The sequence below is a fragment of the Arthrobacter sp. AQ5-05 genome, assembly GCF_003287975.1.
Classification (GTDB): Bacteria; Actinomycetota; Actinomycetes; order Actinomycetales; family Micrococcaceae; genus Paeniglutamicibacter.
The window spans coordinates 1-108,186 of sequence record NZ_QMKQ01000015.1 but is presented as its reverse complement, the minus strand read 5'-3'; the positions used below and the strand labels follow the sequence as shown (position 1 = coordinate 108,186).

Genomic DNA, 108,186 nt, shown 5'->3' with positions numbered 1-108,186 from the left:
CCACCCGGAGGATCGCCCGCGGATTCCGCAACTTCGAGAACTACCGCATCCGTTCACTGCTCTCCGCCGGCGGCCACCGACACTACCGGACTTAGGACAACCTCACCACGCCAGAATCCGTAGAGCCGGGAATCGAGGCTCGGCCGCCACGGCCGAGCGGCCGGGACGCGGACAGGCAGCGGGGTGGACTACGGCGCCCGCGTGACCAGCCCGCCGGTGGCGGCATCGGCCGAGGACAGGACGGTGGCCGTGCGCGCGATCAGCTGCTGCATGGCCTGCGCGGCACGGGTCAGGGAGACATCGTTGCGGTGGGCCAGGCTGATTGTCCGCGACAACCCGGGATCGGTGAGCCGCACCGAGCACAAGCGCGGCCGATCGAGCATGACCATGGCCGGGACCACCGCGACCCCCAATCCGCGTTCCACGCAGCGGAGCACTGCATCCATTTCCGATCCTTCCAGGACCACGTTCGGGGCGAGCCCCGCCGCATGGAACGCCTGCATGGTTACCTCCCTCAGGTCGTAGCTCTGGTGGTAGGTGATCTGCGGAAGTTCCGCCAGTTCGGCGAGCGTCAGGGAGGTGCGACCGGCAAGGTGTGGATTGTTCGCCGAGGCGACGACCACCAGCTCCTCGGTGAGCAGCGCCGTGCGCTGCAGGCTGGCGGTCGGGGCCGTGCGGTCCTCCGAGGTGACGATGAGCGCGAGGTCCAGGCTGCCCCCGGCGAGCTCGTCGAGCAGGCCGCGGGACCCCTGTTCGGTCAGGTGCAGGGCGATGCCCGGGTAGGCCGCATGAAACGAGGTCAGCACATCCGGGACCAGGCTCACGCACAATGTCGGGGTGGCACCGATCCGCACCCGGCCCATTTTCAGCCCCGCGAGTTCCTGCATCTCGTGGCGGACGGTTTCCGCATCGGCGAGCATCCGTTTGGCCAGGGGGAGCAACGATTCCCCGGCATCGGTGAGTGTGATGTTGCCCCGGGCCCGGTGGAAAAGCTCCGCTCCGAGATCCGATTCCAGGGTGGAGATCTGCCGGCTCAGCGAGGGCTGGGCCAGGTGCAGAAGTGCGGCGGCACGGGTGAAATGGCCGGTGCGTGCGACCTCCACGAAGCTTTGGAGCTGTTCCAGGTTCATGGTCGATAGCGTATATGTATTGAAACGACTCGAACAATTCATTGGACGGATCAAGAGCAAGTTCCTAGCGTTGAAGACATGAGTGCAACAGCAACGAAAGAACAACAGATTTCCACCACCGTCCTGGTCATCGGCACCGGAGGATCGGGTCTGCGGGCAGCCATCGAGCTGGCCGAAATGGGGGTGGACGTGCTCGCCGTGGGCAAGCGCCCGCGCAATGACGCCCACACCTCGCTTGCGGCCGGCGGCATCAACGCGGCCCTCGGAACCATGGACAAGGACGACAGCTGGCAGCAGCACGCCGCCGACACCATCAAGGAAAGCTACTACCTGGCCAATCCGCACACGGTCGAAATCGTCGCCCGCGGTGCGGCCCAGGGAATCGGCGACCTGGAACGCTACGGCATGGGCTTTGCCCGGGAGGAGGACGGGCGGATCTCCCAGCGGTTCTTCGGCGCCCACACCTTCCGCCGCACGGCCTTTGCCGGCGACTACACCGGCCTGGAAATCCAGCGCAGCCTGGTGAACCGGGCCGAACAGCTGCAGATCCCGATCCTTGATTCGGTCTACGTCACCCGGCTGCTGGTGAAGGACAACCAGGTCTTCGGCGCCTATGGCTTCGACATCAACACGGGCAAGCGCTACCTCATCCACGCCGACGCGGTGATCCTGGCAGCCGGAGGCCACACCCGCATCTGGCGCCGGACGTCCTCGCGCCGCGACGAGAACACCGGGGACGCCTTCCGCCTGGCCGTGGATGCCGGGGCCCGCTTGCGCGACCCCGAGCTGGTGCAGTTCCACCCTTCGGGCATCATTGAACCCGAAAACGCCGCCGGCACGCTGATCTCCGAGGCGGCCCGCGGCGAGGGCGGCATCCTGCGCAACGCTCTGGGGGAGCGGTTCATGGACCGCTACGACCCGATCCGCAAGGAACTCTCCACCCGCGACCGCGTGGCACTGGCCGCCTACACGGAAATCAAGGAAGGCCGCGGGACCAAGAACGGCGGTGTCTGGCTGGATGTCTCGCACCTGCCGCGACAAACCATCATGGAGCGGCTGCCGCGTGTGTACCAGACCATGATGGAGGTGCAGATGCTCGACATCACCGCCGAACCCATCGAGATCGCCCCGACCGCGCACTACTCCATGGGTGGGGTCTGGGTTCGGCCGGAAGACCACAGCACCGACGTCTCCGGGCTCTACGCCATCGGAGAGGCCTCCAGCGGTTTGCACGGAGCCAACCGCCTCGGCGGCAACTCGCTGATCGAGTTGCTGGTCTTCGGCCGCATCGTCGCACGTGCCGCGGCCAGGTACTCGGCGTCGCTGGTTTCCCAGCCGCGCTCAGCCGAGGCGCTTGCCCACGCCCGGGCGGAGATCGACGACCTGCTCGCGGCGGAGGGACATGAAAACGTACGGGAGCTGCAGCGCGCCATCCGCAACATGATGACCGACCATGCCGGCGTGGTCCGGGACGAGGAAGGTCTGCTGGCAGGGCTCGCCAAGCTCGACTCGATCGAGGAACGCATGGAGCACGTGGGGATCCATCCGGACATTGCCGGATTCCAGGACCTGGCGCATGCCTTCGACCTGATGGGCTCGGCCCTGGCTGCCCGAGCCACCCTCGAGGCGGCCATCGAACGCCGGGAGACGCGCGGCTGCCACAACCGCAGCGACTACCCCGAAACGGACCCCTCGTTGCAGGTCAACCTGGTCTGGTCCCCGACCGGCGGCGTGGTGCACGAGGAGATCCCGGCGATCCCCGCGGAGATCTCCGCCCTGATCACGGAGGTCTCTTCGGTGGGGAAACTGGTCGAGTAGGTCTGGCGCCCTCCGGGCGGGCCCCCTCGGCGGCACCTTGCGTGCAGGAAGCTGGCCAGAATCGTGTGCAGGCACGACAATGAAGCGTGGGGGAGCCCCGAGGTTGGCACTCCGGAAGGGGAACGGCATGGAGAACGTCATCGAGGTGCAGGGCATGGCCAAGCGTTTCGCACACCGCGAGGCGCTGCGCGGCATCGACTTCGAGATCCCTCGCGGCAGCGTCTTCGGGGTGATCGGGCCCAACGGGGCCGGCAAGACGACCGCCATGCGCTGCCTGCTGGACATCATCAGGCCCACGGCCGGCCAGGTGCGGGTGCTGGGCACCGATCCGCGACGGGCAGGCCCGGAGATCCGCCGCCGCATCGGGTACCTCCCGGGCGAACTCGCCCTGGAACGGCGGATCACCGGGCGAAGGATGATGGCACACTTTGCCGCCATCAGCGGGCCGGTGGCCTCCGGCCGCATTGAGGAACTCGCCGCACGCCTGGGACTTGACCTGGACCGGCAGTCGCGCAAGCTCTCCAAGGGCAACAAGCAGAAACTCGGACTGGTTCAGGCATTCATGCACGATCCCGAGCTGCTGATTCTCGACGAACCCACCTCCGGCCTGGACCCGCTGATGCAACGGGAATTCCTCGGCATGGTCGAGGATGCCCGTGGGCGCGGGCAGACGCTCTTCCTGTCCTCCCACATGATCGGGGAGATCGAACAGGCGGCGGACCGCGTGGCGATCCTGCGCGACGGATTGATCGTGCGCACCGCCACGGTCGAAGAGCTGCGGGCAGGTGCCCGTCGCCGGCTGCGCGTCCTGGCAGCCACGGAACCCGAGACACTTGCCGCGGCGCTGGAGCCGCTCCCCGGCCTGCAGCTGCTGGACACCGAACGGCTCGGCGAACGGCTCGGCGCACTCGAGGCGAGATTCTCCGGCGAGGTCGGTGCGCTCCTGCACGCCCTGGCCGGGGTCGAGGTGCTCGACCTGGTTCTTGAGGAGCCGGACCTGGAGGAAGCGGTGCTCGAGCTCTACGGTTCCCTCCCCGGGAACGGACGCCATCGCGCGGGGGAGCCGCGGCCATGACGCCCGCCGCCCGCCGCCCGGTCCTGCCGCTGATGGGCAAGGCACTGCTGGATACCTGGCGTTCCACGCTCGTCTGGGCCCTGGTGCTTGTGTCCGTGCTTGCGCTCTACCTTCCGCTCTATCCGTCCATGGCCGGACCGGAAATGGAGAAATTGCTCGCCTCCCTGCCCGAGGAGCTGATCCGGGCCCTGAACTACGACCAGATCGCGACGGGCGCCGGTTACGCCCAGGCGACCTTCTTCGGCCTGCTGGGATTCATGCTCTCCTCGGTTGTGGCCATCGGCACCGGGGCGGCGGCCATCGGCGAGGACGAGGACGCGGGCCTGCTCGAACTCACGCTTGCCCACGGGGTGACGCGTACCCAGGTGGTCCTGGAACGGTCCCTGGCGCTGCTGCTGCGCATGGCCTTCCTGATGGTGGTGATCTACGCGGGGGTGCTGGCGCTGAACGGGCCCTCGGAGCTGGGACTTGACGCCGGAATGCTCTTCCAGGCGGTGGCGCAGTTCCTGCTGCTGGTGCTGCTCGGCGGCACCGCGGCGCTGCTGGGCGGGGCCGTGGGCGGGCACCGGACGCACGGCACCGCGGCCGGCGCCCTGGTGGCGGTCGGGGGTTACATGCTCAACGCGCTGGGCAACCAAGGCACGGACCTGGAATGGATGCACGCCTTCTCCCCGTACCATTGGGCGCTCGGCGGGCAGCCCGTGGCAAACGGCATCGACTGGAGCGCGTTTTGGGGACTGGCGGGCCTGAACATCGTCTTCGTTGCACTCGCCGTCGTCGCGCTGCGCCACCGCGATATCGGGGGCGCCTAGCTGCGGGATCCGGGCTTCCGCGATTGACACAGTCCGTTGACAGCTTCCCGACAGTTCCGGCTTATTGGCGGCGCGCATTGTTGGCAGGGAGCCGGCGGTGGATGCCGGACCACCAACTGGTGCCGCGGCCGACGCGACGGGTGCCGCCTCCGACCCGGCCACCGGCACCACGCAGTCTGCTCCCTCCGAAAGCGGCGGGCACCGCGGTGGGCACCGCGACGGGGACCCGGAAATGGCCGCGGGCCTGGCCGAGAAGCCGGGCGTCGAGGAAAGCAAGCTCAGCGAGGCCCTGGAAACGTTCAGGGAAGCCAACAAACCGGCCGAGCGCACCGGGGATGCCGCCGGGCCTGATCGTGCCCAAGGGGATGCGGCACTTGCCGAGTCCCTGGCCGAATCCCCGGGTCTCGAGGAATCCACGGTCACCGCGGCACTGGAGGAACTCCGGACGGCGGGCCAAGCCGACCGGGCGACCGTTTTGAAGTCGAAGGCCGATGCGGCGGTCAAGGACGGGACGCTCACCCGGGGCGAGCCCGGCGCCGTCACCAAGGCCATCGGGAAGGGAGTGATCGGCGGGCGCTGGCTCGCGGGACCGTCCCGAAAAGGCCAAGAGGTGGCCCCCGGAACCACCCGGGGGCCACCTCTTGGAGTAGGTGGTGGAGCCTAGAGCCCCTTGACGATGATGACGTCGAGCCGGCGCGGGCCGTGCACGCCCTCGACTCGCTCGAGCTCGATGTCGCTGGTCGCGCTCGGTCCGGAGATCCAGGTCAACGGACGGGTGATGTCCATGCGCGGCAGGGCCTCGGGCAACAGGCGCACAATCGTGGACACCGGGACCACGCACACGTGGTGGTCGGGCACCAGCGAGATTGCGCGGCGGCCCTGGTCTCCCGTGCCGTCAAGCACGATGGTGCCGGACTCGGCAATGGACACAGCCGAGCTGGTCAGCACCGCGTCGGTGGAATCCAGCTCCGGGATGCCCAATACCGCACCTGGGGTGTCGGTGCGGCGGCGCGCATCGTTTGCCGGTGCTGCCTCGCTGAGCCAGTCCTCGTTGATGCCGTGCGGCACCACAAAGCTGGTGGCGTCCTTGAGGCGTTCGGCGATGGTGGCCGCAAGCCTGGCCGAATCCACGACGTCGACGTGGGCCTTGTAGTCCTCGAGCCGGTCGACCAGCAGCTCGATGAGTTCGGCCTGGGGCATGTCCGAGGTGGTGCGATACTCGCGGGGGATCGGCTCCGCGGTGGGTGCATCGCGCAGGGCGGAGGTGATGCGGGAGAGGATTTCTTCCTTGGCGCTCATCGTGGTTACTTCTCCTGCTCGGTCGTGGCTGCTGCGGGCTGGTGGTCTTTCTTCCACCAGTCGCGGAAGGACTGCGCCGGGGGAGCCGGGATGTCGCGGGACTGGGTCCAGCCCGCGGCGATGCCCGGAAGCCGCTTGATCTTCTTCTCGCGTCCGGCGGCAAGCTTGCCCAGCGGCAGGCCCTTTTCCAGCAGGCCGAGGTTCTTGCCGGAGGAGAATGCCCACTGGGCGCCCTTCATCATCAGGTCCATCTGGCTTGGCAGCTTCTTCGTCTCGCGCCTGGAATCCACGTCCTCGCCGCGCAGGTGCACCAGGATCTCGGGGATGTTGATCTTTACCGGGCAGGCGTCGTAGCAGGCGCCGCAGAGCGACGAGGCGTAGGGCAGCGAGCTGTTTTCCTCGGATTTTATGCCGGTGAGCAGCGGGGAGAGGATCGCGCCGATCGGACCCGGGTAGGTCGAACCGTAGGCATGGCCGCCGGTGCGCTCGTAGACGGGGCACACGTTCATGCAGGCCGAGCAGCGGATGCAGTTCAATGCGGTGCGGCCGTACTTGTCGGCCAGCGCGGCGGTGCGGCCGTTGTCAAGCATCACCAGGTGCACGTTCTGCGGTCCGTCGCCCTCGGTGACGCCGGTCCAGAGCGAGGTGTACGGGTTCATCCGCTCGCCGGTGGAGGAGCGCGGCAGCAACTGCATGAAGACCTCGAGGTCCTCCTTGGCCGGCAGCAGCTTCTCGATGCCCATGACGGTGATCAGGGTTTCGGGCAGGGTCAGGCACATGCGTCCGTTGCCCTCGGACTCGACGACCGCCAGGGTTCCGGAGTCGGCCAGGGCGAAGTTGGCGCCGGAGACGGCGACCTTGGCGGAGAGGAACTTGCGGCGCAGGTGTTCGCGGGCGGCCATGGCCAGCAGGCGCGGTTCATCGGTCAGGTTCGGGTCCACGTTCGGCATTTCCGCCAGGAAGATGTCGCGGACCTCGGTGCGGTTCTTGTGGATGGCCGGGACCAGGATGTGGCTGGGCTTGTCGTGGCCCAGCTGGACGATGAGCTCGGCCAGGTCGGTCTCGAAGGCGGAGATGCCCTGCTCCTCGAGGTATTCGTTGAGCCCGATTTCCTGGGTGGCCATGGACTTGACCTTGACGACCTCGGTGGTCTCTTGTTCCTTGATCAGATCCGAGACGATCCGGTTGGCCTCGTCGGCGTCGCGCGCCCAGTGGATGATTCCGCCGCGGGCGGTGAAGTTCTTTTCGAACTCTTCAAGCAGCGCCGGCAGGTTCGCCATGACCTGGTTCTTGGTTGCCGCTCCCGCATCGCGCAATTCCTCCCAATCGGGAAGCTCGCCCACGACCTTGAGGCGCTTGTCGCGGATGGTGTGGGTCGCGTGGCGCAGGTTGGCGCGCATCTGGGTGTTGCCCAGCTCGCGGTGTGCCGCGGCCGGGAACGGCTCGTCGATGTGCAGGTTGCCGTCGCCGAAGACCGGCAGGCTCGGCATTCCCATGAAGACCCCGCTCATCGCTTGCCTCCCTTTCCTACGAATACCTCGCCCGTCACGGAAACGGGTTCGGCCATGGTGCTTGCCAGGATCTCGGCAAAGTGAAGCGTGGTGGTGCTGGACTTGGTCCGTGAAAGCCCGCCGCCGATATGCATGAGGCAGGATGCGTCCCCGCCGGAGCACAGCGAGGCACCGGTGGATTCGATGTTCTTGGCCTTGTCCTCGAGCATTGCCGAGGACACATCGGCGTTCTTCATGGAGAAGGTGCCTCCGAAGCCGCAGCATTGGTCGGCCTCGGGCAGGTCGGCGACCTCGATGCCGCCGACACTCTTGAGCAGGTCCAACTGGCGGTCGCCCAGGTTCAGCGAGCGCATGCCGTGGCAGGAGGGGTGGTAGGTGACCTTGTGCGGGAAATGCGAGCCGAGCTGTTCGCCGGCATTGGTCACGCCCAGGACATCGACCAGCAGCTGGGAAAGCTCGTAGGTCTTGGCACCCACCGCCTCGGCGCGTGCCTTCAGCGCGGCGTCTCCGCAGCGTTCGGCAAGGACGGGGTGCTGGTGCTTGACCGATGCGACACAGGACCCGGACGGCGCGACGGCAACATCGTAGGTTTCGGCCTCGAAGGCCTGCACGTGGTTGGCGACCACCGGCAGTGCCTCGTCCATGTATCCGGAGTTGATGTGCATCTGGCCGCAGCAGGCCTGGCCGGAGGGGAAGATGACCTCGTGGCCAAGCCGCTCAAGGATCTTGACGGTGGCACGCGCGGTTTGCGGATACATGGCATCAACGATGCAGGTGGCGAAAAGTGCGATTTTCATTCAACGGCCCTTCCGGCGTGCTCTGCCGAGGATTTGATGTGGTCTGACCATACTAGGTCGTGATCGGGCACACGTCCAACCGGCCGTGCGGTCATTGTTCTTGTGATAAGACTCACCGACGGGCGGTTTTTTGGGCTACACTATCGTGGTCGGACCATAGTGGTCTGACCACGGATGCCCGTCGGCAGCCACCAAACACTTTCCGCGCCCCACTCCCACACGCGAAGGAATCACCAGTGGACACTTTCACACCCACGACCGATCCGCTGTCCGGAAGCATCGCGCTTTCGGCCATCGTCTCATTGCTGCCCCTGGTGACGTTCTTCGTCATGCTGGCCGTCGTCAAGGCCAAGGCGCACATCTCCGGCCTGGCCTCGTTGCTGGTGGCCATCCTGGTCGCGATCTTCGTCTTCAAGATGCCGGCGGGCATGGCATTGATGTCCGGAGCCATGGGTGCGGTGTTCGGTGCCTTCCCCGTGGTCTGGATCGTCATCATGGCGATCTGGCTCTACCAGGTCACCGTGATTTCGGGCCGCTTCGAGGACCTGCGACGCGTCTTTGACGTGATCGGCGGCGGGGACGTGCGCATCCAGTCGATCCTGATCGCCTTCTGCTTCGGCGGCCTGCTCGAGGCGCTCGCCGGCTTCGGCGCCCCGGTGGCCATCACCGCCACGATGCTGCTCGCCCTGGGCATGTCCCCGCTGCGTGCCGCCGCAGCGGTGCTGGTGGCCAACACCGCACCGGTCGCCTTTGGCGCCGTGGCCATCCCGATCACGACCGCGGCGGGCCTGACCGGGCTGGACGCCAACCACATCGGCGCCATCGTCGGGCACCAGGCACCGATCCTGGCCATTTTCGTGCCGACACTGCTGCTGTTCATCCTTGACGGCAAGCGCGGCGTGAAGGAAGTCTGGCCGGCGGCCCTGGTCATCGGTGCATCCTTCGCCGTTGCCCAGTTCTTCTGCGCCACCTACTTCTCCTACGAACTGACCGACATCGTTGCCTCGCTCGCGGGCCTGGGCGCGGCAGTGGTCTTCCTGCGCTTCTGGTCCTCGAAGGGCCGCGACGAGGCACGCGCCCGCATCCTGGTGGGCGAGGTCGCCGGGTCGGCAGGATCGAACGGCAAGTCCGCCGGCAAGATCTCGACCTACGACGAGACGGACCGCAAGCTGCAGCCCGGCCCGACATTCCTGGCGCTCTTCCCGTACCTGTTGGTCATTGTCATCTTCGGCATTGCCAAGCTCTGGACATTGGGAGCCAACGTTCCCGGCGCCCTGGCCGCCACCGACGTCAAGGTCAAGTGGCCCATGCTTTACGGGCACATCCTTGACGGCGAGGGAAACCCCGTTTCCTCGACCATCTACAATTTCCAGTGGCTCTCGAACCCCGGCACCCTGCTGCTGTTCACCGGCCTGATCGTGGCGGTCGTCTACTCGCTCAACGACGCCGGCGGCAAGTACAAGATCAAGGTCTCGGACGCAGTGGCGGAGATCGGGCGCACCATCTACAACATGCGCTGGGCCGCCACCACGATCCTGTCCGTACTCGCGCTGGCCTACGTCATGAATCTTTCCGGCCAGACCATCACCATCGGCACCTGGCTTGCCGGGACCGGGGCATTCTTCGCCTTCCTGTCACCGATCCTGGGCTGGATCGGCACAGCGGTGACCGGCTCGGACACCTCGGCCAACGCACTGTTTGCGAAGCTGCAGCAGACCGCCGGCATCAACGCCGGAATCGATCCCAACCTGCTGGTTGCCGCCAACACCTCCGGCGGCGTGGTCGGCAAGCTGATATCGCCGCAGAACCTTGCCATTGCCGCCACCGCGGTGGGCATGGAAGGCAAGGAATCGGTCATCCTGAAGAAGGTTGCCGGCTGGTCGGTGGGCATGCTGCTGATCCTGTGCGTGCTGGTCTACCTGCAGTCCACCCCGATCCTGGGCTGGATGCTGCCTACCCCGTAAGGGTGCCGGCACCACCACGGTGCTGGAACAGCCGGGAGGTTGCCCGTGCGCCGGCGGACGGGCCGCGTCTCTTGAAGCCAGGCACGCACTAGGCTTGGAAGCATCGTTGTGTGGCCAGGGAGCCAGGCAAGAGTCGTGAGCATGGGAAAATGAAGCAGTGACTAGCAAAGCACGTACCTCGCCGCAGCCGGCCCGCGCCTATGAAACGGTCCTGAAAAGCATCGAGGCGGACCTTCGGTCCGGCAAGATCAAGATCGGCGACCAACTGCCCGGCGAACGCTTGCTGGCCGAAACCCACGGCATTTCCCGGGCCTCGGTCAGGGACGCGATCCGCATCCTCGACGCCATGGGCATGGTGCGCACCTCCACCGGTTCCGGACCAAACTCCGGGGCCGTGGTCATTTCCAACCCTGCGGTCGGACTTTCGGCAACGCTGCGGCTCCACGTGGCCTCGCGCCAGCTCTCGGTTGCCGACATCGTCGAGTCCCGCATCCTGCTGGAAACCTGGGCGGCTCAGTCCGCCGACCTGGGCAGCAACCCCGAGCGCAGTGCCGAGGTGCTTCGCCGGACGGGCGCGCTGCTTGAGGCCATGGACGAACCCGGGTTGGACCGCGAGGAATTCCACAACCTGGACGCGGAATTCCACGTACTGCTGTCCTCGCTGGCCGGCAATGCCGTGATCGAGGCCATGATGGAATCCCTGCGCCTGTCGATCAGCGACTACGTCAGCGAATCCGTGGCCAGCGACGCGGCCTGGCAGAAAATCGCCAAGGTCCTGCGCTCCCAGCACCACGGCATCCACCGGGCGGTCGCCGATGGAGACGGCTCCGCGGCCGCCCGGCTGCTGCGCGAACACATCGAGTGGTTCTTCACGGAATCGCGGCAGCTCTGACCGGCAAACCGAAAGGTCAGAGCTTGATGACCATTTTTCCGGTGTTGGCCCCGCGCATCAGGGCGATGAATGCCTCGACGGAATGGTCCAGTCCTTCGACGATGGTTTCGTCGAAGACGACCTTTCCCTGGGCGATCCAATCCGACATGTCGGCCATGAATGCCGGGTAGTGCTCGGCGTAGTTCCCCACGGTGAAGCCCTTGAGGTTCAGCCCGCGGGTGACCATGTTGCTCATGTTCCGCGGACCCGTTGGGGCCTCGGTCGAGTTGTATACGGAGATGGCTCCGCACAAGGCGCCGCGGCCGCCCGGATTGAATTCATCCAGCGCTGCTTCCAGGTGCTCGCCGCCCACGTTGTCGAAGTACACGTCGATGCCCTCCGGCGCAACATCGTGCAACTGCCCGCGAACCGGCCCGTCCTTGTAGTTGAAGGCGGCGTCGTATCCGTACTTCCCGGTCAACAGCTCAACCTTCGCGGCGCTTCCGGCGGACCCGATGACACGCTTGGCGCCCTTGAGTCGGGCAATCTGCCCCGCCGCACTTCCCACGGCCCCTGCGGCACCGGAAATGAACACGGTATCGCCGCTCTTGAGTCCGGCGATTTCGAGCAATCCGACGTACGCGGTGAAGGCCGTCATGCCCAGGATCCCGAGGTAGGCCGACAAGGGCAGGCCCGGGATGTCCCGAACCACGCGGAAATGGCTTGCTTCCCCCTGGGCAACATCTCTCCATCCGAGCTGGTGGAGCACCGGGTCTCCGACGTTGTAGCCCTCGGCGCGCGACTCGAGGACCCGCCCCACGGCCCCGCCGGTCATGACTGTGTCCAGGGCGTAGGGGGCCGCGTAGGACTTGGCGTCGTTCATGCGTCCGCGCATGTAGGGGTCGACGGAGATGAACTCGTTGGCCACCCGGATCTCGCCCTCGGCAAGGTCGGGCAGGTCCACCGTCTTGGTGGAGAAGTCCGCATCGGTGGGCCAGCCGGTGGGTCGGCTGGCGAGGTGGATCTGGGTGCTGGTGGAAATGGACATGAGGAAGGCCCTCCTTGTAGGTGGGGAATTGGGGGAAATTAGCGGGTGAAGGCCAGCAAGCCGAAAATAATGGCCAGGGCGGGCGCGGTGAGTTGGAACAATGCCGCACGGGCGAGCTTGGGCGAGGACAGGAACAGGACCAGGCCCGCCGCCACCATCGAGCCCGCGCCGGCAAAGATCAGCGTCGCTCCGGCCGTGGCCGACGATGCAAGCACCAGGGCCATGCCCGCGACCGTGATGACGGCCAGGAACAAGTTGTAGAAACCCTGGTTGAACGCCAGGGGCTTGGTCGCGCTTGCTTCGGCATCCGACTTGATCCCGAAGGTCCTGCGTGTGGACGGGCGGTCCCAACGCAGGGATTCGAGCACGAATATGTAGACATGGATTGCTGCGGCAATCCCCGCGAAGATCATGGCGGTCAACAGCATCTGGTGCGCCCCGGTTGAAAGAGTGATTGTGTAATGGTCGTTCCAATATATACTGGAATGACCGTTACACAAAGCAGGGGGCGGGCCTCATGGCCAGAACACAGGAATTCGACACCACCAAGGCGCTCGGCGATGCCCGTCTCGTCTTCTGGAACAAGGGGTTTGATGCCACGTCGATCTCGGACCTCGAATCCGCCACGGGCCTGGGCCGCTCCAGCATCTACCACGGCTTTGGTTCCAAGCGGGGTCTTTTCGACGCGGTGATCCAGGATTACATGGACAGGGTCCTGCGACCCCGTCTGGGCCTGCTGCACAGCACAACGCACCCCGGCGGGGGCGTTTCAACCTACCTGAAGTCCCTGGCGGACGCCTTGGCGAAGACCCCGGACGAAACCGCGAACCGGGGCTGCCTGCTGCTGAACACCGCGGCCGGCATCGCGGGAAGCGATGACGCGCTGAGGGTTCTGATCTACGGATACCAGATCGAGTTGCGCGACGGCGTGGCCGCCGCCCTGCGCGCGGCGGACCGGGAGCAGGCCGAGCCGCTGGTTCTCGCCCGTGCCCGAATCGTGGCCGGGATGACCATGAGCGCGCTGCTCCTGGCGCGGCTGGACCTGGCCGAGGCACTGGCCACGCTTGGCGCGGCCGAGGAGCAAGTTCGCCAATGGCTTGCTGCCGGAACTCCACCGCGGTAGGTCGGCTCCGCCTCGCGACCCCCAAGTGCCGGCTCGGAGGCAGGGCGCGGGAAACGGTCGGTGCACCACCACGGGCGCGGCCTCGGCGTCACGCCGCTGGATGTGAGCAATCCTGCCGCCGTCACGCACGCGTCGGCAAGGACTTGCCCAGTACCCTGTGAGGATGTCCGAGAAGGAAAAATCCGCAGCCGGGAACGCCGGTTCACCACCCACGCCGAGATCGGGATCCCGCGGGTTCATGGTGCTCTCGATCCTGGCGGTGGTGCTGATCGGCCTGAACCTGCGGGCCGGGATCACCAGCGCCGCACCGCTCTTCCTGGACCTGCAGGAGTTCCTGGGCTACGGGGCGTTCGTCACGGCGTTGCTGCCCTCCATCCCCACCCTGGTCTTCGCCGCGGCCGGGTTGAGCACCGCCTGGCTGGCCCGGCGCCTGGGCCTGAGCGGAACGATCCTCTTCGCACTCTGCCTGCTCAGCGTGGGGTTGGCCTTCCGCGCCTTGCCCACCACCTGGGCGTTGTTGGCCGGAACGGTGGCGGCGATGTGCGGCCTGGCGCTGTGCAACGTCTCCATGCCCTCGTTCATCCGGGAGAACTTCGCGCAGAAGACTTCGCTGATGACCGGGCTGTATACGATCACCATGTCGCTGGGGGCCACCGCGGCCTCGGCGCTGAGCGTTCCGCTGGCCCTGGCCGCGGGCTCCCCGACGCTGGGGCTGGCCACCTGGAGCATCCTTGCGGCCGCCGCGGCGCTGGCATTCCTGCCCTTCATGCTGATGGCGCGCGCCGACCGCCCGGCCGCACCGGCCACGTCGGGCATTAGCCCGTTCTCGCTGATCCGAACCAAGCGCGGCCTGGTCATCACCGGGCTCTTCAGTGCCCAGGCGATCCTGGCCTACGCCATCATGAGCTGGCTGCCCACCATCCTGATTTCCCGGTCCATGGCCGCGGCCGATGCCGGAGTCATCCTGGGTGTGCTGCAGGTGATGTCGATCCCGGCCACGATGTTCTCGCTGTGGCTGGTGAACAAGCACGGCATGCTCCGCGGGGCATTCTTCCTGACCTCGATCTCCGCGGCCGCGGGCCTGACCGGGTTGGTGTGGCTGCCGCTGTCGCTGGCCTGGCTGTGCGCGGTGGTGCTGGGCATCGGGTTCTCGATCTTCCCGCTGGTGCTGCTGGTGATCTCCTTCAGTGGCGAGAACTCCGAGGAAACCACCGCCATGAGCACCCTGGCCCAGTCTCTGGGCTACCTGGTGGCCACCAGCGGCCCCTTTGGCATGGGCCTGCTGTATTCGCTCACCGGTTCCTGGACCGTGCCGCTGGTGCTGCTCATCGGGGTCACCGGACTGATGCTTTGGCTTGGCGTGGTGGCCAGCGGCTACCGGCGGGCAGTCGTGCAGCGCGTCCCATAGCCCGCCGGAGACCCGCTTGCTCAGCGCTGGGAAGCGAGCTCGTCCTCGAGGCCCGGGGGTGCCGTCAGATCCATCTCGAGCAGCGGAACGACCTTGGACTTGGTGACAAATCGGTGCACCAGCCACAGGCCGAGGAAGATCGGCAGGCCGATGTACGAGGAGAGCACCTCCATGCCCCGCCCGGCAAGCACCGCCTCGTAGTTCTGCCCGGCGATCACCAGGATCAGCACCGCGAAGGCCAGCAGCGGGCCGATGGGGAAGAGCGCGGCACGGTAGGGCAGGTCGCTGGTCTTGTTGCCCTGGGCCAGGAATCCGCGTCTGAAGCGGTAGTGCGAGATCGCGATCCCGGCCCATACGATGAAGCCGCACAGGCCCGAGACGTTCAACAGCCAGGCATAGGCGGCGCCTTGTCCGACGATGGCCGAAAGGAACCCGAAGAGTCCCACCGCGGCGGTGGCCAGCAGCGCCGGAATCGGCACGCCGCGCGAGTTGGTCCGGCCGAAGATCTTCGGTGCCTTGCCGTCGTGGGCCATGGAATAAAGCATGCGCGTGGAGGCATACAGCCCGGAGTTGCCGGCCGACAGGATGGCGGTGAGGATGACCGCGTTCATCAGCGCCGCGGCAAAGGCAATGCCCGCGCGGGAAAAGACCAGGGTGAACGGGGACGCAGCGACATCGGCCTCGCCGGAGGCCAGCAGGCTCGGATCGGTGAACGGGACCAGGCAGCCGATGATGAAGATGGCACCGATGTAGAAGAGCATGATGCGCCAGAAGACCGTGCGGATGGCCCGCGGGACCTCGCGCCGCGGGTTCTTCGCCTCGCCGGCGGCAACGCCGACCAGCTCGGTGCCCTGGAAGGAGAAGCCGGCGATCATGAAGACCGAGATGATCGAGACCCAGCCGCCGTGGAACACGTCCTCGCGGTCTTGCCAGTTGCTCAGCCCGGGGGAGTTGTCCCCCAGGATGCCGAAGATCATCAGCACGCCGGCGATCAGGAACAGCACCACGGCGGCGACCTTGATCAGCGAGAGCCAGAACTCGGACTCGCCGAAGGACTTGGCCGACAGGGCGTTCAGGCCGGTGAGCACGAGAAGGAACACCCCGGCCCAGACCCAGCCGGGCACCGACGGGAACCAGAAGTCCATGATGATCCCCGCGGCAACCAGTTCGGCGGCCACCGTGATGGCCCAGTTGAACCAGTAGTTCCAGCCGATCGCGAACCCGAAGGAGGGGGACACGAAGCGGGTGGCGAAGGTCTGGAAGGAACCGGCGACCGGGATCTTGGCTGCCATCTCGCCCAGGGACTGCATCAGCAGGAACACCATCAGGCCGACCAGCGCGTAGGCGACCAGGGCGCCGCCGGGGCCGGCCTGGGAGATCGTGCCGCCGGAGGCGACGAACAGCCCGGTGCCGATCGCACCGCCGATGGCGATCATCTGCAGGTGGCGGCTGCTGAGTCCGCGCTTGAGTTCGTTGTCCGGCTTGCCGGGGCCGGCGTCGACCCCGGTGGCCAGGGAAATTGCCGGCGGCGCCGTTGTATCCGGACGGGGTTCTGTTGAAGTTCTGCTCATGGATGTCATGCAACACCACCAAGGGGCGACGATGCGACCCGGCTCACATGGACGTCTGCGGGCGCTGTCTGCACCGGTCCGGGCGAGGCGTCCGGGGTCGTCGCGTGGTCGACGGCAAAAGCCGGAAAAGTAGCTGTTTTGGATGCCGGGGGACAGTAGCGCACGAGCGGCGGCGGTGCGAATCCGGGGCCGCGAGCCCCAGATGATGGAATGATTGGCCTTACTCTTGCGTGTTCCAAGACATAGCGTTGCTGATGCACAGACGGCTTCCCGGCGGGTGGTCTAACTGGATCAAGACCATGCCACAGTCGTTGACCTGGAGTCTGTCGGACTCTCATGCGTCGTCTTCAACCACCGGCCAAGGGCCCTTGGTCCTGAAGGCGACACCACTTTTGAAGTTGTGGATTCGTCTTATTATGACGCGTAATTGTCACAAAGGAGGAATCGAGCCGATCGTTGGGCCCCGGTCGGTTGGCGGCGCCCGCGGCCCGGATGGCGGCTCGCGGAATCTCCGGGATCAGCCACGGAGGAGTCCGGGTCGCAATGGCTGCCGGGGCGGTGCCTGGCCCGGGAATCGCCGGGAGCGCGAAGACGGGATCCTGCCGCGTCGACTGGTCTCGGCAGGCAAAAGCGACCCTCCGCGCTGTGCGGAAGGTCGCTTTCTCCTGCCCTGCCTACTGGGCGATTTGGGCGCGGCCCAGCGGTGCCGGATCCACCATGGGGTGGGACTGGAAGTACTCGATGCCGGCCACGAGGTCGATCTGGCCCGAATCCGCCACGTTGGTGCCCTGGGCGAAGGTGAAGAAGTTGTCTCCGCCGGTGGCCAAGAACGAGTTGGTGACAATGCGGAACACCGTGTCGTTGGCGATCGGCTCCCCCCGGTGGCTCATTGAGGTGATGTGCTCACCGCGCGCCGCATTCGGGTTGTAGGTGTAGCTGAAGCCCCCGGAGATGCCCAGATGCAGCTTGGGTCTGCTCGCACCGTCGGGCTGCCACTGCTCCTCAAGCACCGACTTGATCTGCGCGCCGGTCAAATCCATGGTGAACAGCGTGTTGCCGAAGGGCTGCACCGAAGCCGCATCCTTGTAGGTCACGGTTCCGTCCGTGCCGTAGAGCAGGTCCGCGCGCAGGCCGCCGGGATTCATGAAGGCGATCTGTGCGGGGATGCCGCCGAAGTTCTCGTTGGAGGTCGCCCACAGGTGCATGTCGGCCACCAGGTTGCCCAGGGAGGATTCCACGCCGCGGTTCGAGCCGTTGGTTCCGCCGCGGAGGATGTTGGCGCTGATGTTGCCGATCTTCTGGGCGCCGACGACCTCGGCTTGCTTGCTGGCCGCCTCCACGATCGTGGCGACCTCGGGCACGGCTTCGAACCGCGGCACGGTGGTGCCGTCGGAGGCGATGGTGGTCAGCGAGATCAGCCCGCCTTCAAGGCCGGTGACCTGCTTGTGTTTCTTGGAGACGGTGATTTTCAAGGTGTCCAGCGTGGTGCCGTATTGGTGCGCCTGGAGCACCGGGCGCTCAAGCCCCTTGGCCCAGCCCTCGACCGGGTAGGCGCAGGAATAGCCGATGTGGGTGTGGCCCGAAATGATCGCGTCGATCTCGCCCGAGGTCTCGCGGACCAAATCCCCGTAGGAGGTGTCCTCGGTGCCGATGGAGGCGCAATTGCTGCTTGACGAGCCTTCGTGGGTGAGCAGCACCAGCACGTCGGCCTCGCCGTTGGACTTGTCACCGTCGGACAGTTGCGCGGCGACCCGGTTGGCCGCCTCGACCTGGTCGCCGAAGTCGAGCCCGGAAATGCCGGCCGGGGTGACCAACGAGGCGGTCTGGTCCGTCACGGTGCCGATCATCCCGACGGTGACGCCGTTGAGCTTCCGCAGCGTGTATTCCTTCAGTGCCGGGGTCTTGGTTCCCTTCAGGTACACGTTGGCACCCAACGCGTAGTCGGCCCCGGCCGCCGCGTCACCGTTCCCGTAACGTGGGATGACCCGGTCGAGCAAGTCGTCGAAGCCGCGGTCGAACTCGTGGTTCCCCACCGCGGAGGCGTCAAGCCCGGCGGCCTTCAGTGCGTCGATGGTGGGATCGTCCTGCTGGGAGAAGGACGTGAACGTGGAGGCGCCGATGTTGTCGCCCGCCGAGACGAAGAGCGTGTTGCGGTTCCTGGACTTGTAGTCCTGCACTGCTCCGGCCAGCACTGCGGCGCCTGCCTCGGCGCCGTTGGCCTCGATGCGGCCGTGGAAGTCGTTGATGCCCACCAGTTCGATGGTTGTGGACGGCGTGTTCTCCTGCTTGTTGGCCTGTCCCTGTGCGTTTGGTTTCTCCGGGGCGGCCGTGGCCGGCCCGGCAACGGCAGTGGTGGCCATGAGCGTGAGTGCTGCGGCTGCGACCAGGGCATTGCGCCGCAAATGATGTTTCTCGGACACGTGGTTCTCCCTCAAGAAAAGTGACGGACGAGTGGCGTGTTCCCGGCCGGTGGCGCAGGCCGGGGGCACATGGGGCTGATACTACCGAGCGGAACCTTCGAGTGAAAGGGTTCTTTGACGATTGCCCGGGTGATGGACCGGGCGCGGACCACGCCCGGAATTCCGCGAGGTGCGGCCCGATGCGGCGTTGACCAGCCACGACGCGGAAAGGGACGCAGACCTACTTCTTGCCAGTCGCCCTGTTGCGAATCATTCTCATTTAGCTTAGCGTTGTCGCCATGTCACAACAAAAAACACGCACCACGCTCCATGCCCATGCACCAACCGCCATCCGACGGTGGCGCAACCAGGCCGGCGCCCTGGCGCTCATCGCCACCGGGACGCTGTTGGCCGGATGCGCTTCCAGCGCGCCCGGGGCCGGGCAGGTCCCATCTACCCCGGCTCCGGCGGTGTTCGAGGCTGGCTCCGCGACGCCGCGGCTCGTGCTGACCTACGACGGGGGACTGCTGGTTGCCGATGCGCGCGACGGAACGGTCCTCTCGGAGCACAAGCTCGAGGGTTTCAACCGCGTCAACCCCGCCGGCGACGGCCGCCGGGTGCTTGTCTCCACCGCCGGGGGGTTCAGGGTCCTGGATGCCGGTGCCTGGTCCGAGAAGCACGGGGAACACTCGCACCACTACACCTCCGAACCCTCGCTGACCGAGCTGGTGTTCCCGGCCGGGAAGCCCGGGCACGCGGTGGTCCATGCCGGGCACACCGCTCTCTTCGACGACGCCACCGGCAAGATCAATATCTTCGAATCCACCAAGCTCGCCAACCATGAATTGCCGCGCACCGACGACGTGGCACTGCCCGAAGCCCACCACGGTGTGGCCGTGCGGCGCGAGGACGGAACACTGATGGTCACCGACGGCAATGCGGAGGCCGTCAACGCGGTGAAGCTGCTCTCCGCCCCGGACGCCGGGCACCGACGCACCATGGTGGCCGGGTCCACGCAGTGCCCGGGTGTCCACGGCGAGGCGGTCGCCAAGGACGAGGCCCTGGTGGTGGGTTGCGAGGACGGCATCCTGGTCATCAAGGGCGAAAAGATGGCCAAGCTCGAGGCCCCGGACGCGTACGGGCGGATCGGAAACCAGGCCGGATCCGAGGCCTCCACCGTGGTGCTCGGGGACTACAAGACGGACAAGGAAGCGGAGCTCGAACGCCCGCGCACCTTCTCGCTGACCGACACCGCCACCAATTCCCTGAAGCTCATCGACATCGACTACAGCTACTCGTTCCGCTCCCTGGCCCGCAGCGCCTCGGGCGACGCACTGCTGCTGGGCACCGACGGCAAGCTACACGTTTACGACGTGAAGACGGGCAGGGAAAAGAGGGCCATTGCGGTGGTCGAGGCGTGGGAGGAACCGGTCGACTGGCAGCAGCCGCGCCCGGCGGTGCACGTTTCGGGCTCAATCGCCTACGTCACCGAACCGGCAAGCAAGCAGCTGCACCTCGTGGACCTGAAGACCGGCAAGATCTCCGGCACCGTGGACCTGCCCGAGGCGCCCAACGAGATCACCTCGACCGAGGGATGACCGGCACCCGGGCGCGGGCGGAATCCAGGAACCGCGGGCCGGTGCCGATCCCCTCGATCGGCACCGGCCCGCGGCCGGATCATGGTTGTGCTAGCTTGCGGTGACCAGTTCGACGCTCACCGGCGTCGGGTTGGTGAAGATGTCCAGCACCGGGCAGTGCTCGTCCACGGTGGCCTGCAGTTCCTCGTAGCGCTCGCGGGTTTCCGGGCCCTGGATCTTTACGGTGAGGCGGACCTCGCCGAAGCCGGGGCGGATGGTCTTCTCGATGCCGAACAGCCCACGCACATCCAGATCCGCATCGGCGTTGATCTCCAGCGAGTCGATCTTCAGGCCCAACTGGTGCGCATAGAGGCGGTAGACCACAACCTGGCAGGAGATCAGCGCGCCCAGGGCGAACTCGACGGGGCTGGCGGCAACGTCGTCCCCGGCCAGTGCCTCGGGCTCGTCGACGATGAAGCGGTGCTTGCCGGCGGTGATCTCGCTGGAGACCGATCCGGTGGACACGCCGCCGGCCTTGAAGGTCAGGGCCGCGCTGGCGGTGTTCTGCGAGATGCGCTCGCCCCAGGCGGTACCGGCTGCGGTGAGCTTCTGGGCGCGAACCGAATCCAGGGTGTTTTCGATCAGGGTTTCGGACATGGGAAACGGATCCTTTCGTGGTTGGCGCATGCGCTCGCACGACGCCATACTTACGCCGGCCCGGTTGGACGGCGTCGAATCTTCACCTGGAGCACCCCGCTATGACGAAGAGGGTTGCCGTCCAATCGGCCAGGGCCGTGAATGATTGGAGCTCGTGATTCTGTTGATGAGTCTTCCCGAATCCGCGCAGCCGAGGCAAGGCGGGTGCTTAACAATTCGTCACGCCAAAATCGCCTTTCGTCGAACAAGTGCCCGTTGGTGCCGCGAGGCGAGGCTGTTGGATGAATGGGAATGGCTATTTTCATGGAGTCGCACGAATAATCTTCGAAGTGATCGACGGTTTGGGTGCGCCGGATGCTCCGGCTTTGATGCACGAGTGGTCGCCCGTACCACGCGGTGGCCTCCGGCGCGGGCCATGAAAGCGGCCCCGGCCCTTCGGGGTGAAGGGCCGGGGCCGGGAAATCCATGGAGCCGAATTATTTGCCGTGTTGCGGCTGGTCGTTGGCGTTGAGCCGGGCCAGCAGGTCCGTGAAGCGCTTGATTTCCTCTGGCTCCCAGGAGATCAGCCTGTTGCGCAGCAGCTGGCGCGAAGCAGCGCTGGAGGCGATCACCCCGGCACGTGCCGTGTTGGTGATGCTGACCAGCATGGCCCGACCGTCATTCGGATCCGGGACGCGGGTGACCAGTTCCTTGGCCTCGAGCCACTTGATCATTCGGCTCATCGTGGCCTTGTCCACCTGGAGTTCCTCGGCCAAGATGATCTGTTGCCGGGCCTGCTCGCGGGCCAGGATGGAGAGTACCTTGTAGCCCAGGGGCTGAAGCTCCGGGTGGATGGAGGCGGCGCGCCTGCGGATGGCCTGGCGCGCCTTGACAACCATCATGGAGAACTCTTTTTCCACATCCTCGATCAGCGGATCGAGTGCGGTGGAGTCGATGGCCGATCCCGGGTCGGGAAGGGAGTCGGAAAACGGTGAAGTCATGTCATTCATTTTAGTTGCGATTTTCCGCTTCGACGTCCTTGTTGCCGCGGGATTTCCCGTGGTGCGGCATCGGTGCGACCGCCGCGAAGCCCGGCTTCAAAGCAGGGCGGGGACGCGGCGCCGTTCACGCCCGCCCGTTTCCCGGTGAATTCCCGGCAAAGATCCACCCGCAAGGGTTCCCGGAAGCGGGCGTGCCGGGCAGAATTGCTAGTTGTTGAACCTCGCCAAACGATGGAGAACACCATGGGCACGATCCTCAATCCCTACATCAGCTTCCGTGACACGGCGCGTCCCGCGCTCGAGTTCTACCAGTCGGTCTTCGGTGGCGAGCTGGACCTGCGTCCCTTTGCGGACTTCGAGTTCGCCAAGACGGACAACCCTGATGACGACAACAAGATCATGCACGGGCACCTGCATGCACCCAACGGCTTGAACCTGATGGCGGCCGACACCCCTGCCTCCATGGAATGGAAGGGAGGAACCGCCATCTCCGTCACCCTCAGCGGCGACGACAGGGAGGAAATGACAGGTTACTGGGACAAGCTCAGCGACGGGGCCAAGATCGGCGAGCCGCTGGCCCAGGCGCCGTGGGGCGACTGGTTCGGGATGCTGACGGACAAATTCGGTGTCGACTGGATGGTCAATATCGCCGGACCGGGCACCGCCGGGCAGTAGCGAAGGCCATACGTGGCGCGTCGATATCGGATGTGCCACGGCAAGGACTCGTGGGGTCGGGCCGTTTCGGCCGGGCCCCACGAGTCTTCCCCCAAGTTTTCTAGGCCTTGCGCACCAATTGCAGGCGCCAGGCCTCCGGCCCCTCTTCGAGGTAGCTGATCGCGAAGGCGCCGGGTGCCCGGCCCTCGAGTTGGTCCAGCAGTGGCAGCGGGTTGTGCGGGGCCACCAGGACCAGGCCGCCGCCCACGGCGAGGGAATCCAGCGCCCCAAAGATCGTGGCGTGGCGGATCGCGTGCGGGATGGCCCGGGCGTCAAGCTCCGGAAGTTCGGCATCATGATCGCCGCAGGCGCACTCGTGGGCCGCGGGTTGGGTCTGCTTCTCGGCTTCTTCCTTGCTGGAAGAGATAACAATGTCAGCCACGATGGGGTTCCTTTGCTCAAGAGGGGTTTCGATTTCCAGCATCGACTGGCAACCTTCGAATCATTTTAGTACAGTCAACTACGTGGAAAACAATCGTACTCGCCGCCGCATGTCATTTGCCGCCTTGGCCACCCCGTGACCGGTCCCTCGGATCGTTCCCCGGCCCCCACCCGGCGCACCTCTTTCGGGCGCCCGCTCTCGCCCACACGCCTGCGGATTCTTGAGCTGCTGGAAGCGCAGTCGGCCCCCGCCACGCTCGCTGCCGTCACACACATTTGCGGACTGCATGAAAACACCGTCCGGGCGCACCTCGAGGATCTGTTGCGCGACGGATACCTGAGCCGCGAGCGCGCTGCCTCGAAAGGCCGTGGCCGCCCCGCCTGGCTCTGGGAAGCCAAGAAACCCATCGAGCATTCCCCCTATGCCTCCCTGGCCTCCGCGCTGGCCACCGTGCTGCATGAAACCAGTGCGCATCCGGTCCAGGATGCGGTGGATGCGGGGAAGGCCTGGGGCAGGGAATTGACGCTCAAGCAACAAGGCGAGCACCATGGACAGCGCCCCGCGGAGGCAGGCCGCTCCCACGTGGTCGACATGCTCGAAGAGGTCGGGTTCGCCCCCGACCCCGATGCCTTCAACGAACACGTGGTGCTGACCCGCTGCCCGCTCATTGAAGCGGCCAGCAAACATCCGGACATCGTCTGCGGCGTCCACCTGGGGATCATCCAGGGGGCCTTCGCCGAGATGGGACTCGACGGCTCCGCCAGCACCCTGCTGCCGTTTTCCGCCCCCGGCCAGTGCACCCTGCAGCTGCGCGCCGCAGCCGGCGAAACCCACACCGAATGAGCGCCTCCCGGAAATCCATCCCCGCCAAGCCCCGGCTGCTCCCGGCACGCACCCTGTTCATGCTGCCCGCCGCCGCGAGCCTGCTGGCCGGGCTCAACGCCGCCCTGCTTCTCCTGGACTTGCCCGCTCCGCTGAACACCGTCCACTGGGGCGAGGTCCACGGGATGGTGCTGGCCCTGGGATTCGTGGGAACCCTGGTCGCCCTGGAACGCGCGGTGGCCCTGGGCCGGCGCGCAGGGTACCTCAGCCCGCTGCTGCTGGGCGCCGGATCCGTCCTGCTGCTTTCCGATGTGCCGCGCTTCGCCGGAAAACTGGGCCTGCTCGCCGGGATGGCCGCCCTGGTGTGGGTCTACCTGCCGCTTTGGCGCCGCCAACGCGACCACGCCGTGCTCATCCAGCTGCTGGGCGCCGCGCTGGGCACGGGTGCCGCGATCCTCTGGCTTGGCGGGGTGGACATGGCCCTGCTGCTGCCCTGGCTGGTGGCCTTCCTGGTGCTGAGCATCGCGGGCGAACGCGTCGAACTGGCACGCATCTGCATGGGCCCGCTGGCCGGAACCCGGGCGCTCCAGCTGTCCTGGCTGCTCACCTTCGCGGTGGTGGCCTCGCTGCTGAACCCTGCGTGGGGGTCGATCGGGTTCGGCCTGGTCCTTGCCGCGCTGGCGCTGTGGCTGGCGGCCCACGACGTTGCCCGCCGCACCATCCGTGCCACCGGCGCCACCCGGTTCATGGCCAGCTGCATGCTCGCCGGCTACGGATGGCTGCTGGTTGCCGCCATCACCTGGTGCTTCGGGTTACCCGGCACCCGGGCCGCCTACGACACCGTCATCCACGCCGTGTTCCTGGGATTCACCATCTCGATGGTCATCGCACACTCCTCGAGCATCCTTCCCGCGATCCTGCGCCGTCCCTTGCCCTACCGCCCGATGATGTGGGCCCCGGCGATCCTGCTCTGGGCGGGGTTGCTGTTGCGGCTGTGGATCGGCAACGGACTGGGATACGACTGGGCCTGGCGCGCCGGGGGCGTGGCCAACGTCCTGGCCCTGCTGCTTTTCCTGGCCCTGGCCGTCGCCTCCGTACTGATCGGCGAGCCCCGGCCGAAGCCTGCGGCACCGGTGCCGCCGGCCGCGGACCGGCCCGGGTCCGGCACATCCTTGCTGGCGCCCAAGCCGCCGGGCATCGGCCCGGCGGACGGCGCAAGGCCGATGCCCGGCACCAACCCGGCAGCGCGGCCCCCGCGCTCCGGCCTATCGATATCGCTACGGGAGCCGGAAGAATGAGCAAGAACCCGGCCAGGGGCTTCTGGCCCATGCGCGACCTGCCGGTGGCCTTCTGGCTGGTTCTCCTCGTGGTTGCCGCGTTGGTCCACCGCCAAATCCCCGCGCCCCGCTGGCTCATGATCCACCTGCTGCTGCTCGGCGCGATCTCCCACGCGATCCTGGTCTGGTCCCAGTACTTTGCCATCGCCCTGCTGCGCACCCCGGCCCGGCCCCATGACCGGGCCACCCAGAACTGGCGGCTTCTCATGCTCAACGCCGGCACCGTCGTGGTGGTCTCGGGGGTGCTGTCGATGCTCTGGCCGCTCACCGCGACCGGGGCCGCCCTGGTGGCAGGGGCCGTGATCTGGCACGGGGTGGACCTGTTCGCCCGCATGCGGCGAGCCCTGCCTTCCCGCTTCGGCGCGACCGTGAAGTACTACATCGCCGCGGCAGCATTCCTGCCCGTCGGGGCGGTGCTGGGCACCGTGTTGGCCCATGGCACCGGCTCGCCGACCCTTGAGCAGGTCACCCTGGCCCACGCGTTCCTCAACGTCCTGGGCTGGGTGGGCCTGACGGTGGCGGGAACCCTGGTCACGCTCTGGCCCACCATGCTGCGCACCAGGATCGCCGACCAGGCCGCGCTCAATTCCCGGCGTGCCCTGCCGGTGCTCGTTGCCTCGGCCCTGGCCGCGGCGCTCGGCGCCGGATTCGGCCTCCTGCCGGTGGCCGCCGCCGGCCTGCTCGGCTACCTCGCGGGCCTCGGGATGATGGCTTCGGCCTTCATCCAGGTCGCTCGGAACAAGCCGCCGAAGACCTTCTCCACGCTCTCGGTGCTGGGCGCCGTCAGCTGGTGGATCGGGTGCCTGGTGGCCCTGGTCGTTTCCCTGCTGGGCACCGGCGACTGGCAGGCGGTCGGCCGCCTGTTCGCCTCCACCACCCCGTACCTGGTGGCCGGGTTCGCCGCGCAGGTGCTGCTCGGTGCGCTGTCCTACCTGGTGCCGGTGGCCCTGGGCGGCGGTCCGGCGCCGGTCAGGGCCGCGACCACGGTGCTGGACCGCGGGGCGGTGCTGCGCGTGTCCACCGCGAACGCCGCACTGCTGGTGTGTGCGCTGCCGGTTCCCTCGCTGGTGCGGGTGCTGTGCTCGGTGCTGTACCTGGTGGCCATGGCAAGCTTCCTCCCGCTGCTTTTTATGGCCCTGCGGGCCCACCGCGGTGCCAAGGCCAAGGCGGTCGCAGCAATCAAGGTCCTGGGCCTGCCCGTCGGAACCCCGGCCCCACGGGTGCGCATGGAACCGGAGGGGGAGCGCCCCGATGGCCAGCGTGCGGGCCAGGCCATGGCCGGGCTCATCGCCGTGGTGCTGGCCATCGCGGTGGGCGTGGCCATCGACCCGGCGGCCGCCGGCATCGCCGCACCGCCCGCCCCGCCCGGAGCCGGCACAGCGGCACCGGCAACCACTGCCGAAACCATAAGGGTGAAGGTCCAGGCCGCAGACATGCGCTTCACCCCCGCCAGCATCGAGGTTCCCGCCGGCACGCACCTGGTCATCGAGCTGACCAACACCGATGCGGCCGAAACACACGACCTGGTGCTGGCAACCGGGGCGAACAGCGGTCGGCTGGCCCCGGGCCAAAGCGCCACCGTGGACGCCGGTGTCATCACCTCCGACGTCTCGGCCTGGTGCTCGAGCACGGGCCACAGGCAAATGGGCATGGTGCTGGAGATCAAGGCCGCCGGCACGCCCGCGGCACCCGGCGAAGATCCCGGAGCGGTGGACCCGGGCCACGGGTCCATGCACCCGCCGGTCTCCCCTTCCCCGTCGGCCGCGGGCGCCCCGCCGGACCTGATGGCAGAACCGGATGTGTCCTTTACCGCGCACGACGCGTCGTTGCCCGTCCTTCCGCCTCGGCCGAAGGACGGCAAGCCCGTGGTCCACAAGGCCACCTTCACCGCGCAGGAAGCACTCGCCGAGGTCTCCCCGGGAGTGCGGCAAAGGCTCTGGACCTTCAACGGCACCGCGCCGGGCCCGCTGCTGCACGGCCGGGTCGGCGATACATTCGAGATCACGCTGGTCAACGACGGAACCATGGGCCACTCCATCGACTTCCACGCCGGTGCGCTGGCCCCGGATGAACCGATGCGCACCATCCAGCCCGGCGAATCGCTGCACTACACGTTCACCGCCACCAGGGCGGGGATCTGGATGTACCACTGCTCGACCATGCCCATGAGCGCCCACATCGCCAACGGCATGTTCGGCACCGTGGTGATCGAGCCCGACGGCCTGCCCGAGGTGGACCGTTCCTACGTGCTGGCCCAGTCCGAATTCTATTTGGGGGCCCAGGACGCGGAAGTGGACACCGGGAAGCTGGCCGCGGGGAAGCCGGACCTGGTGGTCTTCAACGGCTATGCGAACCAATACGTGCACCGGCCGCTTCCGGCCAAGGTCGGGGAACGTGTGCGGATCTGGCTGCTGGATGTCGGGCCCAACAGGGCCTCCTCGTTCCACGTGATCGGCGGGCAGTTCGACACCACCTGGCTCGAGGGAAACTACCTGCTCGATCACCGGGAGGGAACCGACGGAGGAAGCCAGGCCCTGGCGGTCGGTGTGGCCCAGGGCGGATTCGTGGAGCTGAAGTTTCCCGAGGCAGGAAACTATCCCTTCGTATCCCACGTGATGGTCGATGCCGAACGCGGTGCCCAGGGCGTGTTCAGGGTGGCCGAATAGAGGGCAGCGTTTCAACGACTTGGGTCCAGCGTTTCAACGAGCTAATACGAAAACACGCTAGATTTCAGGTATGTCAGAGCTCTGTCAACGTCATGCATCCAGTGTCGTTTCCGAACATCTGGAGTACTTCCCGGCGGTTCTCATTGAAGGCGCGCGCCAAGTTGGCAAGAGCACCATGGCCAGGGCCCTGTTCAAGGAAGGCGAATCCAAGTACCTGACCTTGGATGACGAAGCGACACGCGATGCCGCAATTGCCGACCCCGCAGGATTTGTGGACAGCTTTCCCGAAGGAACGCTCATCATCGATGAAATCCAGCGCCTGCCGGAACTGACGCTCGCCATCAAGGCAAGCATCGACCGTGATCGGCGCCCTGGCCGTTTTCTGCTGACGGGATCGTCCTCCTTGCTCCGCGTCAGAGGCACACAGGACAGTCTCGCCGACCGCGTCATCCGAATCTCAATGATGGGCCTAAGCCAAGGGGAGCTGGCTGGTGTTCGTGAGGACTTTGCGGCCGTGGGCACCACCCCCGAAGTTCTGGAGAAAATCCCCGGATTCACCAGCAAACTGATTCGCTCCGACTACATAGATTTCTGTGCAGCCGGCAGCTATCCGGAAGCGCTCGGCTTGCCTCCTCGGATGGCAAACCAATGGAGAGACAACTACCTGGACAGCATCGTTCGCCGCGACCTGCCTGAACTCCAAAAATCAGTCAGCTCCGAGCGCGTTTTCTCGATCCTCCGATTGCTCGCCGGCGCCCAGTCCAACGAATTGGTCAGGTCGAGGTTGGCGGAGGACTCCGGGATTCCTGCCTCAACCGTGGCTTCATATCTTGACCTCATCAACGACGTCCAGCTCTTTGGGACGCTGAGTCCTTGGACCCCGAACCTGCGCGCGCGGGAAGTCAATCGCCCAAAAATTGTTGTCCTCGACTCCGGGTTGGCGGTGAGACTTTCGCGCATCACCGGCGAACAGCTCCAGAACCTCAATTACCAAGAGGCCTTCGGACGGTTCCTGGAAGGTTTCGTGGTCGCGGAGCTCCTCAAGCAAAAGACCTGGTCCGAGAGGGACTTTGAGCTTTTCCATTATCGTGACCGTAACGGGCTTGAAGTCGACATCATCTTGGAGTTCGACGATGGCCGTATTCTGGCGTTGGGAATCAAGGCCTCCACGTCATTCAACTCCCGGCAGTTCCAAGGTCTGGCTGCGCTTCGTGACGATTTGGGAGACCGTTTCATCGGGGGAATCGTATTGAACACCGGGGCCGAGGGATATCGATATTCCCAAAAGCTCTGGGGGCTTCCTGTTTCTGCCCTCTGGCAGTGCGGGAGCCTGACTTAGGCACAAGCACGACAAGCCCAGCGTTTCAACGAGTTGCCCCGGGACAGCCTCGGTTTTCTTGACCGCCCGCACCGTGGCGGAGAACACTCGAGGCTAGTGAACACGATAATTCCGAAACCGAGGACGGCTTGATGGAACACGAACTTGATCTGATTGTCATTGGATGGGGCAAGGGCGGAAAAACCCTGGCCGGGACCATTGCCCGCGCCGGGCAACGCGTGGCCATCGTCGAGGCCTCGTCCCGGATGTATGGCGGAACCTGCATCAACATCGGCTGTGTTCCCACCAAGGCCCTGATCCACGACGCGGAAACCCGCACCGGCAACGGGTTCGACCCCGGCTACTTCGACACCGCCGTGGCCCGCCGGGACAAGCTCACCGCCGCCATGCGGGCCAAGAACTTCTCCATGCTCGATGACCTCGACTCGGTCATGACCATCACCGGACGGGCCACCTTCATCGGCCCGCGGCGCATCAGGATCCAGGCCGGGGAAGAGACCCTGGAGCTGGGTGCCAAACGGGTCATCATCAACACCGGAGCCGTGCCACAGGTCCCGGACCTCGGCGGCGTGCGCATCGGCGGGCGGATCCACGACTCCACCACGCTGCAGCACGCGCCGTTGCCCGCATCGCTGGTGGTCGTCGGCGGCGGATATGTCGGCACGGAGTTCGCATCCATGTTCGCGCACTTCGGATCGAAGGTCACGGTGCTGGATCGCGGGCCCCGGGCGTTGAAGAAGGAAGACGAAGACGTGGCCGCCGAGGTCCTCGGCTCGCTTGGAGATGTGGGCGTGGAGGTCCGCACCGGCGCCAGCGTGCAGCGCATCGAACAGGACGCCGGCAGCGCCCGGGTTTCCTACGTGCAAGATGGCCAGACACGCGAGATCGAGGCCGAGGCGGTGCTCATCGCCCTGGGCCGCACCCCGGCCACGGACGGGCTGGATCTGGCAGCCGCGGGCATCGAGCTCACGGATTCCGGGGCCATCAAGGTCGACGAGCACCTTCGCACCACCGCCGAGGGCGTGTATGCGCTGGGCGACGTGAACGGCGGACCCCAGTTCACCTACGTTTCCCTGGATGACAACAGGATTGTCGCCGACGCGATCCTGGGGACCGGGACTCGTTCCACCGCGGACCGTGTTGCGGTTCCCTCCACCATCTTCACCACCCCGCCGTTGGCACGCGTCGGGCTCAGCGAGGAGGCGGCCCGGGCCCGGGGCCTGGACATCAAGGTCGCCGTCAAGAAGGTCGCCGAGATCGCCGCGATGCCGCGGCCCAAGATCGTGGGCGATCCCCGCGGCATCATCAAGTTCGTGGTCGATGCCAACACGGACCTGGTCCTTGGGGCCGCTCTGATGCACGTGGATTCGCAGGAGGTCATCAACCTGGTCGCCCTGGCCATGCGCCAGAAGGTCAACTCTGCCGCGTTGCGCGATTCGATCTTCACCCACCCTTCATCCACCGAGGCGCTGAACGAGGTGCTCGGGACCTTCAGCAGGTAGGGCCGCCGGGTTGCTCCGGCAGCTCGATACTGTGCCGGGAAGCTCCAGACCATAAGATGGGTACGTGCAAGACCTGCTGACCAGCCTGGGCCCGGCACTCGACCTCATTGGGTGGGTGGCGTTGATTGCCGCGGCCGGATTCTATGGCTTTGCCTTGGCCGAACGCCGCCGGGATGCGGAATGGAAGACCGCCGACTATGAGATCGCGGTGCTTGAGGGCCAGGAATGCCTGGTATTCCACACCGCCGACGGCACCGTGCGCAGCGAGCTGCTGGTGCTGGAAAGCCCCCGGGCGCCCGAGGGCGAGGCCCTGGTGTACTACCGGGAGGACAAGACCGGATCCTGGCAGCTGGAAAAGCCCCGTTCACAGGTGCGCTTCCTGTATTGGACCGCAGCGGCACTGGTTGCCGGCTTTGTCCTCAGCAAGGTCCTTGGCATCATTGCCCACCTGTAACTAGGCGACGGGAAGCTCCAGGGCGATGATCCTCGAGTCCGCGCCCTCGTTGGTGGCCACCCACAATTCATCCCCCACCACCAGCACGTCGCGCAGCCGGCCTTCCTGGCCGGAGAGCAGCTCCCGGGCTCCCGGAAGCGTTCCGCCGGCGGGCGGCTCCCCGGCCGGCAGCGGAAACTCCCACAGCCGCTCGCCGCGCAGGCAGCCCACATAGGCAATGTCCCCGGCAATGGCCAGCGCACTCGGTGATGCGTCGGCGGTGCTGGGCCACACATGGATCGGGTCGACAAAACGCGCATCGCGGGCCACCCCGGTGACAAACGGCCACCCGTAGTTCCTGCCAGGCTCGATCAGGTTCACTTCGTCGTTCTTCTCCGGGCCCAGCTCGCTGGCCCAGAGCCGGCCGCTCGAATCCCATCCGAGACCCTGCACATTGCGGTGCCCGTAGGAATACACCGGGGAACCGGCAAAGGGGTTGGCCTTCGGGATGCCTCCGTCCGGTTTGATGCGCAGGATCTTGCCGTTGAGCCGTGTCGGGTCCTGGGCCGCCTGCTGGTCGGTGGCATCCCCGGCGCCGATGTAGAGCAGTCCGTCCGGGCCCTGCTTGATGCGCCCGCCGTTGTGGATGGTGGCCCTGGGGATGCCGACCAGGATGTCCTCGACCGGCCCGACCCCGGAATCCTGCAACGGCATGCGCACCACCCGGTTGTCGGTTTCGGTGCCCAGGTAGGCGTAGAGCCATTCAACCTCGCCGGATGCGGCGATGATCTCCAGCCCCAGCAGCCCCGCTTCGCCGCCGGCGACGACCTGGGGCAGATGCACCAAGGGCGTGAGGTTCCCGTCGGGGGAGAGGCTCAGTATCCGGGCGGTGTCGCGCTCGGAGACCAGGATGCGCCCGTCCTTGGCCCGGACCATGGACCAGGGGGTGTCAAGGCCGGTGGCCTGGAGTATTTTCCGGGGACCGGTGCCGGTGGGCGCGGGGCCGGGCGTTGCCGTGCCGATGAGGTTCTGCGGCCGGGAACATCCGGCCAGGGCGGCCAGGCCCAAGGCCCCGCCAAGGGCCAGCACCGTGCGGCGATCCATCCGGGGGCCTGCCGTGGGCCCGTGAGCCGTCATGGTCTCGAGTCTAGTGCGCACCCTGGGCCGCGCGGAAGGAGAGGAGACGGCGAAGGGCCCGGGCCATCGACGGACACAGCGGAGTTGAGCGGTGTCCCGGACGGCCCGGGCCCCTGGAGCAGGTGCTGTGTGGCTACTTCTTCGCGGTCAGCGAGTCCACCCATTCCTGGTTTTCGGAGATCCACTTATCCACGATCGGAGCGTAGTCCTGGGTTTCGTCCTGGTTGAACATGGCGTTTTCCAGGGAGAACAGGAGCTCATCGTCCATCTTGAAGTCCTTCATCCAACCCGCCAGGGTGGGGAAGTCTTCCTTGAAGGTGAGGCTGCCGTAGGTGCTGATCTTCTCGGCGTCGCCCAACGTGCCCTTGGGGTCCTCGAGGTCCTTGAGCGGGAACGCGTCGTAGGCCCAGTGCGGACGCCACAGGGTCACCAGGATGTTGTCCCCGGCGGTGGTCGACTTCTTCAGCTCGGTCAGCATGGCCGTGGTCGAGGAGGTCACGAAGTCCATCTTCTCCAGGCCGTACTGCGGGATGACGCGTTCGTTCACTGCCTTGGTCAGGCCCGCACCCGGGTCGATGCCCACGATGCGGTTGTTGAACATGTCGGCCTTGCCGGCGAGCTCGTCCAGCGAGGTGATGTCCGCGTCCTTGTTCACCGCAATGGTCAGCTTGGCGTTTTCATTCCAGGTGCCAAGCTCCTGCATCTTGTCGCCGTACTTTTCCAGGTACTGGGCGTGGGTCTCCGGGAGCCACACGTCCATGGTCATGTCGAAGTCGCCGGTGGTGATGCCCGTGAAGACCGGCGCTGCATCGGCGGTGGTCAGCGTGACGTCATAGCCCTGCTTGTCCAGGATGCGCTCCCACAGGTTGGACACGGCGATGCCTTCGTCCCAGCCGGCGAAGACGCCAATGGTCAGTTCCTTCTTGTCTCCGGTGTCGCCCCCGGAAGACGCCGCCGCCCCGGTGGAGTCGCCTGACCCGCAAGCGGTCAGGGCGAGTGCCGAGGCCGCAGCCACGGCCAGCAATGATACGAGTTTTTTCCTCATGGTTCGTGCCTTTCTTGGTGGCCCCTTACGTTCACGGGGCCACAGATTGGTGAATGGTTATGCAGCTACGAGGGTCTTTTTCCTGCTCAGCGACGCGGTGACGCGATCAAGGAAGATCGCCAGGATGACCACGGAGAGCCCGGATTCCACGCCCAGCGGGGTGTTCAACCCGGTCAACGCCGAGTAGACGGCGCCACCCAGGCCGCCGGCGCCGACCATGCCGGCGATGACCACCATGGACAGCGAGAGCATGATGATCTGGTTGATGCCGGCCATGATGGTGGGCATGGCAAGCGGGATCTGGATCTGGCGCAGGATGCGCATCGGCGAGGCGCCGAAGGCCTGTCCGGCCTCCACGACTTCGCTGTCGACCGAGCGGATGCCCAGCTCGGTGAAGCGGGCACCGGGTGCCAGGGCAAAGACGATGGTCGCCACGATGCCCGGGACCGGTCCGATACCCAGCAAGAGCAGCACCGGGATCAGGTACACGAACGCCGGCATGGTCTGCAGGAAGTCCATCACGGGTTTCACGGTGCCGGAGACCGCCGTGGACTTGGCTGCACCGATGCCCAGCGGGACGGAGATGACCACGGCGATCACCGACGCCACCAGGACCAGGGCCAGGGAATGCATGGCGTTGGTCCATTGGTCCATGCCATAGATCAGCAGGAACCCGACAACGCTGCCCACGGCCAGCTTCCAGCCCTTGAGCCAGAAGGCCAGGGCGGAGAGCACGAGGATGATGACCCAGAAGGGCGGGGTCGTCAATAGCCAGTCGAGCCCGTTGTAGAACTGCGCGAAGAAGGCCTTGATGCCGTCGAAGAAGGCGCCGAGGTTTGCGATGACCCAGTCAAGGGCGATCTCGGCCCATTTGCCGACGGGGATCCGGAACAAGTCGTCCATTAAAGAATGCCTCCCATTTCACCGGCTGATTCCCCGGCGAAGATTCCTGGCCGTTTGCTGCCGTCGTCGCTTCCCGCGGTCTGCCCCGGGACGAGGATTTCCATCGAGCTGGTGGACGAGGGCACATTGCCCAGGGCCGCCAGCAGGGTCGCCCGGGCCACGGCGCCGACCAGGCGCCCCTCCTCATCGACGACCGGCAGCGGGGTGCTGCTTTCGACAGCGCGGCCGAACAGGTCGTTGAGTGCGGTTTCGGTGGAGATCGCGTCCTCTTCCCGTGTCAGGATCTCGGTGAGGTCCGAGGCTCCGCGGTCGACCAGGGCCATGACCTCGCGGTCGGTGACGATGCCGCGGAACTTGCGGTGGCGGTCGATGACAAATGCCCCGGAGGTCTGCTGCTGGCGCATGGTCAGCAGTGCCGCTCGGGCGCCGCCACTGATGCTGACCACGGCACGCGGGTTTTCCATGACGCTGCCGGCGGTGAGCACGCGGGTGCGGTCCACGTCGCGGACGAAGGATGCCACGTATTCGGTCGCCGGGTGGGTGAGGATCTCGTCGGGGGTGCCGATCTGCACGATTTCCCCGTCGCGCATCACCGCAATGCGGTCCCCGAGGAACATGGCCTCGTTCAGGTCGTGGGTGATGAAGATGATGGTCTTGCCCATGTCCGCCTGGAGCGAGGCAAGCTGCTCCTGCATGTCGCGGCGGATCAGCGGGTCCAGGGCGGAGAATGCCTCGTCCATGAGCAGGATGTCGGTTTCCGAGCATAACGCCCGGGCCAGCCCGACGCGCTGCTGCATGCCGCCGGAGAGCTGCGAGGGATACTTGTCGCCCCAGCCTGTCAGCCCCACGGTGTCGAGCATCTTGGTGGCCAGCTCCGTGCGCTTCTTCTTGTCCACGCCCTGGATCTCCAGGGCGTAGGCGGCATTCTCGAGCACCGTGCGGTGCGGCAGCAATGCGAAGTGCTGGAACACCATGGAGATGCTCTTTTGCCTGACTTCGCGCAGGCGTTTTCCGGAGATCTTGGAAATGTCGATGTCGCCGATGTGGACCGAACCGCTGGTCATTGGCCATAAGCCATTGAGCATCCGGATCAACGTCGACTTGCCCGATCCGGACAGGCCCATGACGACGAAGATTTCGCCCGGTTTGACCTCAAACGATGCGTCGATGACGGCTGCGGTTCCCATGGCCGCAACGTCCTGGCGCGATTGTCCGTCCTTGAGCGCTTTCACAGCTTCCTGGGGCCTACGTCCAAACACCTTGTAGGCGTTTGCGACACGTAGGGCCGGTGAAGCCGTCCCTGGTGCTGAATTCATGCGAGGTTCCGTCCACGTGCCGCGCGGAATATCCGGCCACACGATTTGTGCATTCTTGTTCACTTGGCCGTTGCCCTCGGCTGGTGAGCCTCGTGCAACCGGATGAGACGTAGATCCCCCCACGCTAACAGCTGGTTTCTTGAATATCGCGGAATTTCGGGCGGATTCGGGGTTTTGGGTTCGTGCTATTTTCGTATTTCCCGCGTAATGGCGGCGAAGCATCGGCGTTACTGCATCGTGATGTCTGTGATCCAAAGAGTTCGACTCCTCGGCGGTTTGGTGCCTTATGCACCCATGCCTCAGGCAGCTGCCGGTCGCGATTTAAGAAAGATTATCCACCTTTCATATGTGGATAATTGAAGATTCAATCTCATATGGAATATTTCGGTTCGCCCCCGGGTTCGGTGTCGGGTGGCGGCCCGGCGGTTGGGTCGTTGGGCCAAAGCGCGGGATGATGGAATCACACCCTTTTCTTATTTCCATCTCTTTCGCGGAACGTGCGGAAGCGGTGGGGCACCCCAGGAGGCACCCCCATGAGCGAGGCAATCAATATCGGTTCCGTCGACAGCATCGAGGAAGGCGAGGCCATCGTGATCCCGTCCGAGGACAACGGCACGAAGGACGACATCGCCGTGTTCCATGCGGAGGACGGGAACTTCTACGCCATCAACGACGAGTGCACCCACGAGACCGCATCGCTGGCTGATGGCTGGATCGAAGGCGTCGAGGTCGAGTGCCCGGTTCATGCTGCCAAGTTCTGCCTCAAGTCCGGTGCGGCACTTTGCCTGCCGGCCACGGTGGCTGCCCGCACGCACAAAATCGAGGTCAAGGACGGGGAACTGCTGCTCTACCCCGACACCCCGGCCGTCTAGGCGCGGTGGCCCAAGGGGTCCGTCCGGGTGGTGGCAGGAGCTTGTTCCTGGCACCACCCGGACGGACCCCTTTCCCGTTGGCGGGCGCAGGAGGTGCGAAGCGGTGCGGTGCCGACCGGCCGCGGTGATGGGCGATGTTACACCGACCTCGTTGAACGGTGTTCAATGAATGTGTAATGTGATCCGGGAATCATTGAACGGTGTTCAATGGGTTGTTCGGGCCGCCAACGCATGGCCCGGTTCCGCTGGCACCGCCGAGAAATGCCCGACCGGAAGGCCCCTCCATGACCACGACCAACACCATCCCCGCACCCGCCGCAGCTGCCTCCGCCGCCGCCGGGATCCTGGATGCCGCCGACCTGGCCGCGCGCATCGATGCCGGTCACCGGCTCACCACCGATGAAGCGCTCGCCGTCCTGCGGGCCCCGGACGAGGCCACCCTCGGGCTGGTCGCCGCGGCCGGAACCCTGCGCCGCAAGCACTTCGGCAACACCGTGAAGGTCAACTACCTGGTGAACCTCAAGTCCGGGCTCTGCCCCGAGGACTGCACCTACTGTTCCCAGCGCCTGGGCTCCAAGGCCGAGATCCTCAAGTACACCTGGCTCAAGCCCGACGAAGCCGTGCACCAGGCCGGACTCGGCATAGCCGGCGGCGCCTCGCGTGTGTGCATGGTCGCCTCCGGCAAGGGGCCCAGCGACCGCGACGTGGACCGCGTGGCCACCATGATCGGCCAGATCAAGGATGAACACCCGCAGGTGGAGGTCTGTGCCTGCCTGGGAATCCTCAAGGCCGGGCAGGCTGAACGGCTTGCCGCCTCCGGGGCCGATGCCTACAACCACAACCTGAACACCGCAGAGTCCCTCTACCCGGAGATCTGCTCGACCCACACCTTCGCCGAGCGCGTGGACACCGTCGCGGCGGCCAAGGACGCCGGTCTCTCCCCGTGCTCCGGGCTCATCGTGGGCATGGGCGAGACCCCCGCGCAACTCGTCGAGGCCGTCTTCGCGCTGCGCGAGCTGGAAGCCGACTCGATTCCGGTCAACTTCCTGATGCCCTTCGACGGCACCCCGCTGGCCGGGACCTGGCACCTGACCCCGATGGCGTGCCTGCGCATCCTGGCCCTGGTCCGCCTGGCCGCACCCGCCACCGAGCTGCGCATGGCCGGCGGGCGCGAAATGCACCTGCGTTCCCTGCAGTCCACCGCGCTGGCCGTGGCCAACTCCTTGTTCCTCGGCGACTACCTCACCAGTGAGGGCCAGGATGCGCGCCGCGATCTGGAAATGATCTCCGATGCCGGCTACGTGATCCTTGGCCAGGAGGACACCGACCCGGCCGAGCTTGCCGCACGCCTGCGCCACCGGGCCGACGAAGCCCCTGCCGCCAGCGAGGCCCCGGGCTGCGGAAGCGCCTGCGGCTCCGGCTGCGGCGCGGGCGCAACCCTGGGCTGCGGTCCGGTGCACGGCGCCGAACCGGTGCTGCGCCGCCGCGGTGCCGGAACCGGCGAAAGCCCCAACGCGTGAGCGCCGCGGCCCACCTCGCGACGCGCGGCCGGGAACTGCTGGCCCGGGACTCCGGGTTGCTCTGGCACCCCTATGCCTCCCTGGACGCCGGGGCCCGCTACGCGGTCACGGGGGCCAACGGCGTGCGGCTCACGCTCGATGACGCTCACGGCACCCACGAGGTCATCGACGGCATGGGCTCCTGGTGGTCGATGGTGCACGGCTACCGCAACCCGGTGCTGGATGCCGCCGCGCACGCGCAGATCGATTCGTTCAGCCACGTGATGTTCGGCGGGTTGACCCACGCCCCGGCCGTGGAACTGGCCGAGCGGCTCGTTGCCATGGCCCCGGGCGACCTGGCCCACGTGTTCCTGGCCGACTCGGGTTCGATCTCCGTGGAGGTCGCGCTCAAGCTCGTGCTGCAATACCAGCATGCCCGCGGGCACCCCGGACGGCAGCGCTTTGCCGCGCTGCGCGGCGGCTACCACGGGGACACCTTCGCCGCGATGGGCGTCTGCGACCCGGTCGACGGCATGCACGCGGCCTTCGCCCGGCCCGGGGCCGAACAGCTCTTCCTGCCCCGGCCCCCGGCCGCCCGGCTGACCGTGGAGGACACCTGGGAATTCGATGCTGCCGAATTTGCAGGCTGGGAAACCGAATCCCGCGCGCTGGCCGCGGCCCATGCCCCGGAACTGGCCGGAATCATTGCCGAGCCGGTCCTGCAGGGCGCCGGGGGCATGTACGTCTACGCCCCCGCGGCGCTGCGCGTGCTGCGCGAGATCGCCGACGAACACGACCTGCTGCTGGTGCTCGATGAGATCGCCACCGGCTTCGGGCGCACCGGCAAGCTGTTTGCCAGCGAATGGGCGGGCGTGGTGCCGGACGTGATGTGCGTGGGCAAGGCGCTGACCGGCGGCTACCTGACCCTGGCCGCGATGCTCTGCACCCCGCAGGTCGCAGGCGCGCTGGGCGGGGCGCACGGCACCGGCACGGCGCTGCTGCACGGGCCCACCTTCATGGGCAACCCGTTGGCCTGCGCGGTGGCCAACGCCTCGCTGGGACTGCTCACCGGATCCGGGGACCCGCACGCCGCCGACGCCCCCTGGCGCGGCCAGGTGGCCGCCCTGGAGACCGGGCTGCTCGAAGCCCTCGCCCCGGCCGCCGCGCTGCCGAACGTGTTGGACGTGCGGGTGCTGGGAGGGGTCGGCGTCATCCAGCTGCACGAGCAGGTGCGCGTCGCGGAGGTGACCGCGGCCGCGGTCCGCCACGGGGCCTGGGTGCGGCCCTTCCGCGATTTGGTCTACGTGATGCCGCCCTACATCAGCAGCGCGGACGAGATCCGGCTGCTGGGCGCAGCCCTGGTCGCGGCGGTGGACCATGTCCACGGATCCTAGCAGCGCCCCGGCCGCCGAAGCGCCCGCGGCGGTTCCGGAGGCGTGGGGGACGTGGCTGGACGGACGGGCACGGGTGCGTGCGGCCCGCGGGCTGCACCGGGTGGAGAGCAGCCGCGGGCAATTGGTGGACCTGGCCTCCAACGACTACCTGGGCCTGGGTGCGCACCCGGCGGTGCGTGCCGCCGCCGGGGAGGCCGCCTCCCGCCACGGGGCCGGTGCCGCCGCCAGCCGCGTGGCCACCGGCACCCTGGCGGTGCACACCGCACTCGAGGAGGCGCTGTGCGACTACACCGGCAGGGCCGCAGCGCTGGTGTTTTCCAGTGGCTACACCGCGAACCTCGGGGTCCTGCAGGCCCTGGGCGGACCTGGCAGCCATTTCATCCTCGACGCCCACGCCCACGCCAGCCTGATCGACGGCGCCCGCCTCTCCGGGGCCAGGGTGGCCACCGCCGCCCACAACGACCTCGACGCCGCCAGGGCGCTGCTCGAGGCAAACCGCGATTCGCCGGCACCGGCCCCGCGCGTGGCGCTGGTGCTCGAATCTCTCTACTCGGTGCTGGGGGACGCCGCCGACCTGGCCGCCGCGGCTGCACTGTGCACCGAGTTCGGGGCGCTGCTTCTCATCGACGAGGCCCACTCGCTGGCCACCACGCACACCGGCTCCGCGCTGCGAGCCGCCGGGCTGGCCGGGGCAGGGCACGTCATCGCCACCGCCACGCTCTCCAAGGCCCTGGGCGCCCAGGGCGGTGTGGTGCTGCTGGGCGGGGAAGCGGCGGGGTTGCTGCGCGAGCACCTGGTGAACACCTCCCGCACCTTCCTCTTCGACACCGCGCTGGCCCCGGCCGCGGCCGGCGCCGCACTGGCCGCCCTGGCACTGGCCGACACTCATCTACTGGGACGGCTGGGGCGCAACGCCGCCCTGGTGCACGACACCCTGGCCGCGGTGCCGCACCTGTCCGGGCGCATCGAGCGGGGTGCCGGCGCGGTGCACTCGATCACCATGGCCGACGCCGCCACCGCGGTGCGCACCGCCGCAGCCCTGCGCGCCCGCGGCATCGCCGTGGCCTGCTTCCGGCCCCCGTCCGTGCCCGACGGGGTGTCCCGACTGCGGATCACCGCCCACGCCAACCACCACCGGCGCGAGCTGCTCGCCGCCCTGCACACCATTGCCGCCACCATCCTGAAGGAAGAATCATGAGTTGTCCCTTTGCCGGGTCCACGGCCGTTGCCCCGACGCCCGTGCCGCTGGCCACGGCACTGCCCGACGCCTACCCCGAGGTGGTCAACAACCGCTACCGCAGCATCGAGGACCCCGCCCTGGTGCGCCGGATCCTGCAACGCCCCGAGGACTTCACCCCGGCCAACGCCCTTGACACCGCCATCGACCTGGAACCGGCGGCCCTGCGCATCCTGGCCGCCGAGCGTTTCTTCCTGCCCCCGGTGCTGGCCAGTGCCGGCGGGGCAGCGCACCTGGCGGTCCGCCGCATCGTGGCACGCTTCTTCAGCCCCGCCAGGGTCGCTGCGCAGGCGGAACCCATCCGGGCACGCGTGGCCGGGATCTGCGCCGGGCTGGCTGCCGACTACCGCAACGGCGCCCGCGTCGACCTGGCCGCGCACCTGGCCGCGGCCATCCCGCCCGAGGTCATGGCCCGGCTCACCGGGATCCCGGTCCCGCCCGCCGCCGACCTCAAGGCCTGGAGCCTTGATTCCCTGGAACTCTTCTGGGGCTGGCCCGATGCCGCCCGGCAGCTGGAACTTGCCGCCAGCGCCGCCGGATTCCACGCCTGGCTGCGCACCTCGGTCGCGCAGGCCGTGGCCCGCGACGACGGAAACCTCTATGCGGCGCTGCACCAGGGCGGGGTGGACCTGGACCGGATCCGCTCGCTGGGCTACTTCCTGACCATTGCCGGGCAGGAGACCACCGCGATGCTGATCTCCACGACGCTGGCCGCCGCGCTGCACGAAGGCCGCTGGGAATCCTGCGCGCAGGAAACCGCAGCCGCGGAGCTGGTCGCCCAGTCGCTGGCGCGAGCCTCCTCGGTGCCGACCTGGCGCCGGGTGGCGCGGGCCGACATCGAGCTGGACGGTGGGCGCTTTGCCGCCGGGGAGCAGCTGGTGCTCCGGCTCTCGGGCGGGGCCCTGATGGAGGGCCGGGACGACGATTCGCTGGCCTTCGGGTACGGGATCCACCGCTGCCTCGGCGCCGCGCTGGCACGGCTGGAAACCGAGGTGGTGCTGCACACCGCGGCCCGCGCGTTGCCGGGGCTCGAACCGGCCGGCGGGGAGCCGGAATGGATGCACCTGCTCTCCTTCCAGTGGCCGCGCACCGTGTTCAGCTCGCGGCCGGGTGCGGGGGTGGCGGCATGATCATCGCCGTCACCGGAACCGACACCGACGTCGGCAAGACCGTGCTCACCGCGGCCCTGGCCGCCGAAGCCCTGGATGCGGGGCATTCGGTGGCCATCTACAAGCCCACTCAAACCGGCGTGGAACCCGGGCAGGACGGCGACGTGCACGCGATCGGGAACTGGCTGGGGAACCCGCCGCAGCTCACCGTGTCCGAGGGCGTGCGGCTGAAAGATCCGATGGCGCCGGTGGATGCCGCGCTGCACTCCGGGGGACCTGCCGCAGCCGCGGCGCTGCCCACCCTGGCCGACCACCTGCGCCGCGCCCGGGCCCTGGCCAAGTGGCACGATGTGCTGCTCATCGAGGGTGCCGGCGGCCTGCTGGTGTCCCTGACCCTGGCCGGGGACACCATCGCGGATATGGCCCGCGGGCTGGGTGCCCGGCTGGTGGTGGCCACCCGCCCGGACCTGGGGACGTTGAACCACACGGCGCTGACCCTGGAAGCCGCCGCGGCGCGCGGCTTTGCCCGCGGCGTGCTGGTGCCGGGAAGCTTCCCGGTCGAGCCCACCGCGCTGCAGCAGCGGAACCGGACGAACTTGCGCGCGCTGGCCGGGCGCCACGGCTGGGCGTGGGCCGAGGGGCCGCCGGCCGGGGCAGTGGCCAACCCGGCGCGCAGACAACGGATCCTGCACGCGGCGGGCCGGAAGCTGGCCCCGGTGCTCGACGAAGCGCCGCTGCAGGTTGCCCCGGACACCACGGACGGACGTACCGGCTTTGTGCCGGAGCCCGCCCACGCGGGATGATGGGAGAGCAGCAGCCAGGCACAAGGTTGTGCCGGCCCGCAGCGCTGAACCTCCATGACCACCTCCACGGATCGGCAACACCCCCCCATGAGCATTGAATCCATCCTGATCGTCGGCGGCGGCCTGGCCGGGTTCACCGTCGCGCAGAACCTGCGGACGCGCGGCTTCACCGGCACCATCGACATCATCGACCCCGCCGGGATCCCGTACGACCGACCGCCGCTGAGCAAGGCCTACCTGCTGGGGGACAAGGACGCCGCCGGCATCGAACTGGCACCGGCCTCCTGGTTCTCCGAACACCGCATCGGACTTCTCCGTGCCACGGTGCACGCGCTGGCGACCGAACCGCTGGGCGTGGAACTTGAGGACGGCAGGAAACTGCACGCCGACACCCTGGTGCTGGCCACCGGCGGCTCCGCGCGCCCGCTGCCGGTGGCCGGCGGGGACCTGGACTCGGTGCTGGTGCTGCGCAGCCGCGCCGATGCAGACACGTTGCGCGGCAAGCTCGCCCCGGGCATCCGGCTGGCCATCGTCGGGGCCGGGCTCATCGGAGCCGAGGTCGCCTCCTCGGCGCTGGCCCTCGGGGCAACGGTCACCCTCATCGATCCCGTCGAGACCCCCCTGGTCCCGGCCGTCGGCCCGGAGCTGGCACACCGGCTGCACGCCATGCACTCCGATGCGGGCATCACCGTCGTCCACGGCACGCCCGCGGGCATCAAGCGGACCGGGGCGGGCCACCGGATCGAGCTGGCCGACGGCCGGGTCATCGAGTGCGACGAGGTGCTCGTGGGCATCGGCATCATCCCCAACACCGCCCTTGCCCGGGCCGCGGGCCTGGCAACCGACAACGGGGTGCTGGTCGATGAGCGCCAGCGCACCTCGAACCCGCGGATCTACGCCGTGGGGGACATGGCCCGCACCCGGTCCGCCGACGGGACGCTGCTGCGGCGCGGGGAGCACTGGGAACATGCCATGAACACCGGGGCCACCGCGGCCGCCGCGATCCTGGGCCAGGAACCGCCGGTGCACGGCGCCTCGTGGTTCTGGTCCGACCGCCACGGCACCCACGTCGAGGGCGTGGGGGACATGAACGCCGAAGGGACCACCATCCTGCGCCTGAAGGAGGGGGAACCGGTGGCCGCCTTCAACGTTGCCGCGGACGGGCGGATGCTCGGGGCCGCGGCGATCGACGGCGGACTGATGATCCGGGCAGCCCGGCGCATCATCGACCGCGGCATCGTCGTCCCGCCCGAAGCGCTCGCCGACCCCGAGGTCCCGCTGAAGAAACTGGCCCGCTGAACCTTGCGCCCGAGGGGCGCCAGCCCTTGCCCGCCCGGGCACGGAAGGGCAAGACTGGGGGCAGCGGCGGCCGGTTGCCCCGGTCCGCCCTCCCCTTCAGAGATAGGCGCAATCGCATGGACACCGAAACCGGCCCCGGCACCCCGGTGGTCGACCTGGGCGACGAGGAACTGCTGGAACCGGGCAGCGCCGTGCTGGTCCCCGCGGAAACCAGCGGGTACCCGGAGGACATAGCGCTCTTCCGCACCGATTCCGGGCGTTACTACGCGCTGGACGACGAGTGCCCGCACGAGGTCGCGTCCCTGTCCGAGGGCTGGCTCGAGGACGGCGAGATCGAATGCCCGCTGCATTCCTCGCGCTTCCGCCTGTGCGACGGGAAGGTGCTGTGCCTGCCGGCCCTCCGCGATGCCCGCACCCACAGGGTCGATCTCCTGGCCGGGCGGGTGCTGCTGCATCCGGGAACGGCCGCGGGCGGAAACTAGGGAAGCGGAGCGAATCCCCGCACGCGTTCCAGCGCCGCAGCGGTCCCGAGCTCGGCCCGGTCCGCCGGGTTGACCCAATAATGCTCCAGGGTGCGCATCAGCTGGTCCGGGTTGGCTGTGAGCTCGTGGACCAGGATCACCAGGTCCTTCGCGCCGACGGTGTCCCCGGCCCGCGGGTGCACCACGATCCAAGCCGGGCCACGCTTGCCCAGTGGCCGGTGGCGGGCCGGATCGGTTGGCTCGATGCCCTCGAGGTCGTTCCAGTAGATTTCCCGGGTGCCGCGCGAGGAGTGCAGCACGATGCGGCTGCGGGTGAGATAGACCCCGGGATCCTGGGATGCGGCGGCAATGCGCGCCATGCGGATCCCGCGGTTCAAGACATAGACGCCGATCCCGAGCAGGAAAATCGTCAGCAGGACGATCAAGACCATCGGGTCGTAGCTGTGGATGACCAACAGCCGTGCGCTCAGCGCCACCGTGGCCACCAGGATCACCACCGCCAGGCCCATCACCGCGGCTGCCCACTGCGGCGAGGTCCGGAACATCGGGAAGCACGTGGCTGCCCGCGGTCCCGTGCTGGTGCCGACCGCCCCGGTCCCGGCCTCCTGGTCCGCGGTGGGGCGGCGATATGCGGCGACGACGCCCATCAGCACGGCCAGGGCACTGGCCAGCAACCCGGTGGAAAGCACCGGCCGTCCGTTCAGCAGCGCGTACACCCCGGTGCCCGCCAGGAAGGCCAGCAACACATAGGACGGCAGCAAATGGTGGGCCAGATTCCAGCCGCTGTGGCGCGGGGCCCACAACATTGGCTCGGATCCGCTTTTGTTCATGCCAGTAGCCTAATCTGCCCCGGCCCGAAAGGATGTGCGGTACGCGCAATACAGGTTTCCGCAAAGGGGCGCCGGGAGCAAAACTCGCCTACGATAAACGCACTATGGAATCGATTCGCAAACGCGTCAAAGTGATCACCTGGCTGCTCATCGGGGCCCTGCTCGTGGGGACCGGAGCAGGCATGCTCTCGGGCATGATCTAGTTGGCGGGCACACCCCACGATCCCACGGCCCTTGCCGGCGGTGGAGAAGCCGGGCTCCCCGAGGCCCTGCGCACGCCGACCGAGGACGTCACCCGCAGCTGGGTGGCCTCGGTCGTGGCGATCAACATCGGCATCAACATCGTCTTCTTCGCCCCCATCAACGTGTTGCTCGGGCTGCAGGCCACGGCCATCGATGCCGGGTCCAAGGAAGCGATCCTGTCGCTGGTCACCGCCTGCGGCGCATCGGTGGCACTGGTGGCCAACCCGCTCTTCGGGGCATTGTCGGACCGCACGGTCTCGAAGATGGGCCGCCGCTCGCCGTGGATCCTCGCCGGGGCCATCCTGGGTGCGGCCGCGCTGCTGGTGCTCTCCGGGGCCACCACCGTCGGGCTGATGCTGCTGGGCTGGTGCGGCCTGCAGGCCGCCGCCAACGCAGCCTATTCCACCGTCACCGCCACCATCCCCGACCGCGTGCCCGAACGCCGGCGCGGCGGCATCGGGGGACTGGCGGCCATGGGCCAAACCGTCGGCATCCTGCTCGGGGCCGTGGTGGGCTTCGTGATTTCGGGGAACATCGCCGTTGGCTACTTCATTTGCGCCGCTGCCCTGGTGGTTGCGGTCGTCCCCTATGTGCTGCGCCCCAACGACCCGCAGCTTCCGCGTGAATTCCGCACCGACTTCAACCTGCTGGACTTCGTCAAGGGCTTTTGGATCAATCCGCTGACACATCGGGACTTCGGCTGGGCCTGGTTGACCCGGTTCATGATGAACACCGGCAACCAGATGACCATCGTCTACCTGCTCTTCTTCCTCACGGACGTGGTCGAGCACCCCGACCCCGCCGGCGGGGTGCTGGTGTTGACCGGCATCTACGCGGTCATGGTCATCATCAGCGCCGTGATCCTGGGGCCCATCAGCGACAGGAGCGGGAAGCGGAAGATCTTCGTGATCGTTTCCTCGATCGTCGTGGCCTGCTCCGCGCTGATCATTGCCGTGTCGCAGAACTTCACCGGCGCCATCATCGGTGCCGGGGTGCTGGGACTCGGTTTCGGCGCGTACCTGGCCGTGGACTTTGCGCTGTTGACCCAGGTGCTGCCCTCGGCCAAGTCCCGGGGCAAGGACATGGGTGTGATCAACGTGGCCAACTCGCTGCCCCAGGTCATCGCCCCGGCGCTCGCGTTCGTTTCGCTGAAGATGCTCGGCGGCTACACGGCCCTGTTCGTCGTGGCAGCCATCATCGGCATCTTCGGTGCCCTGCTGGTGCGCAACATCCGCTCGGTTCCGTAGGAAAAGAGCACTTACCGGGCGGTGTATGGTGGCTCACGAAAGTCAGGTCCCGCGGCCCGGCACCGATAGGCTGGGAACCATGGACTGGTTAAAAGACGCACCCTTCGGCTGGGCGTTTGCCTTTCTGTTCCTGCTTTCCATGGCCCGTGCGAACACCACCTACTGGCTGGGCCGCGGCATCGCCGCCGGGGTGAAGCACACCCGTTTCCAGCATGTGCTCACCGGGCCGATCTACCAGCGGGCCGAACGGTTCATCCAGCGCTGGGGCATCCTTGCCATCCCGCTGTCCTTCATGACCGTGGGCATCCAGACCGCGGTCAACGCCAGCGCGGGTGTCGCCCGGATGCCGGTGCTGCGCTACCTCCCGGCGGTCGTTGTCGGCTGCCTGATCTGGGCCACCATGTATTCCACCGTGGGCATGGCAGTGATCTACGCCTGGCTGGCCCTGGGCTGGCAGTGGATCGTGGCGGGGGCGCTGGTGCTGGCGATTACGACCCTGGCGTGGATCCGCTACCGCCGGCAAGACTCCTGACCAAGGGCTCCCGCAACTGAACTGGGCCCCGGGACCCCGGCAACGAGTGGGTGCACTGTCGTGTTCTTCCTGCGGCGCGTTGAGCGCTTTGGCAAATATTCGTCGGTACGATTCAGGGAACCATTGTTTTAGTGCGAGAGCTGGGTACCGGCATGGCCATCACTCAAAGGAATATTCGCCAGTCCAACCCCGTGGAGCTGGACGACATCGACCGCGGGCTGCTGCGCATGCTCACGGAGAATGCGCGCCGCACCAACAACTCGCTTGCCGAGGAACTGGGCATCGCCCCCTCGACCTGCCTGGCCCGGCTCAACGCGCTGCGCTCGGCGGGGGTCATCCGCCGCTTCACCCTGGAAATCGACCCCGAGGTCCTGGGGCACGCGCTCGAGGCGTTGATCTTCGTGAAGATCCGCCCCGGCGCCCGCCACCTGATGTCCTCCTTTGCCGAAGAAATGCGCGCCAAGCCCGGGGTCACCCAGCTCTTCTTCCTGGGCGGTGCGGACGACTTCCTGATCCACGTGGCGGTGCGCGATTCGAAGGACGTGCGCCAGTTCGTCCTGGACAACCTCTCGGCAAACCCTGCGGTGGCCACCACCCAGACCTCGCTGGTCTTCGAGCACAGCCAGGGCGCGGTGCCCTGGCTGTAGCCCCGTCCTACCAGGACACCTCGCGCGGGCGTCCCTCCTCGTAGCCGGCGGCGGACTGCACCCCGACGATGACGCGCTCGCGGAACTCGGCGATCGAGGCTGCCCCGGCGTAGCTGAAGGACGAGCGGACCCCGGAAACGATCGAATCGATCAGGTCCTCCACGCCCGGACGCTGCGTATCCAGGTACATGCGCGAATGCGAGATCCCCTCCTCGAAGAGCGCTGCCCGGGCACGCTCGAGTGCCGACTGGTGCCGGGTTCGTTGCTGCACCGCGCGCGCCGAAGCCATGCCGAAGCTTTCCTTGTAGAGCCGGCCCTCGCCGTCGGAGGCCAGATCCCCGGCCGATTCGTAGGTCCCGGCGAACCAGGAGCCGATCATCACCGACGCGGCGCCGGCGGCCAGGGCCAGGGCCACGTCGCGCGGGTACTTGACCCCGCCGTCGGCCCACACCTCGACCCCGGCCTCCCGCGCGGCGGTGGCGCATTCCAGGACCGCGGAGAATTGCGGGCGCCCCACCCCGGTCATCATCCGGGTGGTGCACATGGCCCCGGGTCCCACCCCGACCTTCAGGATGTCGGCGCCGGCCGCGGCCAGGTCGCGGGTTCCGGCGGCCGTGACCACGTTTCCAGCGGCAATCTGGATCCGGCGTCCGGTGCGCCGGGCAAAGTCGTCGCGGGCGGCGACCGCCAGCGGCAGGGCCTCGATCATCTTTTCCTGGTGCCCGTGGGCGGTGTCCAGCACGATCACATCCACGCCGGCCTCGAGCAGTTCGGCGGTCTTGAAACCGACGTCTCCGTTGATGCCCACGGCCGCACCGACCATGAGCCGGCCGTCCGGGTCGACCGCCGGGGTGTAGAGCCCGGAGCGCAGCACCCCCTTGCGCGTCAGCACGCCGGCGAGGTGCTCGCCATCGAGCACCGGGACCATGCCCAGGTGGCGGGTGGCCAGGGTGTCGAACACCGAGTCCAGGTCCGCATCCTTGGCCACCGTGACGATGTCCGGGGTCATGACCTTGTTGATCGGGGTGAAGCGGTCGACCTCGAAGCAGTCCTTTTCCGCCACGATGCCCACCGGTCGGTGCCCGTCGAGCACGACCGCCGCACCATGGGAGCGCTTGCCCAACAGGGCCAGCGCGGTGGAGACCGAGTCGTTGACATCCACGGTGATGGGCGTTTCAAAGACGGTGTGTGCTGCCTTGACCTTCGTGACCATGTCGGTGAGGGCGGCCAGGGAAATATCCTGGGGCAGGATCGTGACCCCGCCGCGGCGGGCGACGGTTTCGGCCATGCGCTTGCCGGCGACGGCCGTCATATTGGAGACCACCAGCGGAATGGAGGTGCCCACGCGATCCGGGGTGGCAAGGTCCACCCCGGAGCGGGACACCACCGCCGATCGCGAGGGAACCATGAAGGTGTCGCTGTAGGTCAGGTCGTGGGCAGGGAGCACATCGTTGAGAAATTTCACGCCTTCAGGCTACAGCCGCACGCACGTCCCGCGCGTGAGGTGCATCACCGTAGGCGGGGTGCGCGATCGGGATTCGGGCATATTCGGCGCACTGAATCGTGCCCCGCAATCGTGTATCCGAGGGTAGCGACCCTCCCGATTGGGACCCGTAAGCAGCACTAATTTCCGGGCACGGTTTGGGGTTACCGTGGTACCCGGAGCGGTTCGAAATCCGCGAGACCGCCGGTTCGAGGAGTGCATCATGACAGTCACCGTGCCCGTTACCGAATGTTCCGTGTCCAATTGCTCGTTCAACGACCACACCCATTGCGGGGCATCGGGCATCACCATCGGCGGAAATGCCGACCACGCACAATGCGCGACGTTCATCGACACCGGCGTGCACGGCGGCCTGCCCAAGATCCTGGCCTCGGTGGGTGCCTGCCAGCGCATGGAATGCACCCACAATGACCACCTGATGTGTGCGGCGGAATCGGTGCGCGTGGGGCCCGGCGCGGACAATGCGGACTGTCTCACGTACGAGCACGGCGCCTGAGTCGCGACTGTTTGGGCCCTTCCCTGCGCCGGCGAACCGCGGCGCGGGGAAGGGCCTTGTCGTGTCCGGGTTCGGGTGCAATCCGCGGGTTTCCTTCGGCGTCGGGGGAGGGGGTGCCCGGGATGAATTGTTGAACAACCTATTGCCATGATTGTTCAACAACCTGTAATGTACCTTTCATCGCTCCCCACTTGTGACAGCTGTCACCCGCACCCCCGACGGATGGAATCATGGCCACTCCAAGCACGAAACCGAAGCTCAGTACTTCTGCCAGGCGCACAGCAATGCTTGGCGCCATGTTCCTCATGGCCACCAGCGCCATCGGGCCCGGCTTCATCACCCAGACCACCGAATTCACGGTCCAGATCGGCGCCTCCTTCGCCTTCGCGATCGTCGTTTCCATCCTGGTGGACATCGCCGTCCAGCTGAACGTGTGGCGCATCATCGGCGTCTCGGGTCTCCGCGCCCAGGAACTTGGCAACAAGGTGCTCCCCGGCATCGGATGGGTCCTGGCCGCGCTGGTCTTCATCGGCGGCATGGTCTTCAACATCGGCAACATCGCCGGCACCGGCCTGGGCATGAATGCCATGATGGGGCTCGACCCCAAGATCGGCGGCATCCTTTCCGCCGTCGTGGCGATCCTGATCTTCCTCTCCAAGCGCGCCGGCATGGCCCTGGACAAGATCGTGGTGATGCTCGGCGCGATCATGATCCTGTTGATGCTGTACGTGGCCATCGTCGCCGCACCCCCGGTGGGCGAGGCGCTGAAGAACGCGGTCCTGCCGGAGAACATCAGCTTCCTGATCATCACCACGCTGATCGGCGGCACCGTCGGCGGCTACATCACCTACGCCGGCGCCCACCGCATGCTCGACTCGGGCGCGGCCGGTGTCGAGAACGTCAAGGACATCACCCGCACCTCCATCCTGAGCATCATCGTCACCGGCATCATGCGCGTGCTGCTGTTCCTGGCCATCCTCGGCGTTGTCGCCGGGGGAGTCGTGCTGACCAGCGACAACAAGGCCGCCGAGGCCTTCGGCCACGCTGCGGGAGATATCGGGATGCGCTCCTTCGGCGTGATCCTCTGGGCCGCCGCCCTGACATCCGTCATCGGTGCCGCCTACACCTCGGTTTCCTTCGTCACCAAGTCCACCACCCCCGAGCGCACCCGCAATCTGATCACCGTCGCGTTCATCGCGGTGTGTGCGGTCATCTACCTCTTCCTGGGCCAGGCCCCGCAGACGCTGCTGATCTTCGCCGGCGCCTTCAACGGACTGATCCTGCCGGTCGGCTTCGCGGTCCTGCTCTGGGCCGCCTGGCGCCGCCGCGACCTGCTGCAGGGCTACGTCTACCCCAAGTGGCTGCTGATTATCGGCGTCGCCACCTGGCTGCTGACCCTCTTCCTCGGCTGGAACTCCCTGGCGGGCCTCTCCAAGCTCTGGGTCTAGCCCCGAAGCCCGAACGCCCACCAACATCCCCGCAAGCTGAAACACCCTGTCGAAAGGACGCCAGCCACCATGACACCCGCCAATTCGCCAACACCCGGAGCCGGGGAACGCGCAGACCTGTCCCCGGCCCAGGCACGTGAACTGTTCCGCAACGGATTGGCCGTGCCGACCGCCGGTTTCTCCCTCGGCTACGCCCAGGCGAACCTGATCATCGTGCCCAGGGACCAGGCCTTCGACGTGTTGCTCTTCGCCCAGCGCAACCCCAAGTCCTGCCCGATCCTGGGCGTGCTGGACGCGGGGGAGACCAGCGGGGAACTGCTGGCCGGCGGGGACATCCGCACCGACGTGCCGAAGTACGTCGTCTACGAAAACGGCGTGAAGGTCGCAGAGCCAACCGACCTGTCCGGGTACTGGCGCGATGACCTGGTCACCTTCATCGTGGGCTGCTCGTTCACCTTCGAGACCGCATTGATGGAGGGCGGGATCAGGATCGCGCACATCGACCAGGGAGTGAACGTTCCGATGTTCAAGTCGAACATCCGCAGCGCCTCGGCCGGGTCGATGTCCGGGCCCATGGTGGTATCCATGCGCCCGATCCCCGCCTCCCAGGTGTCCGACGCGGTGCGCATCACCTCCCGCTACCCCGCGGTGCACGGGGCCCCGGTGCACATCGGCAACCCGGAGGAACTGGGCATCACGGACCTGTCCAAGCCGGACTTCGGGGATCCGGTCCAGATCCCGGCCGGGCACATCCCGGTGTTCTGGGCCTGCGGGGTCACCCCGCAGGCGGCCGTCATGGAGTCCAAGCCCGCGCTGGCCATCGGACATGCGCCCGGGCACATGCTCATCACCGACGCCCGCGACAGCAACTACCTGGTGCCGTAGCAAGCAAGCGGCGCAAATACACACCCCGAGCAAAGCCATGCCCGCCCTGTTCAACAGGGCGGGCATGGCCTTGCTCGGGGTTCTTGGCCTGAATCTAGCGTGATTCCAGCCAGGCGTTCACTTCGCCGAAAAGCAGTGCCTTGGCCGGGGCGTCGAGGAAGGACGCCTCGATCGAGTTCCTGGCCAGCACCGCCTGCTCCCCGCGGCTCAGGTCGAACTGCGCGATGACCGCGTCGAAGTTCGCGTCCAGGTAGCCGCCGAAGTAGGAGGGGTCATCCGAGTGGATGGATACCTTCAGGCCAAGGTCCAGCATCCGCCGCAGCGGATGCTCGGCCATGGTGTCCACTGCCCGCAACCGGACATTCGAGAGCGGGCACACGGTCAGCGGCATCTGCTCGGCCACCAGCCGCTGTACCAGGGCCGGGTCCTCGAGGCAGCGGATTCCGTGGTCGATGCGTTCGACCTGCAGCAGGTCGAGGGCCTGGACGATGTACTCGGCCGGGCCCTCCTCGCCGGCATGGGCCACAACGTGCAACCCGTTTTCCCGGGCGTAGGCGAAGACCTCCCGGAACAGCACCGGCGGGTAGCCGAGCTCCGAGGAATCCAGCCCGATGCCGTCGACGGCGTGCTTCTCCCGCACCAGGGTGCGCAGGATCTCCATCGCGGATTCGGCGGGGGCATGGCGCCAGAAGCAGGCGATGAGCTTGTGCGTGATGCCCCAGCGGGACAACCCCGTCTCGAGGCCCGCACGGATCCCGGAGATCACCTCGGCAAGCGTCAGGCCGCGTTCGAGGTGGGCCTGGGGGTCGAAGAACAACTCAACATGCCGCACGCCCGATTCGTGGGCCCGGCGCAGGTATGCGGTGGTGATCTGTTGGAAGTCCGCAGCGGTGCGCAGCACCGCCAAGTTCGCGTAGAACAGGTCGAGGAAGGACTGGAGGTTGCTGAAGTCGTACTGCGCGCGCAGCTCCTCCAGCGAAGGCCACGGCAAGTCAACGTTGTTCTGCCCGGCCAGGTGCAGGATGGTCTCGGGCTCCAGGGTCCCTTCCAGATGTATGTGCAGTTCGGCAACGGGCAATTTCACGGGAGAGCCACCAGCGACGCAGCGGCCAGCGCCAGGGTGCCGCGCACGATCTCCCCGATGGCATCCTCGGTGGCCGCCAGCACCACGCGGCAGTGCGCTCCGTCGGGCTTGGGGTGGCCCTTGTAGACTCCGCGCATGTCGCAGATGCTCTGCCCGCGGCCCGGCCCGTCGGTGGCGTCAACGACCACGCGCGCGTACGGCGCGGAGGTCGGCCGCACCTTCCCGATCGCGATGGCCGCGGCCAGCGGGTCGTGCATGACCGAGCAGCGCCTGCCGAAGACGCCCTGGTAGAAATCGAAGTAGTAGCCGAGCATCGCCGCGACCGCCTGCACTGCCGGTGACTCGCTGGCAGCCAGGGTCTGGAGGTCGTGTTCCTCCAGCACGTGGTTCATGGTCACATCCAGCGGCACCAGCACGATCTCCCAGCCGGCGGCAAAGACCTCCGCGGCGGCCTCGGGGTCGTTGTGGATGTTGGCCTCGGAGACGGCGGTGATGTTGCCCGGGGCCAGGGCCGCGCCACCCATGATGGTCAGTTCCTTCACCAACGAGGGAAGCCCGGGGTCCAAGCGCAGCGCCGAAGCGATGTTGGTCAGCGGGCCGATGGCGATGACGCGCAATTCCCCGGCGTGCGCCCGGGCCAGCCGCACCAGCATCTCGGGCGCGGACTCGGGGGCAAGTTCCAGGCCCGCGTCGGGAAGCTGGACCTCGCCGATGCCGTTGTTCCCGTGCACATGGGGTGCCCCTCCGCCGTACGGGCGGGCCTGCGCGTCGTGGTGGCCCAGCGCGACCGGGATTCCCGCGTGGCCGGCCAGCGCCAGCAGGTTCTGCGTGTTGAGCGCCCCCTGGGCCGCGCTGGTGTTCCCGGAGACCGAGCCGATGCCCACGAGGTTGGCCCCGGCCCCCAGAAGGTAGGCCAGCGCCAGGGCGTCATCGATCCCGGTGTCGCAATCCAGGAAGAACGGTCGCGTGTCGATGCTGCTGTCCATAGGTGTTGCCCCTGCTGTTGGTCGGTGGGTTGGCCACGCGCAAGGCTCCCTCGGCCGGGGCGCGTGGTGCGCAGTTGCCCGGGGGAGCCTTCGCGGAATCAGGTATCAAGACTACCGGGCGCCCGGGCTTCGGCCAGCCGCGGGTGGTGGCCGGCGGCGTCCGGGTGTCCTTCGGCTGCCCGTGGAAGAATTCGGGGTCCAGGGGCCCGGCCCTCCCGCGCAGCCGGCAGCGATCCCGAGCCGGCAGGCCGTGGTTTTCGCGGTGAACGAGGGGACCTGGAGCGGGCCGGACATCGCGAGGCCCACCGGGGCGGCGATGCACCGAGTCATCAACCCCGTTGCCGGGGCGCAACCGTGAAACACTGGCCAGCAAGCACGTATGCCACCGCCCGTTGAAGGATCGCGATCACAGCCATGTCCCGCCCAGCCAAGCCCTGGTTCCCCGCAGCCCTGAGCCTGATGATGGTCGGCTGGGGTGCCAACCAGTTCGTCTCCCTGCTGGTCTACTACCGGCAGGAGCACGGCTTCTCCGAGATCATGGTCACCTCGATGCTGGGTGTCTACGTGCTGGGGCTGGTGCCGGCACTGCTGCTTGGCGGCAGGTACTCGGACCGGACCGGGCGCAAGCACATCACCCTCTTTGCCGTGGCCCTGTCCATGACGGCCAACGTGGCGATGATGGGCTCGGTTCTCGGGGCCCTTCCGCTCTTTGCCGGGCGCCTCATGGCGGGCGTCGCCACGGGGCTGGTGATGGCCGCGGCCACCAGCTGGGTCAAGGAACTCTCCCAGGCGCCGTGGGACCTGCACTCGGTGGCAGGATCGGGAGCCCGGCGCGCGTCCCTGCTGACCAGCGCCGGGTTCTGGTTCGGCCCGGTGGTCGGTGGGTTGCTGGCCAACAACGCCCCCGCCCCGGCGTTCCTCCCGTACGCGGTGCACATTGCCCTATGCGTTCCGGTGCTTTTCGTGGTGGCCAGGCTGCCCGAGACGCGCATCGCCGGAGAACCCGTCGGCGGAACCGAGGAGGCGCAGGCCGCCAACCCGCGGGCCCGCAAGCGGTTCAGGCTGGTGGTCGCGCCGGCGGCGCCATGGGTCTTTGCCTCCGGCACCACCGGTTTCGCCGTCGTCCCCGCCATTGTTCCGGGGCTGGGGGAGGGACGGCTGGCCTACGCCACGGCGGCGGTGGCCATCACGCTGGGCTGCAGCGTGCTGATCCAGCCGCTGGCCCGCCGGCTGGACACCGTGGTTTCGGCCCGTTCGCTGCTCACCGGCGCCTTGGTCGTGCTGCTGGGTCTGGCGGCCTTGCTGGCCGCGATCCTGGTGCCGAGCCCCGCGCTGGGGCTGGTGGCCTCCGCGGTGCTGGGCTGCGGCAACGGGCTGCTGATGGTCGGCGGGCTGCTGGAGATCCAGCGGCTGGCCGCGGCCCACGAGCTGGGCAAGCTCACCGGGTTCTTCTACACGCTGGCCTACGTGGGATTCCTGGCCCCGACAGCCGTGGCCGTGGCCGCGCAATGGATCGACGGCGCCTGGATCATTCTCGCCATGATGGCCCTGGCCCTGGTGTCGCTGGCCTTTATCGGAACGAACTCGCGCAAGTTCCTGCCGCACGCCCTGGAACGGGTCGAACCCCTGCCGGTCGAGCACGGGCGCGAACAAAAGACCCGCTGATCCAGGCCATACCCGGTCGCCGGGCGGTCACTTGGCGACCCGGAACCCGACGCGGGGCATGGCCCAGGATGCGCGAGCCTGGGCACTGCCTTCGATCCCGGTGCCGGCGCTGCCCAACCGGTTGTTGCGGCCGGTGTCGCCGCAAGAATCCAATCGATCCGGCATGCCCGCAATGCCGTAGGCACCCGGCGTGGTTCCAGCGGGGACGCGAAGGCCAATGGCGAACGAACCGGCATCCGACATGGGCGCGAGCCTGGTGGGCAGGACTTGCTGCCGAGCGTCGACGAGTTCAACGCGCACCAGGGCATCCTCGCCGTGGCCCGGGTTGCACAAGGCATCGGGTGCCGATATCCCCAAGGTTTCGCCCGGGGCAACGACCGGGGAATCGCGGGTGCAGGCCGGCGGCATGCACGAAGTGGACGTGTTGATGGGCGCGGTGCACCCGGCGACCGCCGGCAACATGCCGGTTCCGATGACAGCGGGAGGCAACAAATGGGTGCAAAGCGCCGATCGCGGAGCCGAAACACCGGTCCCTCCCATGGACCCCCGGTGGCCACGTCCGGCGCGCGAACCGACAGCCCGGCCGCGCCGGAACGCCGCCTCATCGTTGTGCCCGGCCAGGCCACGTCCGGGATCCGTGCGGCTTCGCCACGCGCAGTTGCATCCACAGCGCCAGTTGCTCGTCGCCGGTCGAGAAGTCCAGCCCGAATAGCTCGGTGGCGCGCTTGATCCGGTAGCGCAGCGTGTTGGGGTGCACGTTCAGCGCGCGGGCGGCGGCGGCCACGTCTCCGGTCGCGGCAAAATAGGCGGACAGGCTCGCACGGTATTCGGTACCCGAGGCGGCGTCGTGTTCCAGCAGCTCCAGCACCCCCGGATGCACCAGTCGGGGCCGCGACTCCATGATGCGCGCGAGCTGGTCCAGCAGCAGGGCAGCATTCACGTCCCTGGAGCCGACCACACGTCCGACAGCACCGCGTGGACCGGGGATCTCCAACACCTGCACCACCTCCTCGAGTTCCTTGCGCAATTCAGGCAGGCCCGGGGTGCCCGGTTCCACGGAGCCCACGGCGACGTCCACCTGGAAACCCAAACGGGCCGCAAGCGCGGTGGATGCCCCGACGGCCAGGCGCATGGCCGCCTGCGCAGTGCCGATGGCCGGAACCAGGACATAGACCATGCGCCCGGATTCCACCGAGGAGACATTGGGGTGGAAGATCGAGCAGTACTGCTCGGCGGCAACGGCCAGCTGGCGGGTCAGCGGCAACGCGTGGCCGGGACGTTGGCCCGCGGGGTCCGGGGCGAAGGTGAAACCGAGAAGCACCGGGGCAACCCCGTCCATGAGCCCGAAACGTGCCGAGGTCCCCGGATCGGAACCGTGGCCCTCGAGCGCCGAGCGCAACCATTCGGTGCGCACCTGGCGTTCCAGGTCCACCGCGTTCTGCGAGCGCAGGATGTGGATGGCTGCCAGCCGGGCGACTTCCAGGACTGCCGCCTCGCCGTCCGGTCCCAGCGGCGCCTTGTCCTCGATCACCCAGATCGAACCGAGCATCTGCCGGCCCGCGCGCACCGGCGCCGCGCAGCGGGGCAATTCGCCGTCGAGCGGATCGTAGGGGAAATGGACCACCGAATCGGTGAGCATCACGGCCCGGTACTGGGCGGCGTTCTTCTCCATTTCCGGGACCTGCCGGGCCAGGATGCCGCTGCGGCGCAACGGATCGACGGCGTGCCGCTCGAGGTTCGAGTAGGCCAGGATGTTTTGGTCCAGGTCCTCGATGGCCACCGCGCCGTCGGTGGCCGTGGCCAGGGCGTTGGCCAATACGAACAGGTCCTCGCCGTGGGCGCCGGCGCCCCTGCCGCCTGCGGGACGGCCCCGGGTCACCGCCGTGATGAGGTTGTCCAGGTGCAGCCAGGGGACCTGGTCATCCACGACCAGGACGGGCAAGCCGGCGCCTGCCAGTTGCGCTGCATCGGGTTCCCGCCCATGGCCCTTGAGCACGACCGCGCCGAATCCGTTCTCGGCCGCCCGCCCGATGAGGTCGGCCAGGTCGGGGTTGGCCGGAGAGACTCCCACCAGCAGCAGGATGCCCCCGGGAGTTTCGGGCAGCGGATCCAGCTGGTCGTGGATGACCGGGACGGAGATCGAGGCGTCAAGGCCCTGGACGCCGGTGAGGGGTGTCAGCAGCGGGGCTCCCAGGCTTTCCAGGAGCCCGGCCAAGGTCAGTGGTGCTCCGGAGCTGTTCAACGGGATCCATTCCTTTCGTCCCGCATGCGTCTTTAGCGGATCGGACAAATATGCAAGCCGAAGCCTGGATTCAACTACGAACTTTTTCGATGACGCCAATCTTACAGTTGACGCAGATCACATTCGTTCCCGGGGCTTGCCGAGGCAAGGACCGGTCGAAAACACCAGAAAGCACGGCACACCACCATGACAGTGACCCAGCAGCTGCAGCACCCGGACATCAACTTGTTGATGGACATCCTCCCGGAAGAATCAACGGTCTCCGACACCGGGGAACTGTCCATTGGCGGGGTATCGGTCAGCGAACTGGCCCGCCAGTACGGAACCCCGGCCTACATCATGGACGAGACCGGGCTGCGCCGGCAGATCCGCCGCTTCGTCCAGGGCCTGGGCTCCCGGCGCCCGAACTCCGAGGTGCTTTTCGCCTCCAAGTCCCTGCCGTGCGTTGCCATGTACGCCATCGCCCAGGCCGAAGGCCTCAGCGTCGACGTGGCCGGCGGCGGGGAACTCATGATGGCGCTGACCGCCGGGGTCTGCCCCTCGAACATCTACCTGCACGGCAACGCCAAGTCCGATGCGGAAATCCAGATGGCGCTGGCTGCGGGAATCCGGGCGATCATCGTGGACAACTTCGACGACCTGGACCGCCTCGAGGCCATGGCCACCAAGGAACAGCGTGTCCTGCTTCGCATGATCCCGGGCATCACCCCGGCCACCCACGCCTCGCAGGTCACCGGCGGCAACGACTCGAAGTTCGGGCTTCCCCCCGCGGACATCACCCGCGCCATCGCACGCATCGCCAAGCACCCGCTGCTGCACTTCGAGGGCATCCACGTCCACATCGGCTCCCAGGTGCTGGAAACCGAGCCGTTCGCGCAGGCCGTGAAATCCGTTGCCGAGTTCGGCACCTTCGACACCTACGACGTGGGTGGGGGGTTGGGCGTGAAATACACCTACGACGAGATCGCCCCGAGCGTCGAGGCCTACCTGGACACCCTGGCCGAGGCCGCCGACCGGCTGCTCCCGGCCGAAGCGAAGCTCATCATCGAGCCGGGCCGCTCGCTCGTGGCCCGCGCCGGCATCACGCTGTACTCGGTCAACACGGTCAAGACCACTGGCAAGACCTTCGTCGCCATCGATGGCGGCATGGCGGACAACATCGACATCGCCCTGACCGGACAGCGCTACGAGGCCCTGATGGCCACCAAGATCGGGGCCGAACCCACCGTCATCGCCGACGTGGTGGGGCGGCAATGCGAATCGGGCGACCTCATGTCCGCGGGCGCGCTGCTGGCCGACCCGCAGGTCGGGGACCTGGTGGCCATGCCGGCCACCGGTGCCTACGCCTACACCCTGGCCAACAACTACAACGGGGCGTGCAAGCCGCCGGTGATCTTCTGCGCCGACGGGTCCTCCACGCTCGCTGTCGCCCGGGAAACCTACGAGGACCTGCTGCGCACCCAACAGCCTGCCCTGCTGCGCCGCTGGTAACCAGGCCGCACCCCCCTGCATTCCCGATTGCCTCCCACTCCCAAAGGAAACCGCACCGCCATGAACACCACATCGCACCAGAACCGTCCCGGGCTGATCACCCTTTCGGCCGCCACCCTGGCCATTGGACTGGCCCTGACCGGCTGCTCCGTCGATGAGCCGGTCACCGCGGGAACCCCGGCACCCCAGGTGGGCGTCGAGGTCGACGCCGCCGCCGCGGCTGCCCTGCCGGCAAGGTACAAGGACGCAGGGGCCATCAACGTGGCCGCCGACATCCCCAACCCGCCCATGGAAATGCTGGATGAGAACAACAACCCCACCGGCCTTGACTACGACCTCTCCCAGGCCATGGGCGGGAAGCTGGGGGTGAAGTTCAATTTCCAGCAGCAGGCCTTCGACTCCTCGATCCCGTCGCTGCAGGCGGGAAAGAACGACATCATCTTCGCCGGGATGAACGACACCGCCGAACGCCAGAAGGTGTTGAACTTCGTGGACTACTTCCATGCCGGGTTCAAGATCCTGGTCAACGCGGGGAACCCCGAGGGGATCGGATCCATCATCGATTTGTGCGGCAAGCCGGTTGCCGTCCAGAAGGCGACGGTGCAGGGCGAGTACCTGGCCGCTTTCGCCGCCAAGTGCCAGGAGGCCGGCAAGTCCCCGATCGAGCTGGTGCAACTGCCCAGCGAGCTTGATGCCCAAACCGCGGTGCGCTCGGGCAAGGCCGTTGCCGACGTCGTGGACGCCTCGGTGGCCACCTATGCCGCGGCCACAGCGGGAGACGGCAAGCTCTTCGAACTGGTCAAGGACCCCGGGTTCCCCAACGGCTACAATCCGGTCTACACCGGCATCGGCCTGCTGAAGGAAAACAAGGACCTCACCGAGGCGCTGCGCCTGGCGCTGCAGTCGCTCGTCGAGGATGGCACCTACACCCAGCTCATGGAGAAGTACGACCTGTCCGACTTCGCCGTGACCGAGGCCGGTGTGAACAATGGCGGGAAGTAGCACCGTGCACCGGCAACCCGCACCGCCGGCCCCCGTGGCGGTGGAACCCGGTGCCCACGACATCGTGGCCGTCCCGCTGCGCCACCCAGGTCGCTGGGTGCTGGCATCCCTGATCCTGCTGGCCCTGCTCGGGGTTGGAACCTCGCTGTGGCAGAACCCCAACATCGACCACCCCACGATCGCCAGGTACCTCTTCAGCGACCGGATCGTGGCCGGCGCGGTGCTCACCGTGGCGCTGACAATCATCACCATGGTGCTGTCCACGATCCTGGGGATCGTGCTGGCGCTGATGCGGCTCTCCGAAAATCCGGTGCTGAACTCCGTCGCCTGGCTGTACATCTGGATCTTCCGCGGCACCCCGCTGCTGGTGCAGATCGTGTTCTGGGGCTACCTGGGCCTGCTCTACAAGCAGCTGTCACTGGGGGTTCCGTTCACCGACTTCACGGTCTTCACCGTCGACACCAACGCGCTGATCCCGGCCTTCGTGGCCGGCGTGATCGCCCTGACCACCAATCAGGGGGCCTACACCGCGGAGATCGTGCGCGCCGGCATGCTCTCGGTCGACCAAGGGCAGAAGGAGGCCTGCTATTCGCTGGGCATGACCCCGCTGTTCACCTTGTTCAAGGTGGAGCTGCCGCAGGCCATGCGCGTCATCATCCCGCCCATGGGCAACGAGACGATTTCCATGCTCAAGGACACCGCGCTGCTCTCACTGATCGCCGTGGCCGAGCTCTACACGGTGGCCGCCCGCATCTCCTCGCAGAACCTTCACCAGGTCGAGCTGCTGATCGTGGTGAGCATCTGGTACCTGGCGCTGACCTCCATCCTGTCGGTGCCGCAGTACCACCTCGAACGCCACTACGGCCGGGGGTCCCGCACCCTGGGACCCACACCCATCGGCCGGGCCGTGGCCCTTGTCCATCGCGTACGTCGCAGCCAGGAAGGCAACAGAAAATGAACTCGATCCTTGAATCCCCGTCCCCGGTCCGCACCGACGAGCACCGCCTGCCGCTGGTCCAGGCCCGGGGGGTGCGCAAGAGCTACGGCCAGCTCCAGGTGCTCAAGGGCATCGACGTGCAGGTCGATGCCGGGCAGGTCATGTGCCTGCTCGGGCCCTCGGGGTCGGGCAAATCCACCTTCCTGCGCTGCATCAACCACCTTGAACGCATCGACGGCGGGAGGATCAACTTCGACGGCGAACTCATCGGCTACGCCCAGCGCAATGGCAAGCTCCACGAGATGAAGCCGCGCGAGGTCGCACGGCAACGCCGGGGCATCGGGATGGTGTTCCAGCGCTTCAACCTCTTCCCGCACCTCACCGCGCTGGAAAACATCATCGCCGCACCCATCGGCATCAAGAGGATCCCCAAGGCGCAAGCCATTGCCCAGGCCCACGAGCTGCTGGAACAGGTCGGGCTGGGAGACAAGGCCGCCCTGCACCCGGCCAAGCTCTCCGGCGGCCAACAGCAACGCGTGGCCATTGCCCGGGCGCTGGCCATGGAACCGAAGCTGATGCTCTTTGACGAGCCGACCAGCGCACTGGACCCGGAACTGGTGGGAGATGTGCTGGACGTGATGCAGAAGCTCGCCGCCAGCGGCATGACCATGATCGTGGTGACCCACGAGATCGGGTTCGCGCGCAACGTGGCCGACGAGGTGGTGTTCATGGACGGCGGCGTCGTGGTGGAATCCGGTTCACCGGCCGCGGTGCTGGGCAACCCCAGCCACGAACGAACCCGCGCTTTCCTGGAAAACGTGATCTAGCGGCGGTGCTCCGGGATATGGGTGCCGGTCATGCGGCCGCGTCCACCTGCGGGTGTCCAGCGGCCGCCCGGTTTCGCCTGTTAGTGTTCGAAGGGTCGATCCAAATGCTGGGAGTTTATGTTGCAGAAGAAGTGGGTTCTTTCCATGGCCCTTGTCGCCTCGTTGTCGTTCATGACCGGGTGCAGTGCCACGGCGGAACCGGAAGCGGCCCCCGCCTCCAGCAGCGCGGCCGTCGAGGCTGCACCGTCCGATGCCGCAAGCCCGACCCCGGACCTCGCCGGGGTCCCCGAGATCATCGCCACCGTCAACGGCGAGGAAATCACCAAGGCCGACTTCACCCGGATCTATGAGGGCCAGTTCGCCCAGGTCCTGCAGCAGGCGCAGCTCTCAGGCGAGGAACTCGACCAAGGCCAACTGCGCAAGCAGACGGCGGAGGGCCTGGTGAACACCGAATTGCTGATCCAGCAGGCGGCGAAGAAGAAGGTCTTTGCCACCTCCAAGGACCTGGACGCGGCACTGGGGGACGTTGCCAAGTCCAACGACATGGATACCAAGGAATTCCTGGCGGCCATGGACGCCCAGGGACTGAACCAGGACGCCGTACGCGCGCAACTGAAGACCCAGCTCGAGGTCGAGCGGTTGATCGCCAAGGAGGTGGGCGACTTCCGGCCCTCCGAAAAGGAAACCAAGGCCGCATACCAGGTGGTGCTCGACCAGTTCAAGAAGCAGGCGACCACCGACAAGGACGCGCCAAAGGCGCCAAGCTACAAGACAATGAAGTCCGAGCTCGAACAGCAGCTCAAGCTCCAGAAAGAGGCCGCAGCGGTCAAGGACTACGTCGCGGTGCTGCGCAAGGACGCCAAGATCACCATGGGCATGTAACGTGGCGGTGTCGCGCGTGGGAGCCTAGTGTTCCTCGTCGGCCGCGATGTGGGCCAGCAGCTCGGCCTCGGCGCGATCCAGGTACCCGCGCATTTCCTCCGAGGCCTGCTCGCGCTTGCCGGACTGCAGCAGGTCCACCAGCGTGGCGTTCAATTCCACGTAGTGCGAGTGGAAGTCGGGGGCGTCCCCCATGGCATGGAAGACCAGGCGCATCCGCGCCAGCACCTTGGTCATCAGTTCCTGCAGGTGCACGCTGCCGGTGGCCCGGACCAGTTCCTCGTGGAAGCACTGGTTGGCATCGGCCATCTTGGCGATGTCCCCGGCCTTCAGCGCGGCGCGCGCGTCAACGATGATGGATTCAAGGGCCGCGACGTCCAGGTCGGGTCCCCACAGCACCGCGGCGGGCTCGATCATCCGGCGCACCGCATAGATCTCCCGCACTCCCTCGGGCCCGGGGGAGGAAACAAAAACGCCGCGGTTGGGGATGCGGGTGATGACCAGCTCGTGGTCAAGCACGGCGAAGGCCTCGCGCAGCGTGTTGCGCGAGACCCCCATGGCGGCCGAGAGCGCCTGCTCGGAAAGCTTGGTGCCGGGCAGCAGCTGGCCCTCGGCGATCCGCGAACGCAACACCGCGGCAACCCACGCACCGGTGTGCGCGTGGGTTGACCCCTCGGCCAGGGGCAGGGACGATAACAAGGCGTTCACTGGCATCCTTTCAATCTAATCGAACCTGTCCGCGGAAACCGCAAGCGTTAAGCGATGCTCCCGAGTGCTTCGCCGCGGGCGATCGCGGTCCCCGGTTCCTGGGTTCCGCGGCCGAAGGTGCCGGCACGGTGGGCGGTGATGTTTGATTCCATCTTCATGGCCTCAAGCACGGCAACGGTGTCGCCCTCGGCCACTGCGGCGCCATCCTCGGCGACCCACTTGACCAGGTTTCCGTTCATCGGGGCGGCCAGTGTCGATTCGTCGGCCGCGGACGCGATGTTCTGGGCTGCCGCGTCGAAGGCCGCACCGGTGCCGCCGTGGCGGATCGAGTCCACGAGCGAGGCCGGAAGGCCGATGTTCATGGCCTTGCCGTCCACCTCGATGGTGAGGGTCTCGCGCGCCGAGCCCGGCTCGGCCGCGGCGATCTCGGGGCTGGAGGCCAGCTCGGCCGCGAACTCGGACTCGATCCAGGTGGTGTAGACCCCGTAGCGCTTGTTGTTGGCGAAGTCGGCGTTGCGCACCACCGCACGGTGGAAGGGCAGCACCGAGGGAACCCCGGCGATGACCATCTCATCCAGGGCGACCTTGGCCCGGCGCAGCGCCTGGGCGCGGGTGGCGCCGGTGACGATCAGTTTGGCCATCAACGAGTCGTAGTGCGGGGGGATCACCGAACCGGTGCGCACGCCCGAATCAACGCGGATGCCCGATCCGGTGGGCGCTTCGAAGGCGGTGATGCGTCCGGGGCCCGGCAGGAAGCCACGGGCCGGGTCCTCGGCGTTGATGCGGAACTCGAAGGAGTGGCCAGTGGGGGTCGGGTCCTGCGTGATCGAGAGCGCCTGCCCGTCGGCGATGCGGAACTGCTCGGCCACCAGGTCCACACCGGTGGTTTCCTCGGTGATCGGGTGCTCGACCTGCAGGCGCGTGTTGACCTCCAGGAAGGAGATCAGGCCGTCCGGGGCGACCAGGTATTCGACGGTTCCGGCGCCCTGGTAGCCGGCCTCGCGGCAGATCGCCTTGGCCGAGGAATGGATGGAGGCACGCTGCGCATCGGTCAGGAACGGGGCGGGGGCCTCTTCGACGAGCTTCTGGTTGCGGCGCTGCAGCGAGCAGTCGCGGGTGCCGACCACCACGACGTTGCCGTGCGTGTCGGCCAGGACCTGGGCCTCGACGTGGCGCGGCCGATCCAGGAAGCGCTCCACGTAGCATTCGCCGCGGCCGAAGGCCACGGTCGCCTCGCGCACGGCGGATTCGAAGGCGTCGTCGATTTCCTCGAGGGTCCGCACGACCTTGATGCCGCGTCCGCCGCCGCCGAAGGCCGCCTTGATGGCCACAGGCAGCCCGAACTCCTCGGCGAAGGCGCGGACCTCGGCGCCCGATTCCACCGGTCCATCGGTGCCCGGGACCAGGGGCGCGCCGGCACGCACGGCGATTTCGCGGGCGGTGACCTTGTTGCCCAGTGCGCGGATGGCGTCGGGATCCGGGCCGATCCAGGTCAGCCCGGCTTCCATGACGGCCTGGGCGAAGTCGGCGTTCTCTGCCAGGAAGCCGTAGCCCGGGTGGACCGCGTCGGCGCCCGAGCGGGCGGCGATGTCCAGGATCTTGTCGATGTCCAGGTAGGTATCGGAGCTGGCCGCCCCGTTCAGGGCGTAGGCCTCATCGCTGCGGCGCACATGCAGCGCGTCGGCATCGGGGTCGGAGTAGACGGCCACGGAAACCAGGGACGCGTCGGCACAGGCGCGGGCGATGCGGACGGCGATTTCCCCGCGGTTGGCGATCAATACTTTTTTCATGCGTGGGTTCCTTCGTCGGTGGAAGTGCCGGACTGGGTGGGAGCGACATATTCAAAACGGATGGTGGCCCCGGGAGGCAGCTGGGCCGCGGCGGGCAGATCCTCGGCGATGACCCCGGCGATGACCGGGTAGCCGCCGGTGACCGGGTGGTCTGCCAGGAAGAGCACCGGCAGGCCGGAGGGCGGGACCTGCAGCGCGCCTACGGCGACGCCCTCGGAGGCCAGTTCGCCCTCGCGGATGCGTTGCAGCGGTTCGGCGTCCTGGCCCAGGGCCAGGCGGACACCGACACGGTTGGATTCGGCCGAGACCTTCCAAGCCTGCCCGGTGAGCCGTTCCAGACCCGCTTCACCGAACCAGTCCCCGCGGGGGCCGGCGCTGATGCGCAGCGTGTAGATGCCCTGGGCGTCGGGAACCGGCAGCGGGGAAGGCTCGGGATTGCCCACCACGTGGGCCCCGTGGATCGCGCCGACCGGCAGCCGGGTGCCCGCCGTGAGCGGCGCCGGGCCGATGCCTGACATCGAGTCGGTGGAGCGCGAGCCGAGCACCGGCGCGACGTCGATTCCGCCGCGCACCGCCAGGTAGCTGCGCAGCCCGTTGCCACCGGGTTCCAGGGTCAACACCTCGCCGTCAAGCAGCGCGAAGGGGGTGTCCATCGGGATCTCGCGCTCACCGTGGAAGTCGTCCCCGTCCACCGGGTCCACCCGGATGGTGGCGGTGGCTCCGGACACCGCGATGACCGCGTCCCCGTGGGCGCGCAGGCTCATGGCCCCGAGCAGGTTTTCGATGACGGCCTCGGTGGCGCGGTTGCCCACGAGCCGGTTGGCCTGCGCGGCGGAGGCGGTGTCCGCGGCGCCCGCCGCCGACACCCCCAGCTCGCCGTAGCCCGGGCGACCCAGATCCTGGATCAGGGATTGCAGCCCGGGGTCCAGGATTTCGAGCAGGTTGCCGCCGGTCACCGGTGCGCTGTGCGCCCGGGGCGTGGCGGCCACCTGCATGGCGGTGCGCGTGGGAACAAAGCGCACCCGGTCCTGCGGGCGGATCAGTGCAGGGTTCTTCCGGTCCAGGTCCCAGAGCACTGCATCGGTGTGCCCGATCAGCTGCCAGCCGCCGGGGGAGGCGCGCGGGTACACGGCCGAGTAGTCCCCGGCCAGTGCCACGGCGCCGGAGGGCACGACCTTGCGCGGGGTGGAGCGACGCGGAACGTTCAGGACCTGGTCCTCGCCCAGCAGGTAGGCGAAGCCCGGTGCGAAGCCGCCGAAGGCAGCCCGCCACAGCTGCCGCGAGTGGGCGTTGATGACGCCCTCGAGGCTCAGTCCGGTCTTTTCCGCGACCTCGGCGAGGTCTTCCCCGTCGTAGTGCACGGGTACTTCCACCTCGGTGCCCGCGTCGGCCGGGGCGGACCCGAGCTCCAGGGTGCGCACGGTGCCGGCGATCTTCTGTGCGTTGGCCCAGGAATCGGCCTTGATGAACACGGTGCTTGCCGCGGCCAGCACATCGAGTTGCCCGGGCAGGGGGCTGGCCCCCAGCAGTGCGTCCAGGGCCAGCACCGAGTCGAGGTCGGAGAGCTCCACGAGCACCGACCGGGTTCCGGCGAAGCGGGTGGCGATCACGCTCATACGAAGCTCTTGATGGTGACGCCGGCGGATTCCAGGCCCGCGCGCACGGCCGCGGCCATGGCTACGGCCCCGGCGGTGTCACCGTGCACGCAGATGCTTTCGGCGTCCATGGGGATGACCGAGCCGTCGATGGCGACAATGGTCTTCTCGGTGGCCAGGCGGATCATGTTGGCGGTGACGGCTGCCGGGTCGTGCAGCACCGCGTTGGCCTCGCGGCGCGAGACCAGGGTGCCGGCGGGGGTGTAGTTCCTGTCGGCGAAGGCCTCGGCGACCGGGCGCAGGCCCGCGGCCTCGGCCTTGGCCAAGGCGACGGAGCCGGGAAGCAGCAGCACCGGCAGGTCCGAGCCGAAGGCGCGGATGGCGTCGATGACGGCCTGGGCGTGGGCCTCGTGGTGCACGATGGTGTTGTAGAGCGCGCCGTGCGGCTTGACGTACTTGATGGACGAGCCGGACGCGCGGGCCAGGGCCTCGAGGGCGCCAAGCTGGTAGAGCACGTCGTCGGCCAGCTCCATGGGGGAGCAATCCAGGAAGCGGCGGCCAAAGCCGGCCAGGTCCCGGTAGCCCACGTGGGCGCCGATGGTGACCCCGGCGGCGACGGCGTCGCGGCAGGTCTGGGCGATGACGCTGGGTTCCCCGGCGTGGAATCCGCAGGCAACGTTCGCCGAGGATACGGAGGTGAATATGGCGGCGTCGTCGCCCATCACCCAGCTGCCGAAGGACTCCCCGACGTCGGAATTCAGGTCGATGTAAGGCATTTGTGACCCCCGTCTCGTGTTGTGGTTCCCTTAAGGATGCACTATGAACGAAGATTGTTCAACAATCTTTCGTTGCTGGTTTCCCTTGCCGCCACCTTTCATCCCCGCGATTTGTCGTGGTGCATTCGCCGAGGTGGCGCCTAGGATGGGAAAACACAGGCAGTGGTGCCGCCAAACGGGCATCGCACCGATCCAAGGGGAGCGGACAGATGAGATTCATTTTCGAAGTCGACATGGGCACCGAGGCGATGAAGCTGGACCCCGAGGCGGAGATCTCCCGTGCGCTGCGCTACTGGGCCGGGAACCTCAAGAACTACCCCATGGATCCGGGCGCCGGCGAAGACATCTACGACAGCGAATTCAAGCCCGCGGGCAGCTGGGCCATCGTCGACGACTGAGCCCCTTTCCCGCGCGGGGTCGGCGCGCCCCTCCGCGCCGGGCCCGCCGGGTGCCAGACTTGCACCTGTGGATATCCAAATCATCAGCACCGTTGTTGCCGGGTTGCTCCTGGCGGTCGCCGTCGTGGGAACCATCGTTCCGGTGCTCCCCGGGAGCCTGTTGGCCATCGGCACGCTGCTGGCCTGGGGCTGGATCATGGGCAGCCCCGCCGCCTGGTGGTGCGCAGGGATCGGCATGGGACTGGCGCTCGCCGGCTGGAGCGCCTCGACGGTGCTGACCGGCCGGAACCTGAAGCAGCAAAAGATCCCGCGCGGCTCCATTGCCCTTGCCATCGGGCTGGCTGTGGTGGGCATGTTCGTCATTCCCGTGCTGGGGCTCTTCATCGGCTTCGCGCTGGGGCTGGTGCTGGGGGAATACGGGCGGCGCAAGGATCTTCCCGCCGCGTTGCGTGCCTCGGGCTCCGCGCTCAAGGCCATGGGGATCGGTGTCCTGGTCGAATTCGGCTGCGCGGCCATGGCCTCGTCGGTGTGGATGATCGGTGTGATCGTGCACTTCACCACGCGCTGATCCCGGCCTGCCGGGCTCGTCGCGTGGGCGGGCCCGCCCGGGCGGATCGGTGCCACCGTTCTTTCGCCGCGCTCCACGTAGGCAAATCCAGCACAAATGGAAGCCGCCCTGCCCGCGGGATGCGCCTGCGCCCACCGCAGCACCTCGTGGACGTCGTCGGCGCCGGTCAACCGCCATGCGTCGCTTGCGCCGTTTTCGTCCCGGAAGTCCGCGCGGTAGGCGGACGGCAGGTCCTCTGCCTGCACGTAGCGCGGGTCGCCGCCTGGTGGCGATCACGGTGCCGCCTGATGCGGGGCAGCGGCACCGCCCGGGATCGAGGCCGGTCCGGAGCATTGTGCCGCCCGCCACGGTAAATGCGCGGCCCAGGCCACAACCCCCTGTGAGCTTGCCAACCGAAAGTGCACAATAGCGCATCCGGGCGTGAAAACACACGTAATCTCGACGGTATAACGAACGAATCTTGGGCGGGTGCTGATTTCCCCGCGAGCTGAAAAGGGGTAGGGAATGCGGTTGCTGCAAAAGACAATGCCACTGGGTGAAGACATCTTGCTGGCACGTCACGGGTCGAGCATCGTGGAGATGACCCAGGACCGCAAGAACAACCTGACCCGCGCCCGCCTTGTCGACGGCAGCACCGATACTGCCTCGAACTTCCTGGTGAGCCTCAATGCGATGGCCGCGACCACCCCCGCCGAGCGTTTCACCAAGGTCGCCGGCGACTACTCGGCGGACCGGCTTCCGGTCAGCCGCCAAGAAATCCGGTTCATGGCCAAGGTCACCGGCATCTGGGCCGTTGCCTCGACCGCCTTCATCGGCGCACTGGGCTGGGTCATTTTCAACTACGGCGATCACGAATCGCTTGTGGGCATGATGGGCACCACCTTCTAGGGGGGACCCGCCCTCCCGCTTGCCGCCTCGTCGCGACGCACCGTCAAAAGGTGTCGGCCGACGGGGCTTTTTGCGCCCGCGCAGGATTCGGGGGAGAGGCCTGCCTAGCGCTTGCGGAACGAGAAGCGACCGATGATCCAGCCAATGAGCAGCACCGCGCCCAGCGAAATCCACAGCGGTGCGTTCAGGTCCAGGAACAGCAGCTCGATGCGGACCCGTTGGCGGTTCTGCAGGATGAATACCAGCACCGCGACGGCGCCGACGATCGCTATCCAGTTCTTGGCGGTCATCCGCGAGAGGAACCGGACTACGGGGTTCGTTCCGGTTTCCGGGGATTCGCTCATGCTGCCAGCCTATCGCGGATTCGCTGTTTGACGGGCGGCTATGTGGTCCGGGATGTTGCCAGCAGGCCGTTGACGATGGCGCGCAGCCCGGCGTGGAACGCGGCGTCGGCGCTGTGCCGGCCCGTGGCCCGCTGCGCCTCCAGCGCGCCCTCGAAGTTCGGGATGTTTCCCGTGTTCTCGCCCGGGTCGAAGATGTCCAGCGGGGCGGTGGCATCGAGGGCCGAGCCGAAGATGAACGACTCGAGGGCCACGATGGCAGGGATGATGTCTTCCTGCTTCCAACCGGCGCGGGTGAACCCGGCCGCAACCTTCTCATACATCTCCAGCGTGCGCGGGGACCCCGAGACCGGCAGCACCGCGATCAGCGGAATCAGCGGTGCGTGCCCCGCGAAGATGTCGCGGTAGGTCACCGCCCAGGCCATCAGTGCCTCATCCAGCGGCAGGGTCTCGAACACCGTCGAGTCGACCCCGTCCATCACGATTTCCTGGATCCACTGCATGATCTCCTGCTTGGACTCCACGTGGTTGTACAGCGCCGAGGGCGAGACCGACAGGGATTTGGCCAGTGCCGACATGGTCAGGGTGGAGTATCCGCCCGCCGCCACGAGCTTCAGCGCCGCCCGGGCAATGAGCTCCCGGTCCAGCACCACCGACCTCGGGCGCCCGGCGCGGCGGCGCGGCGCGGCCGTGGAAGATGCTGGTTCGTGGTTCAAGTTCCGCTCCTGACGTGGCCCACTTCACAATACTGCACAACATGGCCTAACATGGAACCAGTCTAGTAAATGAACGTCATTCATTTAGAACATCGGAAGAAGTGGACACCATGACAACCCTGGATCGCGACGTCGTCATCATCGGAGCCGGCCCCTCGGGCCTGACCGCCGCCTACGAGCTGCGCAAGGCGGGAAAGACCGTCGCTGTGCTCGAGGCCCGCGACCGCGTCGGCGGCCGCACCTGGAGCCAGGACATGGACGGGGCCACCATCGAGATCGGCGGCCAGTGGATCTCCCCGGACCAGACCGGCCTGTACTCGCTGATCGAGGAACTGGGCATCGAGACCTTCGAGCGCTACAAGGAAGGCGCCTCGGTCTACATGGCGGCCGACGGCACCCGCACCGTCTACACCGGCGAGGACTTCCCGGTGGCCGAATCCACGGTCGCCGAAATGAACAAGCTCATCGCCGAGATGGACCGCCTCACCGCCCAGGTCGACCCGGACGCCCCGTGGGAGCACCCGCAGGCAGCCGAACTGGACATGGTCTCCTTCCACCACTGGCTGCGCACCCTCTCCGACGACGAGCTGGCCTGCAACAACGTCGGCCTGTTCATCGCCGGCGGCATGCTCACCAAGCCCGCCCACACCTTCTCCGCGCTGCAGGCCCTCTTGATGTCCTCCTCCGCCGGCTCGTTCTCCAACCTCGTGGACGAGGACTTCATCCTGGACCGACGCATGGTCGGCACCATGCAGGGCGTCTCGATCGCCGTGGCGCAGCGACTGGGCGAGGACGTATACCTGAACAACCCGGTGCTCAAGCTCGACTGGTCCGACGAGGGCGTGACCGCCCACGGCACGGACGTCACCGTCAACGCCAAGAAGGTCATCGTTGCCGTTCCGCCGAACCTGTACTCGCGGATCTCCTACAACCCGCCGCTGCCGCGCCGCCAGCACGTGACCCACCAGCACCAGTCCATGGGCCTGGTCATCAAGGTCCACGCCGTCTACGAGACCCCGTTCTGGCGCGAAGAGGGCCTCTCGGGCACCTGCTTCGGCCCGTCCTCGATCGTGCAGGAAATCTACGACAACACCTACCACGGGGAAACCACCGGCACCCTGGTCGGCTTCATCTCCGATTTGCAGGCCGACGCGATGTTTGAGCTTTCCGAGGCCGAGCGCAAGGAAACCATCCTCAAGGACATGGCCACGTACCTGGGCCCCAAGGCCCTGGATGCGAAGGTCTTCTACCTCTCCGACTTCGGTTCCGAGGAATGGACCCGCGGCGCCTACGCCACCAGCTACGACCTGGGTGGGCTGTTCCGCTTCGGGCCCGACCAAAACAAGAACGTCGGCCCGATCTACTTCTCCTCCTCGGACCTGGCCGGCGAGGGCTACCAGCACGTGGACGGCGCCGTGCGCATGGGACGGCGCACCGCCGCCCGCATCGTCGCCGCCGTGGACGGCACCGACGACGACCTGGGGTACGACGGGGTCATCTCCAAGTTCGGCACCCTGACCTCGCTGGACGCCTAGGTTCCATGCGCTACTTGATCGGATACACAGCCGACGCCCGCGGCGCGGAGGCCATCGCGCTCGCCGCGGCGTTGGGCGGGCCCACGGCCCACCTGGACATCGCCATTGTCCTGCCCGAGGACACCCCGTTCTCGGCCACCTACCCGGGCAGCGACCACGGCTACTCCTCCATCCTGGCGGACCAGGTCGACGCCTGGGCCAAGGAAGCGCTCAAGCTGGTTCCGGCCGGCCCCACCGCCCGGGTCATCGCCCGCGCGGTCGCCTCCCCGGCAGCCGGATTGATCGCCATGGCCAAGGAAACCGGTGCCCAGGTCATCGTGCTCGGCGGGCGCAAGCGCCACGTGGCAGGGTTCTTTGTCCCGGGCTCGGTGGCCAGCTCGCTGCTGCACGCATCGCCGTTCCCGGTGGCCATGAGCACCCCAGGCGCCGTCGCGTCCCTGGAACGGGCCGGGGGCAAGCTCAGCCGGATCACCGCGTTCGTCGGCACCCGACCCGGTGCCCGCGCCGTCGTGCAGGCGGCCGCAACCGCCGCAAGCAACCAGAAACTGGCGCTGCGCGTGGTGTCCCTGGTGGCCCAGGACCGTGCCACGGCCGGGTCTCCGGAAGCGGAAGACTCCATCGAACGCGCCCGGGCCACCGCCGCCGCGGTCGTTCAGGATCTGGGCGTCACCGCGGAGATCATCGTGGCCTCCGGCGCCGGCATCGACGATGCCATCGCCGAACTCGACTGGGAGGACGGCGAGGTCGCCGTCGTCGGCTCGAGCCGCCTGGCGCGCAAGCGCCGGCTCTTCCTGGGCACCACTGCCCAACGCATGCTGCGGACCCTGCCGGTCCCGATGATTGTGGTTCCCAAGAGCCACAAGTCCGAACCCGCCCGCTCCTAGCACCAATCACCGCATGACGGTGCCGCGTTTCCCCCTGCCCGCCAGGGAAGGAGGCGCGGCACCGCCTGGATGAAGGAATACAACCATGAGTCGTGACACAGCGACCGAATCCCGCGCCACAGCGGCTGCCGAATCAGGCCTGGGCGACAAAGGCCTGTCCAAGGGCACCGTCGGCGTGCTTGGCGCCGTGGTCATCGGCATCTCCTGCATTGCCCCCGCCTACACCCTGACCGCTGCCCTGGGCCCTACGGTCGCCGAGGTCGGCACCCAGCTGCCGGCGATCTTCCTGGCCGGGTTCCTGCCGATGCTGCTGGTGGCCCTGGGCTACCGCGAACTGAACGCGGCGATGCCGGACTCCGGCACCTCGTTCACCTGGGCCACCCGCGCCTTCGGCCCCTGGATCGGCTGGATGGGCGGCTGGGGCTTGATCGCCGCCACCATCATCGTGCTCTCCAACCTGGCCGCGGTCGCGGTGGACTTCTTCTACCTGCTGATCGCCCAGCTCACCGGCAACGACGCCATCGCCGAGCTGACGCGCAACCTGTGGGTCAACATCCCCACGACGCTGGTGTTCATCGCCGCCGCCTGCTGGATCTCCTACCGCGGCATGCAAACCACCAAGGCGTTCCAATACGCGCTGGTCGCCTTCCAGCTCGTGGTGCTCACCTGGTTCGCCGTGGCCGCGTTCAGCCACGTGAACAACGGCACCGCCTTCGACCCGACGCCGATCTCGCTGGACTGGTTCAACCCCATGGCCGTGCAGTCCTTCGGGGCCTTCGCCGCCGGCGTCTCGCTGTCGATCTTCATCTTCTGGGGCTGGGACGTCACCCTGACCATGAACGAGGAAACCACCAACCCGGCCAAGGTCCCGGGCCGAGCCGCCACGCTGACGATCCTGATCATCATGGGCATCTACATGGTCATCTCGCTGGCCGTGATCTCCTACGCGGGCATCGGGGAGACGGGCCTGGGCGCCGGCAACCCGGAGAACCAGGAATCGATCTTCGCGGTGCTGGCCGGGCCGATCATGGGCCCGTTCGCGATCCTGATGTCCCTGGCGATCCTGTCCTCCTCGGCGGCCTCGCTGCAGTCCACCCTGGTGTCCCCGGCCCGCACCATCCTGGCCATGGGCTACTACAAGGCGCTGCCCGAGCGCTTCGGCAAGGTCTCCCCGCGCTTCATGTCCCCCTCCACGGCCACCATCACCGCCGGTTCGGCGGCCGCGGTGTTCTATGTGGTCACCCGGTTGCTGAGCGAAAACGCCCTGTGGGACACCATCACGGCGCTGGGCCTGATGATCTGCTTCTACTACGGAGTCACCGCACTGGCCTGCGTCTGGTACTTCCGCCGCGAGGCGTTCGACACCGTGCGCGGCTTCTTCTTCAAGTTCCTGGCCCCGTTGGTGGGCGGGGTGATCCTGCTGGTGATGTTCGCCAGCACAGCACGCGATTCCATGGACCCGGACTACGGGTCGGGTTCCAACATCGCCGGGCTGGGCATGGTGTTCATCCTGGGCATGGGCGTGCTGGTCCTGGGTGTGGGCGTGATGTTCTACATGCGCATCCGCCGGCCAGGGTTCTTCAAGGGCGAGACGCTCAAGCGCATGCTGTAGGCGTTGGCCCGGCAAGACCCCTAGCGGCTGCCGGTTTGGCGGTGACTTGATCCCCGCCAAACCGGCAGCCTCCTGGTTAAGGCCGAAACGCGAGCACGAACCGGGACCGGGCGGGCATGGGATGATGGGGGCATGGGGGCATTGCCCAACCACCTTCGAAGAAAGAGAGTCATGAGCGAGGAACTTGTGGTGTTGTTGGCCAACGACGGCACCCGCATCGGAACGGCATCCAAGGCGCTCGTGCACACCGCACACACGCCCTTGCACCTGGCCTTCTCCTGCTACCTCTACGATGGCCAGGGCCGGATCCTGATGACCCGGCGCGCCCTGTCCAAGAAGACCTGGGCCGGGGTGTGGACCAACTCGTTCTGCGGGCACCCGGGCGAGGGAGAGTCCTTTCCCGATGCCATCGCCCGGCGCGCCGAGCAGGAACTGGGCACCACCATCTCCTCGATCGCCCCGCTGCTTCCGGACTTCGCCTACCGCGCAGTGGACGCCTCCGGAATCGTGGAGAACGAGGTCTGCCCGGTCTTCTCCGCGCTTGTCGCTTCCGAGCTGGCGCCCAACCCGGACGAGGTCGCCGAATACGCGTGGGTCGATCCCCTGGCGCTGAAGACCGCCGCGCTGGCCGCGCCCTTCGCCTTCTCCCCATGGCTGCTGGAACAGATCGGCCAGGGATCGCTGGATAGCCCCCGCCCCTGATCGGTGCCCGGCACCGCCCTCCAACCTTCCCCCGCCCTGGCGCGGGGGAAGGTCTTTGCCTTTCTAGGGCACCTTGGTGAAACACCGCCGGCGCAGGCCGGGGGTTGAATCCAGGAGAAAAGCGGTGGGCGACGTTGCGGCAAATTTACTAGGAAGACCTAGTAAATTTTGGTCCTTCCCAGTAGAGTCGCGAATGAGTGAACGACACGACGCCCGGGAAGGGAACACGGATGAAGATCGCGGTTTTGATCAAGCAGGTTCCGGACACCGCCGAGGAGCGGATCCTGGATCCGGGCAGCGGACGGGTGGACCGCGGGGCAAGCGACCCGGTGATCGACGAGATCACCGAGCGCGCCCTGGAACTGGCCCTGGCGGTCAAGGACCAGGACAAGTCCACCGAGGTGGTGGTCGTGTCCATGGGGCCGGCCGACACGGCCAAGTCCATCCGCAAGGCACTGTCGATGGGCGCTGATTCCGGGATCCACGTGCTGGACGACCTCCTGGCCGGGGCCGACCTGGTGCTCACCGCCAGGATGCTGGCCGCCGCGCTGCGCGAGACCGGTGCGGACCTGGTCATCGCCGGCAACGAGTCCACCGACGGGCGCGCCGGCATGCTCCCGGCCATGGTCGCAGAACACCTTTCCCTGCCCATGCTCGGCTCCCTGGTTTCAGCGGAGATCGGCAGCGGCTCGGTCAGCGGCCGTCGGCAGAACGAATCCGGCACCCAGGAGGTCGTCGCGACCTACCCCGCCATCATCACCGTGACCGAACGCTTCCCCGAAGCACGCTTCCCCAACTTCAAGGGCATCCTGGGCGCCAAGCGCAAGCCCGTGGAAACCCTGTCCGCCACGGAACTCGGCGGGGAGACCAGGGCGGCCAGCACCGTGCTTGAAGTCTCCAAGCGCCCCGCCCGCACCGCAGGGGCCAAGATCACCGACGACGGGAACGCTGCCGCCGAACTCGTCGACTTCCTCGCCTCCCGGCGCCTGATCTAGCATAAGGAACTTTCCATGGCAAACATCCTGGCACTGGTTGAACTGACCCACACCGGACACCTGGCCGCATCGGCCCGCGGCCTGCTGGCCGTCGCCGCCCGGCTGGGCACCCCCGTGGCCGTCACCGCCTCCGAAACCGTCTTGGACCCAGCCGCCGCGGCGCAGCTGGCCGACCTTGGTGCCGCCACGATCCACGCGGTCCAGGTCCCCGGGGCCAACGGCACACTCATCACCCCGCTGGTCGACGCCCTTGCCGACGCCGTGGCGGCCCACGAACCGGCCGCGGTGCTCGTGGCTGCCTCGGTCGACGGGCGCGAGGCTGCCGCACGCCTGGCCGTGCGCACCGGCGGCGGCCTGCTGGCCGACGTCGTTGACGCCGCGACCACGGACGCCGGCATCGTCACGGAGCACTCGGTTTTCGGCGGCGGCTACACCGTCCGCGCCCGGGTCTCCGGCGCCCTGCCCATCATCACGCTGCGCCCGGGTGCCATCGACGAGTCTGCAGCCCCGGCCGCCGGAACGCTCAACGCGGTGGCCCTGGCGCCGCCCGCCACCCGCAGCGCAACCGTGACCTCCTTTGCCGATGCCCCGGAAGAGTCCGCCCGGCCCGAGCTGCGCGGGGCAGCCACCGTGGTCTCCGGCGGACGCGGCCTGGGCTCGGCGGAGAATTTCGTGCTGGTCGAGCAGCTCGCCGACGCACTTGGCGGTGCAGTGGGTGCCTCCCGGGCAGCGGTCGACGCCGGCTACATCACCCAGACCGCGCAGGTCGGGCAGACCGGCGTGTCGGTCTCCCCGCAGCTCTATGTGGCCCTGGGCATCTCCGGGGCCATCCAGCACCGCGCCGGGATGCAGACGGCCAAGACCATCGTGGCGATCAACAAGGACGAGGACGCCCCGATCTTTGACATCGCCGACTTGGGGATCGTCGGAGATGTCTTTACGCTGGTTCCGCAGGTGATTGAGCTGCTCAAGTCCCGGACCTAGCACCCGGTCCACCCCCGAAGACGATCCAAACCACGAACGCGAGGCACCACAGATGACGGCCCGGTCCACCCCCAAAAAGCAGGCCACCAATACCTGGGCACGAGCCGGCATCATCGCCGGGTCCCTGGTCGTCCTGCTGGTCATCGCCGTCGTCGTGGCCCGCTGGCTGGTCGGCCTCGAGTCGGTCAAGACGTGGTTGGAAACCTACACCGGGCACTCGGCGCTGCCCGCCGGCGCCCCGGTCGGTTTCCCGGCCTGGCTGGGCTGGCAGCACTTCCTGAACGTGTTCTTCCTGGTGCTGATCGTGCGCACCGGCTGGCAGGTGCGCACCAATACCCGGCCCGCCGCCCACTGGGTGCGCAACAACAAGGGCCCGATCCGCACCAAGGGCGCCCCGACGAAGATCAGCCTGGACCTCTGGTTCCACCTGACCCTCGATGCCCTGTGGGTGCTCAACGGCATCATCTTCATCATCGTGCTCTTTATTTCCGGACAGTGGGTCCGGATCGTGCCCACCAGCTGGGACATCTTCCCCAACGCGCTCTCCGCCGGCCTGCAGTACCTGTCCCTTCACTGGCCGACCGAAACCGGCTGGGTCAACTACAACGCCCTGCAGGTGCTCGCCTACTTCGTCACCGTCTTCATCGCCGCACCGCTGGCGATCGCCACCGGCCTGCGCATGTCCGGCGCCTGGCCCAAGAAGGCCGCCGCCCTGAACAAGGCCTACCCGATGGAACTGGCCCGTGCCCTGCACTTCCCGGTCATGATCTACTTCGTTGCCTTCACCGTGGTGCACGTGGCCCTGGTGCTGGCCACCGGGGTGCTGCGCAACCTGAACCACATGTACGCGGCCAACGACTCGGCAGGGTTCGCCGGGCTCATCATCTTCGCGGTGTCCATCGTGGTGATTGTGGGCGTCTGGTTCCTGGCCCAACCCGTCTTCCTGCGCCCGCTGGCCTCGCTGACCGGCAAGGTCGGCAAGTAGCCAAAAAACACCTTCCGTCCATCCGCCCGCCACCGACGACCCAGGAGCCGAGAATGTTCGAACTCACCGAAGACCAAAAGGCCATTGTCGAGATGGTGGCCGACTTCGCCGCCGAGAACATCGCACCATATGCAGCAGCCTGGGACCGGGACCACCACTTCCCCGTCGATGTGCTGGCACAGGCCGGGGAGCTGGGCATGGGCGGGATCTATGTCCGCGAGGACTTCGGGGGATCGGGCATGAGCCGGCTGGACGCCGCGCTGATCTTCGAGGAGCTGTCCAAGGCCGACCCGACGATCGCCGCCTACATCTCCATCCACAACATGGTCGCGTGGATGATCGACCGCTTCGGCAACGACGAGCAGCGCGCGGCCTGGGTTCCGCAGTTGTGCACCATGGAAATGCTTGGCAGCTACTGCCTGACCGAACCCGGCGTCGGCTCGGATGCCGCGGCACTGAGCACCCGGGCGGTGCTCGACGGGGATTCCTACGTGCTCAACGGGACCAAGCAATTCATTTCCGGCGCCGGGACCTCGGGTGTGTACCTGGTGATGGCACGGACCGCCGACACCGGCAGCGCCGGGATCACGGCCTTCCTCGTCCCGGACGGCACCGAGGGCCTGTCCTTCGGGGCGCTGGAGGCAAAGATGGGCTGGAACGCCCAGCCCACCCGCCAGGTGGTCATGGAAAACGTCAGGATCCCCGTGGGCAACCGCCTCGGCGAGGAGGGGACGGGTTTCGGGATCGCCATGAAGGGACTCAATGGCGGCCGGGTGAACATCGGTGCGTGCTCGGTTGGCGGCGGACAGTCCGCGCTGGACAAATCCGTGGCCTACCTGAAGGAACGCGAGGCCTTCGGCAAGCCACTGATCGGGCAGCAGGCGCTGCTCTTTGCCATCGCCGACATGGAAACCGAACTCGAAATCGCCCGGACCATGATCTGGCGCGCCGCAGACGCCTTGGAACGCGGCACCGCGGATACGGTCAGGCTCTGCGCGATGGCCAAGCTGGTGGCCACGGACGCCGGGTTCAACGCCGCAAACACGGCCCTGCAACTACACGGCGGCTATGGCTACCTGTCCGAATACGGAATCGAGAAGATCGTCCGCGACCTGCGCGTGCACCAGATCCTTGAGGGCAGCAACGAAATCATGCGGCTGGTCATCGGGCGCCTGGCCGTGGAGAAGTAGGCTCGCCGCGCGGGATGGGCCGAGCCCGGCCACCGTGGCTGGGGTCGTGGAGCCTATGCCCTCGGGGATAGGGTTTCCCCTGGCACTACGAGGACACGAAGGACCGGCTCCAATCAATAGTTGGGATCGGTCCTTCGCGTCCCTGCAAGCCAATGTCCTGCGAGAGGGCTAGTTGCCCGCCCAGGCAGTGGCCTGGACCTCGACCAGCAGCTCGGGGGCGAGCAGCGGCGCAACGATGGTGGCGCGCGACGGGCGGTGGGTGCCGAAGGTGTCGACCCAGGCACGGTTGTATTCCCCGGCCATGGCCGCGTCGTTGATGTAGACCGTCGCCGTGGCGACCGCATCGAGCCCGAGGTCGTAGGCGGCCAGGACGGTGCGCAGGTTCTTGAGCGTCTGGACAGTTTGCGCGTAGATGTCGCCGGATCCGACCAAGACCTTGTTTTCGTCCTTGGAGACCATGCCCGAAACGAAAACCAGGTCTCCGGCGCGGGTGGCGCTCGGGAACGGGCTTGCCTCGGTGGTGATTCCTGCGACGTCGATGTTCGTAAGGCCCGAAGTGCCCATGATGCTCCTCAATCAGATGTGGTGCGGACGGCAAAACGCCGCCCGGAAAAAGACTAGGGCATCAAGGACAAGGTCGCCTGAACCTTGCCGGGCATGTTTCGGCCGGTTAGCTCAGGTGGTCGAGCAGTGCGGTGGTGCGGTAGGGGATCACGTCGCGCAGGATCATCGAGGTGGAGGTCCTGGTGATTCCCGGGCACAGCCGGATTTCCTCGCTGACCCGGTAGAGGTCATCCGGATCGGTGGCGACAGCCCGGATCAGCAGGTCGGTGTCCCCGGCCGGAGCGACGCATTCGAGGACCTCGGGAATGAGGCTCAACGCCGCGATGGCTTCCTCCAGGTGCGACTGGTCAAGCTCGGCGCTGACGACGGCCGAGACGCCGCGTCCGACCGAGGCGGGCTTCACGCGGCTCGAGTTCGGGCGCAAGGCGCCGGAGCTGGCCAGACGTTCCATGCGGGTCTGGACGGTTCCTCGGGCCAAGCCGAGGCGCTGTGCCAGCATCATGGTGGGAACGCGGGGATCCTCGTCCAGGGCCAAGAGAATGCGCCTGTCAGTATCATCCAGTTGGTACGATTCCGGCGTCATTCCGGCTCCTTCGCCTAGGTTCGGTCAGACTGACCAAGTTGTTCGGTAGCTACCGCTCCATGTTAGTCAAAATGATCAGTGATACCCAACTGTGTTGCACGGTATGCCCGGTTGTTGCTTTAGTGGTTGTTAGAAGCTCAGCCAAGGTCACAAGCTACGGGGAGCAGACCCTTGTAGCTGGACCGGATCCAGGCCGGGCTACGGGTTGGCCCACAAGGCCTCAGGTCGAAACGTAAGAGTGGTCCGCAAAGATTCCAAAACTTGGAGTCATCGCGGACCACTCTTGTTTTTGCCCCTCGGCGATCCCGAAACCGGTGAATCCGGCATCCGTTATCCACAGAAGCGATGTTGAGCGCCTCGGTGAACCCGGAAACGGGTAGCCTTCATTACATGAGGTTCCTGCGTCTAGAAGATGTCGCCGACGAGTTGAATGTAAACCTGCCGCAGGTGCGGTCATTGGTACGCAGCGGCGACCTGCCGGCCATCAAGATCGGCGGTCGCGGGGTCTGGCGGGTGGAGCGCAGCGAACTCGAGGCCTATATCCAGCGCCAGTACACCGTGGCGCGCGAATCCATCGAGGCCTCAGCCGCCGACGGCGACGAGGAATAGGAACCCGGCGACCTTCGATTTTGCAGGTGGGTCGCCACGGGTTTAGGCTGAAAATGTTGGGGCTCGACGCCATGGCACGGGGCATTAGCTCAGTTGGTAGAGCGCTTCGTTCGCATCGAAGAGGTCAGCGGTTCGATTCCGCTATGCTCCACACATCGGCACCCGCCGGAACCCTATGGGTTTGGGCGGGTGCTTTTTTTGTGCCGGCTGATTCCGGGACGGGCTCCCAGGCGGTGACCGATACGGCGCCGCCGTCAACGATGTCCAGGTCCACCGGCGAACTGTGGCGCAACGTTCCTGCATAGGGTGCCACCAGCATGGTCCCGGTGCGCACGTCGCCGGCCGCCGCCATGGCGTTCCAGCCAAGGAAGGCCCGTGCGCTTTGACCGGGCGACAGGGTGATGGCCGAGACCCCGGGGTCATCGGTCATGAACGAACCGCCATGGACCACCAATACCTCGATCGCCCACCCTTCGGCGTTGTTGAAGGCGATGTCTGGGTAGGACTCCAAGATGCAAGGCCCGGTCCCGGTATTTGTCAGGTCGAAGCCCATGCCTCGGTGTCCCGTCGCCCCCTCCGGTTCATGCCATAAGATGGACACGCCTTCGCCCGAACACCAGTTTTCCCCGGCTGGTTGGAAGGCGTCCGAGCGGTCTGGCCAGCCGTACGGGTTCGGCGAAGGGGCATCGGGCGGCGGGGGAGCAGCCTGCGGGGTTTGGGCGTCATTGGTGTAGTTGTAGGCGGCGGGGATCGTGACGGCAAGTATCACCGCGAGCAGCCCGGCCACCAGCAACGGCATGGCATCGGGCTGCCGCCGCCCGGCCTTTGGGACGGGGAGCTGCTTCGCGGATTTCATGGCGAGGGTTCCCGCAAGTGCCGGCAACCAGCCCCAGATGATTCCCCAGTAGCCGGCCGCGAGCAACGCGGGCTGGACACCGTCCAGCAACCACGCCAACCGCGCCGGCGGCCAGGATGCAATGACGTAGCCGAGGGATGCGAAGGTGGCCGTGGCGAATCCGGCGAGAACGATGGACATCCACACGGCAAGGAATCCGATGGGTGGATCGCCGGCTTGCTTGCCCGCACGCATGCCGGCTCCGCGCAGCAGCAGGAGCGTAAAGGCCATCAATGCCAGGACGGAAAACAGGGTTAGCAGGATCGGCCACGGCTGGGCCGATTGCCAGATTCGCATGGCGATCGTCTCGGGAAAAAGCATCCGGATGAATTGGGCGGGCAGGCGAACCTGGTGGGCGAGCATCCAGCCGTTCAGAGCGCCGCTGAACAGCCAAAGGAGTCCTGCCCCGGCAACGATCCATGCGGTGCCGATGGTTGTTTTTCCGTGTTGTCCCATGCCACCGAGACTATCCGAGCTGGCTCGGGTGCGGCGTCACTGGCGGGTCAGCCGAGGGCCGAACGCGGCGACCAATCCGATGGCAGGACCCCGAAACCAAGGAAATCATCCAATGCCGAGGACGCCGCAACATCGAGCAGCCCGTCGGCCTGGGCATAAATGACCTTTTCCTCCATGGCGTTGTGCTTGTCCAGGAGCGTGAGCAGCTCGGTGCAAGCCGTGCGGGTGCCGGGGGCATCTCCACGTTCGATCGAAGTGTCGATGCCGGCCATGGTGTTCCACAACTGGCCGTGTTCGCGTTCCATGGCGAAGATCGGGCCCATCAAACCGCTCCTTTTCAGGGACGGAAAAAGGAACTCTTCCTCCAGGTAGATGTGGCGGCGAAGTCCGGCCAGGGAGCGCACCAGGGTATCGGACTGGTCCTGCACGGTTCCGCCCGCGGCCAGATAAGCCTCGATCCCGCCATCGATTTCGCGGTGCGCCGCCTCGAGCGCTGCACCCAGTGTCTGCTGTTCCACGACGTCTCCTTGCCCGAATCCACGATGGGATCTTCAGCATAGGCACGTTTCCCGTCAGGGGGATCCCTCGGCGGAAGAAGATGTGGCCCGCACAAAATCACGAATCGATGGGTAAACCGCATGTAGCATGTATCGGTGGAACAGGCACCGCATGGGCCGCCGACTCGTCCCCACACGCAGGGAAAGATTTTCTGCATGCCCCTGGTCCGCAGGTGCGGCCCCACGATCGAGGATCCCCAGGTTCCCGATGCCAACGAGTTCCAGCACATGGCACCCGGATTCGTCGAGCGCCGCATCCGCATCTCCCACATTGCGCTTTACGGCGCGGGGATCTTCCCGGCAGCGGCAGCGGCAATGCGGGTGCGTTGGCGCACCGACATTGATCCGTGGGGAGCCACAGTGATGACCGGCCTGGGCTTCGTGTTCGTGCCGATCTCCGGGGCTGTCGCCGAAATGGCGGCCGTGCCCCGGCCAGGCCATCGGTGGCCCTTACCGTGGCTGACCAATCGATCCGGGACGACAAGGCTGCCGCCATCGGCATCGCCGTGACCGGTGCGGTCTTCACCGTGGTTGTCGCCTTCATGGCCGGCGACCATGACATCGCCCGGGTGGCGAGCATCCTGGTGGGGATGTGGGTGGCCATCGCCATTGCGGTCCATGGCCGGCTCCGCGCCCGCAGGCTGCGCCTGGTGCGCGACGAGGTCTACGCCGCGCACCTGGCCAAGAACGGGGCCTCGCCGCAACCCAACCGGCGGGTGGTCCGCGAGGTCACGCCCGGTCTGCAGCTCTTCGAGACAGAGCCCACCGAATTCGAACTGGAAGCCGCTGCCGCTGCCGATGCCTGGGCCCGGGCCTGGATGTTATTCGCTCCGCTCTTTGTGTACTTTCTTGCCCCGCTGCTGGTGATGAGTTTGGCCCTGGGGTTCGACCACGAAATCCGGGTAGTGCCGGTGCCTGTCGCCCTGGCGTGCTTCATCCACGGCTTCCTGAAGCTGAAAAGAGACCGCCCCGGCAAGCTGCGGTTAAGGCAGTGGTACGGGCACAACATGCACAAATCAGTGGGCAGAAATCGCGGGACGGGCATCCTGTACTACAGCATGGCGGCACCCATTTTCATCACCGGGGCACTGCTTGCGGGGATTGCCGCCAGCCCCGAATTCGTGCTCTATCCCACGGCCTGCGCCATCATGCTTGCCGCGACGAGCCCATTGATGGTTGTCGCCGGCAGGATCCTTCACCGGCGCCGCGGACTCTACACCGCATGGCTGCTGCGCAACGGCTTGCTCGTGGAGAATACACCGGGCGAACGCCCGGAGAATCCGCCGCGGAGCGCAGGTAACACGGGTCGAACCTGAGTGCCCCGGATCACGGCCCGGTGTACCGTGAGCCCTATGGGGCGGGTCATTTTGGCCTGCTCCACCTAGGAAGAGAACAAGACGCATGGACTTTACAAACGAACTTACACTGGGTGTTATTGCCACTTCCAACAAAGTGGACGAGCGACGTTTGCCGATCCACCCGTCTCACTTTGAACGTATCGACGAGCGCTTCCGAGACCGCATCACGGTCGAATCCGGTTACGGGGTGGCCTGCGGAATGGACGATGAAGACCTCGCGCCATTCGTTGGAAAATTTGCCACTCGCGAAGAAACCATGGCCGGCAGCGACATCGTTCTCTTGCCCAAGCCCCAGGCCTCGGATCTGCTGCAGATGCACGAGGGCCAGACACTGTGGGGCTGGCCGCACTGTGTCCAGGACACTGCCCTGACGCAGCTGGCCATTGACAAGAAACTCAACATCATTGCGTTCGAAGCCATGAACCACTGGGGAACCGACGGCAGCTTCGGGCTGCATGTGTTCCACAAGAACAATGAGTTGGCGGGCTACTCATCGGTCATCCACGCCCTGCAACTTTGCGGCAACACGGGTGACTACGGGCGCAGGCTCTCGGCAACCGTGATCGGGTTCGGCGCCACCGCCCGTGGAGCTGTCACCGCCCTGCGCGCCCACGGAATCCACGACGTGCGTGTCCTGACCGGACGCTCCGTCGCGGCCGTCGCTTCACCCATCCACGCCGTCCAAATGGTCCAGTTCGACCACGACGGCGGACCGAACCTGAGCGAGGTCATCACGGACGAGGGACGCTTGCCGCTGGCACCGTTCCTGGCCGAAAGCGACATCGTGGTGAACTGCACCCTGCAGGACCCCAACGCACCGTTGATGTACCTGCAGACCGAGGACCTGACGGCGTTCTATCCCGGCAGCCTGATCATCGATGTCTCCTGCGACGAGGGCATGGGCTTCGAATGGGCCAAGCCCACCACCTTCGCCAACCCGATGTTCACCGTGGGCCGGAATGTCAACTACTACGCTGTCGACCACTCACCCTCGTACCTGTGGAACTCCGCCAGCTGGGAAATCAGCGAGGCGCTCCTGCCCTTCCTGGACGTGGTGCTGGACGGGCCGGGCGCCTGGAAGGAAAATGAGACGATAGCCCGCGCCATCGAGATCCAGGACGGCGTGATCCTGAACCCGGCGATTCTCGAATTCCAGAACCGGACCGCCGAGTACCCGCACAACACCAACGCCGGCTGACACCGGTGCGGTTCCGTGTCCCGTGCCCCGGGACACGGAACCGAACAGACAGGAAGGCCCCAGGCCCATGGACGCGCTCTTTACCGACAGCTTCCTGGGCCGTCCCCGGCGGGAGCTGGCACCGGGGGCCCAGTGGGTTCCGGACTGGCTGGATCTGGAGGAACAACGCTGGATCGTGGCCCGCTTCCACGAATGGGGGCGGGGCCCGGTGCCGCCGCGCGCGGCCAGGATCGGCGCGCATGAGATGTCGGTCCGGACCGTGTGCCTCGGGTGGCACTGGCGGCCCTACGCCTACTCCCGCGAGGCCGTCGACGTCAACGGCAATCGGGTGCTGGACTTTCCCGACTGGATGGTTCGGCTGGGACGCAAGGCCTTGTTGGCCGCCACCGGCGACAAGGCCGCGGCCGCGGCCTACACACCCGACACCGCCCTGGTGAACTACTACGGGGCCGACTCCAGGATGGGCATGCACCAAGACCGCGACGAACGCTCGGTTGCCCCGGTGGTCTCGATTTCCATCGGGGACACCTGCACGTTCCGCTTCGGCAACACCCTGAACCGGAACAAGCCCTTTCAGGACATTGCGTTGGCTTCCGGGGACCTGTTCGTCTTCGGCGGCCCGGCGCGCCTTGCGTACCACGGCGTCACCAGGGTCCTGCCCGGAACCGCGCCCGCCGGTTGCGGGCTTGAATCCGGACGCATCAACATCACCATGAGGGTCACCGGACTGGAGGGATGAACCCCGGCGATCTCGGGGCGCCGAGTCAGTCCCCGGGCAGGTTCACCCTGGCCCGAACGGCCAGGTGGTCGCTGAGCCCGGCTTCGAGGTTGGTGTTCGAGGTGACGTCCAGCCCGCGCACCAGCACGTGGTCAAGGCGCATCATGGCAAAGGGAGCCCGCGGCCAGGTGAATCCGAAGAACCCGTCGTCCTGGTTGGGCTCTTCCAGCACCGTTGACATTTCCGTGAACGCCCGGTCGGTGCTGGTCGCATTGAAGTCGCCCACGGCCATGACGTTCTTGTGCGGGTCGGCCCGCACCACGGCGGCCAGCTGATCAAGCATCACGTCGCGGTCGACGTGGTCGTTGGGCCGGGCCGAGGCTGCGTGGATGACGTAGAGCGAAACCACTCCCTGCCCGGTGGCCACCCGTGCCGACAGGGCGCGCTTCCATCCCAGCCCCAGGTCAAGGGAACGGGAACCCTCAAGCGGATACTTGCTCCAGACCCCGACGGTGCCCACCACGAAGTGGTGCGGATACGCGGCGCCCAGGGCATCGGTGACGCGTTGGACGCTGCCGGCGTCGAGCTCCTGCAGGGCAACGATGTCGCTTCCGTTTGCCGCCAGCTCCTGCGCGGACTGCGCAGCCGCCCCGGTTCCGGCCTTGATGTTCTGGCTGGAAACCGTCAGCGTGTGGGCAGCGGCTGCCGGTGCCGTCCATGACAACGGAACGATGGCCGGGCCAAAAATGAGGATCCAGGTCAGCGCGGGCACCAACAGGACCAGCAGCGAGGTGCGGCTGCGCGAGGCCAACGCCACCAGCAACAGCAGCGGAACCACGAGTCCCAGCCAAGGTGCGGCGTTGTCCAGCAGCAGGCCCAGTCCCATGGCATCCGGTATGCGGGTGTGGAAAGCGATCAGCAGCGCGGTTCCCAGTGCGCCGAGAAAAACCAGGAATCTCAGGAAACGCTGGGCGCGCGAGGGAGGTCGGCGGGTACGTTTCGCAGCGCGTGGCCGGGGCGGGTAAACAGGCATCGCTACCAAGAATCGCACATCGCGCTGTTCGATGCATGGACGGCGGCTGTGATTCCGCCCAGAGATCTGTCACGTGATTCCCAGCCTGAATGCTGCAGTTATTCGGCCCCCATCCATCGGCCAGTCCCGAACCCTCGACTCTTGCCACGCCAAGTGACATTCTGAAGAGAGGAATACACACGGTCACCACCACTTTCCCGAAAATCCCGAATCACGGCGGTGGCACCATCCTGGCAGGAGACGAAAACCATGAGCGAAGCGGCGACGACAGAAGCGGCAGCGCAAGGAAAGTTGGGGACTGTGGTGATTGGCGGCGGACTTGCCGCGGCCCATTGCATCCACGAATTGCGCGAGGGCGGCTATACCAAGCCCATCACACTCGTCGCCTCCGAAAACGAAGTTCCCTACGAACGGCCGCCGCTTTCCAAGGAATTTCTCCAGGGCAGCAAGCCCGCCCTGGAACTCGAGCCCTTCCCCGGAAGCTGGTACACCGGCGCGGACATCGCGATGCGCCTGGGCACCACTGCCGAATCCATCGACACGGCAGCCAAGACCGTCTCCCTGTCGGACTCCTCGACCCTGGGCTACGAAAACCTCGTGATCGCCACCGGATGCCGTTCCCGGCTGGGCGGGCGCAACGCCAACATGACCGGGTGGGACCTGCCCGGCGTCTACACGCTGCGTTCGCTGGAAGACTCCAAGGCCATCAAGGAGCAACTGGTTTCCGGAAAGCACCTGGTCATCATCGGCGCCGGGTGGATCGGTATGGAGGTCGGGGCCTCGGCACGCGCGGCCGGCCTCGAGGTCACGGTGCTGACCCCGGACCAGGTTCCCCTCGCGGTGGCCATGGGTTCCGAATTCGGGTCGCACGTGGCCCAGCTCCACGTCGCCAACGGCGTCCAGTGCCACTTCGGGACCGCAGTCACCGGAATCGCCGCGGACCCACTGAAGGGTTTGGCCGTGCAGACCCCGACCGGGGACATCCCCGCGGATATCGTCCTGCTGGCCATCGGGGCGGTGCCCAACAACGAGCTGGCCGTCGCCGCGGGCCTCGAGGTCGGCACCGGGGTCGTTGTCGATGAGCACCTGCGCAGCAGCGACAAGAGCGTCCTGGCGATCGGCGACATCGCCGAGGCCTACAACACCACCCTGGGACGGAACATGCGGGTCGAGCACTGGGACAACGCGATCCGCCAGGGCAAGCTCGCCGCCGCCACCATCCTGGGACGCGATGAATCCTATGACTGGTTGCCGTACTTCTTCACCGACCAGTTCGATTTGGGCATGGAATACGTCGGGGACCGGCAGGCCGAGGACGACGTGGTGGTGCGCGGGGACATGGCCTCGGGGGAGTTCATCATCTTCTGGCTGCGCAAGGGCGTCCTCACCGCCGCCATGAATGTGAACATCTGGGACGTCAACGACCACCTGCGCTCGATGATCGGCAAGAACATCCCGGTCGCGACGCTCCAGGACACGGACAACGACCTGATGGCCCTCTAGAGCCGGAACACGGGTCCCTGAACACGCGTGGCACCCGCCCGTCCGCACCGGCTGTGGGGGTGCTCACCAAGGCCCCCTTCGTTGCCCGTGGCCACGTAGTCTGGAATCTGCGGCGGCAAAAACGCAAGCGTTTGCGCGCCGCCACCTCAGCACCGAACCTCGAAAAAAGGGACCCGTGAATTCCGACGCCATCGCCCCGGGCAGCACCAACCACAAACGCTCCACCCAACTTTCGGGGCGGGCACTGCTGCTGGCGGTCGTGGCCCTGGCCATGGGCGGGTTCGGCATCGGCACCACCGAATTCACCATCATGGGCCTGCTCCAGGAAGGAGCAGCGGACCTTGGCGTCAGCAACGCCCAGATGGGCCTGCTGATCTCCGCCTATGCCCTGGGCGTCGTGGTCGGGGCCCCGATCCTCACGGCCCTGGGTGCCCGGGTCGCCCGCAAGACCATGGTCCTGTGGCTCATGGCGTTCTTCACGCTGGCGAACCTCAGCTCCCTGTTCGCCGCGAGCTACGAGTGGATGCTCGTGTCCCGTTTCCTGGCCGGACTGCCGCACGGCGCGTACTTCGGCATCGCCGCGATCCTTGCAGGCACCCTGGTGCCCGCGTCGATGCGCGGGCGCGCCATCGCCTGGGTGATGCTGGGGCTGTCCGTCGCCAACGTGCTTGGCGTGCCCGTGGTGACGTTCCTGGGGCAGGCCTTCGGCTGGCGCTGGATGTTTGCCGTGGTCGGCCTCGTCGGGGCGCTGACCTGGATCGCCATCCGGCTCTTCGTGCCCTTCTCCCCGGTGCACGAGGGAGCCAGCATCCGCAGGGAACTGTCCGCGCTGCGCAGCGGCCAGGTGTGGATGGCGATGCTCACCGGCATCGTCGGCTTCGGCGGGTTCTTTGCCGTGTATTCCTACATCAGCCCGATCCTCACCGATGTCACCGGGCTGCCGATCCGGGCGGTTCCGCTGGTGCTGGGACTCTACGGCATCGGCATGGTGGTCGGTTCGCTGATCGGCGGGCGGCTTGCCGACTGGTCGGTTCTTGGCGCCATCTACGTCGCGACCTCCGCCATGGTCGTGTTCATGGCGCTGTTCGGGGTGGTGGCGACGCACCTGGTGCCGACCCTCGTGCTGGTCTTCATCCTCGGCGGCACCGGCTCGCTGCTGGTGCCCGCGCTGCAGGCACTGCTCATGGATTCGGCCCCGCACGCGCAGTCGCTGGCCGCCTCGCTGAACCACTCGGCACTGAATGTCGCCAACGCCCTGGGCGCGGCCCTGGGTGCAGCTGTCATCACCGCCGGGCTTGGCTACCGGGCCCCTGCATTCCTCGGTGCGGGCCTGGCGTTCCTCGGGCTGCTGCTGGCCCTGGCCACGGGAATGCGGGCCAAGCGCCTGGCAGCAGCCGCGCCAAGGTAGCCGCGCCCGCAGGCGTGTTACTCGGACGTCGCCGCCAGGCGCCCCAACTTCTTGTCCATGGCTTCGTGCGTCTGGGACATCAGTTCCTGCATGGTGCCCACGACATCGATGTTGCGGTCCACCAGCCACTGAAGCTGCAGGCCATCGGCCGCGGCCAGGACCAAGCGCGTCATGGTGCGGAAATACTCGAGTTCCTCGGCCGACGGCGCGGGCTTGCCGGCGTAGTAGGAGTCTTCAGAGATCTTCAGCAACCGGGCGTTGCGTTCCTGGAAGTACGCCGCCGCGGGATGATCCGGGTTCGAGGCCGCCGCGGCCATCGTCACGTACAGGGCAATCAGGCCGGGTTCGTTGGGGCCCTGCCCCAAGATGTCGGCAAACTGGTCTTCTTGCTGCTCCAGGGTGCCGGTGATTTCATTGCGGGCGTCGCGCCTGCGCAGGATCTGGACGAGAAGGTCTTCCTTGGAGTCGAAGTAATGCATCACCCCGGCCAGGGACAGATTGCACAGGCTTGCGACCTTGCGCAGGGATGTTCCCCGGTAGCCTTCAAGTGCAAACACCTCCAGCGCCACATCTAGAATCTCGGCACGCTTTGCTATGCCCTTTGCGTATGAACCACGTATTGCCATGTTGCTAGAGTAGCGAGATTTTGGGCCAGCGCTTACTAACCGGACACACCGCGGTATTAGGTGTGCCACCTGACCTGTAAAGACGCGCGGGAAGTGGATTTTGCGGCGCGAGCGGGGACGGCTGTCCGTCCAAGGGACCGAAGCGTGTCGGTGCCGTGGTGCAGCAGATCCGCCGGGGCCGGAAAACCTTTGTGATCGATGTCTCGTTTGGGGTTGCGGTGTTGGTTTTGCCGCGTATTTTTGCGCTTTCTTGCGGTCGTTGGCGCGGTTGCGCCGGGGTGCGGGGCGGGTGGGCCCGGGTCGATTGGCGTTTGGGTGCCGGGGTGCTGTAGATTGTTATCTCGGTTCGGCAGCCCTTCGGGAAAGCCTGAAACCAATCCTTTTCGGGGGTATGGCGCAGTTGGTAGCGCGTCTGCATGGCATGCAGAAGGTCAGGGGTTCGAATCCCCTTACCTCCACGAAATACGGAAGGCCTCAAACATCATGTTTGGGGCCTTTCGTGTATTTCGCGTCGTTTGGCTCAGCCGATGGCCCGGTATCCCGGATAGCCGATCATGGCGCGCAACCATGTCACCAAGGGGGAAATCCCGGCGTGCGGGAGGTCGCTGCTTCCGGCCGTGAACACGGGCACCTCCCCGCGCATGTGCTTGGGCAGCAGGCGCAGGATGCGGTCGCTGTCGCCGGCACCGGTCAGCAGCAGGGCAACGGGCCGGAACCCGAACACGGCCTTGACCAGCGCCAGCCCGTGCATGCGTGAAAAACGCAGCGGGCCCACCAGGACCACGCCGTCAAAGTAGATCAGCTCGTGCGCCGATGAACTGGTGACTTCAAGGATTTCGGAGCGCAGCTCATGGGTGTGCAATTGCTCGGCAAGCTCAGTGGAACGCAGCTTGGCAAGTGCATCACGTTGGTAGTAGACGATGGCAACGCGATCCATGCGAATCCCTCATTCCTGCAACGAACGCAGCGCGCGGGCAGGACCCGCGCGTCATTCCCTTCCACAGTATGCGCATTTCCAGGGAAATGGCTAGGAGTGCGGTGCCCGCGGCGCACACCCCAAGACGTTATCCAACCGGCGCGAATGCATCGTGTTGCGCACAATAAGGGCACAACATGGAATATCGATTGCGGGTGGCGGCCTGCGGCCCCATACTGGCTGCAACAGTCTTCTGGGGGGAAGCAACCAGGGGGGAATTTTCGATGTTGGGATCTTGGGGACAATACAGTTCGGTGAGGGGCGCCTGCGGGCTCCTGGTGGCCGCGGCGCTGCTGGTTTCGTCGGTTCCGACGATGGCTGCCGGGGTCTCCGAGGTGCCCGCCGCTGCGGCCTCGGCGTCCGTGACGGTGGCGGCGGCGCTGCCGGCGTCGGTGCGCACCACCGCGAACCTGAACCTGCGCACGGGACCCAGCACCGGGTACCGGATCCTGGCGACCATTCCGAAGGGCACCACGGTCAAGGTGCTGTCGCGTGCCTCCAACGGCTGGTACAAGGTCAGCTACGCCGGCCGCACCGGATGGGTCAGCAACCACTACGTCACCGCCGTGGCCTCCTCGTCTCCGGGGGCGTTGCCGGCGTCGGTGCGCACCACCGCGAACCTGAACCTGCGCACGGGACCCAGCACCGGGTACCGGATCCTGGCGACCATCCCGAAGGGCACCACGGTGAAGGTCTTCGACCGGGCCTCCAACGGCTGGTACAAGGTCAGCTACGCCGGCCGCACCGGCTGGGTTTCCAATGCGTATGTCACCACCGGCAGCGGGACTTCCACGCCAACGGCGCCCAGCACGCCCCGGTCCACCGGACCGAACCGCACCTCGCGCGTGGTGCTGACCTTTGACGACTGCCCGCGCACGCTCAGCGCCTTCACCGCGGCCATCGACTACGCCGCAAGCCACAACATGGGCCTGGTCATCGCACCGACCGGCAACTGCCTCTCTTCGTTCAAGGCGCGCTACGGCGTCGACCTGGCGGCGCGGGCCCGGGCCAAAGGGCAATGGGTCATCAACCACTCGGTGAGCCACCCGGACCTGCGCCCGTTGAGTTGTTCGGCCGCCGCCGCCCAGCTCGGCGGCACCGGCGTGCACACCAATTTCGGCCGGCCCCCGTACGGTGCGGTCGACGCCAGCGTCGTATGCGCCTACGACCGGGTGGGCATGGCGATCTGGACCTGGTCACGCGACACCCTTGACTGGAGCACCAAGTCGAAGGCGACCACGGTGGCCCGGGCCTCGGCCGCCAGGGCCGGGGACACCGTGCTGATGCACATGCAGTGGCAGGGATTCGCCCCCGACTCGCTGCGGCAGATCAAGGCCAACCTGGCCGGCCGCGGGCTGGGCGTGTGCCGCGCCTACCGCGGTGCCGACGGGGCCGGAGCCGTTCTCAGGACGCCCGTGCTGCTTCCTTCGTCGCTGCCCTGCTGACTACAGCTGCCGGGCGCCGGGCCCGGGGACCACGGAGAAGATTTCCGGGGCGATGTATTGGGCCGCGGCAAAGGCCTCCAGCACCGCGGCCGAGACCTGACCGGCGCGCGAGACTTCAACCAGCGCGATCGCCGATCCGCCGAAGCCGCCGCCGGTCATCCGGGCGCCGATGGCGCCCGCGGCCATGGCGGTGTCCACGGCCAGGTCGAGCTCGACGCTGGAGATCCCGAAGTCGTCACGCATCGAGGCGTGGCTGGCCACCAGCAGGTCGCCGATGGCCGCCGGTCCCTGGCTTTCAAGCAGCTCGACGGTCCGAAGCACCCGCTGGTTCTCGGTGACGATGTGCTTGACCCGCCGGTAGATCTCCGGGGCCAGGCTGGCCTCGGCCTCCGCCAGGCGTTCGATCCCCACATCGCGCAGGGCCTTGACGCCCAGCTCCTTCGCCCCGCGGGTGCAGGCGACCACCAATTCCTTGTAGCCGCCCGAGTCGTGGGCGTGGCTGACCCGGGTGTCGATGACCAGCATCACCAGGCCCGCGGCCGCCAGCGGCAGGGCCACCTGGCGTCCCTGGCGGGTGCGGCAGTCAAGGAACAGGGCGTGGTCCGGGGTGCTGCGCAGCGAGGCCGACTGGTCAAGGATCCCGGTGGGTGCCCCGACGAAGTCGTTTTCGGCCGATTGGCACACCAGCACCAGGTCCTCGCGGGAAAGCCCAAAGCCCAATTGCTCGTTCAGGCCAAAAGCCACGGCGCATTCGAGGGCAGCGGAGGAGGACAGGCCCGCCCCGATCGGCACCGTGGAATCCACCAGGATGTCGGCTCCCGGCAGGGTGAACCCACGTTGTTCCAGCGCCCAGAAGACCCCGGCGACGTACCGTGCCCACGGGGCCACCGACTGGGGCACCAGGGAATCAAGGCCGGTCTCGACGACCGGGCCGCCCCGGGTCGAGGCGACGCGCAGCAACCGCCCGGAACCCTCCGGGCGGATCCGCAGCCCGACGCCCGCGGCCCTGTCGATGGCAAAGGGCAGCACGAAGCCCTCGTTGTAGTCGGTGTGCTCTCCGATGAGGTTCACCCGACCGGGTGCGGCAAAGCACGCGTCGGGGGACGCTCCGTACAGCTCGGTGAAGGAAGCGGGCAGGGCGTCGAAGGCGCCGGGCAGGGCGGTCATGGCATCGTCTTTCACAGGGCGGGAACGGTGTTCGTCAGGCGGGCAGCGGATTCGCGCAGCGCCTCGGCGGCGGCCTCGGGGGTGACGTCCCCGATGAACGCGCCCATGGCGGCCTCGGAGCCGGCCAGGTACTTGAGCTTGTTCTCGGCGCGGCGCGGGGAAGTCAGCTGCAGGTGCAGCCAGGCCTCGGCGCGGTGCTCGTGGCTCCGCGGCGCCTGGAACCAGCCGGCGATGTACGGGGTGGGGGTGGAATACAGCCCATCCACGGTGAGCAGCAGCCGGTGGTACATCGCGGCCAGCTCGTCGCGCTCCTCGCCGGTCAACTCGCCCAGGTCCGCGACCTGGCGGTGCGGAACTAGGTGGACCTCGACGGGCATGCGCGCGGCATAGGGCACGAAGGTGGTGAAGTGGGTGCCGCGTTCGAGCACGCGCCGCCCGTCGGCGACCTCGAAGTCCAGGATGTCGGCCATGAGGTTGTTCCCGGTGCGCACCTTGTGTGCGGCGGCCCTGGCCAGGTGGTTCTCGGTGCGCGGGGTGGTATACGGGTAGGCGTAGACCTGCCCGTGCGGGTGGTGCAGCGTCACCCCGATTTCGGCTCCGCGGTTCTCGAACGGGAAGACCTGCTCGATTCCCTCAAGCGCGCCCAGTTCCGTGGTGCGCTGGGCCCAGGCCTCGATCACTGTGCGGATGCGGCGCTCGCCGAGCGTGGTGAGCGAATCGGTGTGCCCGGGGCCGAAGGCAATGACCTCGCAGCGGCCGTGGGACGGGCGCTGCGCGCCGAGTTCGGCCTCCACGTGCGAGGCGTGTTGCCCGGGCCCGAAGGAGGGGAAGCGGTTCTCGAAGACCACGACGTCGTAGGTGTCCGCCGGGATCTCACTGGCCCTGTCCGAGCGCGTGGGGCACAGCGGGCATTCGCTGGCCGCTGGCAGGTGCGTGCGGCGTTGGCGGTGGGCGGCGAAGGAGATCCAGTCCCCGGCCAGCGCGTCGTAGCGCAGTTGCGAGGTTGCCGGGCGGGCAGGCAGCTCGCGGGTGTCGGCCGGGGCGGTGAAGCCGTCCGGGACCGTGGCCGCGTCGAAGAAATAGAGCAGCTCACGTCCGTCGGCCAGGGTGGTGCGCACCGGTTCGCTCGGGCGGGGGTTCTGGTCCACGGCTGCTCCTTGGCGAGACAAGTCATCGATTTGAATCAAACAATTTCGATCAAATTCTATCAGAAGGCAACGTGCGAGGGAAGGAGGAGAGCTTGCTTCCAGGTATCCATTGCCGGGCCTCCGCGACATTCGTGGATGTGGACGACGGAAAATCCCCGGCATCGGCTCGTGGGTGGGTTCCGCGCAACTTCGAACACCAAACAACGATTTGTGTTCGTTTTTTCGCTACGATGGATTACTGAACCAGATGCCCAACCGAACGGATCGCCATGACCGAGATGCTGGCCAGTGCCAGGCAACAACGCATCCTCGATGCCCTGCGCGAACGCGAGCAGGTGCGTGTGACGTCCCTTGCAGCCGAGCTGGGCGTCTCGGAGATGACGGTGCGGCGCGACCTGAACGCGCTGGCCGAGCGCGGCGCGCTGGTCAAGGTCCACGGAGGGGCCACCCTGGATGCCGCCCCGACCAGCAGCGAGCCGGGCTTCACGCACAAGCTCGCCCTGGAATCCGGAGAAAAGCAGGCCATTGCCCAGGCCGCCGTGAAGCTGATCAAGCCCGGCATGTCGATCGCGCTGAACTCGGGCACCACCACCTACGCCCTGGCCTCGCAGTGCACCGGCATCAAGGACCTGACCGTGGTGACCAACTCCCCGCGGATCGCCGAGATCTTCTATGCCGCGGCCAACCCGAGCCAGAACATCATCCTCACCGGCGGGATCCGCACCGTCTCCGACGCCCTGGTCGGACCGCTGGCACTCTCGGCCCTGGGCCAGCTGCACGTGGACGTGCTCTTCCTGGGAGTGCACGGCATGACCTCCGAGGACGGGTTCACGACCCCGAACATGCTCGAGGCGCAGACCAACCAGGCCTTCATCAGGGCTGCGGCACGGCAGATCATCGTGGCCGACCACACCAAGTGGGGAGTGACCGGGCTGTGCCAGATCGCCCCGCTGTCCCAGGTCGACGCGCTGATCACCGGAACACGCCTGGACGGGGAAGCCAAGGTCCTGCTGCGCCAGGCCCTGGACACGCTGATCCTGGCCTGAGGCGCGTCCGCCCTTTCCTAGAACAGGGTTGGCTCGGGCGGCGGCTCGATGCCCTCGAGGCGCAGCAGGAACAGCTTCGCGCCAAGGCCTCCGGCATATCCGGTCAGTGAGCCGTCCGCACCGATGACCCGGTGGCACGGAACGATGATCGGGATCGGGTTGCGGCTGTTGGCGGTTCCCACGGCCCGGGTCAGCTTCTCGTCGCCCAGTGCCAGGGCCAGCTGGCCGTAGGTGCGGGAGGTGCCGAATTCAATGCGGGCCAGTTGCTCCCAGACCCGCGTTTGGAACTCGGTTCCCCGTGCATCCAGCGGCACCCCGAAGGTGGTCCGGGTGCCGGCGAAGTATTCGGCAAGCTCGCTCGCGCATTGGGGGATGAACGGGTCATCGGCCACCGGGTCCAGCAGCTGCCCGAGCATCTCGGGGTCCGGCGGATGGGAGTGGTTTTCCATGTAGATCCCGGTGATCCCGCGGGTCGAGGCCACGATCCGCAGCTCGCCGAGGGGCGAATCCATGATGCCGTGGTGCAGTCGGCGTTCCTCAGCCAAGGATCTGCCCCAGCGCCGCCTCGAAATCGGGGTGGGCGAACTCGAACCCGGCATCGGCCAGCACCCTGGAGGTCACGTGCCGTCCGGTGGTGCCCAGCGCCGGGTCGGTGTGCAGCAGCACCGCGCCGGCGGCCAGCACGGATGCCGGGGTGGGCAGCGAGAACCTGCGCAGGGGCCTGGGAGCCACCCGGGCACGCAGCGCGGCCATCATCTGGCTGTTGCGCACCGGGTGCGGGGCGGCCAGGTGGATGATCCCGCCCGGGAGGACCAGGCCTTCCTCCAGTCCCAGTGCGGCGCGGACGATGCGCAGCCAGTCGGCCAGGTGGATCCAGCTGACCCATTGCTCCCCACCGGCCACCGGGCCGCCCAGGCCGACCCGGGCCAGCAGCGAGAGCCGGTCCACCAGTGGGCTCTCCCGCTCGAAGACCAGGGAGGTGCGCAGGATGTTCAACCGCTTGGTGTGCGCCCCGGCCGCCGCATCCTCCCAGGGCTTGGCCACCCCGGTCATCTGCGCCAGCGCGGCCGCGCCGGTGGGCAGGGAGGAGTCCTCGGTGAGGTGCCGCTCGCCGGCGTCGGCGAAGATCGCTGTGGTGCTGGCCTGCAGGAACGCGGCCAGCGGCTCCGGGGCGGCATGCGAGGCGTCCACCAGCGCGCGGGTGGAATCGACGCGGGAGGAGCGCAGGCGCGCGATGTTCGCCTCGGTCGGCGGCAGGTCCACCAGTTCCCCGGCCAGGTTCAGCACCGCGGTGTCGCGTCCGGCGCGGTACAGCACCGTGGACCAGGGGCCCTGGTTCTTCCCGTCCCACAGGACCTGGGTGTAGGGGCTGTCGGGACGGGCGGTGCGGGTGAGGACCGTGACCTCGTGCCCGCGGCAGTACAGGTCCGCCGCGGCGCGGGAGCCGAGGAATCCGTGGCCCCCGGCAATGACGATGCGCAACTTCTGCGTGGGCGTTCCGCCGGCCAGCGCGTAGAGCCGGGCGCAATTCTCGGCGAAGTGCGCCGCGATCGGCTTGGCCGCGGTCTCGGCAAACACAACGGATGCCGGGCCGGCGACCGAGACCGACTGGGTCAGCTCGGTGCCCCCGGGAACCCCGCGCAGCGACCAGTCCACCAACAGGTGCCCGCCGGGCTGAGGCTGGCGCCAGGCGATGGAGCTGCCCTCGTCGAACCGGGTGATGGTTGCCGCAGGTGCGGTGGCCGAATGGATCGGCCCGATGAGCTTCCCCGCGGGGGCCAGCTCCAGCTCGGTCCCGGCGGATGCCGGGACCTCGTGCGGTTCCAGGCGCGCAATGGCCCGGTTCCATTGGGGGACCCGGGACGGATCGCGCAGCACCTCCCACACCGAGGCGACGGGACGTGCGAGGAAGTGGGTTTGCGTGCGCTGCCAGGCCATGGTCCCAGCTTAGCCACCCGGACTGCGGTGCTACACCCGCGTGACGAACTCGGCCAGGGCGGCCAGCTGTGCGGCGCGCACGGCCGGGTCCAGGTACATCATGTGCCCCGCCGCGTAATAGTGGTGGCTGAAGCGCTCCCGGGCGGCCGCCGGGACATCCAGGTGCGCCCAGACATACTCGGCGGCATAGTGCGGGGTGGCGCCGTCGTGGTAGCCGTAGTCCACGTGCACGCGCAGCTCCGGGATGTCGATGAGCAGGCGCTCGAGGTCCGCGGTGACGTCGATGGGCTTGCCCTCGAAGCTGTCGTAGCTCCAGGGGTGCACCCGGCCGGTGAGCACCTCGTAGGGCAGGTCCGATTCGTAGCCCAGCTCGGCGCGCACGTAGTGGTTGATGGCCGCGGCATAGGCAGGGGTGATGGCCCGCAGCGAGGGGTCGTCCCAGGTGTGGGATTCCTGCAGGCGCGGGGGCACCCCGGTGAAGCGCCCGTCGATGCGCCCGACCATCAGCCCGTTTTCGCGCAGCAGCTCGGTGGCGAATTCCATGTAGTCCCAGCGCAGGTTGGTGCGCCGGATGAAGGATTCGGAGAGCGTGGTGAGCTCGGCCAGGTGCTTGACCACGCCGTCGAGCTTGCGCTTGGAAAGGCGGTTGCCCAGATGCAGCGCCACCACGTAGTCGCCCGAGGCGTAGTCCTCGGCATCGCGCACGATCTCTTCCAGCGGGCGGTTGCCGTGCCGGCCGTGGTAGTGGGCGATCGCCGCGTAGGTGGGCAGGTGCAGGGCGTAGGGGGTGTCGTTGCCCGGGGCGAATTCCAGGGTTGACATGTTCAGCACCGTGGAGATCAGCCCCAGCCCGTTCACCGCCATGCCGTGGGCCTCCTGCAGGCGCCGGGCCACGGCCACCGCGCGCATGGTGCCGTAGGACTCGCCAACCAGGTACTTGGGGGAGAGCCAGCGCTGGTTGCGGGTGACCCAGAGCCGGATGACCTCGGCGACCAGGTCGCGGTCGGCTGTGAAGGAATGGAATTCGTCGGTGGTCCCGCCCTCGACCACGCGGGAGAACCCGGTGTTCACCGGGTCGATCATCACCACGTCGGCGTGCTCGAGCAGCGACTCGGGGTTGTCGATGACGCCGTAGGGTGCCGGGGTCATGTTTCCCACGTCCCCGGAATCGACGATGCGCGGGCCCAGCAGGCCCATGTGCAGCCAGAGGCTGGCCGAGCCGGGGCCGCCGTTGAAGGCGAACACCACCGGCCGCCGGTTGGCCGCCATCGGTCCGGCGGGCTTCTTGGCCCGGGACTTGGTCCCGTTCCCGGTGGCGGGTGTTTCCTCGGTCTCGGCGGTGTAGGCGACCAGGAAGATTTCCGCCTTGGCATTGAAGCCCTCGGTCTTGCCCTCGGCGTCCTCCTCCTTGCGCAGCACCATCCGGCCGGTGGTGCTGGTGTAGCGCAGGCCGGAGGCGGTGCGGTGGCTGCGGGTGACAAAATCGTCCACGACCTCGGGCTTGGGCGTGGTCTCGGGCGCGTTCGGGGAAGGAACAGAGGCATCAGGCATGCCAAGATCCTACCTCTGAAAACCCGTGGTTTCCCGGCATGCCCGCGCCCGGCGGTGACGGGGGAAAACGGAACCGGCGGTGGATTCGCGGGGCCGCTTGGGCCTTCCCATGAATCCACCGCCGGTTCGCGGCGTGGCTGGTGCTGCGGCTAGGCCTGCGGTGCGTTCCCGTAGGGGTTGGCCGGCGGTGCCGGAGGACCTGCGGGGCCGCCGAGGGACGGGCCGGAGGTTCCTGGGTAGGTGCCGGGAGCCGGCTGGTTGGAGCCCGCGGCGTTGCCGCCGGCCAGGCGCACCAATTCGCCGGTGTTCTGTGCGGTGCGGATCGTGGCGATCAGCGATTCCAGGCCCATGCGTGCCAGGGCCAGATAGATGAGCACCACCAGCGGGCCGATGATAATCAGCGCCAGGAAGCCGAAGGCCACCTGGCGGGTGGCGAACGCGGAAATCACGATGCCCAGGTACAGGATGCCCAATCCGATGGTGATCAAGATATAGACGATCTTGACGACCTTGGGGGTCACGAAGCTGTCGAAATTGAAATCGAAAAGTTCCTTCATGCGACTTTCCTCCCTCTCAGGGGGGCTTTGTATAAGCGAGTGACTATTTGTCGTACCAAGTCAAACACGACAGGGCCCCCTCGCCGAAAAACGGAGAGGGAACCCTGTCACATGCACGCGTTGGCTACGGAACGGCGGGTGCCTCGACGTAGGGTGCGTTCTCCTCGATTTCCGCTTCCATCGCGGAGAACTCCTCCTCGATGGCGGCGTTGTGCTTGTAGGTGGCACGGGAGACCAGCACGGCGACGACGAGGTTGAGCACGAAACCCGGAACGATCTCGTACATGGCCGAGGACAACACGTCGATGTTGCCCCAGACGAAGACCGTCACGGCACCGGTGAGCATGCCCGCCAGAGCGCCGGTGGAGGTCAGCTTGCGCCAGTACAGGCTCAACAACACGATCGGTCCGAAGGCCGCGCCGAAGCCGGCCCAGGCGAAGGAGACCAGCTCCAGGATGCTGGAGTTGCGGTTCAGGGCCAGCGCCGCTGCGACGATGGCCACGACCAGCACGCCGGTGCGCCCGAGCATGACCTCCCGCTTGGGGCTCAGCTTCTTGCCGGCGATGTTGTACAGGTCCTCGACCAGGGCCGAGGAGCAGACGATCAGCTGCGAGGACATGGTGGACATGATGGCGGCCAGCACCGCGGCGAGCACCAGCCCGGCCACGAACGGGTGGAAGAAGATCTGGCTCAGCAACAGGAAGACCGTCTCCGGGTCGGTGATCTCCTTCTCGGGGCTGCCGGCAAAGTAGGCGACGCCGACCAGCGCGGTGACGATCGCGCCCACCGCCGTGAGCATCATCCAGCCGATGCCGATGCGCCGGGCCGTCTTGGCCTCGGACGGGGAACGCAGGGCCATGAAGCGCACGATGATGTGCGGCTGGCCGAAGTAGCCCAGGCCCCAGGCTGCGGTGGAGAAGATGGCGACGGCGGCCAGGAAGCCGTTGGTCGTGTTGAAGGACGAGAACAGGTTCAGTGCATCGGGGTTGACCTGCGTGATCTTTTCACCGATTTGCCCGATGTTGCCCATCTGGAAGATCGCCACGATCGGGACGGCAATGAGTGCGGCAAACATCAGCAGCCCCTGGGCCACATCGGTGAGGGTTGCCCCGAGGAAGCCGCCAAAGAGCGTGTAGAGCAGCGTGACGGCGGCGACCACGAACAGGCCGGTGAAGTAGTTCCAGCCGAAGGATGACTCGAAGAACTTGCCGGCGGCCACCATGCCGGAGGAGACGTAGAAGGTGAAGAACGCCAGGATGATGACCGACGCGGCGATGCGCAGGTAGTGGCTGTTGTCCTTCAAGCGCTTCTCAAAGAAGCTCGGGATGGTGATCGCGTTCTGCGCCACCGCCGTGTAGGAGCGCAGGCGCGGGGCCACGAACTTCCAGTTCAGCCACGCGCCGATGGTCAGGCCGATGGCGATCCAGGCTTCGATGAGGCCGTTGAGGTAGATCGCGCCGGGCAGGCCCATCAGCAGCCAACCGGACATGTCGGAGGCGCCGGCGGAGAGCGCTGCAACCCCGGGCTTCAGCCCGCGGCCCGCTAGCATGTAGTCGTCGATGTTGTTGGTGCGCTTGAACGCGAAGTAGCCGATGCTCAGCATGGCGGCAAGGTACACCGCGATGGCTATCAGCTGGAATGTTGAATCGGACATGATGGGTCCTCATGAAGGTTGGGGCGTCCCGGGGAAGGGTGATCTCCGGGGTCTTTTGTTGCCGGCGGCACGGTTGCACTGCCGCACCGGCACGTGCCTATGGAACGCAACCGGTCTCGAGTATGACAGGAATTCGCGCCGGTTTGTGGCGGCTCTCACGGCGCCGTTACGCGTTTGTGACCTAAGTAACCGTACTGTCACCGACAGCATGCGGTCCCGGAAGCGCCACCGCCTGCTCGTGCAGCGCCTTGCGCACGGCCACCAGCCCGGGGTGCTGCGCGGAGGAGTGGCGCATGGCGGTGAAGATGGTCCGGTGCGGGGCGCCGGGCAGGTCGATCACGCGCAGGTCCCGGGCCCGGTACGCCCAGACCAGATCCGGGAGCAGGGCCACGGCATTGCCTGACTCGACCAATCGCACGTGGGCCTGCAGGTCCGCGGTCTCGTAGCGCACATCCGGCTCGAAGCCCGCGGTGCGGCAGGCCTGCTCGGCCCAGTGCCGGGAGGCCGCACCCCGAGGCTCCATGACCCACGGGAGGCCCGCCGCGGCCTCGATGGAGGAGACGTGGCGGAACTCCGCGGGCATCTCGTCGTTGTTTCCCGGCAGCGCCAGGCGGATGGCATCGTGGGCCAGGATCTTGCGGTCCAGGGCCTTGTAGTGCGGGGCCGCATGCCCGGGGTACTGCTCGGCGACGACCAGGTCGAAATCCCGCGCCCACGTCTCATGCAGCGCGGTTTCCGGCTCGTGCTGCACCATCTCCACCCGCAGGTGCGGGTACTGGCGCCGCAGCTCGCGCAGCACCGGGGGAATCAGCGAGAGCACCGCGGTCTGGAACACCGCCAGACGCACCGTCCCGGCAATCGCCGGCTGGGTCGAGGCGAGGTCGGCCTCGGCCCGTTCCATGGAATCGAGCAACTCGTCTGTGTGGGCGACCAGGACCTCGGCCTGCGGGGTCAGCTGCAGGCGCCGCCCGACCTTGCGCAGCAGCGTCACGCCGGTTTCCTTTTCCAGCAGCGAAAGCTGCTGGGAAACGGAGGAGGGGCTGTAGCTCAGGGCGTCGGAAACCTCGGCAATGGTGCCGCGGATGCTCAGCTCCCGCAGCAGCCGCAAGCGGCGGATTTCAAGCATGGTTGGCCCCCTGGGATCCTCTTTGGCGCGGCCGGAATGCGGCCTTTGTCGACACCCCAACGATACATTGGAAAAGCCGAAGTAAATCGTTCGGGTTTGTTCACTTTTGCTGAAGTGATGCTTGGGTCCATACTGGCTGGTGAACCCGCCTATCAAAGCGACGCGTTTCGTGTGCAAGATGGGTAGTGGTAGCCCCTTTTCAGCCACCCCCTTTCCTTCAAGGAGAAGCAGCCGTGTCCCTAACGACCCCGCACGTGCGTGTAGTCCCGCCGGCCCTCGCCGCCGACGGCACCGCTCTGGTCCGCCCCCAGGATCTTGCAGACGAAGCCATCAAGCTGGTGCGCCACTGGCTCACCGAAGGCTCGAAGGTTCCCGTCGATGCCTCCGCCGCGCAGCTTGCCGGTGTGCTCAAGGACCCCAACGGACTGGACTTCACCGTCGGCTTCGTCGACGGCGTGATCCGCCCCGAGGACCTGAAAGTCGCCGCACGCAACCTCAAGGCCCTGGCCCCGAAGGTCCCCTCCTTCCTGCCCTGGTACATGAAGTCGGCCGTCGCGCTGGGCGGCACCATGGCCCCGATCCTGCCGGGCATCGTGGTCCCGGTGGCCCGCCGCGTGCTGCGCGAGATGGTCGGCCACCTGATCATCGACGCCACCGACGCCAAGCTCGGTGCCTCGATCTCCAAGATCAAGAAGGAGGGCATCGACCTCAACGTCAACCTCCTGGGCGAAGCGATCCTCGGCGAAGGCGAAGCCGCCCGCCGCCTCGAGGGAACCCACAAGCTGCTGGCCCGCGACGATGTCGACTACGTGTCCATCAAGGTCTCCTCCACCGTGGCACCGCACAACCACTGGGCCTTCGACGAGGCCGTCGAGCACATCATCGAAAAGCTCATCCCGCTCTACCGCCTGGCCGCCACCGCCGCGCCCAAGAAGAAGTTCATCAACCTGGACATGGAGGAGTACAAGGACCTGGACCTGACCATTGCGGTCTTCACCCGGATCCTCGACCTCCCCGAATTCCGTGACCTGGAGGCCGGCATCGTGCTGCAGGCCTACCTGCCCGATGCCCTGTCGGCCATGATCCACCTGCAGGAATGGTCCGCCAAGCGCGTGGGCGCCGGAGGGGCCCCGATCAAGGTCCGCGTCGTGAAGGGTGCAAACCTTCCGATGGAGCAGGTCGAGGCGAACCTGCACGGCTGGCCGGTCGCCACCTGGAACACCAAGCAGGACTCGGACACCTCCTACAAGTCGGTGCTCGACTACGCACTGCGCCCCGGCCACGTGGAAAACGTGCGCATCGGCATCGCCGGCCACAACCTCTTCGACGTCGCCCTGGCCTGGCTGCTGGCACAGGGCCGCGGTGTCACCGAGGGCATCGAATTCGAGATGCTGCTGGGCATGGCCACCGGCCAGGCCGAGGCAGTGCGCAAGGACGTCGGGCGCCTGCTGCTCTACACGCCGGTCGTGCACCCGGGCGAGTTCGACGTGGCCATCGCCTACCTGATCCGCCGCCTCGAAGAGGGCGCCAGCCAGGAAAACTTCATGTCCGCCGTCTTCGAGCTGGACAAGAACGAGGCCCTGTTCGAGCGCGAGAAGCAGCGCTTCCTCGCCTCCCTGGCGGACCTGGACGACTCCGTCCCGGCCCCGCACCGCATCCAGGACCGCAACATCGTGGACCCCGAAGCGATCGAGGCCAAGCTGGCCGCGCTGGCCGATGGCACCGCCGACTTCGAAAACACCCCGGACACCGATCCGGACCTGCCGGGCAACCGCGCCTGGGGCCGGGAAATCGTCAACAAGATGGTCGGTTCGACCCTGGGCAAGGACTCCGTGGCGAAGGCCATGATCCACACCGAGGACGAGCTGAACCAGGTCGTTCAGAGAGCCGTTGCGGCCTCGGCATCCTGGCAGGCCATGGGTGCCGCCGCCCGCGCCGCCATCCTGCACCGCGCCGGTGCCGCCCTGGAAGCGCACCGCGCCGCCCTGCTCGAGGTCATGGGCTCCGAATGCGGCAAGACCCTGGACCAGGGCGACCCCGAGGTCTCCGAGGCCATCGACTTCGCCCACTACTACGCCCAGCGCGGCCTGGAGTTGGACACGATCGACGGCGCCACCTTCGTGCCGTCCAAACTGACCGTGGTCACCCCGCCGTGGAACTTCCCGGTCGCCATCCCGGCAGGCTCCACCCTTTCGGCCCTGGCCTCCGGTTCCTCGGTCGTCATCAAGCCCGCGGGCCAGGCGGCACGCTCCGGCGCCGTCATGGTCGAGGCGCTGTGGGAAGCCGGCGTGCCGCGCGATGTCCTGCAGCTGGTCCAGCTCTCCGAGCGGTCCCTGGGCACCGAGCTGGTGTCCCACCCGAGCGTTGACCGGTTGATCCTCACCGGCGGCTACGAGACCGCCCAGCTCTTCCGGTCCTTCCGCAAGGACCTGCCGCTGCTGGCCGAGACCAGCGGCAAGAACGCCGTGATCGTCACCCCGCACGCCGACCTGGACCTGGCCGCCAAGGACGTCGCCGCATCTGCGTTCGGCCACGCCGGCCAGAAGTGCTCGGCCGCCTCGCTGGTGATCCTGGTGGGATCTGCAGCCGACTCCAAGCGCTTCCACAACCAGCTGGTCGATGACATCCGCTCGCTGAAGGTCGGCTACCCGCAGGACCCGCAGACCCAGATGGGCCCGGTCATCGAGCCCGCGCAGGGCAAGCTGCTGCGCGGCCTGACCACCCTGGGCGAGGGCGAGAAGTGGGTCCTCGAGCCCAAGAAGCTCGACGAGTCGGGCAAGCTGTGGAGCCCGGGCGTGCGCTCCGGGGTCAAGCGGGGCTCCGAGTTCCACCTGACCGAGTACTTCGGCCCGATCCTCGGCGTCATGACCGCCGAGACCCTCGAAGAGGCAGTGGCCATCGTCAACGACATCGACTACGGCCTGACTTCCGGCCTGCACTCGCTGGATTCGGATGAGATGAGCTACTGGCTGGAGAACATCCAGGCCGGCAACCTCTACATCAACCGCGGCATCACCGGTGCCATCGTGCAGCGCCAGCCGTTCGGCGGCTGGAAGAAGTCGGCCATCGGCGCAGGCACCAAGGCCGGCGGACCGAACTACCTGGTGGGCATGGGCTCCTGGGAAGACGCCCCGGTGGCACACACCGATGCGCTCTCGGCAACCTCCGCCGCGCTGCTGAAGGCTGCCGGCGAATCCGGCCTCGAGGCCGCGGACCTGTCCTGGCTTCAGGACGCACTGGCCTCCGACGCCACCGCGTGGGCCAACGAGTTCAACACCGCCAAGGACGTCTCCGGCCTGCACGCCGAGCGCAACGTCTTCCGCTACCGCGCCCTGCCGGTGACCGTGCGCTTCGAGAACGAGACCTCGGGCCACGGCATCGCCGAGCTGGTTCGCGTCGTTGCCGCAGGCATCGCCGCCGGTTCCCGCGTCACGGTGTCCTCCGCCGTCGAGGTCCCCGCAGCGATCCGCACGGTGCTCACCGAATCCTCGGCCACCGTCGTGGTTGAGGATGCCCAGGGCTTCGGTGCCCGCGCCGCACGCCTGGCCGCCAAGACCGGCCCGGATTCGGCGGCCCGCATCCGCCTGATCGGCGGCTCCGTCATGGACGTTGCCGAGGCAACCAACGGCAAGCCCGATGTCGCCATCTACGGCAACAACGTGGTCTCCGCGGGTCGGGTGGAAATGCTGACCTTCCTGCACGAGCAGGCAGTCTCCATCACCGCGCACCGCTTCGGCACCCCGAACCACCTGAGCGATTCGGTGATCTAACCACCGGCATCGCACGACGGAGGCCCGTGGCGTTCCCTGCAAGAGGGGATTGCCACGGGCCTCCGACGTTGGAACAGGTCATATAGGGCGCTTGGGCCAAATAGGGTTGCTCTAATGACTGTCTCTGCTGTCGAATTCGCTCGCGTGGATATGACTGTCGGGGAGTACCCCGAAAGAAGGTTCTGAAATCTGTCGCATCAAAAGACCTTCATTCATAGCAGCAATTATTGGGCTCTACTGACTCTTCCGTGGGTCATCCCCGTCCCGGGAGTACCGGTTTCCGGCCTCCGAGGCTGAGCATCGCCAGGCCGATGAGGGCTTCGGGTGCTTTGAATCCGAAGGCCACCCGGGTGATGA

98 protein-coding genes, 2 tRNA genes, 1 pseudogene and 1 riboswitch are annotated in these 108,186 nt (G+C 67.1%); of the genes and pseudogenes, 59 read left to right on the top strand and 42 right to left on the bottom strand.

Annotated elements, in window-relative coordinates; all coding sequences use genetic code 11:
• Positions 1-188: 188 nt before the first annotated feature.
• Positions 189-1,130, bottom strand: coding sequence for a LysR family transcriptional regulator (locus DQ353_RS13750; protein WP_113763300.1), 942 nt, complete (start codon positions 1,128-1,130; stop codon positions 189-191).
• Positions 1,131-1,208: 78 nt separating this feature from the next.
• Here DQ353_RS13750 and DQ353_RS13745 point away from each other — a divergent pair, with 78 nt between their 5' ends.
• From DQ353_RS13745 to DQ353_RS13730, 4 genes are all read left to right on the top strand, one after another.
• Positions 1,209-2,948, top strand: a complete 1,740-nt coding sequence (locus DQ353_RS13745; protein WP_113763299.1) for an L-aspartate oxidase — start codon at positions 1,209-1,211, stop codon at positions 2,946-2,948.
• 127 nt (positions 2,949-3,075) lie between these two features.
• On the top strand, positions 3,076-4,023 hold the full coding sequence (locus tag DQ353_RS13740) for an ABC transporter ATP-binding protein (protein WP_113763298.1): 948 nt from the start codon (positions 3,076-3,078) through the stop codon (positions 4,021-4,023).
• Positions 4,020-4,835, top strand: coding sequence for an ABC transporter permease subunit (locus DQ353_RS13735; protein ID WP_113763297.1), 816 nt, complete (start codon positions 4,020-4,022; stop codon positions 4,833-4,835). The genes DQ353_RS13740 and DQ353_RS13735 overlap by 4 nt, the downstream gene beginning before the upstream one ends.
• A gap of 97 nt (positions 4,836-4,932) precedes the next feature.
• Complete coding sequence (locus DQ353_RS13730) at positions 4,933-5,499, top strand: hypothetical protein (RefSeq protein ID WP_113763296.1); 567 nt, start codon at positions 4,933-4,935, stop codon at positions 5,497-5,499.
• Here the strand turns inward: DQ353_RS13730 and DQ353_RS13725 are convergent.
• Genes DQ353_RS13725 through DQ353_RS13715 form a run of 3 tightly spaced genes read right to left on the bottom strand, consistent with a single transcriptional unit; the run spans position 5,496 to position 8,442 of the window.
• Positions 5,496-6,134, bottom strand: a complete 639-nt coding sequence (locus DQ353_RS13725; RefSeq protein WP_113763295.1) for a LutC/YkgG family protein — start codon at positions 6,132-6,134, stop codon at positions 5,496-5,498. The genes DQ353_RS13730 and DQ353_RS13725 overlap by 4 nt on opposite strands.
• Before the next feature lie 5 nt (positions 6,135-6,139).
• Positions 6,140-7,645, bottom strand: a complete 1,506-nt coding sequence (locus DQ353_RS13720; RefSeq protein ID WP_113763294.1) for a LutB/LldF family L-lactate oxidation iron-sulfur protein — start codon at positions 7,643-7,645, stop codon at positions 6,140-6,142.
• On the bottom strand, positions 7,642-8,442 hold the full coding sequence (locus DQ353_RS13715) for a (Fe-S)-binding protein (protein WP_113763293.1): 801 nt from the start codon (positions 8,440-8,442) through the stop codon (positions 7,642-7,644). Before DQ353_RS13715 ends, DQ353_RS13720 begins: the two co-directional genes overlap by 4 nt.
• 236 nt (positions 8,443-8,678) lie before the next feature.
• Here DQ353_RS13715 and DQ353_RS13710 point away from each other — a divergent pair, with 236 nt between their 5' ends.
• Positions 8,679-10,406, top strand: a complete 1,728-nt coding sequence (locus DQ353_RS13710) for an L-lactate permease (protein WP_113763292.1) — start codon at positions 8,679-8,681, stop codon at positions 10,404-10,406.
• A 157-nt stretch (positions 10,407-10,563) separates the two neighbouring features.
• Entirely contained in the window at positions 10,564-11,298 is a 735-nt protein-coding gene (locus DQ353_RS13705) for a FadR/GntR family transcriptional regulator (protein ID WP_113763291.1), read from the top strand.
• Positions 11,299-11,314: 16 nt separating this feature from the next.
• Here DQ353_RS13705 and DQ353_RS13700 read toward each other — a convergent pair whose 3' ends face one another.
• Positions 11,315-12,325, bottom strand: coding sequence for an NADP-dependent oxidoreductase (locus DQ353_RS13700; protein WP_113763290.1), 1,011 nt, complete (start codon positions 12,323-12,325; stop codon positions 11,315-11,317).
• A gap of 38 nt (positions 12,326-12,363) precedes the next feature.
• Entirely contained in the window at positions 12,364-12,753 is a 390-nt protein-coding gene (locus tag DQ353_RS13695; RefSeq protein ID WP_113763289.1) for a DUF1304 domain-containing protein, read from the bottom strand.
• A gap of 89 nt (positions 12,754-12,842) precedes the next feature.
• Between DQ353_RS13695 and DQ353_RS13690 the strand changes: the two genes are divergently transcribed.
• Both DQ353_RS13690 and DQ353_RS13685 read left to right on the top strand, forming a co-directional pair.
• On the top strand, positions 12,843-13,448 hold the full coding sequence (locus DQ353_RS13690) for a TetR/AcrR family transcriptional regulator (RefSeq protein WP_113763288.1): 606 nt from the start codon (positions 12,843-12,845) through the stop codon (positions 13,446-13,448).
• 163 nt (positions 13,449-13,611) lie between these two features.
• Complete coding sequence (locus DQ353_RS13685) at positions 13,612-14,856, top strand: MFS transporter (RefSeq protein WP_286166817.1); 1,245 nt, start codon at positions 13,612-13,614, stop codon at positions 14,854-14,856.
• 20 nt (positions 14,857-14,876) lie between these two features.
• Here the strand turns inward: DQ353_RS13685 and DQ353_RS13680 are convergent, their stop codons facing one another.
• Positions 14,877-16,436: an amino acid permease gene (locus DQ353_RS13680; protein WP_113763287.1), complete on the bottom strand. Its 1,560-nt coding sequence runs from the start codon at positions 16,434-16,436 to the stop codon at positions 14,877-14,879.
• 665 nt (positions 16,437-17,101) lie between these two features.
• A complete protein-coding gene (locus DQ353_RS13675; protein WP_113763286.1) occupies positions 17,102-18,847 on the bottom strand; it encodes a bifunctional metallophosphatase/5'-nucleotidase in 1,746 nt (581 codons plus the stop codon).
• A gap of 278 nt (positions 18,848-19,125) precedes the next feature.
• On the opposite strand from DQ353_RS13675, the gene aztD reads away from it, so the two are divergent.
• Complete coding sequence (gene aztD, locus DQ353_RS13670; RefSeq protein WP_286166816.1) at positions 19,126-20,424, top strand: zinc metallochaperone AztD; 1,299 nt, start codon at positions 19,126-19,128, stop codon at positions 20,422-20,424.
• A gap of 90 nt (positions 20,425-20,514) precedes the next feature.
• Here aztD and DQ353_RS13665 read toward each other — a convergent pair whose 3' ends face one another.
• Together DQ353_RS13665 and DQ353_RS13660 are read right to left on the bottom strand one after the other, a co-directional pair.
• Complete coding sequence (locus tag DQ353_RS13665; protein WP_113763285.1) at positions 20,515-21,060, bottom strand: OsmC family protein; 546 nt, start codon at positions 21,058-21,060, stop codon at positions 20,515-20,517.
• Positions 21,061-21,101: 41 nt separating this feature from the next.
• Positions 21,102-21,220, bottom strand: a riboswitch (SAM riboswitch).
• A 316-nt stretch (positions 21,221-21,536) separates the two neighbouring features.
• Complete coding sequence (locus DQ353_RS13660; RefSeq protein WP_181578396.1) at positions 21,537-22,040, bottom strand: MarR family winged helix-turn-helix transcriptional regulator; 504 nt, start codon at positions 22,038-22,040, stop codon at positions 21,537-21,539.
• A gap of 243 nt (positions 22,041-22,283) precedes the next feature.
• On the opposite strand from DQ353_RS13660, the gene DQ353_RS13655 reads away from it, so the two are divergent.
• Positions 22,284-22,715 carry a VOC family protein gene (locus DQ353_RS13655; RefSeq protein ID WP_113763311.1) on the top strand — a complete coding sequence of 144 codons (432 nt, stop codon included), beginning with the start codon at positions 22,284-22,286 and terminating at the stop codon, positions 22,713-22,715.
• 100 nt (positions 22,716-22,815) lie between these two features.
• Here DQ353_RS13655 and DQ353_RS13650 read toward each other — a convergent pair whose 3' ends face one another.
• Positions 22,816-23,136 carry a DUF2249 domain-containing protein gene (locus tag DQ353_RS13650; protein ID WP_113763310.1) on the bottom strand — a complete coding sequence of 107 codons (321 nt, stop codon included), beginning with the start codon at positions 23,134-23,136 and terminating at the stop codon, positions 22,816-22,818.
• Between the two features lie 135 nt (positions 23,137-23,271).
• On the opposite strand from DQ353_RS13650, the gene DQ353_RS13645 reads away from it, so the two are divergent.
• The 6 genes from DQ353_RS13645 (at position 23,272) to DQ353_RS13620 (ending at position 31,256) form a co-directional block, all read left to right on the top strand.
• Positions 23,272-23,979 carry a helix-turn-helix transcriptional regulator gene (locus DQ353_RS13645; protein WP_181578395.1) on the top strand — a complete coding sequence of 236 codons (708 nt, stop codon included), beginning with the start codon at positions 23,272-23,274 and terminating at the stop codon, positions 23,977-23,979.
• Positions 23,976-25,256: a DUF8744 domain-containing protein gene (locus DQ353_RS13640; protein WP_113763282.1), complete on the top strand. Its 1,281-nt coding sequence runs from the start codon at positions 23,976-23,978 to the stop codon at positions 25,254-25,256. Before DQ353_RS13645 ends, DQ353_RS13640 begins: the two co-directional genes overlap by 4 nt.
• Entirely contained in the window at positions 25,253-27,961 is a 2,709-nt protein-coding gene (locus tag DQ353_RS13635; RefSeq protein ID WP_286166815.1) for a multicopper oxidase domain-containing protein, read from the top strand. Before DQ353_RS13640 ends, DQ353_RS13635 begins: the two co-directional genes overlap by 4 nt.
• Positions 27,962-28,031: 70 nt before the next feature.
• Positions 28,032-29,300, top strand: a complete 1,269-nt coding sequence (locus DQ353_RS13630) for an ATP-binding protein (RefSeq protein ID WP_113763281.1) — start codon at positions 28,032-28,034, stop codon at positions 29,298-29,300.
• Between the two features lie 131 nt (positions 29,301-29,431).
• The gene (locus DQ353_RS13625) at positions 29,432-30,802 is read left to right on the top strand and encodes an FAD-dependent oxidoreductase (protein ID WP_113763280.1); all 1,371 of its coding nucleotides are present in this window, start codon (positions 29,432-29,434) and stop codon (positions 30,800-30,802) included.
• A 64-nt stretch (positions 30,803-30,866) separates the two neighbouring features.
• Positions 30,867-31,256, top strand: a complete 390-nt coding sequence (locus tag DQ353_RS13620) for a hypothetical protein (RefSeq protein ID WP_113763279.1) — start codon at positions 30,867-30,869, stop codon at positions 31,254-31,256.
• On the opposite strand, the gene DQ353_RS13615 is transcribed toward DQ353_RS13620, so the two are convergent.
• From DQ353_RS13615 to DQ353_RS13600, 4 genes are all read right to left on the bottom strand, one after another.
• Positions 31,257-32,372, bottom strand: a complete 1,116-nt coding sequence (locus tag DQ353_RS13615; RefSeq protein WP_113763278.1) for a PQQ-dependent sugar dehydrogenase — start codon at positions 32,370-32,372, stop codon at positions 31,257-31,259.
• 133 nt (positions 32,373-32,505) lie between these two features.
• On the bottom strand, positions 32,506-33,417 hold the full coding sequence (locus DQ353_RS13610) for a glycine betaine ABC transporter substrate-binding protein (RefSeq protein WP_113763277.1): 912 nt from the start codon (positions 33,415-33,417) through the stop codon (positions 32,506-32,508).
• 57 nt (positions 33,418-33,474) lie between these two features.
• Positions 33,475-34,320, bottom strand: coding sequence for an ABC transporter permease (locus DQ353_RS13605; protein WP_113763276.1), 846 nt, complete (start codon positions 34,318-34,320; stop codon positions 33,475-33,477).
• A complete protein-coding gene (locus DQ353_RS13600; protein WP_113763308.1) occupies positions 34,320-35,507 on the bottom strand; it encodes a quaternary amine ABC transporter ATP-binding protein in 1,188 nt (395 codons plus the stop codon). Before DQ353_RS13600 ends, DQ353_RS13605 begins: the two co-directional genes overlap by 1 nt.
• A 662-nt stretch (positions 35,508-36,169) precedes the next feature.
• Between DQ353_RS13600 and DQ353_RS13595 the strand changes: the two genes are divergently transcribed.
• The 8 genes from DQ353_RS13595 to DQ353_RS13560 all read left to right on the top strand — a co-directional run bounded on the left by DQ353_RS13595 (position 36,170) and on the right by DQ353_RS13560 (position 44,331).
• The gene (locus DQ353_RS13595; RefSeq protein ID WP_113763275.1) at positions 36,170-36,508 is read left to right on the top strand and encodes a bifunctional 3-phenylpropionate/cinnamic acid dioxygenase ferredoxin subunit; all 339 of its coding nucleotides are present in this window, start codon (positions 36,170-36,172) and stop codon (positions 36,506-36,508) included.
• 284 nt (positions 36,509-36,792) lie between these two features.
• Positions 36,793-38,028, top strand: a complete 1,236-nt coding sequence (gene bioB, locus DQ353_RS13590) for a biotin synthase BioB (protein WP_286166814.1) — start codon at positions 36,793-36,795, stop codon at positions 38,026-38,028.
• On the top strand, positions 38,025-39,401 hold the full coding sequence (bioA, locus tag DQ353_RS13585) for an adenosylmethionine--8-amino-7-oxononanoate transaminase (RefSeq protein ID WP_113763274.1): 1,377 nt from the start codon (positions 38,025-38,027) through the stop codon (positions 39,399-39,401). Before bioB ends, bioA begins: the two co-directional genes overlap by 4 nt.
• On the top strand, positions 39,385-40,599 hold the full coding sequence (locus DQ353_RS13580; protein ID WP_113763273.1) for an aminotransferase class I/II-fold pyridoxal phosphate-dependent enzyme: 1,215 nt from the start codon (positions 39,385-39,387) through the stop codon (positions 40,597-40,599). The genes bioA and DQ353_RS13580 overlap by 17 nt, the downstream gene beginning before the upstream one ends.
• Positions 40,596-41,768 (top strand): cytochrome P450, encoded by a 1,173-nt coding sequence (locus DQ353_RS13575; RefSeq protein WP_113763272.1) that lies wholly within the window; start codon positions 40,596-40,598, stop codon positions 41,766-41,768. The genes DQ353_RS13580 and DQ353_RS13575 overlap by 4 nt, the downstream gene beginning before the upstream one ends.
• Positions 41,765-42,550 (top strand): dethiobiotin synthase, encoded by a 786-nt coding sequence (gene bioD / locus DQ353_RS13570; protein WP_113763306.1) that lies wholly within the window; start codon positions 41,765-41,767, stop codon positions 42,548-42,550. The genes DQ353_RS13575 and bioD overlap by 4 nt, the downstream gene beginning before the upstream one ends.
• Positions 42,551-42,637: 87 nt before the next feature.
• Positions 42,638-43,849, top strand: a complete 1,212-nt coding sequence (locus DQ353_RS13565) for an NAD(P)/FAD-dependent oxidoreductase (protein WP_113763271.1) — start codon at positions 42,638-42,640, stop codon at positions 43,847-43,849.
• A gap of 116 nt (positions 43,850-43,965) precedes the next feature.
• Positions 43,966-44,331 (top strand): non-heme iron oxygenase ferredoxin subunit, encoded by a 366-nt coding sequence (locus DQ353_RS13560; RefSeq protein WP_113763270.1) that lies wholly within the window; start codon positions 43,966-43,968, stop codon positions 44,329-44,331.
• Here DQ353_RS13560 and DQ353_RS13555 read toward each other — a convergent pair.
• On the bottom strand, positions 44,328-45,161 hold the full coding sequence (locus DQ353_RS13555; RefSeq protein ID WP_146755251.1) for a hypothetical protein: 834 nt from the start codon (positions 45,159-45,161) through the stop codon (positions 44,328-44,330). The two genes, DQ353_RS13560 and DQ353_RS13555, sit on opposite strands and share 4 nt — an antisense overlap.
• A 203-nt stretch (positions 45,162-45,364) precedes the next feature.
• Here DQ353_RS13555 and DQ353_RS13550 point away from each other — a divergent pair, with 203 nt between their 5' ends.
• The 3 genes from DQ353_RS13550 (at position 45,365) to DQ353_RS13540 (ending at position 47,830) form a co-directional block, all read left to right on the top strand.
• Positions 45,365-46,651: an MFS transporter gene (locus tag DQ353_RS13550; protein WP_113763268.1), complete on the top strand. Its 1,287-nt coding sequence runs from the start codon at positions 45,365-45,367 to the stop codon at positions 46,649-46,651.
• Between the two features lie 79 nt (positions 46,652-46,730).
• Positions 46,731-47,183: a DedA family protein gene (locus DQ353_RS13545; RefSeq protein WP_113763305.1), complete on the top strand. Its 453-nt coding sequence runs from the start codon at positions 46,731-46,733 to the stop codon at positions 47,181-47,183.
• A gap of 152 nt (positions 47,184-47,335) precedes the next feature.
• Entirely contained in the window at positions 47,336-47,830 is a 495-nt protein-coding gene (locus tag DQ353_RS13540; RefSeq protein ID WP_071214487.1) for an Lrp/AsnC family transcriptional regulator, read from the top strand.
• A gap of 7 nt (positions 47,831-47,837) precedes the next feature.
• On the opposite strand, the gene DQ353_RS13535 is transcribed toward DQ353_RS13540, so the two are convergent.
• Positions 47,838-49,295 carry a GuaB1 family IMP dehydrogenase-related protein gene (locus tag DQ353_RS13535; RefSeq protein ID WP_113763267.1) on the bottom strand — a complete coding sequence of 486 codons (1,458 nt, stop codon included), beginning with the start codon at positions 49,293-49,295 and terminating at the stop codon, positions 47,838-47,840.
• A gap of 241 nt (positions 49,296-49,536) precedes the next feature.
• Between DQ353_RS13535 and DQ353_RS13530 the strand changes: the two genes are divergently transcribed.
• The 3 genes from DQ353_RS13530 (at position 49,537) to DQ353_RS13520 (ending at position 52,163) form a co-directional block, all read left to right on the top strand.
• Positions 49,537-49,830, top strand: a complete 294-nt coding sequence (locus DQ353_RS13530) for a DUF1540 domain-containing protein (protein WP_071214031.1) — start codon at positions 49,537-49,539, stop codon at positions 49,828-49,830.
• Positions 49,831-50,060: 230 nt separating this feature from the next.
• On the top strand, positions 50,061-51,278 hold the full coding sequence (locus DQ353_RS13525; protein ID WP_286166813.1) for an NRAMP family divalent metal transporter: 1,218 nt from the start codon (positions 50,061-50,063) through the stop codon (positions 51,276-51,278).
• A 69-nt stretch (positions 51,279-51,347) separates the two neighbouring features.
• Entirely contained in the window at positions 51,348-52,163 is an 816-nt protein-coding gene (locus tag DQ353_RS13520) for a putative hydro-lyase (RefSeq protein WP_113763265.1), read from the top strand.
• Positions 52,164-52,257: 94 nt separating this feature from the next.
• Here the strand turns inward: DQ353_RS13520 and DQ353_RS13515 are convergent, their stop codons facing one another.
• Positions 52,258-53,247, bottom strand: coding sequence for an adenosine deaminase (locus tag DQ353_RS13515; RefSeq protein ID WP_113763264.1), 990 nt, complete (start codon positions 53,245-53,247; stop codon positions 52,258-52,260).
• Positions 53,244-54,233 (bottom strand): nucleoside hydrolase, encoded by a 990-nt coding sequence (locus DQ353_RS13510; RefSeq protein ID WP_113763263.1) that lies wholly within the window; start codon positions 54,231-54,233, stop codon positions 53,244-53,246. Before DQ353_RS13510 ends, DQ353_RS13515 begins: the two co-directional genes overlap by 4 nt.
• Positions 54,234-54,647: 414 nt before the next feature.
• Here DQ353_RS13510 and DQ353_RS13505 point away from each other — a divergent pair, with 414 nt between their 5' ends.
• A complete protein-coding gene (locus DQ353_RS13505) occupies positions 54,648-55,898 on the top strand; it encodes an MFS transporter (protein WP_113763262.1) in 1,251 nt (416 codons plus the stop codon).
• Between the two features lie 27 nt (positions 55,899-55,925).
• Here the strand turns inward: DQ353_RS13505 and DQ353_RS13500 are convergent, their stop codons facing one another.
• Entirely contained in the window at positions 55,926-56,306 is a 381-nt protein-coding gene (locus DQ353_RS13500) for a hypothetical protein (protein WP_181578394.1), read from the bottom strand.
• Positions 56,307-56,499: 193 nt separating this feature from the next.
• Complete coding sequence (locus DQ353_RS13495; protein ID WP_113763260.1) at positions 56,500-58,140, bottom strand: PucR family transcriptional regulator; 1,641 nt, start codon at positions 58,138-58,140, stop codon at positions 56,500-56,502.
• A 186-nt stretch (positions 58,141-58,326) separates the two neighbouring features.
• On the opposite strand from DQ353_RS13495, the gene lysA reads away from it, so the two are divergent.
• From lysA to DQ353_RS13470, 5 genes are all read left to right on the top strand, one after another.
• The gene (lysA, locus tag DQ353_RS13490) at positions 58,327-59,631 is read left to right on the top strand and encodes a diaminopimelate decarboxylase (protein ID WP_113763259.1); all 1,305 of its coding nucleotides are present in this window, start codon (positions 58,327-58,329) and stop codon (positions 59,629-59,631) included.
• Between the two features lie 60 nt (positions 59,632-59,691).
• Positions 59,692-60,633: an ABC transporter substrate-binding protein gene (locus DQ353_RS13485; RefSeq protein ID WP_113763258.1), complete on the top strand. Its 942-nt coding sequence runs from the start codon at positions 59,692-59,694 to the stop codon at positions 60,631-60,633.
• 4 nt (positions 60,634-60,637) lie between these two features.
• Entirely contained in the window at positions 60,638-61,591 is a 954-nt protein-coding gene (locus tag DQ353_RS13480) for an amino acid ABC transporter permease (protein ID WP_286166812.1), read from the top strand.
• Complete coding sequence (locus DQ353_RS13475; protein WP_286166811.1) at positions 61,588-62,397, top strand: amino acid ABC transporter ATP-binding protein; 810 nt, start codon at positions 61,588-61,590, stop codon at positions 62,395-62,397. Before DQ353_RS13480 ends, DQ353_RS13475 begins: the two co-directional genes overlap by 4 nt.
• 117 nt (positions 62,398-62,514) lie before the next feature.
• Entirely contained in the window at positions 62,515-63,279 is a 765-nt protein-coding gene (locus tag DQ353_RS13470; RefSeq protein WP_113763256.1) for a SurA N-terminal domain-containing protein, read from the top strand.
• A gap of 24 nt (positions 63,280-63,303) precedes the next feature.
• Here DQ353_RS13470 and DQ353_RS13465 read toward each other — a convergent pair whose 3' ends face one another.
• Genes DQ353_RS13465 through DQ353_RS13450 form a run of 4 tightly spaced genes read right to left on the bottom strand, consistent with a single transcriptional unit; the run spans position 63,304 to position 68,145 of the window.
• The gene (locus tag DQ353_RS13465; protein WP_113763255.1) at positions 63,304-63,990 is read right to left on the bottom strand and encodes a GntR family transcriptional regulator; all 687 of its coding nucleotides are present in this window, start codon (positions 63,988-63,990) and stop codon (positions 63,304-63,306) included.
• Positions 63,991-64,031: 41 nt separating this feature from the next.
• Positions 64,032-65,774, bottom strand: a complete 1,743-nt coding sequence (locus DQ353_RS13460; RefSeq protein ID WP_113763254.1) for an acetyl/propionyl/methylcrotonyl-CoA carboxylase subunit alpha — start codon at positions 65,772-65,774, stop codon at positions 64,032-64,034.
• A complete protein-coding gene (locus DQ353_RS13455) occupies positions 65,771-67,390 on the bottom strand; it encodes a 5-oxoprolinase subunit B/C family protein (RefSeq protein ID WP_113763253.1) in 1,620 nt (539 codons plus the stop codon). Before DQ353_RS13455 ends, DQ353_RS13460 begins: the two co-directional genes overlap by 4 nt.
• The gene (locus DQ353_RS13450) at positions 67,387-68,145 is read right to left on the bottom strand and encodes a LamB/YcsF family protein (RefSeq protein WP_113763252.1); all 759 of its coding nucleotides are present in this window, start codon (positions 68,143-68,145) and stop codon (positions 67,387-67,389) included. The genes DQ353_RS13455 and DQ353_RS13450 overlap by 4 nt, the downstream gene beginning before the upstream one ends.
• A gap of 209 nt (positions 68,146-68,354) precedes the next feature.
• On the opposite strand from DQ353_RS13450, the gene DQ353_RS13445 reads away from it, so the two are divergent.
• The 3 genes from DQ353_RS13445 (at position 68,355) to DQ353_RS13435 (ending at position 69,999) form a co-directional block, all read left to right on the top strand.
• Entirely contained in the window at positions 68,355-68,543 is a 189-nt protein-coding gene (locus DQ353_RS13445; RefSeq protein WP_113763251.1) for a hypothetical protein, read from the top strand.
• Positions 68,544-68,610: 67 nt separating this feature from the next.
• Positions 68,611-69,111: a DUF456 domain-containing protein gene (locus DQ353_RS13440; RefSeq protein WP_113763250.1), complete on the top strand. Its 501-nt coding sequence runs from the start codon at positions 68,611-68,613 to the stop codon at positions 69,109-69,111.
• Between the two features lie 504 nt (positions 69,112-69,615).
• The gene (locus tag DQ353_RS13435; RefSeq protein WP_113763249.1) at positions 69,616-69,999 is read left to right on the top strand and encodes a hypothetical protein; all 384 of its coding nucleotides are present in this window, start codon (positions 69,616-69,618) and stop codon (positions 69,997-69,999) included.
• Positions 70,000-70,103: 104 nt separating this feature from the next.
• On the opposite strand, the gene DQ353_RS13430 is transcribed toward DQ353_RS13435, so the two are convergent.
• Together DQ353_RS13430 and DQ353_RS13425 are read right to left on the bottom strand one after the other, a co-directional pair.
• A complete protein-coding gene (locus DQ353_RS13430; protein ID WP_113763248.1) occupies positions 70,104-70,343 on the bottom strand; it encodes a LapA family protein in 240 nt (79 codons plus the stop codon).
• Between the two features lie 38 nt (positions 70,344-70,381).
• The gene (locus DQ353_RS13425) at positions 70,382-71,056 is read right to left on the bottom strand and encodes a TetR/AcrR family transcriptional regulator (RefSeq protein ID WP_113763247.1); all 675 of its coding nucleotides are present in this window, start codon (positions 71,054-71,056) and stop codon (positions 70,382-70,384) included.
• A 98-nt stretch (positions 71,057-71,154) separates the two neighbouring features.
• Here DQ353_RS13425 and DQ353_RS13420 point away from each other — a divergent pair.
• From DQ353_RS13420 to DQ353_RS13385, 8 genes and pseudogenes are all read left to right on the top strand, one after another.
• Positions 71,155-72,591 (top strand): annotated as a pseudogene (locus DQ353_RS13420) (flavin monoamine oxidase family protein); the annotation flags it as partial.
• A 5-nt stretch (positions 72,592-72,596) separates the two neighbouring features.
• Positions 72,597-73,475, top strand: coding sequence for a universal stress protein (locus DQ353_RS13415; RefSeq protein ID WP_113763245.1), 879 nt, complete (start codon positions 72,597-72,599; stop codon positions 73,473-73,475).
• An 85-nt stretch (positions 73,476-73,560) separates the two neighbouring features.
• Positions 73,561-75,087 (top strand): APC family permease, encoded by a 1,527-nt coding sequence (locus DQ353_RS13410; protein ID WP_113763244.1) that lies wholly within the window; start codon positions 73,561-73,563, stop codon positions 75,085-75,087.
• Positions 75,088-75,258: 171 nt separating this feature from the next.
• Positions 75,259-75,789: an isopentenyl-diphosphate Delta-isomerase gene (gene idi, locus DQ353_RS13405; protein ID WP_113763243.1), complete on the top strand. Its 531-nt coding sequence runs from the start codon at positions 75,259-75,261 to the stop codon at positions 75,787-75,789.
• A 230-nt stretch (positions 75,790-76,019) separates the two neighbouring features.
• Entirely contained in the window at positions 76,020-76,784 is a 765-nt protein-coding gene (locus tag DQ353_RS13400) for an electron transfer flavoprotein subunit beta/FixA family protein (RefSeq protein WP_113763242.1), read from the top strand.
• Between the two features lie 15 nt (positions 76,785-76,799).
• Positions 76,800-77,768 (top strand): electron transfer flavoprotein subunit alpha/FixB family protein, encoded by a 969-nt coding sequence (locus DQ353_RS13395; RefSeq protein ID WP_113763241.1) that lies wholly within the window; start codon positions 76,800-76,802, stop codon positions 77,766-77,768.
• A gap of 52 nt (positions 77,769-77,820) precedes the next feature.
• A complete protein-coding gene (locus DQ353_RS13390) occupies positions 77,821-78,753 on the top strand; it encodes a cytochrome b/b6 domain-containing protein (RefSeq protein WP_113763240.1) in 933 nt (310 codons plus the stop codon).
• A 53-nt stretch (positions 78,754-78,806) separates the two neighbouring features.
• Positions 78,807-79,943, top strand: coding sequence for an acyl-CoA dehydrogenase family protein (locus DQ353_RS13385; protein ID WP_113763239.1), 1,137 nt, complete (start codon positions 78,807-78,809; stop codon positions 79,941-79,943).
• A 168-nt stretch (positions 79,944-80,111) separates the two neighbouring features.
• On the opposite strand, the gene DQ353_RS13380 is transcribed toward DQ353_RS13385, so the two are convergent.
• The gene (locus tag DQ353_RS13380; protein WP_113763238.1) at positions 80,112-80,507 is read right to left on the bottom strand and encodes a RidA family protein; all 396 of its coding nucleotides are present in this window, start codon (positions 80,505-80,507) and stop codon (positions 80,112-80,114) included.
• 106 nt (positions 80,508-80,613) lie between these two features.
• Positions 80,614-81,090: an Lrp/AsnC family transcriptional regulator gene (locus DQ353_RS13375; RefSeq protein ID WP_113763237.1), complete on the bottom strand. Its 477-nt coding sequence runs from the start codon at positions 81,088-81,090 to the stop codon at positions 80,614-80,616.
• Positions 81,091-81,480: 390 nt separating this feature from the next.
• Between DQ353_RS13375 and DQ353_RS13370 the strand changes: the two genes are divergently transcribed.
• Together DQ353_RS13370 and DQ353_RS13365 are read left to right on the top strand one after the other, a co-directional pair.
• Positions 81,481-81,699: a helix-turn-helix domain-containing protein gene (locus tag DQ353_RS13370; protein WP_113763303.1), complete on the top strand. Its 219-nt coding sequence runs from the start codon at positions 81,481-81,483 to the stop codon at positions 81,697-81,699.
• A 78-nt stretch (positions 81,700-81,777) separates the two neighbouring features.
• Positions 81,778-81,850: transfer RNA gene (locus DQ353_RS13365), tRNA-Ala, on the top strand.
• Here DQ353_RS13365 and DQ353_RS13360 read toward each other — a convergent pair.
• Positions 81,824-83,050, bottom strand: coding sequence for a DUF4232 domain-containing protein (locus tag DQ353_RS13360; RefSeq protein WP_113763236.1), 1,227 nt, complete (start codon positions 83,048-83,050; stop codon positions 81,824-81,826). The genes DQ353_RS13365 and DQ353_RS13360 overlap by 27 nt on opposite strands.
• 47 nt (positions 83,051-83,097) lie before the next feature.
• The gene (locus DQ353_RS13355; RefSeq protein WP_113763235.1) at positions 83,098-83,568 is read right to left on the bottom strand and encodes a hemerythrin domain-containing protein; all 471 of its coding nucleotides are present in this window, start codon (positions 83,566-83,568) and stop codon (positions 83,098-83,100) included.
• A gap of 195 nt (positions 83,569-83,763) precedes the next feature.
• Here DQ353_RS13355 and DQ353_RS21335 point away from each other — a divergent pair, with 195 nt between their 5' ends.
• The 4 genes from DQ353_RS21335 (at position 83,764) to DQ353_RS13340 (ending at position 86,902) form a co-directional block, all read left to right on the top strand.
• Positions 83,764-84,117 (top strand): hypothetical protein, encoded by a 354-nt coding sequence (locus tag DQ353_RS21335; protein WP_146755250.1) that lies wholly within the window; start codon positions 83,764-83,766, stop codon positions 84,115-84,117.
• Positions 84,063-84,923, top strand: a complete 861-nt coding sequence (locus tag DQ353_RS13350) for a hypothetical protein (RefSeq protein ID WP_146755249.1) — start codon at positions 84,063-84,065, stop codon at positions 84,921-84,923. The genes DQ353_RS21335 and DQ353_RS13350 overlap by 55 nt, the downstream gene beginning before the upstream one ends.
• Before the next feature lie 85 nt (positions 84,924-85,008).
• Complete coding sequence (locus tag DQ353_RS13345) at positions 85,009-86,163, top strand: N(5)-(carboxyethyl)ornithine synthase (protein ID WP_113763233.1); 1,155 nt, start codon at positions 85,009-85,011, stop codon at positions 86,161-86,163.
• 67 nt (positions 86,164-86,230) lie between these two features.
• Entirely contained in the window at positions 86,231-86,902 is a 672-nt protein-coding gene (locus DQ353_RS13340) for an alpha-ketoglutarate-dependent dioxygenase AlkB family protein (protein ID WP_113763232.1), read from the top strand.
• A 25-nt stretch (positions 86,903-86,927) separates the two neighbouring features.
• On the opposite strand, the gene DQ353_RS13335 is transcribed toward DQ353_RS13340, so the two are convergent.
• A complete protein-coding gene (locus DQ353_RS13335) occupies positions 86,928-87,914 on the bottom strand; it encodes an endonuclease/exonuclease/phosphatase family protein (protein ID WP_113763231.1) in 987 nt (328 codons plus the stop codon).
• A 249-nt stretch (positions 87,915-88,163) separates the two neighbouring features.
• Between DQ353_RS13335 and DQ353_RS13330 the strand changes: the two genes are divergently transcribed.
• Positions 88,164-89,417, top strand: a complete 1,254-nt coding sequence (locus DQ353_RS13330) for an NAD(P)/FAD-dependent oxidoreductase (protein WP_113763230.1) — start codon at positions 88,164-88,166, stop codon at positions 89,415-89,417.
• 175 nt (positions 89,418-89,592) lie between these two features.
• The gene (locus DQ353_RS13325) at positions 89,593-90,825 is read left to right on the top strand and encodes an MFS transporter (RefSeq protein ID WP_502696401.1); all 1,233 of its coding nucleotides are present in this window, start codon (positions 89,593-89,595) and stop codon (positions 90,823-90,825) included.
• 17 nt (positions 90,826-90,842) lie between these two features.
• On the opposite strand, the gene DQ353_RS13320 is transcribed toward DQ353_RS13325, so the two are convergent.
• Positions 90,843-91,451 (bottom strand): TetR/AcrR family transcriptional regulator, encoded by a 609-nt coding sequence (locus tag DQ353_RS13320; RefSeq protein ID WP_113763229.1) that lies wholly within the window; start codon positions 91,449-91,451, stop codon positions 90,843-90,845.
• Positions 91,452-91,836: 385 nt separating this feature from the next.
• Here DQ353_RS13320 and DQ353_RS13315 point away from each other — a divergent pair.
• A tRNA-Ala gene (locus tag DQ353_RS13315) sits at positions 91,837-91,909 on the top strand.
• A gap of 62 nt (positions 91,910-91,971) precedes the next feature.
• Here DQ353_RS13315 and DQ353_RS13310 read toward each other — a convergent pair.
• Positions 91,972-92,388 carry a hypothetical protein gene (locus tag DQ353_RS13310; RefSeq protein ID WP_113763228.1) on the bottom strand — a complete coding sequence of 139 codons (417 nt, stop codon included), beginning with the start codon at positions 92,386-92,388 and terminating at the stop codon, positions 91,972-91,974.
• A 293-nt stretch (positions 92,389-92,681) separates the two neighbouring features.
• Between DQ353_RS13310 and DQ353_RS13305 the strand changes: the two genes are divergently transcribed.
• A complete protein-coding gene (locus DQ353_RS13305) occupies positions 92,682-93,872 on the top strand; it encodes an SH3 domain-containing protein (protein WP_181578393.1) in 1,191 nt (396 codons plus the stop codon).
• On the opposite strand, the gene galK is transcribed toward DQ353_RS13305, so the two are convergent.
• Both galK and galT read right to left on the bottom strand, forming a co-directional pair.
• Entirely contained in the window at positions 93,873-95,039 is a 1,167-nt protein-coding gene (galK, locus tag DQ353_RS13300; RefSeq protein WP_113763226.1) for a galactokinase, read from the bottom strand.
• An 11-nt stretch (positions 95,040-95,050) separates the two neighbouring features.
• Positions 95,051-96,187, bottom strand: coding sequence for a galactose-1-phosphate uridylyltransferase (galT, locus tag DQ353_RS13295; RefSeq protein WP_113763225.1), 1,137 nt, complete (start codon positions 96,185-96,187; stop codon positions 95,051-95,053).
• Positions 96,188-96,456: 269 nt separating this feature from the next.
• On the opposite strand from galT, the gene DQ353_RS13290 reads away from it, so the two are divergent.
• Complete coding sequence (locus DQ353_RS13290; RefSeq protein WP_220094015.1) at positions 96,457-97,233, top strand: DeoR/GlpR family DNA-binding transcription regulator; 777 nt, start codon at positions 96,457-96,459, stop codon at positions 97,231-97,233.
• Positions 97,234-97,250: 17 nt separating this feature from the next.
• On the opposite strand, the gene DQ353_RS13285 is transcribed toward DQ353_RS13290, so the two are convergent.
• The 6 genes from DQ353_RS13285 to DQ353_RS13260 form a co-directional block, all read right to left on the bottom strand.
• Positions 97,251-97,745, bottom strand: a complete 495-nt coding sequence (locus tag DQ353_RS13285) for a methylated-DNA--[protein]-cysteine S-methyltransferase (RefSeq protein ID WP_113763224.1) — start codon at positions 97,743-97,745, stop codon at positions 97,251-97,253.
• Between the two features lie 25 nt (positions 97,746-97,770).
• Positions 97,771-99,171, bottom strand: coding sequence for a DUF1731 domain-containing protein (locus tag DQ353_RS13280; RefSeq protein WP_113763223.1), 1,401 nt, complete (start codon positions 99,169-99,171; stop codon positions 97,771-97,773).
• Positions 99,172-99,201: 30 nt separating this feature from the next.
• Positions 99,202-100,722, bottom strand: coding sequence for a S10 family peptidase (locus DQ353_RS13275; protein WP_113763222.1), 1,521 nt, complete (start codon positions 100,720-100,722; stop codon positions 99,202-99,204).
• 149 nt (positions 100,723-100,871) lie between these two features.
• Positions 100,872-101,279, bottom strand: a complete 408-nt coding sequence (locus DQ353_RS13270) for a DUF4282 domain-containing protein (RefSeq protein WP_113763221.1) — start codon at positions 101,277-101,279, stop codon at positions 100,872-100,874.
• Between the two features lie 124 nt (positions 101,280-101,403).
• Positions 101,404-102,933: a sodium/proline symporter PutP gene (putP, locus tag DQ353_RS13265; protein WP_113763220.1), complete on the bottom strand. Its 1,530-nt coding sequence runs from the start codon at positions 102,931-102,933 to the stop codon at positions 101,404-101,406.
• A gap of 181 nt (positions 102,934-103,114) precedes the next feature.
• Positions 103,115-104,059, bottom strand: a complete 945-nt coding sequence (locus DQ353_RS13260; protein WP_113763219.1) for a LysR substrate-binding domain-containing protein — start codon at positions 104,057-104,059, stop codon at positions 103,115-103,117.
• Between the two features lie 233 nt (positions 104,060-104,292).
• Between DQ353_RS13260 and DQ353_RS13255 the strand changes: the two genes are divergently transcribed.
• Positions 104,293-107,829 carry a bifunctional proline dehydrogenase/L-glutamate gamma-semialdehyde dehydrogenase gene (locus DQ353_RS13255; RefSeq protein WP_113763218.1) on the top strand — a complete coding sequence of 1,179 codons (3,537 nt, stop codon included), beginning with the start codon at positions 104,293-104,295 and terminating at the stop codon, positions 107,827-107,829.
• The last annotated feature ends 357 nt before the right edge of the window (positions 107,830-108,186 follow it).

Excerpts from the sequence above, each read along its gene's own strand:
- DQ353_RS13750 (WP_113763300.1), bottom strand. The coding sequence starts at position 1,130 with ATGAACCTGGAACAGCTCCAAAGCTTCGTGGAGGTCGCACGCACCGGC.
- DQ353_RS13745 (WP_113763299.1), top strand. The coding sequence starts at position 1,209 with ATGAGTGCAACAGCAACGAAAGAACAACAGATTTCCACCACCGTCCTG.
- DQ353_RS13740 (WP_113763298.1), top strand. The coding sequence starts at position 3,076 with ATGGAGAACGTCATCGAGGTGCAGGGCATGGCCAAGCGTTTCGCACAC.
- DQ353_RS13735 (WP_113763297.1), top strand. The coding sequence starts at position 4,020 with ATGACGCCCGCCGCCCGCCGCCCGGTCCTGCCGCTGATGGGCAAGGCA.
- DQ353_RS13725 (WP_113763295.1), bottom strand. The coding sequence starts at position 6,134 with ATGAGCGCCAAGGAAGAAATCCTCTCCCGCATCACCTCCGCCCTGCGC.
- DQ353_RS13720 (WP_113763294.1), bottom strand. The coding sequence starts at position 7,645 with ATGAGCGGGGTCTTCATGGGAATGCCGAGCCTGCCGGTCTTCGGCGAC.
- DQ353_RS13715 (WP_113763293.1), bottom strand. The coding sequence starts at position 8,442 with ATGAAAATCGCACTTTTCGCCACCTGCATCGTTGATGCCATGTATCCG.
- DQ353_RS13700 (WP_113763290.1), bottom strand. The coding sequence starts at position 12,325 with ATGTCCATTTCCACCAGCACCCAGATCCACCTCGCCAGCCGACCCACC.
- DQ353_RS13695 (WP_113763289.1), bottom strand. The coding sequence starts at position 12,753 with ATGCTGTTGACCGCCATGATCTTCGCGGGGATTGCCGCAGCAATCCAT.
- DQ353_RS13690 (WP_113763288.1), top strand. The coding sequence starts at position 12,843 with ATGGCCAGAACACAGGAATTCGACACCACCAAGGCGCTCGGCGATGCC.
- DQ353_RS13685 (WP_286166817.1), top strand. The coding sequence starts at position 13,612 with ATGTCCGAGAAGGAAAAATCCGCAGCCGGGAACGCCGGTTCACCACCC.
- DQ353_RS13680 (WP_113763287.1), bottom strand. The coding sequence starts at position 16,436 with ATGACATCCATGAGCAGAACTTCAACAGAACCCCGTCCGGATACAACG.
- aztD (WP_286166816.1), top strand. The coding sequence starts at position 19,126 with ATGTCACAACAAAAAACACGCACCACGCTCCATGCCCATGCACCAACC.
- DQ353_RS13665 (WP_113763285.1), bottom strand. The coding sequence starts at position 21,060 with ATGTCCGAAACCCTGATCGAAAACACCCTGGATTCGGTTCGCGCCCAG.
- DQ353_RS13660 (WP_181578396.1), bottom strand. The coding sequence starts at position 22,040 with ATGACTTCACCGTTTTCCGACTCCCTTCCCGACCCGGGATCGGCCATC.
- DQ353_RS13655 (WP_113763311.1), top strand. The coding sequence starts at position 22,284 with ATGGGCACGATCCTCAATCCCTACATCAGCTTCCGTGACACGGCGCGT.
- DQ353_RS13640 (WP_113763282.1), top strand. The coding sequence starts at position 23,976 with ATGAGCGCCTCCCGGAAATCCATCCCCGCCAAGCCCCGGCTGCTCCCG.
- DQ353_RS13635 (WP_286166815.1), top strand. The coding sequence starts at position 25,253 with ATGAGCAAGAACCCGGCCAGGGGCTTCTGGCCCATGCGCGACCTGCCG.
- DQ353_RS13630 (WP_113763281.1), top strand. The coding sequence starts at position 28,032 with ATGTCAGAGCTCTGTCAACGTCATGCATCCAGTGTCGTTTCCGAACAT.
- DQ353_RS13625 (WP_113763280.1), top strand. The coding sequence starts at position 29,432 with ATGGAACACGAACTTGATCTGATTGTCATTGGATGGGGCAAGGGCGGA.
- DQ353_RS13615 (WP_113763278.1), bottom strand. The coding sequence starts at position 32,372 with ATGACGGCTCACGGGCCCACGGCAGGCCCCCGGATGGATCGCCGCACG.
- DQ353_RS13610 (WP_113763277.1), bottom strand. The coding sequence starts at position 33,417 with ATGAGGAAAAAACTCGTATCATTGCTGGCCGTGGCTGCGGCCTCGGCA.
- DQ353_RS13605 (WP_113763276.1), bottom strand. The coding sequence starts at position 34,320 with ATGGACGACTTGTTCCGGATCCCCGTCGGCAAATGGGCCGAGATCGCC.
- DQ353_RS13600 (WP_113763308.1), bottom strand. The coding sequence starts at position 35,507 with ATGGGAACCGCAGCCGTCATCGACGCATCGTTTGAGGTCAAACCGGGC.
- DQ353_RS13595 (WP_113763275.1), top strand. The coding sequence starts at position 36,170 with ATGAGCGAGGCAATCAATATCGGTTCCGTCGACAGCATCGAGGAAGGC.
- bioB (WP_286166814.1), top strand. The coding sequence starts at position 36,793 with ATGACCACGACCAACACCATCCCCGCACCCGCCGCAGCTGCCTCCGCC.
- DQ353_RS13580 (WP_113763273.1), top strand. The coding sequence starts at position 39,385 with ATGTCCACGGATCCTAGCAGCGCCCCGGCCGCCGAAGCGCCCGCGGCG.
- DQ353_RS13575 (WP_113763272.1), top strand. The coding sequence starts at position 40,596 with ATGAGTTGTCCCTTTGCCGGGTCCACGGCCGTTGCCCCGACGCCCGTG.
- bioD (WP_113763306.1), top strand. The coding sequence starts at position 41,765 with ATGATCATCGCCGTCACCGGAACCGACACCGACGTCGGCAAGACCGTG.
- DQ353_RS13565 (WP_113763271.1), top strand. The coding sequence starts at position 42,638 with ATGAGCATTGAATCCATCCTGATCGTCGGCGGCGGCCTGGCCGGGTTC.
- DQ353_RS13560 (WP_113763270.1), top strand. The coding sequence starts at position 43,966 with ATGGACACCGAAACCGGCCCCGGCACCCCGGTGGTCGACCTGGGCGAC.
- DQ353_RS13555 (WP_146755251.1), bottom strand. The coding sequence starts at position 45,161 with ATGAACAAAAGCGGATCCGAGCCAATGTTGTGGGCCCCGCGCCACAGC.
- DQ353_RS13545 (WP_113763305.1), top strand. The coding sequence starts at position 46,731 with ATGGACTGGTTAAAAGACGCACCCTTCGGCTGGGCGTTTGCCTTTCTG.
- DQ353_RS13540 (WP_071214487.1), top strand. The coding sequence starts at position 47,336 with ATGGCCATCACTCAAAGGAATATTCGCCAGTCCAACCCCGTGGAGCTG.
- DQ353_RS13530 (WP_071214031.1), top strand. The coding sequence starts at position 49,537 with ATGACAGTCACCGTGCCCGTTACCGAATGTTCCGTGTCCAATTGCTCG.
- DQ353_RS13525 (WP_286166813.1), top strand. The coding sequence starts at position 50,061 with ATGGCCACTCCAAGCACGAAACCGAAGCTCAGTACTTCTGCCAGGCGC.
- DQ353_RS13520 (WP_113763265.1), top strand. The coding sequence starts at position 51,348 with ATGACACCCGCCAATTCGCCAACACCCGGAGCCGGGGAACGCGCAGAC.
- DQ353_RS13510 (WP_113763263.1), bottom strand. The coding sequence starts at position 54,233 with ATGGACAGCAGCATCGACACGCGACCGTTCTTCCTGGATTGCGACACC.
- DQ353_RS13505 (WP_113763262.1), top strand. The coding sequence starts at position 54,648 with ATGTCCCGCCCAGCCAAGCCCTGGTTCCCCGCAGCCCTGAGCCTGATG.
- DQ353_RS13500 (WP_181578394.1), bottom strand. The coding sequence starts at position 56,306 with ATGCCGCCGGCCTGCACCCGCGATTCCCCGGTCGTTGCCCCGGGCGAA.
- lysA (WP_113763259.1), top strand. The coding sequence starts at position 58,327 with ATGACAGTGACCCAGCAGCTGCAGCACCCGGACATCAACTTGTTGATG.
- DQ353_RS13485 (WP_113763258.1), top strand. The coding sequence starts at position 59,692 with ATGAACACCACATCGCACCAGAACCGTCCCGGGCTGATCACCCTTTCG.
- DQ353_RS13475 (WP_286166811.1), top strand. The coding sequence starts at position 61,588 with ATGAACTCGATCCTTGAATCCCCGTCCCCGGTCCGCACCGACGAGCAC.
- DQ353_RS13470 (WP_113763256.1), top strand. The coding sequence starts at position 62,515 with ATGTTGCAGAAGAAGTGGGTTCTTTCCATGGCCCTTGTCGCCTCGTTG.
- DQ353_RS13465 (WP_113763255.1), bottom strand. The coding sequence starts at position 63,990 with ATGCCAGTGAACGCCTTGTTATCGTCCCTGCCCCTGGCCGAGGGGTCA.
- DQ353_RS13460 (WP_113763254.1), bottom strand. The coding sequence starts at position 65,774 with ATGAAAAAAGTATTGATCGCCAACCGCGGGGAAATCGCCGTCCGCATC.
- DQ353_RS13455 (WP_113763253.1), bottom strand. The coding sequence starts at position 67,390 with ATGAGCGTGATCGCCACCCGCTTCGCCGGAACCCGGTCGGTGCTCGTG.
- DQ353_RS13450 (WP_113763252.1), bottom strand. The coding sequence starts at position 68,145 with ATGCCTTACATCGACCTGAATTCCGACGTCGGGGAGTCCTTCGGCAGC.
- DQ353_RS13445 (WP_113763251.1), top strand. The coding sequence starts at position 68,355 with ATGAGATTCATTTTCGAAGTCGACATGGGCACCGAGGCGATGAAGCTG.
- DQ353_RS13435 (WP_113763249.1), top strand. The coding sequence starts at position 69,616 with ATGCGGTTGCTGCAAAAGACAATGCCACTGGGTGAAGACATCTTGCTG.
- DQ353_RS13430 (WP_113763248.1), bottom strand. The coding sequence starts at position 70,343 with ATGAGCGAATCCCCGGAAACCGGAACGAACCCCGTAGTCCGGTTCCTC.
- DQ353_RS13415 (WP_113763245.1), top strand. The coding sequence starts at position 72,597 with ATGCGCTACTTGATCGGATACACAGCCGACGCCCGCGGCGCGGAGGCC.
- DQ353_RS13410 (WP_113763244.1), top strand. The coding sequence starts at position 73,561 with ATGAGTCGTGACACAGCGACCGAATCCCGCGCCACAGCGGCTGCCGAA.
- idi (WP_113763243.1), top strand. The coding sequence starts at position 75,259 with ATGAGCGAGGAACTTGTGGTGTTGTTGGCCAACGACGGCACCCGCATC.
- DQ353_RS13400 (WP_113763242.1), top strand. The coding sequence starts at position 76,020 with ATGAAGATCGCGGTTTTGATCAAGCAGGTTCCGGACACCGCCGAGGAG.
- DQ353_RS13395 (WP_113763241.1), top strand. The coding sequence starts at position 76,800 with ATGGCAAACATCCTGGCACTGGTTGAACTGACCCACACCGGACACCTG.
- DQ353_RS13390 (WP_113763240.1), top strand. The coding sequence starts at position 77,821 with ATGACGGCCCGGTCCACCCCCAAAAAGCAGGCCACCAATACCTGGGCA.
- DQ353_RS13385 (WP_113763239.1), top strand. The coding sequence starts at position 78,807 with ATGTTCGAACTCACCGAAGACCAAAAGGCCATTGTCGAGATGGTGGCC.
- DQ353_RS13380 (WP_113763238.1), bottom strand. The coding sequence starts at position 80,507 with ATGGGCACTTCGGGCCTTACGAACATCGACGTCGCAGGAATCACCACC.
- DQ353_RS13375 (WP_113763237.1), bottom strand. The coding sequence starts at position 81,090 with ATGACGCCGGAATCGTACCAACTGGATGATACTGACAGGCGCATTCTC.
- DQ353_RS13370 (WP_113763303.1), top strand. The coding sequence starts at position 81,481 with ATGAGGTTCCTGCGTCTAGAAGATGTCGCCGACGAGTTGAATGTAAAC.
- DQ353_RS13360 (WP_113763236.1), bottom strand. The coding sequence starts at position 83,050 with ATGGGACAACACGGAAAAACAACCATCGGCACCGCATGGATCGTTGCC.
- DQ353_RS21335 (WP_146755250.1), top strand. The coding sequence starts at position 83,764 with ATGCCCCTGGTCCGCAGGTGCGGCCCCACGATCGAGGATCCCCAGGTT.
- DQ353_RS13345 (WP_113763233.1), top strand. The coding sequence starts at position 85,009 with ATGGACTTTACAAACGAACTTACACTGGGTGTTATTGCCACTTCCAAC.
- DQ353_RS13340 (WP_113763232.1), top strand. The coding sequence starts at position 86,231 with ATGGACGCGCTCTTTACCGACAGCTTCCTGGGCCGTCCCCGGCGGGAG.
- DQ353_RS13335 (WP_113763231.1), bottom strand. The coding sequence starts at position 87,914 with ATGCCTGTTTACCCGCCCCGGCCACGCGCTGCGAAACGTACCCGCCGA.
- DQ353_RS13330 (WP_113763230.1), top strand. The coding sequence starts at position 88,164 with ATGAGCGAAGCGGCGACGACAGAAGCGGCAGCGCAAGGAAAGTTGGGG.
- DQ353_RS13320 (WP_113763229.1), bottom strand. The coding sequence starts at position 91,451 with ATGGCAATACGTGGTTCATACGCAAAGGGCATAGCAAAGCGTGCCGAG.
- DQ353_RS13310 (WP_113763228.1), bottom strand. The coding sequence starts at position 92,388 with ATGGATCGCGTTGCCATCGTCTACTACCAACGTGATGCACTTGCCAAG.
- galK (WP_113763226.1), bottom strand. The coding sequence starts at position 95,039 with ATGACCGCCCTGCCCGGCGCCTTCGACGCCCTGCCCGCTTCCTTCACC.
- DQ353_RS13290 (WP_220094015.1), top strand. The coding sequence starts at position 96,457 with ATGACCGAGATGCTGGCCAGTGCCAGGCAACAACGCATCCTCGATGCC.
- DQ353_RS13285 (WP_113763224.1), bottom strand. The coding sequence starts at position 97,745 with ATGGATTCGCCCCTCGGCGAGCTGCGGATCGTGGCCTCGACCCGCGGG.
- DQ353_RS13280 (WP_113763223.1), bottom strand. The coding sequence starts at position 99,171 with ATGGCCTGGCAGCGCACGCAAACCCACTTCCTCGCACGTCCCGTCGCC.
- DQ353_RS13275 (WP_113763222.1), bottom strand. The coding sequence starts at position 100,722 with ATGCCTGATGCCTCTGTTCCTTCCCCGAACGCGCCCGAGACCACGCCC.
- DQ353_RS13270 (WP_113763221.1), bottom strand. The coding sequence starts at position 101,279 with ATGAAGGAACTTTTCGATTTCAATTTCGACAGCTTCGTGACCCCCAAG.
- putP (WP_113763220.1), bottom strand. The coding sequence starts at position 102,933 with ATGTCCGATTCAACATTCCAGCTGATAGCCATCGCGGTGTACCTTGCC.
- DQ353_RS13260 (WP_113763219.1), bottom strand. The coding sequence starts at position 104,059 with ATGCTTGAAATCCGCCGCTTGCGGCTGCTGCGGGAGCTGAGCATCCGC.